The 115,343-nt window shown below is 59.3% G+C and carries 100 protein-coding genes; 32 read left to right on the top strand and 68 right to left on the bottom strand.

Annotation, left to right across the window (positions count from 1 at the left end):
* Positions 1-151: 151 nt before the first annotated feature.
* The 51 genes from DFS28_RS25040 to DFS28_RS24785 form a co-directional block, all read right to left on the bottom strand.
* Positions 152-814 carry a hypothetical protein gene (locus DFS28_RS25040; protein WP_111451885.1) on the bottom strand — a complete coding sequence of 221 codons (663 nt, stop codon included), beginning with the start codon at positions 812-814 and terminating at the stop codon, positions 152-154.
* A 176-nt stretch (positions 815-990) separates the two neighbouring features.
* On the bottom strand, positions 991-2,130 hold the full coding sequence (flhB, locus tag DFS28_RS25035; protein ID WP_111451884.1) for a flagellar biosynthesis protein FlhB: 1,140 nt from the start codon (positions 2,128-2,130) through the stop codon (positions 991-993).
* A gap of 2 nt (positions 2,131-2,132) precedes the next feature.
* Positions 2,133-2,915 (bottom strand): flagellar biosynthetic protein FliR, encoded by a 783-nt coding sequence (gene fliR, locus DFS28_RS25030; protein WP_008151086.1) that lies wholly within the window; start codon positions 2,913-2,915, stop codon positions 2,133-2,135.
* Positions 2,916-2,918: 3 nt separating this feature from the next.
* Positions 2,919-3,188, bottom strand: coding sequence for a flagellar biosynthesis protein FliQ (gene fliQ / locus DFS28_RS25025; protein ID WP_111451883.1), 270 nt, complete (start codon positions 3,186-3,188; stop codon positions 2,919-2,921).
* Positions 3,185-3,943, bottom strand: a complete 759-nt coding sequence (gene fliP, locus DFS28_RS25020) for a flagellar type III secretion system pore protein FliP (protein WP_008151084.1) — start codon at positions 3,941-3,943, stop codon at positions 3,185-3,187. The genes fliQ and fliP overlap by 4 nt, the downstream gene beginning before the upstream one ends.
* Positions 3,943-4,389 (bottom strand): flagellar biosynthetic protein FliO, encoded by a 447-nt coding sequence (gene fliO / locus DFS28_RS25015; protein ID WP_111451882.1) that lies wholly within the window; start codon positions 4,387-4,389, stop codon positions 3,943-3,945. The genes fliP and fliO overlap by 1 nt, the downstream gene beginning before the upstream one ends.
* Positions 4,390-4,848 (bottom strand): flagellar motor switch protein FliN, encoded by a 459-nt coding sequence (fliN, locus tag DFS28_RS25010; RefSeq protein WP_111451927.1) that lies wholly within the window; start codon positions 4,846-4,848, stop codon positions 4,390-4,392.
* 72 nt (positions 4,849-4,920) lie between these two features.
* Entirely contained in the window at positions 4,921-5,889 is a 969-nt protein-coding gene (gene fliM, locus DFS28_RS25005; protein WP_008151077.1) for a flagellar motor switch protein FliM, read from the bottom strand.
* Positions 5,890-5,898: 9 nt separating this feature from the next.
* Positions 5,899-6,399, bottom strand: coding sequence for a flagellar basal body-associated protein FliL (gene fliL / locus DFS28_RS25000; protein WP_111451881.1), 501 nt, complete (start codon positions 6,397-6,399; stop codon positions 5,899-5,901).
* 227 nt (positions 6,400-6,626) lie between these two features.
* Positions 6,627-7,988: a flagellar hook-length control protein FliK gene (locus tag DFS28_RS24990; protein ID WP_111451880.1), complete on the bottom strand. Its 1,362-nt coding sequence runs from the start codon at positions 7,986-7,988 to the stop codon at positions 6,627-6,629.
* Positions 7,989-8,071: 83 nt separating this feature from the next.
* Complete coding sequence (locus tag DFS28_RS24985) at positions 8,072-8,440, bottom strand: Hpt domain-containing protein (protein WP_111451879.1); 369 nt, start codon at positions 8,438-8,440, stop codon at positions 8,072-8,074.
* Between the two features lie 30 nt (positions 8,441-8,470).
* Positions 8,471-10,177 carry a fused response regulator/phosphatase gene (locus DFS28_RS24980; RefSeq protein ID WP_111451878.1) on the bottom strand — a complete coding sequence of 569 codons (1,707 nt, stop codon included), beginning with the start codon at positions 10,175-10,177 and terminating at the stop codon, positions 8,471-8,473.
* A 5-nt stretch (positions 10,178-10,182) separates the two neighbouring features.
* Positions 10,183-10,488, bottom strand: a complete 306-nt coding sequence (locus DFS28_RS24975; RefSeq protein ID WP_111451877.1) for an STAS domain-containing protein — start codon at positions 10,486-10,488, stop codon at positions 10,183-10,185.
* Positions 10,489-10,583: 95 nt separating this feature from the next.
* On the bottom strand, positions 10,584-11,033 hold the full coding sequence (gene fliJ, locus DFS28_RS24970; protein ID WP_056742083.1) for a flagellar export protein FliJ: 450 nt from the start codon (positions 11,031-11,033) through the stop codon (positions 10,584-10,586).
* Between the two features lie 6 nt (positions 11,034-11,039).
* The gene (fliI, locus tag DFS28_RS24965) at positions 11,040-12,398 is read right to left on the bottom strand and encodes a flagellar protein export ATPase FliI (protein ID WP_008151063.1); all 1,359 of its coding nucleotides are present in this window, start codon (positions 12,396-12,398) and stop codon (positions 11,040-11,042) included.
* On the bottom strand, positions 12,388-13,197 hold the full coding sequence (gene fliH, locus DFS28_RS24960; RefSeq protein ID WP_111451876.1) for a flagellar assembly protein FliH: 810 nt from the start codon (positions 13,195-13,197) through the stop codon (positions 12,388-12,390). The genes fliI and fliH overlap by 11 nt, the downstream gene beginning before the upstream one ends.
* 7 nt (positions 13,198-13,204) lie before the next feature.
* Positions 13,205-14,224, bottom strand: a complete 1,020-nt coding sequence (fliG, locus tag DFS28_RS24955) for a flagellar motor switch protein FliG (protein ID WP_007948903.1) — start codon at positions 14,222-14,224, stop codon at positions 13,205-13,207.
* Positions 14,217-16,001 carry a flagellar basal-body MS-ring/collar protein FliF gene (gene fliF, locus DFS28_RS24950; protein WP_111451875.1) on the bottom strand — a complete coding sequence of 595 codons (1,785 nt, stop codon included), beginning with the start codon at positions 15,999-16,001 and terminating at the stop codon, positions 14,217-14,219. The genes fliG and fliF overlap by 8 nt, the downstream gene beginning before the upstream one ends.
* 15 nt (positions 16,002-16,016) lie before the next feature.
* Positions 16,017-16,346 (bottom strand): flagellar hook-basal body complex protein FliE, encoded by a 330-nt coding sequence (gene fliE, locus DFS28_RS24945; RefSeq protein WP_111451874.1) that lies wholly within the window; start codon positions 16,344-16,346, stop codon positions 16,017-16,019.
* A gap of 130 nt (positions 16,347-16,476) precedes the next feature.
* Positions 16,477-17,862, bottom strand: coding sequence for a sigma-54-dependent response regulator transcription factor FleR (gene fleR / locus DFS28_RS24940; RefSeq protein WP_111451873.1), 1,386 nt, complete (start codon positions 17,860-17,862; stop codon positions 16,477-16,479).
* A gap of 5 nt (positions 17,863-17,867) precedes the next feature.
* Positions 17,868-19,073 (bottom strand): PAS domain-containing sensor histidine kinase, encoded by a 1,206-nt coding sequence (locus DFS28_RS24935; protein ID WP_165934019.1) that lies wholly within the window; start codon positions 19,071-19,073, stop codon positions 17,868-17,870.
* Between the two features lie 128 nt (positions 19,074-19,201).
* Positions 19,202-20,677, bottom strand: coding sequence for a sigma-54 dependent transcriptional regulator (locus DFS28_RS24930; protein WP_076030164.1), 1,476 nt, complete (start codon positions 20,675-20,677; stop codon positions 19,202-19,204).
* Positions 20,678-20,848: 171 nt separating this feature from the next.
* On the bottom strand, positions 20,849-21,145 hold the full coding sequence (locus DFS28_RS24925; RefSeq protein WP_008151048.1) for a hypothetical protein: 297 nt from the start codon (positions 21,143-21,145) through the stop codon (positions 20,849-20,851).
* Positions 21,146-21,155: 10 nt separating this feature from the next.
* Complete coding sequence (gene fliS / locus DFS28_RS24920; protein WP_074874536.1) at positions 21,156-21,551, bottom strand: flagellar export chaperone FliS; 396 nt, start codon at positions 21,549-21,551, stop codon at positions 21,156-21,158.
* Positions 21,552-21,677: 126 nt separating this feature from the next.
* Positions 21,678-23,120, bottom strand: coding sequence for a flagellar filament capping protein FliD (gene fliD / locus DFS28_RS24915; protein WP_074874533.1), 1,443 nt, complete (start codon positions 23,118-23,120; stop codon positions 21,678-21,680).
* 82 nt (positions 23,121-23,202) lie between these two features.
* Complete coding sequence (locus DFS28_RS24910; protein WP_008151040.1) at positions 23,203-23,571, bottom strand: flagellar protein FlaG; 369 nt, start codon at positions 23,569-23,571, stop codon at positions 23,203-23,205.
* A gap of 72 nt (positions 23,572-23,643) precedes the next feature.
* Positions 23,644-24,489, bottom strand: coding sequence for a flagellin domain-containing protein (locus DFS28_RS24905; RefSeq protein ID WP_111451871.1), 846 nt, complete (start codon positions 24,487-24,489; stop codon positions 23,644-23,646).
* Positions 24,490-24,736: 247 nt separating this feature from the next.
* Complete coding sequence (locus tag DFS28_RS24900; RefSeq protein WP_111451870.1) at positions 24,737-25,003, bottom strand: hypothetical protein; 267 nt, start codon at positions 25,001-25,003, stop codon at positions 24,737-24,739.
* Positions 25,000-26,292 carry a motility associated factor glycosyltransferase family protein gene (locus DFS28_RS24895; protein WP_111451869.1) on the bottom strand — a complete coding sequence of 431 codons (1,293 nt, stop codon included), beginning with the start codon at positions 26,290-26,292 and terminating at the stop codon, positions 25,000-25,002. Before DFS28_RS24895 ends, DFS28_RS24900 begins: the two co-directional genes overlap by 4 nt.
* A gap of 97 nt (positions 26,293-26,389) precedes the next feature.
* A complete protein-coding gene (locus DFS28_RS24890; RefSeq protein ID WP_074874525.1) occupies positions 26,390-27,316 on the bottom strand; it encodes a ketoacyl-ACP synthase III in 927 nt (308 codons plus the stop codon).
* A 228-nt stretch (positions 27,317-27,544) separates the two neighbouring features.
* Positions 27,545-28,597, bottom strand: a complete 1,053-nt coding sequence (gene pseI, locus DFS28_RS24885) for a pseudaminic acid synthase (RefSeq protein WP_111451868.1) — start codon at positions 28,595-28,597, stop codon at positions 27,545-27,547.
* A complete protein-coding gene (pseG, locus tag DFS28_RS24880; RefSeq protein ID WP_111451867.1) occupies positions 28,590-30,095 on the bottom strand; it encodes a UDP-2,4-diacetamido-2,4,6-trideoxy-beta-L-altropyranose hydrolase in 1,506 nt (501 codons plus the stop codon). The genes pseI and pseG overlap by 8 nt, the downstream gene beginning before the upstream one ends.
* Positions 30,092-30,787: a pseudaminic acid cytidylyltransferase gene (gene pseF / locus DFS28_RS24875; RefSeq protein ID WP_111451866.1), complete on the bottom strand. Its 696-nt coding sequence runs from the start codon at positions 30,785-30,787 to the stop codon at positions 30,092-30,094. The genes pseG and pseF overlap by 4 nt, the downstream gene beginning before the upstream one ends.
* Before the next feature lie 61 nt (positions 30,788-30,848).
* Positions 30,849-32,018 (bottom strand): UDP-4-amino-4,6-dideoxy-N-acetyl-beta-L-altrosamine transaminase, encoded by a 1,170-nt coding sequence (gene pseC, locus DFS28_RS24870; protein ID WP_111451865.1) that lies wholly within the window; start codon positions 32,016-32,018, stop codon positions 30,849-30,851.
* A gap of 104 nt (positions 32,019-32,122) precedes the next feature.
* Positions 32,123-35,059 carry a TIGR00180 family glycosyltransferase gene (locus DFS28_RS24865; RefSeq protein ID WP_111451864.1) on the bottom strand — a complete coding sequence of 979 codons (2,937 nt, stop codon included), beginning with the start codon at positions 35,057-35,059 and terminating at the stop codon, positions 32,123-32,125.
* Between the two features lie 51 nt (positions 35,060-35,110).
* Positions 35,111-35,848: a cephalosporin hydroxylase family protein gene (locus tag DFS28_RS24860; protein WP_111451863.1), complete on the bottom strand. Its 738-nt coding sequence runs from the start codon at positions 35,846-35,848 to the stop codon at positions 35,111-35,113.
* A 17-nt stretch (positions 35,849-35,865) separates the two neighbouring features.
* Positions 35,866-36,936, bottom strand: coding sequence for a class I SAM-dependent methyltransferase (locus tag DFS28_RS24855; protein WP_111451862.1), 1,071 nt, complete (start codon positions 36,934-36,936; stop codon positions 35,866-35,868).
* Positions 36,926-37,783 (bottom strand): NAD(P)-dependent oxidoreductase, encoded by an 858-nt coding sequence (locus DFS28_RS24850; RefSeq protein ID WP_111451861.1) that lies wholly within the window; start codon positions 37,781-37,783, stop codon positions 36,926-36,928. Before DFS28_RS24850 ends, DFS28_RS24855 begins: the two co-directional genes overlap by 11 nt.
* Positions 37,780-39,006, bottom strand: coding sequence for a class I SAM-dependent methyltransferase (locus DFS28_RS24845; protein WP_111451860.1), 1,227 nt, complete (start codon positions 39,004-39,006; stop codon positions 37,780-37,782). Before DFS28_RS24845 ends, DFS28_RS24850 begins: the two co-directional genes overlap by 4 nt.
* On the bottom strand, positions 39,003-39,563 hold the full coding sequence (locus DFS28_RS24840; RefSeq protein ID WP_111451859.1) for a dTDP-4-dehydrorhamnose 3,5-epimerase family protein: 561 nt from the start codon (positions 39,561-39,563) through the stop codon (positions 39,003-39,005). The genes DFS28_RS24845 and DFS28_RS24840 overlap by 4 nt, the downstream gene beginning before the upstream one ends.
* Positions 39,560-40,642, bottom strand: coding sequence for a CDP-glucose 4,6-dehydratase (gene rfbG, locus DFS28_RS24835; protein ID WP_111451858.1), 1,083 nt, complete (start codon positions 40,640-40,642; stop codon positions 39,560-39,562). Before rfbG ends, DFS28_RS24840 begins: the two co-directional genes overlap by 4 nt.
* Positions 40,624-41,397: a glucose-1-phosphate cytidylyltransferase gene (gene rfbF, locus DFS28_RS24830; RefSeq protein ID WP_111451857.1), complete on the bottom strand. Its 774-nt coding sequence runs from the start codon at positions 41,395-41,397 to the stop codon at positions 40,624-40,626. Before rfbF ends, rfbG begins: the two co-directional genes overlap by 19 nt.
* Positions 41,398-41,699: 302 nt before the next feature.
* Positions 41,700-45,272: a glycosyltransferase gene (locus DFS28_RS24825; RefSeq protein WP_111451856.1), complete on the bottom strand. Its 3,573-nt coding sequence runs from the start codon at positions 45,270-45,272 to the stop codon at positions 41,700-41,702.
* Between the two features lie 124 nt (positions 45,273-45,396).
* On the bottom strand, positions 45,397-46,965 hold the full coding sequence (locus tag DFS28_RS24820; RefSeq protein ID WP_074874495.1) for a flagellar hook-associated protein 3: 1,569 nt from the start codon (positions 46,963-46,965) through the stop codon (positions 45,397-45,399).
* 13 nt (positions 46,966-46,978) lie between these two features.
* On the bottom strand, positions 46,979-49,039 hold the full coding sequence (gene flgK, locus DFS28_RS24815) for a flagellar hook-associated protein FlgK (RefSeq protein WP_111451855.1): 2,061 nt from the start codon (positions 49,037-49,039) through the stop codon (positions 46,979-46,981).
* Between the two features lie 23 nt (positions 49,040-49,062).
* Positions 49,063-50,361, bottom strand: a complete 1,299-nt coding sequence (gene flgJ / locus DFS28_RS24810; RefSeq protein WP_111451854.1) for a flagellar assembly peptidoglycan hydrolase FlgJ — start codon at positions 50,359-50,361, stop codon at positions 49,063-49,065.
* A gap of 11 nt (positions 50,362-50,372) precedes the next feature.
* Positions 50,373-51,461: a flagellar basal body P-ring protein FlgI gene (locus tag DFS28_RS24805; RefSeq protein ID WP_111451853.1), complete on the bottom strand. Its 1,089-nt coding sequence runs from the start codon at positions 51,459-51,461 to the stop codon at positions 50,373-50,375.
* A gap of 27 nt (positions 51,462-51,488) precedes the next feature.
* Complete coding sequence (flgH, locus tag DFS28_RS24800; RefSeq protein WP_111451852.1) at positions 51,489-52,184, bottom strand: flagellar basal body L-ring protein FlgH; 696 nt, start codon at positions 52,182-52,184, stop codon at positions 51,489-51,491.
* A gap of 52 nt (positions 52,185-52,236) precedes the next feature.
* On the bottom strand, positions 52,237-53,022 hold the full coding sequence (gene flgG, locus DFS28_RS24795; RefSeq protein ID WP_008011001.1) for a flagellar basal-body rod protein FlgG: 786 nt from the start codon (positions 53,020-53,022) through the stop codon (positions 52,237-52,239).
* 45 nt (positions 53,023-53,067) lie between these two features.
* Positions 53,068-53,808 carry a flagellar basal body rod protein FlgF gene (locus DFS28_RS24790; protein ID WP_111451851.1) on the bottom strand — a complete coding sequence of 247 codons (741 nt, stop codon included), beginning with the start codon at positions 53,806-53,808 and terminating at the stop codon, positions 53,068-53,070.
* Between the two features lie 320 nt (positions 53,809-54,128).
* The gene (locus tag DFS28_RS24785; protein ID WP_111451850.1) at positions 54,129-55,688 is read right to left on the bottom strand and encodes a sigma-54-dependent transcriptional regulator; all 1,560 of its coding nucleotides are present in this window, start codon (positions 55,686-55,688) and stop codon (positions 54,129-54,131) included.
* Here DFS28_RS24785 and DFS28_RS30460 point away from each other — a divergent pair.
* From DFS28_RS30460 to DFS28_RS24755, 7 genes are all read left to right on the top strand, one after another.
* Entirely contained in the window at positions 55,671-55,937 is a 267-nt protein-coding gene (locus DFS28_RS30460) for a hypothetical protein (protein ID WP_132834325.1), read from the top strand. The two genes, DFS28_RS24785 and DFS28_RS30460, sit on opposite strands and share 18 nt — an antisense overlap.
* Positions 55,938-56,071: 134 nt before the next feature.
* Entirely contained in the window at positions 56,072-56,857 is a 786-nt protein-coding gene (gene phhA, locus DFS28_RS24780) for a phenylalanine 4-monooxygenase (protein ID WP_111451849.1), read from the top strand.
* Between the two features lie 104 nt (positions 56,858-56,961).
* Entirely contained in the window at positions 56,962-57,318 is a 357-nt protein-coding gene (locus tag DFS28_RS24775) for a 4a-hydroxytetrahydrobiopterin dehydratase (protein ID WP_008030478.1), read from the top strand.
* Complete coding sequence (locus tag DFS28_RS24770; RefSeq protein ID WP_111451848.1) at positions 57,318-58,511, top strand: amino acid aminotransferase; 1,194 nt, start codon at positions 57,318-57,320, stop codon at positions 58,509-58,511. Before DFS28_RS24775 ends, DFS28_RS24770 begins: the two co-directional genes overlap by 1 nt.
* A gap of 276 nt (positions 58,512-58,787) precedes the next feature.
* The gene (locus DFS28_RS30965) at positions 58,788-58,919 is read left to right on the top strand and encodes a hypothetical protein (protein ID WP_008156098.1); all 132 of its coding nucleotides are present in this window, start codon (positions 58,788-58,790) and stop codon (positions 58,917-58,919) included.
* 75 nt (positions 58,920-58,994) lie between these two features.
* Positions 58,995-59,192: a hypothetical protein gene (locus DFS28_RS24760; RefSeq protein WP_111451847.1), complete on the top strand. Its 198-nt coding sequence runs from the start codon at positions 58,995-58,997 to the stop codon at positions 59,190-59,192.
* A gap of 105 nt (positions 59,193-59,297) precedes the next feature.
* Entirely contained in the window at positions 59,298-60,512 is a 1,215-nt protein-coding gene (locus DFS28_RS24755) for an MFS transporter (protein WP_111451846.1), read from the top strand.
* Here the strand turns inward: DFS28_RS24755 and arfB are convergent.
* Both arfB and DFS28_RS24740 read right to left on the bottom strand, forming a co-directional pair.
* On the bottom strand, positions 60,509-60,922 hold the full coding sequence (gene arfB, locus DFS28_RS24750) for an alternative ribosome rescue aminoacyl-tRNA hydrolase ArfB (RefSeq protein ID WP_008010994.1): 414 nt from the start codon (positions 60,920-60,922) through the stop codon (positions 60,509-60,511). The two genes, DFS28_RS24755 and arfB, sit on opposite strands and share 4 nt — an antisense overlap.
* Before the next feature lie 222 nt (positions 60,923-61,144).
* Positions 61,145-62,566, bottom strand: coding sequence for an amino acid permease (locus DFS28_RS24740; RefSeq protein WP_111451844.1), 1,422 nt, complete (start codon positions 62,564-62,566; stop codon positions 61,145-61,147).
* A 930-nt stretch (positions 62,567-63,496) separates the two neighbouring features.
* Between DFS28_RS24740 and DFS28_RS30650 the strand changes: the two genes are divergently transcribed.
* Positions 63,497-63,634: a hypothetical protein gene (locus DFS28_RS30650; RefSeq protein ID WP_008156111.1), complete on the top strand. Its 138-nt coding sequence runs from the start codon at positions 63,497-63,499 to the stop codon at positions 63,632-63,634.
* Between the two features lie 69 nt (positions 63,635-63,703).
* Positions 63,704-64,669 (top strand): leucyl aminopeptidase, encoded by a 966-nt coding sequence (locus DFS28_RS24735; protein ID WP_111451843.1) that lies wholly within the window; start codon positions 63,704-63,706, stop codon positions 64,667-64,669.
* 173 nt (positions 64,670-64,842) lie between these two features.
* Here DFS28_RS24735 and rluB read toward each other — a convergent pair whose 3' ends face one another.
* The 3 genes from rluB to DFS28_RS24720 all read right to left on the bottom strand — a co-directional run bounded on the left by rluB (position 64,843) and on the right by DFS28_RS24720 (position 67,723).
* The gene (gene rluB / locus DFS28_RS24730; protein ID WP_111451842.1) at positions 64,843-66,141 is read right to left on the bottom strand and encodes a 23S rRNA pseudouridine(2605) synthase RluB; all 1,299 of its coding nucleotides are present in this window, start codon (positions 66,139-66,141) and stop codon (positions 64,843-64,845) included.
* A 291-nt stretch (positions 66,142-66,432) separates the two neighbouring features.
* A complete protein-coding gene (locus DFS28_RS24725) occupies positions 66,433-66,741 on the bottom strand; it encodes a cupredoxin family copper-binding protein (protein WP_111451841.1) in 309 nt (102 codons plus the stop codon).
* Positions 66,742-66,754: 13 nt separating this feature from the next.
* Positions 66,755-67,723, bottom strand: coding sequence for a metallophosphoesterase (locus tag DFS28_RS24720; protein ID WP_111451840.1), 969 nt, complete (start codon positions 67,721-67,723; stop codon positions 66,755-66,757).
* A 154-nt stretch (positions 67,724-67,877) separates the two neighbouring features.
* Here DFS28_RS24720 and DFS28_RS24715 point away from each other — a divergent pair, with 154 nt between their 5' ends.
* Both DFS28_RS24715 and DFS28_RS24710 read left to right on the top strand, forming a co-directional pair.
* Positions 67,878-68,390 carry a sigma-70 family RNA polymerase sigma factor gene (locus DFS28_RS24715; RefSeq protein ID WP_111451839.1) on the top strand — a complete coding sequence of 171 codons (513 nt, stop codon included), beginning with the start codon at positions 67,878-67,880 and terminating at the stop codon, positions 68,388-68,390.
* Positions 68,383-69,126 (top strand): anti-sigma factor, encoded by a 744-nt coding sequence (locus tag DFS28_RS24710; RefSeq protein ID WP_111451926.1) that lies wholly within the window; start codon positions 68,383-68,385, stop codon positions 69,124-69,126. The genes DFS28_RS24715 and DFS28_RS24710 overlap by 8 nt, the downstream gene beginning before the upstream one ends.
* A gap of 46 nt (positions 69,127-69,172) precedes the next feature.
* Here the strand turns inward: DFS28_RS24710 and scpB are convergent, their stop codons facing one another.
* From scpB to DFS28_RS24690, 4 genes are read right to left on the bottom strand one after another with little or no spacing between them, the layout of a single operon-like run.
* Positions 69,173-70,153, bottom strand: a complete 981-nt coding sequence (gene scpB, locus DFS28_RS24705; protein ID WP_111451838.1) for an SMC-Scp complex subunit ScpB — start codon at positions 70,151-70,153, stop codon at positions 69,173-69,175.
* An 11-nt stretch (positions 70,154-70,164) separates the two neighbouring features.
* On the bottom strand, positions 70,165-70,986 hold the full coding sequence (locus tag DFS28_RS24700) for a ScpA family protein (RefSeq protein ID WP_008156118.1): 822 nt from the start codon (positions 70,984-70,986) through the stop codon (positions 70,165-70,167).
* Complete coding sequence (locus tag DFS28_RS24695) at positions 70,987-71,616, bottom strand: L-threonylcarbamoyladenylate synthase (protein WP_111451925.1); 630 nt, start codon at positions 71,614-71,616, stop codon at positions 70,987-70,989.
* Positions 71,617-71,629: 13 nt separating this feature from the next.
* The gene (locus DFS28_RS24690; protein WP_046046431.1) at positions 71,630-72,493 is read right to left on the bottom strand and encodes a PHP domain-containing protein; all 864 of its coding nucleotides are present in this window, start codon (positions 72,491-72,493) and stop codon (positions 71,630-71,632) included.
* An 87-nt stretch (positions 72,494-72,580) separates the two neighbouring features.
* Here DFS28_RS24690 and DFS28_RS24685 point away from each other — a divergent pair, with 87 nt between their 5' ends.
* The 6 genes from DFS28_RS24685 to DFS28_RS24655 all read left to right on the top strand — a co-directional run bounded on the left by DFS28_RS24685 (position 72,581) and on the right by DFS28_RS24655 (position 76,942).
* Entirely contained in the window at positions 72,581-73,177 is a 597-nt protein-coding gene (locus DFS28_RS24685) for a septation protein A (protein WP_111451837.1), read from the top strand.
* A 1-nt stretch (position 73,178) separates the two neighbouring features.
* Positions 73,179-73,478 carry a YciI family protein gene (locus DFS28_RS24680; RefSeq protein WP_111451836.1) on the top strand — a complete coding sequence of 100 codons (300 nt, stop codon included), beginning with the start codon at positions 73,179-73,181 and terminating at the stop codon, positions 73,476-73,478.
* A gap of 109 nt (positions 73,479-73,587) precedes the next feature.
* Complete coding sequence (locus DFS28_RS24675) at positions 73,588-74,001, top strand: translation initiation factor 2 (protein ID WP_111451835.1); 414 nt, start codon at positions 73,588-73,590, stop codon at positions 73,999-74,001.
* A gap of 7 nt (positions 74,002-74,008) precedes the next feature.
* Entirely contained in the window at positions 74,009-74,686 is a 678-nt protein-coding gene (locus DFS28_RS24670) for a response regulator transcription factor (RefSeq protein WP_008156129.1), read from the top strand.
* 220 nt (positions 74,687-74,906) lie between these two features.
* On the top strand, positions 74,907-75,350 hold the full coding sequence (locus DFS28_RS24665; protein ID WP_111451834.1) for a Spy/CpxP family protein refolding chaperone: 444 nt from the start codon (positions 74,907-74,909) through the stop codon (positions 75,348-75,350).
* A gap of 251 nt (positions 75,351-75,601) precedes the next feature.
* The gene (locus tag DFS28_RS24655; RefSeq protein WP_111451833.1) at positions 75,602-76,942 is read left to right on the top strand and encodes a cell wall metabolism sensor histidine kinase WalK; all 1,341 of its coding nucleotides are present in this window, start codon (positions 75,602-75,604) and stop codon (positions 76,940-76,942) included.
* A gap of 42 nt (positions 76,943-76,984) precedes the next feature.
* On the opposite strand, the gene DFS28_RS24650 is transcribed toward DFS28_RS24655, so the two are convergent.
* Positions 76,985-77,551: an NAD(P)H nitroreductase gene (locus tag DFS28_RS24650; RefSeq protein ID WP_111451832.1), complete on the bottom strand. Its 567-nt coding sequence runs from the start codon at positions 77,549-77,551 to the stop codon at positions 76,985-76,987.
* 122 nt (positions 77,552-77,673) lie between these two features.
* Between DFS28_RS24650 and DFS28_RS24645 the strand changes: the two genes are divergently transcribed.
* A complete protein-coding gene (locus DFS28_RS24645; protein WP_111451831.1) occupies positions 77,674-79,128 on the top strand; it encodes a TrkH family potassium uptake protein in 1,455 nt (484 codons plus the stop codon).
* Here DFS28_RS24645 and DFS28_RS24640 read toward each other — a convergent pair.
* Positions 79,085-80,146: an AraC family transcriptional regulator gene (locus DFS28_RS24640; RefSeq protein ID WP_081757436.1), complete on the bottom strand. Its 1,062-nt coding sequence runs from the start codon at positions 80,144-80,146 to the stop codon at positions 79,085-79,087. The two genes, DFS28_RS24645 and DFS28_RS24640, sit on opposite strands and share 44 nt — an antisense overlap.
* Before the next feature lie 163 nt (positions 80,147-80,309).
* Between DFS28_RS24640 and DFS28_RS24635 the strand changes: the two genes are divergently transcribed.
* Both DFS28_RS24635 and DFS28_RS24630 read left to right on the top strand, forming a co-directional pair.
* A complete protein-coding gene (locus tag DFS28_RS24635) occupies positions 80,310-80,621 on the top strand; it encodes an Mpo1-like protein (RefSeq protein ID WP_008156143.1) in 312 nt (103 codons plus the stop codon).
* A 99-nt stretch (positions 80,622-80,720) separates the two neighbouring features.
* The gene (locus tag DFS28_RS24630; RefSeq protein ID WP_111451830.1) at positions 80,721-81,311 is read left to right on the top strand and encodes an HD domain-containing protein; all 591 of its coding nucleotides are present in this window, start codon (positions 80,721-80,723) and stop codon (positions 81,309-81,311) included.
* Between the two features lie 128 nt (positions 81,312-81,439).
* On the opposite strand, the gene DFS28_RS24620 is transcribed toward DFS28_RS24630, so the two are convergent.
* Positions 81,440-82,255, bottom strand: coding sequence for a UDP-2,3-diacylglucosamine diphosphatase (locus DFS28_RS24620; protein ID WP_111451828.1), 816 nt, complete (start codon positions 82,253-82,255; stop codon positions 81,440-81,442).
* Between the two features lie 129 nt (positions 82,256-82,384).
* On the opposite strand from DFS28_RS24620, the gene DFS28_RS24615 reads away from it, so the two are divergent.
* Both DFS28_RS24615 and DFS28_RS24610 read left to right on the top strand, forming a co-directional pair.
* Entirely contained in the window at positions 82,385-83,149 is a 765-nt protein-coding gene (locus tag DFS28_RS24615; RefSeq protein ID WP_111451827.1) for an AraC family transcriptional regulator, read from the top strand.
* Between the two features lie 73 nt (positions 83,150-83,222).
* Positions 83,223-84,116 (top strand): DMT family transporter, encoded by an 894-nt coding sequence (locus DFS28_RS24610; RefSeq protein ID WP_111451826.1) that lies wholly within the window; start codon positions 83,223-83,225, stop codon positions 84,114-84,116.
* On the opposite strand, the gene DFS28_RS24605 is transcribed toward DFS28_RS24610, so the two are convergent.
* The 4 genes from DFS28_RS24605 to recQ all read right to left on the bottom strand — a co-directional run bounded on the left by DFS28_RS24605 (position 84,110) and on the right by recQ (position 89,017).
* Entirely contained in the window at positions 84,110-84,397 is a 288-nt protein-coding gene (locus tag DFS28_RS24605; RefSeq protein WP_111451825.1) for a SelT/SelW/SelH family protein, read from the bottom strand. The two genes, DFS28_RS24610 and DFS28_RS24605, sit on opposite strands and share 7 nt — an antisense overlap.
* A gap of 32 nt (positions 84,398-84,429) precedes the next feature.
* Positions 84,430-86,208, bottom strand: a complete 1,779-nt coding sequence (locus DFS28_RS24600) for a FimV/HubP family polar landmark protein (RefSeq protein WP_111451924.1) — start codon at positions 86,206-86,208, stop codon at positions 84,430-84,432.
* A 128-nt stretch (positions 86,209-86,336) separates the two neighbouring features.
* Positions 86,337-86,771, bottom strand: a complete 435-nt coding sequence (locus DFS28_RS24595; protein WP_111451824.1) for a MarR family transcriptional regulator — start codon at positions 86,769-86,771, stop codon at positions 86,337-86,339.
* Between the two features lie 119 nt (positions 86,772-86,890).
* Positions 86,891-89,017 (bottom strand): DNA helicase RecQ, encoded by a 2,127-nt coding sequence (gene recQ, locus DFS28_RS24590; RefSeq protein ID WP_008156159.1) that lies wholly within the window; start codon positions 89,015-89,017, stop codon positions 86,891-86,893.
* A 412-nt stretch (positions 89,018-89,429) separates the two neighbouring features.
* Between recQ and DFS28_RS24585 the strand changes: the two genes are divergently transcribed.
* From DFS28_RS24585 to DFS28_RS24555, 7 genes are all read left to right on the top strand, one after another.
* Positions 89,430-90,017, top strand: a complete 588-nt coding sequence (locus DFS28_RS24585) for a YecA family protein (RefSeq protein WP_111451823.1) — start codon at positions 89,430-89,432, stop codon at positions 90,015-90,017.
* A 10-nt stretch (positions 90,018-90,027) separates the two neighbouring features.
* Entirely contained in the window at positions 90,028-90,423 is a 396-nt protein-coding gene (locus DFS28_RS24580) for a YbaN family protein (RefSeq protein WP_008156164.1), read from the top strand.
* Between the two features lie 207 nt (positions 90,424-90,630).
* Complete coding sequence (gene lapG / locus DFS28_RS24575; RefSeq protein ID WP_111451822.1) at positions 90,631-91,338, top strand: cysteine protease LapG; 708 nt, start codon at positions 90,631-90,633, stop codon at positions 91,336-91,338.
* A gap of 22 nt (positions 91,339-91,360) precedes the next feature.
* Positions 91,361-93,301, top strand: coding sequence for a cyclic di-GMP receptor LapD (lapD, locus tag DFS28_RS24570; RefSeq protein ID WP_111451821.1), 1,941 nt, complete (start codon positions 91,361-91,363; stop codon positions 93,299-93,301).
* A 128-nt stretch (positions 93,302-93,429) separates the two neighbouring features.
* Complete coding sequence (locus tag DFS28_RS24565) at positions 93,430-96,999, top strand: Ig-like domain-containing protein (RefSeq protein ID WP_178082231.1); 3,570 nt, start codon at positions 93,430-93,432, stop codon at positions 96,997-96,999.
* A 393-nt stretch (positions 97,000-97,392) separates the two neighbouring features.
* Positions 97,393-100,503, top strand: coding sequence for an Ig-like domain-containing protein (locus DFS28_RS24560; protein WP_111451820.1), 3,111 nt, complete (start codon positions 97,393-97,395; stop codon positions 100,501-100,503).
* Between the two features lie 732 nt (positions 100,504-101,235).
* Positions 101,236-102,687, top strand: coding sequence for a hypothetical protein (locus tag DFS28_RS24555; RefSeq protein WP_111451819.1), 1,452 nt, complete (start codon positions 101,236-101,238; stop codon positions 102,685-102,687).
* 265 nt (positions 102,688-102,952) lie between these two features.
* On the opposite strand, the gene DFS28_RS24550 is transcribed toward DFS28_RS24555, so the two are convergent.
* Entirely contained in the window at positions 102,953-109,561 is a 6,609-nt protein-coding gene (locus DFS28_RS24550) for a retention module-containing protein (protein ID WP_111451818.1), read from the bottom strand.
* Between the two features lie 592 nt (positions 109,562-110,153).
* Here DFS28_RS24550 and DFS28_RS24545 point away from each other — a divergent pair.
* The 3 genes from DFS28_RS24545 to DFS28_RS24535 are packed head-to-tail and all read left to right on the top strand — an operon-like array spanning position 110,154 to position 115,076.
* Entirely contained in the window at positions 110,154-111,512 is a 1,359-nt protein-coding gene (locus DFS28_RS24545; RefSeq protein ID WP_111451817.1) for a TolC family outer membrane protein, read from the top strand.
* Positions 111,513-111,530: 18 nt separating this feature from the next.
* The gene (locus DFS28_RS24540; protein ID WP_111451816.1) at positions 111,531-113,690 is read left to right on the top strand and encodes a type I secretion system permease/ATPase; all 2,160 of its coding nucleotides are present in this window, start codon (positions 111,531-111,533) and stop codon (positions 113,688-113,690) included.
* A gap of 9 nt (positions 113,691-113,699) precedes the next feature.
* Positions 113,700-115,076 carry an HlyD family type I secretion periplasmic adaptor subunit gene (locus tag DFS28_RS24535; protein ID WP_008153231.1) on the top strand — a complete coding sequence of 459 codons (1,377 nt, stop codon included), beginning with the start codon at positions 113,700-113,702 and terminating at the stop codon, positions 115,074-115,076.
* Positions 115,077-115,343 lie beyond the last annotated feature (267 nt).

Raw genomic sequence — 115,343 nt, 5'->3', positions numbered from 1 at the left:
TAAAGCAGACTTTTTGACGCCTGAAGCGGGCGCAGAGCGGCTACTGCAAGAAGCCTTCCAACTTTTGCCGAGGCGGGGGAATAGAGGGGGGTATTGAGCGTTTGTAGCAGCTGTCGAGCCTGCTACAAAGGCAACGGACTGCAAACAGGGATCAACGTGCCGTCAGAATCTGCTCTTTGTGGATCGGGCCGAGATGAAGCGTCTTGCCGACCATGTACCGCGTACCTCTAAGCATTTGAAGACCTTCCACCTCTACAAAATCCTCCTCTGCATAACCGAGCACCACGACGGATAAAGGCGCCTTCGAAGCAACAGAAAAGTCGTGCCCTTGCATGAGGTTAAGCGCCCATTGAAAGCGAATGACCGGCAAGTCTTCGACGTTGATCTCGTCCCCATTCCCCCAACGAAAATCCTTGCGTGCGACCACCTGCAAACGACCATCGGTCACATTGAATCGGGGCTTGTGATAACACGCCTCCAGCCCTCCACTTGACCACTTGTCCATGTAATTACCCGAGGAAGCGAAGACATCGAACAACGCACTGTTATCACCAATTTTGCCAGCCGCATCGAAGAAGTAGTTGTATGCATAGTGGTAGCCGAGCCCGTCCAGCTCGGGACGAATCGCATTGATAGGGTTATCCAGATAACCCGGGATATAGGCATTGGCCATTTGCACAAAATGCGTAAAGTCCAGCGCCATGTCGAACGTAGCCGAGTAACTGATCGTGCGTTCGAGCCGATCCTCCTCCAGGACTCCCGAAACAAATTCCAACGCCATTCCTTGAAGCTTCCTGTATTCAAGTTCTGCCATGACCGTAACCTCAAATGCCTGAATGAACGCCCCTCCATAGCGATCAACCACTCATTGAACGACCATGGCAAGAACATCGAAGGGGAGAATCCCCAAGGCCATGACATCGTTTAAGAGGAAGCGTGTCTACTGTCAGAACTAACAGGTACACAGCGTTTTCGGACAGACGGCGGTTCTCAAGAATCGCGCCGCAAATCCGGTGGAATCGGCAGGTCGTCCTTGAGCGGATCAGGGCGTTTACCCTTGCCGGCGCGGTGCTGGCGGATCTGGTAGACGTAAGCGAGCACCTGGGCGACGGCAAGGTAGAGCCCGCCAGGGATTTCCTGATCAAGTTCGGTGGAGTAGTAGATCGAACGCGCCAGTGCCGGCGACTCAAGCAGCAGCACTTCGTTGGCCACTGCGATTTCACGGATCTTCAAGGCCAGGAAGTCGCTGCCCTTGGCGATCAGCATCGGCGCCCCGCCCTTGTCCGGATCGTACTTGAGCGCTACGGCGTAGTGGGTCGGGTTGGTGATGACCACATCGGCGTCGGGTATCGCCGCCATCATCCGGCGCTGGGACATTTCGCGCTGCAGCTGGCGAATTCGTTGCTTGACCTCCGGGCGCCCTTCCTGATCCTTATGCTCGTCGCGCACTTCCTGCTTGGTCATCAGCAATTTTTTGTGGCTCTGGTAAAGCTGCACCGGGACATCCACCGCGGCAATCAGAATCAGCCCACAAGCCATCCACAACGTACTCCAGCCCACCAACTGAACGCTATGGATGATCGCCTGCTCCAGCGGTTCATGGGCAATGCGTAACAGATCATCAATGTCCGAGCGCAGAACGGACAATGCAACGAATAAAATCAGCAGGAATTTGGCCAGCGCCTTGAGCAGTTCGATCAGAGCACTGCTGGAGAACATCCGTTTTAGACCCGCCGCCGGGTTCATCCGGCTGAATTTTGGGGCCAGGCTACTACCGGCGAACAACCAGCCACCCAAGGAGACAGGTCCCAGGAATGCCGCCAGCAGCAGCGTCAGCAATATCGGCTGCACCGCCAGAATCGCGATCTTGCCGGAATGCAGCAGGTACTGCCCCATCGCCCCCGGAGTGAGCAACACTTCCCGCGGCAGCGAAAAGTTCAGACGCATGATTTCCAGCAGATCCTGGGCCAGCCCGCCGCCGTAGATCAACAACCCGCCAGCGCCGGCCAGCATGGTTGCCAAGGTATTGAGTTCTTTGGATCGGGCAATCTCGCCCTTTTCCCTGGAGTCCTTTTTGCGCTTATCCGTGGGGTCTTCTGTTTTATCCTGACCACTCTCGCTCTCGGCCATGGCTAGCGCGCCTGTGCCATATCACGTAATAGCTGCAGGGCCTCGGTGGCCAAGGGCTGATACTGATTGAGAATGTCGCCGAGACCGACCCAGAAGATCACCAGACCCAGAACCAGGGTCAGCGGAAAACCGATGGAAAAGATGTTCAATTGCGGCGCCGCCCGCGTCATCACCCCGAAAGCGATGTTAACCACCAACAACGCCGTAATCGCGGGCAAAACCAGCAGCATTGCCGCACCCAGCACCCACCCCAGCTTGTTGGCCATTTCCCAGAAGTGGTTGATCAACATCGCGCTGCCGACCGGCAAGGTGGTGAAGCTTTCCGTCAACACCTCGAACACCACCAGATGCCCATTCATGCCGAGAAACAACAGGGTAACGAGCATCGTCAGGAACTGACCGATCACCGCTGCCGACACGCCGTTGGTAGGGTCGACCATAGACGCGAAGCCCATCCCCATCTGAATCGAAATGATCTGTCCGGCGACGACAAACGCTTGAAAAAACAGCTGAAGGGAGAGACCCATCAATGCGCCGATAATCACCTGTTCAGCGATCAGCAGGAGCGCACTCAGGTCCAGCGCATGAACCTGTGGCATCGGTGGCAGGCCGGGCACGACGACCACTGTGATTGCCAGGGCGAAATACAAACGTACGCGGGTCGGCACCAGGGTCGTGCCAAAGATCGGCATGGTCATCAGTACCGCGCCGATGCGAAACAGCGGCAGTATGAAGGAAGCTACCCACGTGCTGATCTGGGTATCGGTCAGCTGAAGCAGCGACATGGTTTAGCCGATGACCTGAGGAATGCTGCCGTACAACTGCACGATGTATTCCATGAAAGTCTGAACCAGCCACGGACCGGCGACGATCAGCGTCACCAGCATTACCAGCAGGCGCGGCAGGAAGCTCAGGGTCTGTTCGTTGATCTGGGTCGCGGCCTGGAACATCGCCACCAACAGGCCCACGAGCAAACTCGGAATCACCAGCACGGCAACCATCATGGTGGTCAGCCACAGTGCTTCCCGGAAGATGTCTACCGCTACTTCTGGCGTCATGGCGATACACCGCCGAAGCTGCTCGCCAGCGTACCGATGATCAACGCCCAGCCATCCACCAGCACGAAGAGCATGATCTTGAACGGCAGGGAAATGATCAGTGGCGAGAGCATCATCATACCCATCGCCATCAGGACACTGGCCACGACCAGGTCGATGATCAGGAACGGAATGAAGATCATGAAACCGATCTGGAACGCGGTTTTCAGCTCGGATGTGACGAACGCCGGCACCAGAATCGTCAGCGGCGCCTGATCGGGCGATGCGATATCAGTGCGTTTGGACAAGCGCATGAACAACTCCAGATCGCTACTGCGGGTCTGGGCGAGCATGAAATCCTTGATCGGCACCTGCGCCTTGGCCACGGCGTCTTGAGCGGTGAGTTTCTCCGCCAGATACGGCTGCAAGGCATCCTGGTTAACACGGTCGAATACCGGCGCCATGATGAACATAGTCAGAAACAGCGCCATACCCGTAAGTATCTGGTTAGACGGTGTCTGCTGCAGGCCCAGGGCCTGACGCAGGATCGAGAAGACGATGATGATCCGGGTGAAACTGGTCATCAGCATGACGAACGCCGGGATAAAACTCAGCGCAGTCATGATCAGCAGGATTTGCAGGCTGACCGAGTATTCCTGGGCGCCGTTGGCGTTGGTGCCCAGGGTGATTGCCGGGATCGATAACGGATCGGCGGAGAACGCCAGCGGCGCGGCCAGCATCAGGGCCAGCGTCAAGACGATGCGTAACGCACCCATTACTTCTTATCCTTCTGATCCTTGCCCAACAGCTCCATCAGGCGCTGGGCAAACTCGGGGGTCGCTTTTTCAGTACCGCTCGGCACTTGCACCGGCTCCTTGAGTACATGCAACGCGGTGATGGTGCCGGGGCTCAGGCCGAGCAGGATCTGCTCGTTGCCGACTTGCACCAACATCAACCGGTCGCGAGGGCCCAGCGCGCGGGAGCCGATCAGTTCGATGACCTGCCCCTTGCCGGCGGGCCCGGCCTGCTGGACTCGACGCAGCAACCAGGCGAGGAAAAAGATCAACCCCAGCACCAGCAGCAAACCGAGCACCAACTGCGTCAATTGCCCAGCCACGCCGCTGCTGACCGCGGGGGCAGCGGCCGCAGTAGCGGTCGCTACCGGCTCGGCAGCCAGAACGCTGAACGGCAACGCCAGCACAAACCCCAGAACCTTTTTCACTCAGCGCAACTTCTTGATGCGTTCGCTTGGGCTGATCACGTCAGTCAGGCGGATACCGAACTTCTCGTTGACCACCACTACTTCACCGTGAGCGATGAGCGTGCCGTTGACCAGCACGTCCAGCGGTTCACCGGCCAGACGATCGAGCTCGATCACCGAACCCTGGTTAAGCTGCAGCAGGTTGCGGATGTTGATGTCAGTGCTGCCGACTTCCATGGAAATCGACACCGGGATATCGAGAATCACGTCCAGGTTCGGACCGTCGAGGGTGACCGGTTCGTGGTTTTTCGGCACGCTGCCGAACTCTTCCATCGGCAGACGGTTGGACGGCGAACTGGCGGCGTCGGCGGCCAGCAAGGCGTCGATATCGTCCTGCCCGGCATCACCGGTTTCTTCCAGGGCCGCAGCCCACTCATCGGCCAGCGCCTGGTCGTCCTGGGTGTTCATATCGTTAGCCATCAATTTGTCCTCGGCGGGCATCCCTTCAATCAGGAGCCGTCAGTTAAAAGCACAGGGGGTTTGGAGCGCCGGTCAGCGGCGCTCGATCGGCTCGATCACTTGCAACGCGAGGTTGCCTTTGTGCGACCCCATCTTGACCTTGAACGCAGGCACGCCGTTGGCGCGCATGATCATTTCGTCCGGCATCTCGACCGGGATAATGTCCCCCGGCTGCATGTGCAGAATGTCCCGCAGGCGCAACTGGCGACGGGCAACCGTGGCACCGATCGGTACGTCAACGTCCAGCACGTCCTGGCGCAAGGCGTTGACCCAGCGTTCGTCCTGATCGTCGAGGTCCGACTGGAAGCCGGCGTCGAGCATTTCGCGTACAGGTTCGATCATCGAGTAGGGCATGGTCACGTGCAGGTCGCCGCCACCGCCATCGAGTTCGATGTGGAACGTCGACACCACAATCGCTTCGCTCGGGCCGACGATGTTGGCCATGGCCGGGTTCACTTCCGAGTTGATGTACTCGAAGTTCACTTCCATGATCGCCTGCCAGGCTTCTTTCAAATCGACGAAGGCCTGCTCCAGCACCATGCGCACTACACGCAATTCGGTGGGGGTGAATTCACGCCCTTCGATCTTCGCGTGACGGCCGTCGCCACCGAAGAAGTTGTCCACCAGCTTGAACACCAGTTTGGCGTCGAGGATGAACAACGCGGTGCCGCGCAACGGTTTGATCTTGACCAGGTTGAGGCTGGTCGGCACGTACAGCGAGTGCACGTATTCGCCGAACTTCATTACTTGCACGCCACCGACGGCAACGTCCGCCGAGCGGCGCAGCATGTTGAACATGCTGATGCGGGTGTAACGGGCGAAACGTTCGTTGATCATTTCCAGGGTCGGCATGCGTCCACGGACGATGCGATCCTGACTGGTCAGGTCGTAGCTTTTGACACTGCCGGGTTCAGCAGCGGTATCGGTCTGTACCAGACCATCGTCGACGCCATGCAACAGCGCATCGATCTCATCCTGGGACAGCAGGTCCTGCACGGCCATGTCGTGTTCCTACTGCAGTACGAAATTAGTGAAAAGCAACTGTTCGATGACCACTTTGCCGAGTTCTTTCTGCGCCACTTCCTGGACGCTGGCCGTGGCTTTCTGACGCAACATTTCCTGCCCGACCGGCGATGCCAGGGTGGCGAAGTCCTGCCCGGAGAACAGCATGACCAGGTTGTTGCGGATGACAGGCATGTGGACTTTGAGCGCGTCCAGATCGGCCTGATTGCGTCCCTGCATGGTGATGCTCACCTGCATGTAGCGCTGACGGCCGTTCTGGTTGTAGTTGGCCACGAAGGCTGGCGCCATGGGCTCGAAAATCGCTGGCTGCTTGCCGACCGGGGCGGTTTCAGCCGCGGCGGCAGGCTTGCTCTGGGCGCTGTGCATGAAGAACCAGGTTGCTCCCACGGACAAACCGATCGCCAGCAGCAGGGCCACCACGATCACAATGATCAGCTTGAGTTTGCCTTTGGTTGCGGGGTCTTTTACTGCTGCTTCGCTCTTCGCCATGCCAATAATCCGTCACTATTCGGGTTTTCACAGTCGCACGGCAAGGCAAGAGCAAGTGTTATGCCAGAAGTGTCTGGGAGACAGGGGAGACGGCGGATGACGCCCCACACAAAACCCAGTGGGAGCGGGCTTGCTCGCGAAGGCGGTGTGTCAGACAACAGAAATGTTGAATGTCCAACCGTATTCGCGAGCAAGCCCGCTCCCACAGGGATTGGTGTTGGGCTTTATCAGGCGTAGTAGTCGACGGCGCTGGAGCCAATGACGCTGGTGGTGCTGGCCGCTACTTCGGCAGCTGTTGGTGGCACCTCTTCGTCCATGGAATCGAGACGACCACCGCTGGCGCTGGTGCGCCCCCCCTGACTTTGACCCTGTTGAGCCTGCTCCTGCCCTTGGCCCTGCCAGCCACGCGATTGATCGGACACATTGACATCGACCTGGCCCATGCCCTGCTGCGCAAACATGTCACGCAATCGATGCATCTGCCCGTCCAGCGCTTCGCGAACACTTGGATGAGCACTCATGAACGTCACTTGGGTCTGCTGATCCGGAACCATGTTCACCCGAATGTCCAGGCGCCCCAGTTCGGCCGGTTGCAACTGGATGTCGGCGGCCTTGAGATTGGCACTGGACAGGTACATGACCCGGTTCACCACTTCTTCGGTCCAGCCGCTCTGATGCATGGCGATCGGTTGATTCACCGGCAACGCGTTGGCGGTTTTCGGCGTGGCCGCCTGGGTCAGTGCCGCCAGACGGTTGGCGAAATCGTCGACCCGGGTATCGCTACTCGCGGACTTCAGGTCCTTGAGACCGTCATCGATAAGACCACTGAAGGCCTTGTCGCCGCCCTGGCCGGTGCTGTCCTTGTCGGCTTGGACATCGAGCATGCTCGCCATGCCGGCGGCGAAGGTCTGCGCCGAGGTTGACTCGCCGTCGGCCTGTGCCTGGGCCGAGGTCGGCGCCGCTTTGGGCTGGGCCTGACTCGCAGCCGAAATATGGCCGCCCTGCTCCATGGCCATACGCACGACCGGCAATGCATCGAGAGGATCAGCTTCGGGATCGAAATCGGTGTCAGTGCTTGCAACGACCGGAGTCGTTGCCGCCGTCACAGCCACCTCGACCGGCGGTTGCGGGGTGACTACAACGGGCGGAGCGGCCGGTACCGGCGCTGGCACCGCAGGTTGTACTGCCTGCATCAACGCAGGATCCAGCGTCGGATCAACGGGCGCGGCATCGGCAACCGGCGTCTGCGCAGTATCCGACCCGTCATCACTGGCGGCCTCGTCGTCAGCCTGCGCCGGTTTATCGGCGGGCAAGGATTTGCCGCTATCGGCAACCGCAGGCTCCGCGGCGGCAGACTCGTCGTTGCTGACGTCCTTTTTATCGGGGCTGTCCGGCGCTTTATCGCGTATCGGCCTGGCCGATCCATCATCCACCGCAGAGGGTTTGTTCCGGGCTTGATTGGCGTAGACCTGAGCGAAGCTGGATGCCTTGTCCCCAGGCTCAGCGGCCAGCGCCGGTGTATTGGCGCAAGCGACTTGAGTCTTGGCCTGCGCGGCGGCCTGAAGAAGCATATTGGGGGTAACGGGCATGGAACGGTCTCCGCTGCACTGGGATCGTAGGTACAGTTGACTGAGATTAGTGCAAAGGTCGAGCCAGACTTGAGTGACAGGCGCTAAAAGCGCCGGACGGCCTCATTGGCAGAGAGGGAACGCTGACGCTCGGCCTCATAGAGCGGCCGGACGAACGCAAATTCGTCATCAATTTCGTCCACCAGTTTTTCAATGCCGGCGAGGCTTTTTTGCTTGGCGCGCTCCTCCAGCTCATGGCACAACTCAGCCAGGCGAATGGCGCCCATGTTGCTGCTGCTGCCCTTGAAGCTATGGGCAGCATTCATGAGCTGCGCGGCATCTTCAGCCTTTCGCAAGATGCGTAAACGCTCTTCGGAATCGGCGAGAAAGGTATCCAGCAACATCGGATACTCATCTTCCATGACCTCTTGCAACGCGTTCAACACGTCGCGGTCCAGGTGTGTGTCAGCCACTTGCTCACTCCTTGATCAAGAATGCGTGGATTATGCCAGAGCCTCCCAGAAAAACTCCACGCGGGCACTTCGACCATCGTCAGACCAACTCGCATTGCGGCCCAGCTGACGGATCAGACTGAGGCCACGTCCCGACAGACGGACACCATCAACGGGCTGCTCCATCACCCGCGCGACATCGAAACCCTTGCCACTGTCTTCAACCCGAACAATCAGGCACCCGCCCTCGCCCTTGGGTGTCACCTGCAAATGCACCCGCACGAAGCCGTCCTGCAACGCGTCCAGGCGGGTATTGCGCTGTTGATAATAGCGGGTAAAACCCGAGGCATCGCGCTTGAGCGCCGAATCCAGCCCCAGCACCCCATGCTCCAGGGCATTGGAATACAGTTCGGCCAAAACACTGTAGAGCGCCCCGCTCTGAGCCCGCAGACCGTGGACCTCAAGCAGCAATTGAAGAAGATACGGCAGCGGATTGAAGCGTTTGAGCGTGGCGGCGCGAAATTCGAAACTCACTGACCAGTCCAGCGGGCAGGACTGACCACTGTCGGAATACACCGGCGCCGGCGGGCTCAGTTGTGCGGCCTCCAGTAGACTGACCTCGACCATGCTCACGTCATCACGGGCCTCGCCGCGAAAATCCCGCAACGCCTGCTCGATCTCTTCGAACAGCTCATCAGGCTGACGATTGGCCGCAAACACCTGCTGCAATCGCTCCACACCAAACAACTGTTCGTTGGCATCGCAGGTATCAATCACCCCGTCGGACAACAGAAAGACCCGATCCCCGACCGCCATCGGAAACACCTCGGTGCGGTCAACAAAGGATTGCGGGCTCAGCACGCCGAGCGGTAAATGCCGAGCCGTCAGTGGCGTTCGCTCACCGCTGGCGATGCTGTGCAGGTAACCGTCCGGCATTCCGCCGTTCCAGACCTCCACCGAGCGTCGCTGAAAACTCAGGCACAGCATCGTTGCACAACAGAACATGTCCACCGGCAGGATGCGCTTGAGCTTGGCGTTCATCTCACGCAGGGTTTCGGACAGGCCGTAACCCTTGGCGGTCATGCCATAGAACACTTCGGCCAAGGGCATGGCACCGACCGCGGCCGGCAAACCGTGACCGGTAAAATCACCGAGCAGCACATGCATGTCGCCGGCGGGGGTGAACGCGGCCAGCAGCAGATCGCCGTTGAACAACGCATAGGGCGATTGCAGGTAGCGAATATTGGGTGCACTCAAGCAGCCGGAGTGGGCCACCTTGTCGAACACCGCCTTGGCCACGCGCTGCTCGTTGAGCAGGTACTCGTGGTGCTTGGCGATCTGGTCGCGCTGTTGCAACACCGTGGCCTGCAATCGTCGCAAGCGGTCCATCGCCTTGATCTTGGCGCCGAGGATCACCTGGTTGTAGGGCTTTGCCAGAAAGTCGTCGCCCCCGGCCTCCAGACAGCGGGCCAGCGCTTCGCTTTCGGTCAGCGAGGTGAGGAAGATGATCGGCACCAGGGTTTCCCCTGCCAATACCTTGATCTGCCGCGCAGCCTCAAAACCGTCCATCACCGGCATCATCGCGTCCATGAGCACCAGTTGCGGTCGTTGCTGGCGAAACGCTTTAACCGCTTCGGCACCGTTGGCAGCGGTCAGCACCTCATGCCCCTGGCGACGAACGATGGTCGACAGCAGCATGCGATCGGCCGCACTGTCTTCGGCGATCAGGATCGTCAGCGGTTCGAACAAGGCCTGCATGGCGGTCACGCCACGTCGAAGATTTGTTCGAAGTTGGAGATGGCGAGAATCTTGCGCACATCTGCGTTAGCGTTGGTCAACGTGATCTCGGCATTCTCGCCGCCCGCGTGATCACGCAATAGCAGCAGCATGCCGAGCGCTGAGCTGTCGAGGTAGGTGGCATCTTTCAGATCCACTTCGAAGGACTCGGGTTTTGGCGAAAGATTTTCGTAGGATTCACGAAATTCCTGATGCTTGGCGAAATCGAAACGTCCCTTGACCGATATCGTCAGCTTTTGCCCATCTTGGGAGACTTCTGTAACAACTGGCATTTAACGGCTTCCTTGTCATTGGTGAACGTACGTGTACAAGGTTTAGCACTTGGCGAGGGCAGGAGCAAGGCGGGAAACGGTTGAACCCTGCCTGATCAATACGGATCCTGACGCGGCAACCGCTGGGACAACTCATCCAGCAGCTTTTGCTCACGCCGGTCTTCCAGCCGCCGCGCCTCATCCCTGTAGCGCAACACCAGTTTGCGCAAGCCTTCGACCCGGGCAAACGCCTGCTGCCAGGACTCCCGCGCCTTGTTCAAGTTGTTTTGATGCCATACCAGGCTTTGTCGCTGCTGGTCGATGGCGGTCCCCAGTTGCGCAAGAAAACCTTGATAACCCAGCAGCCATTGGCCCGACACGCCACTGCTGCCGCGCACGATCCACTGCTCCTGGTAATCGAGACGAAAGGCTTCGAGGTCAGCGAGTTTACTTTCCGCCAGACGGACTTGCCCCTGAAAGTGTCCCAGACGCAGGACCGCGGTTTTCTCGGCCTTTTCGGCCATTTCGACCACGGGGGCCAGGCGCGAGGCTCGGCTCTGGGCCATGGCCGGTTAGCCGCCGGCCGCGGGAGCGAAAATCGTGCCGAGATAGGCTTCGCTTTCGCCCAGGCCGATGCTGTCGTTAAGGCCCTGGCGCAGGTATTTCACCAACTGCGGTTGCAGGGAGATCGCCAGGTCGGTTTCCCGATCACCACCGGCGACGTAGGCACCGACGCTGATCAAGTCTCGACTCTGTTGATAACGCGACCACAGTTGCTTGAAATACTGGGCGCGCATCATGTGTTCCGGCGTAACCACCGACGGCATGACCCGGCTGATGGACGCTTCGATATCGATGGCCGGGTAATGACCTTCCTCGGCCAGGCGCCGGGACAGCACGATGTGCCCGTCGAGCACGCCTCGCGCGGCGTCGGCAATCGGGTCCTGCTGGTCATCGCCTTCGGACAGTACGGTGTAGAACGCGGTGATCGAACCGCCGCCCTTCTCGGCATTACCGGCCCGCTCCACCAGTTTCGGCAGTTTGGCGAACACCGATGGCGGATAGCCCTTGGTCGCTGGCGGCTCGCCGATGGCCAGGGCGATTTCCCGCTGGGCCTGGGCAAAACGGGTCAGGGAGTCCATCAGCAACAGGACATTCTTGCCCTTGTCGCGGAAATACTCGGCGATTCGCGTGCAGTACATCGCCGCGCGCAGACGCATCAGAGGCGCATCGTCCGCCGGGGACGCCACCACGACCGAACGCTTGAGGCCTTCTTCACCGAGGATGTGCTCGATGAATTCTTTAACTTCACGACCCCGCTCACCGATCAGCCCGACGACGATGATGTCGGCCTCGGTGAAGCGGGTCATCATGCCCAACAGCACACTCTTGCCCACGCCAGTACCGGCGAACAGGCCCAGACGCTGACCGCGACCGACCGTCAACAAACCGTTGATGCTGCGAATGCCCACGTCCAGCGGCTCGCTGATCGGTTCGCGCTTGAGCGGGTTGATGGTCGGGCCGTCCATCGGCACCCAGTCTTCGGCCTTCATCCCGCCCTTGCCGTCCAGCGCGCGACCGGCGCCATCGAGCACCCGCCCGAGCATGCTCATGCCCATCGGCAGACGGCCGGTATCGGCCAGAGGAACCACACGAGCACCGGGAGCGATGCCGGCAACACTGCCGACCGGCATCAGAAACACCTTGCTGCCGGAGAAGCCCATGACTTCGGCTTCGACCTGCACCGGGTGATAACTGTCGTCGTTGATGACCATGCAGCGGCTGCCCATGGCGGCGCGCAAGCCCTCGGCCTCGAGGGTCAGGCCGACCATGCGCAACAAGCGGCCTTCAAGGATCGGCGCGCCTGCAAGCTCCGTGGCCTCGGCGTAACTGCCGAGGCGCTTGGCGAAGCTGGTGCGATCAAGGCGCATCGGGAACATCCGGTTCAGGTTCGACCGGCACGACCGCTGGCTTGTCGCTGATCGGCAGCTCCAGGCTCAGATCCGGCTCGGCCGGATGCAAGACCTGTTCGTGCAACTGATCGAAGAGCTTGTCCATGACCCGCGCAACGCGGGTTTCGACCGTGGCATCGATGCGACTGTGTTCAGTTTCGACCCGGCAACCGCCGGGCAACAATGCCTCGTCCTCGACGATGCGCCAGGTTTCTTCATGGCGCTCGCGCAGGGCTTTGACCTGTTCGAAATCTTGCGGATTGATGTACAGCCGCACATTGCCCACGCCCAGCGGCAAGAGCTTGAGGGCCTCGCGCATCACGTGTTCGATTTGCGTCGAGTCGATGGCCAGTTCGCGCTGAATCACCTGCTTGGTGATGTGCTGCACCAGGTCGACCAGGGACTTTTCGATCAGGGTGTCCTGCTCGGCGATAGGCTCGAACAAATGCCCCATCAGTTGCTCCAGAGCGGCAATCTTGGCGGCCAGAGCCACCTCGGCTTCCTGACGGACCTTGAGCGTAGTGCTGTGAAAACCTTCTTTTTCGCCCGTGGCGAAGCCTTCGTTGTAGGCCTCCTGGCGAATGCTTTCGAGTTCTTCGAGGGTCAGTGGCTGGACTTCATCCAGTGGCACTTCTTCCATTTCCGGCGGCTCGGGCTCAGGTTCCGGCTCGGGTTCCGGCACGAACGGATCGAAACTGGGCAGCGACCAGACGTCGAAACCATCGACGTCCTTGCCGCGGATCAGGTCGGTGTTGGACTCATCATGTTTGGACGACATAGTGACCTTAGATCATCTCTTCGCCGCCCTTCCCGCCGAGAACGATTTCTCCGGCTTCGGCCATACGGCGGGCAATGGTGAGGATTTCTTTCTGCGCGGTTTCCACGTCGCTGACGCGCACCGGGCCTTTGGCCTCGAGGTCGTCGCGCAACAGTTCGGCCGCCCGTTTGGACATGTTCTTGAAAATCTTTTCTTTGACGCCTTCGTCCGAACCCTTGAGGGCCAGCACCAGCACGTCGGAGGACACTTCACGCAGCAACGCTTGAATACCGCGATCGTCGACATCGGACAGGTTGTTGAACACAAACATGAGGTCTTCGATCTGACCGGACAGGTCTTCGTCGACTTCGCGAATCGAGTCCATCAGCTGACCTTCGATCGAGCTGTCGAGGAAGTTCATGATATCCGCCGCGCGCTTGATGCCACCCAAGGTGGTGCGCGAAGCATTCGAGTTGCCGGAGAACTGCTTCTCGAGAATCTGGTTGAGTTCTTTCAGGGCCGCTGGCTGCACGGTATTCAGCGAGGAGACCCGCAGAATGATGTCCAGGCGCACCTTGTGGTCGAAGTTGCCGAGCACTTCGCCGGCCTGGTCCGGATCAAGATATGCCACCACGATCGCCTGGATCTGCGGGTGCTCGTAACGGATCACGTCGGCGACGGCACGCGGTTCCATCCACTTCAGGCTGTCGAGGCCACTGGTGTTGCCGCCCAGCAGGATGCGGTCGATCAGGCCGTTGGCCTTGTCTTCGCCCAGGGCCTGGGTGAGCATTTTGCGCACGTAGTCATCAGAGCCGACGCCGAGGCTGGTCTGGTCGCCGACGATGTCGACGAACTCGCTCATCACCTGCTCGACCTGCTCGCGGTGCACGTTACCCATCTGGGCCATGGCCACACCCACCCGCTGGACCTCTTTAGGCCCCATGTGGCGCAGCACTTGGGCGGCGTCGGTCGAACCCAGGGACAGCAGCAGAATCGCGGCTTTGTCGACCTTGGACAGTTTGGCGGCAACGGCTCGGTTATCACTCATCTGCGTTAATCCACTCTTTCACGACCTGGGCCACACGACCCGGATCTTCTGCCACCAGACTCTTGATTGCGTTCAACTGTGCGTCATAGCCTTCGCTCGGGCTCGGCAGCAGAATGCTGGTCGGGCCACCGAGACTGACGCGGTCGTTGGCCAGTTCGCCGTCCAGGCCGCCCATGCCCCCCAACTCGACGTCGCTACCGATGCCTAGATGTTTGTCTTTGCCGCCGCCGGTGATGTTGTTGAGCACCGGACGCAGCACACCGAACACCAGCACCAGGATGAACAAGACACCCAGCACTTGCTTGACGATGTCCCAGAACCAAGGCTGGGAGTAGAACGGAATTTCGGCAATCACTTCACCGCGCTCGGCGGAGAACGGCATGTTGATCACGCTGACGCTGTCGCCACGGCTGGCGTCGAACCCGACGGCGTCCTGTACCAGGCGAGTGAAGCGCGCCAATTCATCGGCGGTCCACGGTGCACGGGTGGTTTCACCGTTGGCCGCGTTGATCTTGACCTGGTCATCCACCACCACCGACACCGAGAGGCGATTCAAACGGCCCTGCTGTTGTTTGGTGTGGCTGATGGAACGGTCGAGTTCGAAGTTCTTGGTGGACTGTTGACGCTTGTCCGCCGGGTACGGTGCAAGCATCGGCTGGCCGGTGGCCGGGTCCATGATTTGCTGACCGTTGGCATCCAGCAGTGGCTGGCCTGGCTGCACCATGCCGGCCGATGCGGTAGCGCCACCGGTGGTTTGCGGTGCGGAGGCAGGCGACGGCGGCTGGTTGCTCAGGGCACCCGGCACACCTTGTGGGCCATTGCTGGCGGTGCGTTGTTCGTTGACCGACTGCTCGCTGCGCAACGCCGGTTGGTCCGGGTTGAACTGCTCGGAGGTCGACTCGACAGCGCTGAAATCCACATCGGCCGAGACTTCGGCTTTATAGCGATCGTTGCCCAGTACTGGTTGCAGAATGTTGTGCACGCGCTGAGTCAGCATGCTTTCCATGCGACGGCTGTAATCGAATTGTTTGCCGGCCATGGTCAGCTCGGAATTTTCCGCCTGATCCGACAGCAGGTTGCCCTTCTGGTCGACAACAGTGATCTGGGATTTGCTGAGTTCGGGAACGCTGGTAGCCACCAGGTTGATGATCGCCAGCACCTGACCCGGCTCCAGCGAGCGACCGGCGTACAGTTCCACCAGAATCGAAGCGCTCGGCTTGCGCTCATCGCGCACGAACACCGAACTTTTCGGAATCGCCAGGTGCACGCGAGCACCCTTGACGTTGTTCAGGCTGGAGATGGTGCGAGCCAGTTCGCCTTCGAGACCGCGACGATAACGGGTCGCTTCCATGAACTGGCTGGTACCCAGGCCCTGGTCCTTGTCGAGGATTTCAAAACCGATGTTGCCATCGCTGGGAGTGACACCAGCGCCCGCGAGTTTGATTCGCGCACGGGACAGGTCATCGGCCTTGACCAGCAAGGCACCGGAGTTCGGTTCAACGGTATAGGGAATGTCGGCTGCGGCCAGGGTATCCATGACCTGTTTGGCGTCCATACCGGCAAGGCTGCCATACAGAGGCCGGTAGTCCGGCTGCTGGGACCACAACACCACGGCAAAGCCAATCGCCACGCTCGCAGCCAGGCCGACCAACAGGCCCACCTGACGCAACATGGTCATCTCGGAGAGGTTTTCCAGGAAGGACAACCCGAACAGCGGCGGCTTGCCGTCTATTGGAGTGGCCTTGGCCGGAACATTATCGGCGACTGCTTCTGCCATGACTCAATCTCGTCCTTAAACCGGCATCTGCATGATGTCTTGGTATGCCTGAACCAGCTTGTTGCGTACTTGGGTCAACGCTTGAAAAGACACGCTGGCCTTCTGCGAGGAAATCATCACGTCCGTCAGGTCGACGCCGCTCTTGCCGATCTCGAAGGCACTGGCCAACTGATTGGACGCCTGTTGGGTGTCGTTCACTTTATTGACGGCCTGACCGAGCATGTCGGAAAAGCTGCTGCCACCCATTTCAGGAACAGCGGCAGTCGATTTCGACGCAGACATGGCATCCATTTGCATGGAACGCATGTCCAACATCAATCGATTAAATTCAATACCTTGGCTCATGGTCTACTCTCTCTGGCGACCCGCAATTTTTTGACACTCACTCGGCGGGTAGTGAGGTGTTAGCAACAAGGGTGCCAGCTCCGTGGCCGCTCTAAACAAAAGCCGTCCCGGGCTTTGCATGGCTAACGAATCAGGTGGCGAACAAATAAGCTTCCACGTCCATTCCGGCATCACGCATCTGCGCCAGCTTGTAACGCAGGGTACGCGGGCTGATGCCCAAGCGCTCGGCGGCCTCTTTGCGACGGCCGCGTTCGGAGCGCAAGGTGTCGATGATCATCTGGAACTCACGGCGACGCAGGTCATCACCCAGCGCTCCGGCTGACTCGGATTCGACCTCCACGGTTCGCACGGACGCTGGCGCCAAGGCTGGCAACGGCGCACAGGCGACGGGCCCGGCCAGACAGAAATCCTCAGGCTGTATCAATCCGCCCTGCTGCAGGATCAGCGCCCGCTGAATCGCGTTATCCAGCTCCCGCACATTACCCGGCCACGGATAACCGATCAGGCACGCCTGAGCCTCGGGCGACAGCCTTGCCGCGGCATGCTTCATTTTATTGACGTACTTGGCCAGAAGACGCTCGGCCAATGGCAGGATGTCGGCGGTACGTTCGCGCAACGGACGCCAGGCCAGCGGAAACACCGACAGGCGATAGTAAAGGTCTTCCCGAAAACGCCCCGCCGCCACTTCAGCGGCCAGGTCACGGTTGGTGGTCGCCACGACTCGAATATCCAGCGTGATCGGCTTGCGAGCGCCGACTCGCTCGACTTCGCGCTCCTGCAATACCCGCAGTAACTTGGCCTGAAGGCCCAGGGGCATTTCGGAGATTTCATCGAGCAGGATCGTGCCGCCATCGGCTTGCTCGAACTTGCCGGCCTGCGCTGCGATGGCGCCGGTGAACGAACCCTTTTCGTGACCGAACAAGGTGGCTTCGAGCATGTTGTCCGGGATCGCTGCACAGTTGATCGCAATGAACGGCTGACTGGCGCGGTGAGAGTGCTGATGGATGTAACGCGCCAGCACTTCCTTGCCGGTCCCGGACTCACCGGAAATCAACACCGTGGAATCACTGCGCGCCACCCGTGCGGCCAACTCCAGCAATTGCGCACTGGCCGGCTCGAACGCTACAGGCCCCTCGCCCTCGGTCGCACCGAGACTGCCCAGCGCATGTCGCGCCACCAGATCGAGCAAGGCTTTGGGCTCGAATGGCTTGACCAGGTAATCCGCTGCGCCCTGACGCATCGCATCGACCGCCCGCTCGACAGCACCGTGAGCGGTCATCAGCAACACCGGCAGCTGCGGCTGACGAGTGCGCAGCAATCCGAGCAGTTGATGGCCGTCCATGCCTGGCATGTTGACGTCACTCAGCACCAGGTTGAACGCCTCGGCACCGACCGCCCCCAGCGCTTCTTCGGCCGAGCCTACGGCTTTGAAATCGTGGCCGGCGAGCAACAGCGTATCGGCCAGTGCTTCGCGTAGCGCGCGGTCATCCTCGACCAGTAAAACCTTGATTGCCATGTCCTTCACTCCGCGCCTTGAGCGCTGGGCTTTTCACCCGAAAAAAGTGGCAGGATCACCTGCGCACACGTGCCGCGACCAAGCCGCGAGCGCAGCTGCAATTCTCCTTGATGAGCACGCGTCACTGCCTTGACCACGGTCAGGCCGAGGCCGGTTCCGGTGGTTTTAGTGGTAAAGAAGGGTTCACCCAGACGCGCCAGTACTTTCGTATCGATGCCACTACCGCTGTCGCTGACCGCTACATGCAGGTTGTTGTCACGGGTATAGAAATGGACTTTCAAACGCACATCGCCGGCGCTGGCCTGAATGGCGTTCTCGATCAGGTTCAGGATCGCCCCGACCAGCGTGTCGCGATTGCACAACAACTCGCCCGAATGACTGTCGCACTGCCAACGAATCGGCAGATCCTGCACATGGGTCAGTGCTGCCGCCTGCAGCGACTGCATCAGCACTTTGGGCGTGACGCGATCGGTCAGCGGCAGCTCGCCGCGCGCAAACACCAGCATGTCGCGAACCTGATGTTCCAACTCATGCAGACGCTCTTTCAGGCGCCCGGCAAAACGTTGCTGGGTCTCGACCGGCAACGCTTGCTCAGTCAAATGACTGGCGTAGAGCAAGGCGGCGGACAAGGGGGTACGAATCTGATGAGCAAGCGAAGCGACCATTCGGCCGAGGGATGACAGACGCTCGTGGCGGGCCAACTGATCTTGCAGATGACGGGTTTCAGTCAGGTCGTTGAGCAACACCAACTGACCGGGTTCGGCATCCAGCGAGCGCGTTGAGATCGACAAGCGCCGACCGTCCTTGAGCGAGATTTCGTGACCGTCGTCTTCACGGGGCGCAAAGCAGCGGGCAATGACATGACGCCACAGCTCGCCTTCGAGGGGCAGACCGAGCAGTTCGCAGGCAGCGGGGTTGGCTTCGCACACGATGCCTTGGGCGTCGATGACGATGACGCCGCCGGGCAACAGATCGAGGAGGTTTTGCAGCCGGTTGGCCAGGCGTTCTTTTTCCGCCAGCTCCTGCATGCGCTGAGCACTGACCACCGCCAGCTCACCCTTGAGCTCGGTGACCCGGGCTTCGAGCATGCTGTAGGAATCGGTCAATTGGCTCGACATCTGGCTGAACAGTGCAAACGCCTGCTCGAGGCCAAGCCGGCTCGCCTGCTCTACGGACGACGGTTGCCCCGAAGCGTCAGGGACAGGAGACATCTGGGCGGCTTGGGGCATCGTGCTCTCTCGCTTGGCTGACCGTCAGTTAAACGGAACGTTGCGAGGGATGTAGCAATACCCGTGCCTAAAAAAAAACGCCTACAAATGAAGGACTTGAAAAACAGGCGTCAATCATCTGCCTGTTCATCACCGTCACGACGGCTCATACCGTACTTGCGCATCTTTTCCACCAGCGTGGTGCGACGAATACGCAGCCGCTCTGCCGCGCGCGCCACGATGCCATTGGCATCATCCAGCGCCTGCTGAATCAGCCCTTGTTCCAGACCACCGAGGTAGTCCTTCAGGTCCAGACCTTCCGGTGGCAACATGGCGCCGGCAGAGAAGTCCGGAGTATGACCGTTGATGGCCACGCGCTCTTCAAGATCGCTGCGAAAGCTGTCGACCAGTTGCTCATCTTCGTCGTCGACGTAACGGAATTTCTTCGGCAGCTCGACCACGCCGATCACCCCGTACGGATGCATGATCGCCATGCGCTCCACCAGGTTGGCGAGTTCGCGGACGTTGCCCGGCCAGCCGTGGCGACACAGCGACATGATCGCTGCGGAATTGAAACGGATCGACCCACGCTTCTCGTGCTCCATGCGCGAGATCAACTCGTTCATCAGCAGCGGAATGTCTTCGACACGCTCGCGCAGTGGCGCCATTTCGATCGGGAACACGTTCAGGCGGTAGTACAAGTCTTCGCGGAAGGTACCGACCTCGATCATGCTTTCGAGATTCTTGTGGGTTGCCGCGATGATCCGCACGTCGACGCTCTGGGTCTTGTTGCTGCCCACGCGCTCGAAGGTGCGTTCCTGCAATACGCGCAGCAACTTGACCTGCATCGGCAACGGCATGTCACCGATTTCATCGAGGAACAGCGTGCCGCCATTGGCCAGTTCGAAACGCCCGGCGCGGCTGGTGATTGCCCCGGTGAAGGCGCCCTTCTCGTGGCCAAACAGTTCGCTTTCCAGCAACTCGGCCGGGATCGCGCCGCAGTTGACCGGTACGAACGGCGCGTCACGACGCTTGGAGTGATAGTGCAGGTTGCGCGCGACCACTTCCTTGCCGGTCCCGGACTCACCGAGGATCAGCACACTGGCGTCGGTGTCGGCGACTTGCTGCATCATCTGACGGACGTGTTGAATCGCCCGGCTGGTGCCGACAAGGCTGCGGAAAAGATTGGGCTCACGGTGACGGCCGCGCTCGCGGGCCTGGTCGTACATCTCGCGATAGACCTGGGCACGGTGCAGGGAGTCGAGCAGTTTGCTGTAGCTGGGTGGCATTTCGAGGGTCGAAAGCACTCGGCGACGCTGGTCTTCAGGCAAGTCAACGGAAGAATTATCGCCCATTAACAAAACCGGAAGGAACTCATCCCAGGTCGAGAGTGTCTTTAACAAGCCCACGAGTGCGCCAGGAGCATTGACCGTCCCGATGAGGACACAGATTACTTCACGACTTGATGACAATGAGCCGACAGCCTGCTGCCAGTCATGGCTACCGCAGGGTAAATTTTCTTCGCCAAGAAAATTTAAAATCACCGCCAAGTCGCGGCGGCGGACGCTATCGTCATCAATCAGCAGAATTTTGGTTTCACGCCACATGCAATAGCAACTTCCCTAGTCAACTCAATGCCCAAAATGATGGGGCAAGCTAGACGCTTGCAGACACGTTATGCCTGTAGACGCCTGAAATCTGGAATCAGCCACTAGTTAAGTCAAAAAACCGTGCACAGTCAAATTTATGGCGCACTATGTTTGGATTAACCGGGGATTTTAACCAAACAGATGGTAAACCTTTGCCGCGCTCTGTGCTTGGTGGATCTGCGACATCTCATCAACTATCGCTTGCCGCTCCCCAGTAGCCGCCTCAAGAAGCTGTTTATACACCCCCAGCAACTCCTCAAGATTGTCGCGTAACGCGGCCTCGTCCACCGAAGCTTCACTCAAGACGTCTTCCATGCAGGAACGGCAAGCCAGGTCCAACTCACCAATGGCTTCCCAGTTACGCTCAGCCAAAGCACCGACCAGGCCTTCACGGGTTTGTTCGATTCGCTGCAATACAAGACTCATGGTGATCTCCTTAAAACTGCGGACCCGGCGCGGCAATAGCATCCCAGCCGTCTTTGACGGTGCGAAGCAAATCAGCGACTTCGTCGAGAATCTTTGGATCGGTTTTGACGTTGGCTTCCGTCAGGCGCTTCATCATGTAGGAGTACAGCTTGTCCAACTCACCTACGGACTCGACAGAATTCTCCAGGTCCAGACCTTCACGCAAGCCGCCAATGATGCCGATCGCCTTGCCGATGAAAATGCCTTTATTGGGGATATCCTTGCGCTCCATGGCCCCCCTGGCCTGAGCGATGCGGTCCAGACCGCCTTCCATAAGCATTTGCACCAGGCGATGGGGACTGGCTTCGGAAGTCTGGGCCTGAGCACCAATCTTCTGGTACTGCCGAAGGGCTAACATCGGGTTCATGCTGTACCTCATCAAAACTCTGTGATTCGTATAACCAGTGTATCGACACGGCGTCAAAATTCTTTAGACCCAACAAAAAAAAGCCCGACAAGCGGAATCCGCTGCCGGGCTTTTGGCGTTTATGCACTATGAGGCGTTTTTCTGCGCGTTCATCGCCTCGAACATCGAGGTGATGTTGCTGGCAGTGGCCTTGAGTTTGCCCACCAGAGAATCCATGTCGTTGTACTTCTTGGTCAGCACGGCCGTCAGCGTCTCGATACGGCGATCCAGAGCTAGCTGCTGGTTGGCCAGATTCGACTTGGCCTTGGCCAGGTTGGTCGAGCGGGCATCGAGGATACCCTCACTGCCAGTGACCGTGTATGGGGTAATTGCATCGTTCATGCGCGTCAACAGGCCTTTGGCGGCATCGCCAGTCGCCGTCGGATCACCCAGGAACAGCTTCTGAACCTCACCACCGAGCTTCTGGGTGTCCATCGCAGTCGTGAACTTGGCGCTATCGAAATCCAGCGCACCGGTTTTCTGATTGGTGGTGATACCCAATTGCGACAGAACAGTAAGTTTGTCACCCGCACCGGTAGTGACCAACGGCGAACGAATCGATGCCAGAATGCCGCGCGCCAACGGGTCACCGGTCAGTGCAGCAGGAATGGTCGGTTTGCCGTCGTCATCCAGGGAAGGCTTGGTCAGCGCATTAACACTGGTCACAACCTGGTTATAAGCATCAACGAAAGCTTGAATGGATTTTTTCAGACCATCACTGTTCGGGCCGACCGTTACCGTCGTGGTTGCATCACCACCGGCGACCAGATTCAGGGTCAAGCCGGAAATGGCCGCGTCAACCTTATTGCTTTTGCTGGTCAGCGCGAGCCCATCCACGGTGAACTTGGCGTCCACCGCGAATTCGCCGATGGCACCCGCCGAAGTAGCTGTCGGTGTTGCACCCATTTGCTGGCCGGCATTGATCTCCAGACCCGCGATACCGCTGAGGGTGATATCGGAACCGGCACCGGTCACCGTGGACCCCATCACCAGACGCGAGCCAAACGAGTCGGTCACGATGTTGGCACTGAAGCCGTTGGCGCCCTGCTGGGTGTTAATCGCATCGCGAACCGACTGTAACGTCGCGCCTGCCGGAATGGTTACAGAACTGGAAACGCCGTTTTGCGTGATATTGAGCGTGCCGCTCGCAATGGCACTGCTGGTACCGCCAGCAAAGGCTGCGGTAGCTACTTTGGACGAGGTCGCAAGATTAGAGACCTTGATCACGTAAGTGCCGTTGACGGCCGTGTTGCTGGCTACAGCGGTCAATACTTTCGCGTCAGCAGAGGTGGCGTTGTAACCCAGGAATTGCGGAGTTTGCGTATTGCCCAGATTCTTGATTGCAGTCTGGAAGTTCGCCAGGACACTTTTGAGGCTACCGATACCGGAAATCTGCGCGGTGTTGGTGGTCGTCTGACGGTCGATCTGGTTCTGCTTGGCTGCTTTGTCGGCATTGACCAAGGCTTTGACAATAGCACCGGTATCAAGGCCAGAGCCTAAACCCGTGCCCGGTAGAATTGGACTTGCCATGCATATCTCCCTTCAGTGTGTCGCCGGTCTTTTGACCACTACAACGTCCAAAAGAACATAGCAACAATATTCATGCCAGCTGTCAGGCTTTCGCGCTGAACAACAGGCTGCTTGCATCATTCAAACTATTGGCCAGCCGCAGGACTTCTTCATTGGGGATTTGGCGAACCACCTCACCCGAGTCACTGGCAATAACCTTGACGATTACTTTGCCTGAAGGCTCGTCAATCGAGAACTCCAGATTGCGCTTGACCGACTGAACGAACTTTTCAATTTCCTGAACGGCCATCTTGAGTTTGTCCCGCTCGGATACCGAGTCTTGCTTTTGTTCATCCTTGACCGGCGCCACCACAAGGGCATCGGCTCGAGGCTTTTCCACCGGCTTGTCAGCAACGGTCGTCGCCGGCTTCGCAGCTGGATAAGACAAGTTCAGCTTCACGCTCATATCCATGTCCATCACCTCTTAAACTGAAAAAGCGAGAGAGCACGTATACGCACTCCCCCGCCAAAACTCATCCGGCTATTACTGAAGCAGTTTCAGTACAGCGGATGGCAGTTGGTTGGCCTGAGCCAGAACTGCGGTGGAAGCTTGTTGCAGAGTTTGTTGCTTGGTCAGCTGTGCAGTTTCAGCAGCGAAGTCGGTATCTTGTACGCGGCTCAGTGCAGCACTGGCGTTTTCGTTGATGTTTTGCAGGTTGGAAATGGTAGTCGAGAAACGGTTCTGAGCAGCACCCAAGTCAGCGCGGGTGGCGTTGATGTTTGCCAGAGCAGCGTCGATAGCCGAGATAGAAGCATCAACAGAGCTGTGGTTAGCTGCGTTGGAAACGCCGGAAATGGTAGTACCGGTCATGCCCAGGGAGCTGGCGTCGAAGCTGGTCGACAGGGTCAGAGTGATCTGGTTGTCGGAAGTAGTACCTGCACCTACCTGGAATTCCATCGCGCCAGCAGTACCGTCGATCAGTGCCTTGCCGTTCAGGTTGGTCGACTGAGCGATACGGGTCAGCTCAGCGATCGACTGTTGGTATTCTTTGTCCAGAGCGGTACGGTCAGCAGTGCCGTTGGAATCGTTTCGCGATTGCAGTGCGATTTCACGCATACGCTGCAGAATGTTGCTCGACTCTTGCAGAGCGCCTTCAGCGGTCTGAGCGATCGAAACACCGTCGTTGGCGTTTTTGATAGCCATGTTCTGACCACGGATCTGCGAATTCATACGAGTAGCGATCTGCAGGCCGGCGGCGTCGTCTTTGGCGCTGTTGATTTTCAGGCCGGAAGAAAGACGGGTCATCGAAGTCGACAGAGCGTCGGAAGCACGGTTCAGGTTTTTCTGAACGTTCAGCGAAGTAGTGTTGGTGTTTACTGTCAAAGCCATGACGAATTCCTCGTTGGTTGGGTACTGCGGCTTCCGGCCCTGGCAACCGCCGGGTATGGCCTAGAGAACCTTCGTAATAGTTATCGTCGCCAATGCAGGTTGCTTTAGGGGATTTTGAAATTTTTTTGCCATCACCCTGCCACCCCCTTTAAAACAAGGGCTTAGCAACCACCCAACCACCAGAAAATGACGCCAGAGAACTGCCACAAACCCTCCTTCAGCCCCGCTTCCGCTGATCTGCTACGGATTACGCGGAATTGACAGCCACCAACAAATCGACCAGTTCGTATTCAAGGTAGTCCGCCAGTGCCAGCCAGTCCTGTCGTTCCTGACTATCAAGCAGGCATGTCAGCAATGCCACCCACCGGGCCGCAATCTGGCTGTCTGCCCCGCCGACCCGCGACTGCACTCGCTCCGCTACCTCGACCATGACCAGCGCAGCCTCGACATCCCTTCCCAGGCGAAACAATGCTGAACATTGTCGGGCCTGATCAACGAGTAACACTTCGCTCATTGACTGAACTCCGGATGAAATGTCGTGCCGGCAATCATCGCCCCGGCTCGACTGCTGTTGTAGAAGACTACCTGTGGATATGCAGCGATATAGCGCTCCAGCTCACACAGGTAGCTGCGGAAGTTGAGTTGGGTTTTGATTCGTTGTCCGAGACCGTCGAGCACCCAGTGTTTGGCCGCCCCCAGTTGTGGCCCCAGGTCGCCATCGTCCCAGCACGCATGGGTCTTGTCGTTTGGAAAGGCAAAGTCGGCACCGAACAGGGTGATCTGCACCGCGCCCATCTTCACCGCCAGGTCCACCGCCGGATGAATCACGCTGCCGCCGACATACAGCTCGCCTCTCGGTAACTGCTGCCGCATGTGTTGATAAATTGGACTGGCGGAGTAACCGACATACCGCGCCCCCTGCCAGGCTTTCAGCACTTGCGGATCGACCATGGGCATGTATGCCAGGGCAATGTCCGTCGTTCCTTCAGGCGGCAGGTGCCGGGTCGAGATGCGTTGATCGATACTGACGACGATGTCGGGACGGATGCCGTGATCAAGCAGCGGCCGGTAAGCGGTATCGACACAAATGAACAACGGTCGCACCGCCTGCTCGCGGATCGCCCGCAAGCGATCGAAGTGCAACTCCAGGCTCGGCCCGGTGGCGATCACGAACACTTCCTGCCCTGGCCGCGTACCGAACAGCCGGGTGACATCATCATCGGCCTGGACCAGGCTCAGACTCGCCTGTAAGCGCTCGACGATGTCAGGAGCCTGAGGATCAAACTCACTGTTATTGAACATCAAGTGGGTTTCGCTGATCAGGCGATCGCGGATCTTGGCATTGAAGTCATCCGCTAATACCAGCTCGGACGGCAAGGCGAAAAACGGCAGCTGGATTTCCGCCAGATCGCCGGCGTACATCAGCTCGACCCGCGGATCGCCGAGCCACTGCTGCTGATCCAGCAGTTGCAGCACCAGCGCAAACACTGCGCCGTTGAGGATGTACACATACAAGTGTTCAAGCCCGGCGCGCGCCAGCAACTCCATTTGCAGATCGCCAAGCCCGGTGCCGTAGACATGCACCACCGGACTGTCGATCGGCAGGCTGTCGGCCTGAAGCCTGGCCTCACGGACGCGGTCATGGCGGCTGGTCAGTTGAATGCCATCGATGCTCAGCGTCGAGCCCAGGCCTTCCATCAGTTCAGCCTGCAACAAGCTTGTGCTCTCGACCAGCAAGCGCGCAGACAGCATCGGCCAGCGGCGCTGTATGACGTCGACGTTGTGCTCAAAGAACTCGCTCATGGAGCCTCGCTTTTCATTCGGGCAAAAAAATAGCGCTCAAGGTTACACCTTGAACGCTTTTTTTGTGTCTGGCTTTCTTTGACTAAAGAGCCGAGGTTCAAGGACGATAGATGATCGCCGAACCCCACGACAGACCCACGCCGAAACCGCTCAACGCGACACGCTTCCAGGCGGAGTCCATGACATGTTTTTCCAACAGCAACGGAATGCTCGAGGACACCGTGTTGCCAGTCTCGACCATGTCCTTGATGAACTTCTCCGGCTCACCTTCGAAGCGTCGCGCCACGGCATCGACAATCGCTGCACTGCCCTGATGGATGCAAAAGGCATCGATATCATCAGCGGTCAGTTGCGAATCGGCCAGCAACTCGTGCAAATGCGCCGGGACTTTAAGCAGCGCAAAATTGAACACCTGACGGCCGTTCATGAAGAACACCCCATCCGTCACCTTCAGGTGTGGCGCACCGGAACCGTCGGTGCCGAACTTGGCCTTGCCCAATTGCCATGGCGCGTTTTCGCCCATCCAGGTTGCAGTGGCGGCATCGCCAAACAACATGGTGGTATTGCGGTCTTCCGGGTCGACGATCTTCGAGTAAGGATCAGCGGTGATCAGCAGGCCATTCTTCAAGCCTGCGGCTTCCATGAAGCCCTTGATGGCGTAGATGCCGTAGACGTAGCCGGAGCAGCCCAGGGAAATATCGAACGCGGCCACGGTAGTCGGCAGGCCCAGTTTGTCTTGAACAATGGCTGCGGTGTGCGGCAGGCCTTCTTCGTCGCCGTTCTGCGTGACAACGATCAGCACATCGATGTCATCACGTTTCAAGTCAGGATTGTTGGCGAACAGCGCATTGGCTGCTTCGACACACAGGTCCGAGGTTTCCTGCCCGGCGTCTTTGCGCGGCAGGAAGGCCGAACCGATTTTGCCCAGGATGAATTCTTCATCCTTTTCGAATTTTGCACCCTGTGCGTAATTGTCCACGCCGGCTACAGGAACGTAGCTCGCAATGCTTTTTATGCCAATCATTACGGCTTCCCAATAATAAACAGCCCAATACCACCGCTCGTAATGATTCGAGGGGCGCCGACAAACGGATAAAAACGTCGCCTCACTGAGGCGACGGCGGGAAGAATATAAGGCTATCACCGGGTCAAAAAGACACCAGGCGCCACCTCCCCGATTTATACAATACAGTGAAGATGCGCGTTATGACTCGCAGGTCACTCTATTTTGCCGAATCAGCGCCACAAGGGGTTATTCGACCAACGACCAGTCCAGCGGCGTTCCGCGTGGGATGGCCAGACGGGCACGGCGGCCCAGAAGCGTTTCCGTGTGTTTTGGAGCCAACCCCAGACCCGGACGAATGGCTCGCAGATTAGCGACAGTAAAGGGTTCGCCGGCAGCCATGTCCTGAGTCACGTAGAGCGAGCGGCGGTACACCAGCGACTTGCGCTCGGCGTCCGTCACACCGTAATGCACATGGCCCATGGCCTGCCACGCGCGTTCGGTTTCTATCACCAGACAGGCGAGCTCCGCCGGTTCCAGCGAAAAACTGGCATCCACACCACCGGCGGAACGGTCGAGGGTGAAATGTTTTTCCACCACCGTCGCCCCCAGCGCCACCGCGGCGACAGACACTCCAACACCCATGGAGTGATCGGACAGGCCAACTTCGCAGCCAAACAATTCACGCAAGTGAGGAATCGTCCGCACGTTGCTGTTGGCAGGCGTCGCGGGGTAAGTACTGGTGCACTTGAGCAACACCAGATCCTTGCAACCGGCCTCGCGGGCGGCACGTACGGTTTCATCGAGTTCAGCGATGCTGGCCATGCCGGTAGAAATGATCAATGGCTTGCCGGTCGCAGCGACCCGACGAATCAATGGCAGGTCGGTATTTTCAAAGCTGGCGATCTTGTAGGCCGGTACGTCGAGGCTTTCGAGGAAGTCCACCGCGGTGTCATCGAACGGTGTGGAGAACGCGAGCATGCCCAGTTCTTTGGCCCGGGCGAAAATCGGCGCGTGCCATTCCCACGGTGTATGGGCCTTCTCGTACAACGCGTACAGCGAAGAACCGGCCCAGAGGCTGTTAGGGTCCTTGATGAAGAACTCACCTTCGGACAGGTCCAGGGTCATGGTCTCGGCGGTGTAGGTTTGCAGCTTCAAGGCATGGGCACCGGCCTTGGCCGCGGCTTCGACGATCTGCAGCGCCACATCAAGGGACTGGTTATGGTTGCCACTCATCTCGGCGATGATGAACGGCGGCGCATCGGCACCGATGGAACGATTGCCAATCTTGAAGCTAGTCATTGCGGTGATCCTTCAATATGCGCGTGAACGCGCAAGCACGCTGGGTAAATCCTGCTTGGCGAAACAGCTTCAGCGACGGCTGATTCGCCGGCAACACTTGAGCGGTGATGGCCTGCAGTTGCGGCCAGTGGGTGGTCACGAAGGCTTCGCCCCGCGCCAACAGCGCCCTGCCCCAGCCCAGACCGAGGCGGCCTTCAAGCAGGTAAATCGAGACTTCGGCTTCAAGTCCGTCCAGGTCATAACGCAGTACCCCGACCGGGCCATCGTCCGCCTCGGCGATCAACAGTAATCGCCTCGGGTTACTCAGGCTCGCGGCCAGCCAGTCTTGATGCCGTTGCCAATCGATGACCTGCGTGTCCAGCGACCAGTACCGCACCGACTCGGCATTGCGCCCCTCGAACAGCAGCTGCGCATCGTCCAGGGACGCCTTGCGAACCTGCAGTACCGCACCGGCGAGCGCTGCCGCAACCCGCTGCGCACCCCGCCCATCGACCAACTGACGCGAGTGTTCAGCCAGACTTTGGCGTAACCCCTGATTGCCCGCGAGAAAAGCAATGGCCTGACGCAACTGCTCGACACTGACGTGCTCGCGGGGGCCCAGATACACATGGGAACCTGAGGTCGCCATGCTTTCGCCGTTGGCCTGCTGATTATTCGAGACCGCGATGCAGATCGTCGGCAGCCCCATGGCCGCCCGCTCCCAACTGGTGCCACCGCCGGCACCGACAAACAGGTCGGCCTCGGTCATCAGTCGGTAAAAGTCGCTGACAAAACTGTGCAAGCGCCAGTTCGGACGACTCTGTGCCAAGGCCTGCATCTGTGCCCAGGCCGGGTTGTCGGCACCGGCGACGAAATCGACTTCGAGCTCATTCAACTCCGCCATTGCCAACATCGCGTGATGGGTTTGCATCGCCGCATCGAAGCCACCGAAATTCACCAGCACCCTTTTGGCCTTGGGTTTGATTTCGATTGCCGGGCAACAGAACTCATCGCGCAGCAGGGCAAAACGCGGTCCGAGCAAAGTCTGGCAGCCAGGTGCTAGCAGCGAAGCATAGGCTTGTGGCGTACCCGATAAGTTCTGGTTGAGCAGCAAATCAACGCTGTAGGTGCGCGTGGCGAGGTCGTCCACAGCCGCAATCCTTGGCGCCCAGCGGCGGGCCGCGGTCTGCCAATGATGGTCGAGGCCGTAGTGGTCGACGATGACCCAATCGAAGGCCGGATGATTGCTCAGCGCGTGCCCAAGCGCGGCGATGTCCGCCTGCCAAGGCAGCAAGGATTCGATTGCCTGTTGCGGGTCTTCATCAGGGTAACAAGCCGCCAGGGCGAAGACTTCAAAGCCCTCGGCTTGCAGTGCATCCAGTCGATGGCCCGGCAACAGGCGGCAAGCGAAGGCCACCTGCGCACCTTGCTTGCGTAAAACTCTGGCCAGGGTCAAACAGCGAGCAATGTGGCCGCTGCCAATGGTCGGCGACGCATCGGCGCGGATCAGCACTCTCATTGCAGCTCTCCGCCAGCTTTCAATGCGGCATAGAGGTATTCGGCACGCTTCCAGTCTTCAAGGGTGTCGATGTCCTGCACCAGATGCCGCGGCAGAATCACCGGAAGGCTCGCCGGAGAAAACAGCACATCACCGCGCAACCAGGCCTCTGTGCGCCCCCAATAGAACTGGCCGGCATCCTGATAGGCTTCAGGTAAATCCTGGGAACGGGTATTGCGAAACTCCGGGTAGAGCGAGGTCAAGGCACCCTGCTCGTCGAGGGTCAAGGCACGTTGCACCGGGAAGCCGAAACCGGTCACGGAAAAAGCGAAGGACTTGTCCGGATGCTGCACCAGCAATTCATGCCCCTGACGCAGATACTTCGCCTGCAACAGCGGTGCGGTGGCGTAGATGCAGCAGACGTAGTCGAAGATCGGCAATTGGCTCAGGGCATGCACGATCACCGCCGCTGTCCCGGTGAAGTCGTCGGCAAGCGCAACGGGACGCATGAAAGGAACCTCAGCGCCGTTGGCCCGCGCGAGTTCAGCAATTTCCTCATCGTCGGTGCTGACGATCACCTGATCGAACAGGTTCGATGCCAGTGCCGTACGGATCGAACGGACAATCATCGGCACGCCGTCGAACAGCTTGAGGTTCTTGCGGGGTATCCGTTTGCTGCCACCTCGGGCGGGAATGATGGCGACGCAGCTCACAGCCGGTGCTCCAGCATGAGCTTGACGTGGTGAGAAGTGCCCACGCGATAAATCATGATGTTCAACCCAGGATTCGCCTTAAATGCTCCACCACTTCATCTTGCTGCTCATCCGTCAGGTCGGGGTACAACGGCAGGCTGATGGCCTCGGCAAAATAACGCTCGGCCTGAGGGAAATCGCCGTCCTTGAAACCCTGTTCACGGTAGTAAGGCTGCAAGTGCACCGGAATGTAATGCAGGTTCACGCCCAGCCCCGCCGCCCTCAACATTTCGAACACCTGCGGTTGGCTGAGAGTAATGAGCGAAAGCTGCAATCGAACCACATACAGGTGCCAGGCCGACTCTGCGCCTGGCTGAACGACCGGTAATGTCACAGCGAGGCCAACGAGCAGTGTTTCATAACGTGCGGCCAGTTGACGACGTCTGGCGACAAACGCGTCAAGACGCGCCATTTGCGACAGCCCCAATGCGGCGTGCAAATCGGTCATCCGGTAATTGAACCCCAGCTCCAGTTGCTGGTAGTACCACAACCCCGTCTCCGGCACCTTCATCTGTGCCGGATCACCCGTGATGCCGTGGCTGCGCAGCCGCCGCAAACGCTCGGCATACTCGGCATTATTGGTCAGCACCATGCCACCCTCGGCGCTGGTAATGATCTTGACCGGGTGGAAGCTGAAAATAGTCATGGCCGCATATTGACCACAGCCGACCGGACGCCCCAAGTACGAGGCACCCACCGCATGGGCAGCATCTTCGATCAGGACAAAACCATACCGCTCAGACAGTTGCGATAGCGTGCGCATGTCGCAACTCTGCCCCGCGAACGCGACCGCCACCACCACCTTGGGCAACTTCCCGGCCGCTTCGGCAACCTCGAGTTTCTCTGCCAGTAACCGCGCATCCAGGTTCAGGGTGTGCGGATCGATGTCGACGAAATCGACTTCGGCGCCACAGTAGCGCCCACAATTGGCGGACGCGACAAAGGTGTTCGGGCTTGTCCACAGATAATCGCCCGGCCCCAGCCCGGCGGCGAGGCAAGCGATGTGCAACGCCGCCGTGGCGTTACAGACCGCTACCGAGTGCTCGGCCTGGCAGTGATCGGCCAGTGCCCTTTCAAAGCGTTCGATGGTTGGCCCCTGAGTCAGCCAGGGTGACTTGAGTACCTCTATGACGGCATCGATATCCGTCTGATCAATGTTTTGTCGGCCGTAGGGAATGCGGTAAGGCGTCATGACCGTGACTCAACGCAATGCACATCGAGCAAGCAGGTAGGCGCATCCTTCAGGAGCAATTTGCCGTTGAACATGTCGTGAGTCCTTTTACTGGGTCAAACAACTTAGGCAAGCAACTGCGCCCAGTTGACACTGGCAGCGTCGCCAAGAGTAAAGCCCTTGCCGGTCAGGGAAAGATTCGGGTTGTAGGCCGCATCCTGAGCGAAGCGCGCCTGCCACTTGTCACGCAGGGCAGCTGCCGCCTGCGGGTCATCCGGCAAAGTGCCGGGGTGGGCGATTTGCACTTGCGGCGTCCATACGGTCAGCAACCCGGCATCGGCGACTTTCAGGCAAAAGTCGACATCGGCATACGCTTGCTCGAAATGCTCTTCATCCAGCCCGCCCAGTGCGTCGAACACCTCCTTGCGCACCATCAGACAAGCGTCGGAAACTGCCGAATAATTCTGCTCGACCAGCAGTCGATGCATATGACCCGGTGCGTCTTTTTTCTCGCCAATGAACGCAGAAGCCACGCCATCTTCCAGTCCCAGAATCAGACCGGCGCCGGTCACGCTGCCCTCGCGATCAACCAGTTTGGCCCCCACCACACCCACTTCAGGACGCTGAGCCTGATTGAGCAAGGCTTCGACCCAATTGGCATTGACCACCTCGGCGTCTTCTGCGAGCAGTATCAGATACTCACCTTGCGCCTGCGCGACGGCCTGGTTGAGCAGTGCCGACGAGCTCACGCGCCGCTCGTTCTTGATCAGGCGAATCCGCCCGCCGCCGTTTTGCTCCAGACTGTCGAGCCACGTCAGCAGATCGGCTGACTGACTGTGATTGTCAGCGATGATAATTTCGTTGTTCTGATAGCGCGTGCGCTGCAATACGCTCACCAGGCAGCGCTGCAATTGCTCCTGACAGCCCTCACTGCGTACGATGATCGACACCTTCGGACGCCCGGCGTGGCGGTAGTCGATCCGCAAGCCACCAAATACCTCAGCGCTCACCTGTGCCTGATAGCCACGGGTTGCCAGGTGACGCACCAGAGTCTGACGTTGGTGCTCGTTCGGTGCCATCTCCACTGCCGGGGTGATGAGCAATGGTTCGGCCAAATGCGCCAGACCCGCCAGCCCGCCAGTTTCGATCAGGCGCAGCAGCAGGTCGAATTCCAGGGCATCGCTGAACTCGCGGGCATAACCGCCGACATCCACCAGCACCTCGCGTCGGAACAGCCAATGCCGGGCGGTCAACGCCGGCAGACTTTGCAGCAGGTCGAGGTTGAAGTCCGGACGGAAAACTTCGGTCAATGTGCCGTTGCTACGGCGATGAATCTCATCCATCGCCACCGCACGGCAACCTTCGGCGTTCTGCAACTCAAGGCTGGCACGCAGGAAGCCGGCAGACGTGAACTCATCGCCGGCCTCGGCCAACAGCAGCCAGTCCGACGTCGAGCGCTGGGCAATCTGGTTCAGTCTATCGACGTAGTTGCTTGCACTGACCTTTACAAAATGCACAGTATTTTGTTCGGTGGTGACCTGGGGCAAATCACCGGCGGTGAAGACCACCACCTTAAAGGCGCGGAAAGCGCTTTCCATCAGGCTGTCAAAGGTGGTCTGCAACTTGTCCATGTCGGCTTCAAGATCCAGCAGCAGAATGCCGAACTGAGGCCCGCCCTTATTGGCCGCCAGATGTTGATTGATTTTCCGTACTGCCGTGTCGTTCGGCTGGCGAGCCTGCAACCAGTTCAACAGCCGGCCGGAGGGCATACTGTCCAGCAACTGACGGCTGTCGTAGGTCGGTACGCTGTCGAGGCGGGCAATCCAGTCCGTCAATATTTTCGCATCGGTGCTCTCGCCCATGTCCAACAGTTGCTGCACCAGTTTTTGCACAACCCTACGGTTGAATGCGCCCAACTGTACGGCATGCAGCAAACGGTTCTGGATGGTCTCGGACGTGTCATTGGAATAGATCCGCTGCAACGTGTGCTGCTGAAGTAACGCACCTTCCATTTCTTCCAGCTGCAAGCGTCCGGCAGGCATCGCATGGAGCAGGAATTCGCACTCGGTCAGTTGATCGAAAAACGCCTGGTTGTAGAACGGCATCTCGACATACTGATGAGGCCCGAATGCGCGCTTCGGGCCGATGGTGGGGTCTTTCCAGTAGGACTCGAAAATCGGCTCGATCGTCAATGCATTGCGCGCGGCCAGGCTGTCGGCCAGCGCCTGGAAACTTTGCAGGGCGAACTCTGCGGTCTGCACCTGGTTCAGGTCGCTGATGCCGGTCGGCAGCGTGGCGAGGAAACCGGCAAAGCGCTCACGCTCGGCGACGGAGCGGGCGTCTTTGAAACTCAGGACGTGAATGATTTCGGTATTGTGATCCGAACGGCCATAGTTGACCTCCCGCACCACATAAGGCATCGGCAGAATCCGCGCCTTGGCCCGCGCGAGCATGTAGTACACGTGACCGATTTCCTGCCACTCGAAAATCGTGCCCTCCGGCATGGCCGCGTACCAGTCCTGCAACAGCGAAGTACGGTGCACCGCATAGAACGGCGGAATGTACTGGCCCATGTAGTCGAGCACACGATCCTGCGCGCGATCGGCGCTGTAATCCTCTTTCACCTTCTTGTCGCGACGGTAGTACTGCACATAATTGGAGTGCGTCAGGTACATCAGGCAGTAGCCGTGGCACATGCCGTAATCGGGATTGGCCTCGAGGAAGTTCACAGACTCGGTCAATGCATCGTGCAGCAGGAAGTCATCGTCGGCGGCCAGCACCATGTACGGTGTGGTGACCTGGCTGGCGCCATACGCAAGCTTTTGTTGAAAACCCGTGTAGGTGAACTGAGGCAAATGGCGATAGTCGACCGACGGGAAGTCGGCCGCGAGGCGCTCATCGCCCTGCACGGACGAATCCAGCACCAGCACCTTGGCGGAGTAGCTGCTGTAGTACTGCAAGGCACGTCGCAGGAACGCACTGCGGTTGTGGGTGATAACCACCACCGTGAACAGCTCGTTCAGCGGTGTCACGTTGGTTTGAGTGTTGCTTTGAACCTGCATTTTCCTATCCCCACAACCGGCCAATCGCCAAGAACCTGAAACCACTTTTGATTAACGAACGCGACGTAGGTAGCCGTCCGGCGCCACGGTGATCAGCAGCTTGTTTTGCAGTGGCTGGTCAATTTCGAAGTCCTTGTTCTCTTCCAGGTACTTCCATACCGCAGTCTTCGGGTTGTCGCCCGGGCCCCATGGACGATCCGGGAAGAAGTCGGCCGGCATGTCTTCAACCACGGTGTCCATCACCACGCAGTAGCTGTCCACCGAAACCAGTGGCGCATAGAGACGCAATTCTTCAAGCACGTGGTCGTGGGTGTGGTTGGAGTCCAGCACCAGAATGACTTTCTTGCCTTCGGCCGCAGCGCGGACTTTGGCGGCGATGGCCGGGTCGATGCTCGAACCCTCGATCATCGAAATGCGCTTGCTCATCGGGTGGTTCTCGATGGCTTCGCGGTTGTGCGCACGAATGTCGAGGTCGATGCCCAGCACTTCGCCGTGGCCTTGCAGCTCCAGCAACGATGCGTAGTAGATGATCGAACCGCCATGGGCAATACCGCATTCGATCACCAGGTCCGGTTTGACCTGCCAGATGATCTCTTGCATGGCCATCATGTCTTGCGGCAACTGGATGATCGGACGGCCCATCCACGAGAAGTGGTAGCTGTATTTGTGCCTGGCCGATTCATTGAAAAAATCCCGGGCCAGGCCGGTGAGTTTCTGGTCATCGCCCTGACGCGCGATTTCTGCCTGGCATTCGGCTTCGAAGGCTTTGTTGATGCTGTTGTCGGTCATTTCAAAATTCTCAATGGTCACTGGAACGAAGCGTTGTCGACGGCGTGATAGACGTAACGTCCACCAGTCATCCGCTTGATCTCTTCGAGGTAGTTGGAGTTCATCACAAACAGATTGGCGCCTTCGGGCAGAGCCTCCATGGCCTCTTGTGGAGAGGACACCCGCACACCGCTCAGCGGCAGATAACGGCCCTGCTTGGCCGGATTGATATCCACCACGCGGTCCACTGCCACACCGGCCCGTTGCAGGAACAATGAATAGATCACGCCTTTGGACGATGCCCCCCAGATCGCCGAACCTTGTTCGGGGTCGGCCTGAATAATCTGCACCGCACGTTCAAGGCTACGGGTGAAACCTTCGGGCAGGTCCAGGCGCGGCACCGGTTGTTCCGGGATCAGGCGCAAGGTCGAAAGATCCGCAACGATGTACAGGTATTGGCCACCGAACAGGTAACCGGCCTCCTGCACGGTGCCGAACATCCGGCGCAGGTCATCGAGACGGAAGTAATTGACGTGCTCGTAGAACAAGTCGAACCAGGCGCGGTGCTCGAGAATCCAGTCGAAGCACGGCACTTCGATGTAGATCTGCCCGCCCTGATTGGCCTCGGCGATCTCGGCAAGAAAGCTCACCGGATCCTGAATGTGTTCGAGCACATGGCGCAGCACGATGGCGTCCGCCGCCAGACCCAGCCCGCGCGTGAACGGGGCCTTGATCACGTCGACATTGTCGCCTTCGTACGCCGGGTCGATGCCGGTGATGGCATAGCCCTGACCTTTCAGGAGTTCGAGAAAGTAGCCTTTGCCGCAGCCGACTTCGATCAGTTCCTGGCCCTTGAAGTGGCGGGCAATGATGCCTTCGACATCGCTCAGGTGCTTCTGGAACTGGACCGAATGTGCCTGCTCATTTTGGTAGTCGGCGTCGTAGCAGAGCTTGTCGGCATCGAAGGCCTGGTTGAAGATCAACCCGCTCTGCTCATCCTGTACCAACACCATGTCGGCAGAGGCCGAAGCCCTGGCCGATTGCGGGTCGGCGAAGGTGCGATTCTGCAACACCGGCAGGTCGGCGACCCGATACAACTCATGCCTCATGCTCTGCTCCCAGTAGCTGTTGCAAGCGGTCCGCCACGCCCCAGAACGCCATCGGTTCATGGGTCGGGTATGGGTAGTGACCGAGGTTCAAACTGATCGATGCGTCACGTTCACGCAGCCGCTGCTCGACCAGCGCTCTGACCGATATCGGCTGGCCGCTGGAACAATTGATCACGCCATTGAAGTCCCGCTGTTGCAGGATCGCCGCGAGATAACCGGCGGCAGTCTCGATGGCCAGGTAATCGCGCAGTTGCTCACCGGCCGACATGTTGAAACGTTCGTCGCCGGCATCGATCGCCCGATCCAGCGCTGCCAGCAAACTATTGGGGTTCTGTCCGCTGCCGTGCAGGTAAAACAGCCGCGCCCATTGCAGGGTGAATGACTTCTCGTGCTGCAAGTTTTCGAGGAACACGCGCAAGGTGTTCTTTGCCAGCCCATAAGGGTTGCTTGGCTGCGGCGCGGTCTGCTCGCTGAGCGGCCCACTCTGCATGCCGTATTCGAAACAGGTTCCGGTGACCAGCACCTGCGACACGCCCGCCTCGACCGCGCCCTTGATGAACCGGTAGTCAGCCATCAGGTTGTGCTCGAAATGGAACAGTGCCTGATAGTTCGGCAACCCCGGCCAGGCCAGATGCGCCAAGGCATCGACACCCGTGGTCAGCTTGGCGATGTCCAGGTCAGCGGCGTGAATATCCGCGGCGATGAACTCCACCGCATTGATCCACGGCATGCTCGCGGCGGTCTCGGCGTTGCGCGCCACGGCGCGAACTTCGCAACCACGAGCAAGCAAGGCCGCGACCAGATGCCGGCCGACAAACCCGGTGGCGCCGGTCACGAGCACTTTCACAGGACGGTCAACTCGGGCACGGCGATCACCAAACGGCCATCCCACTGACGCACCCGGGCCAATTGTTGACTGACTTCATGCAGCAAATTCCACGGCAGAACCAGCACGTAATCCGGTTTCTCGATGTCGATCTGCGCCGGCGAAACGATCGGGATACGACTGCCCGGCAGGTACTTGCCCTGCTTGTGCGGGTTGGCATCGGCGACCCAGGCCAGCAAGTCCGGTTTGACCCCAGCGTAGTTGAGCAAGGTGTTGCCCTTGGCAGCGGCGCCGTACCCGACCACATGCTTGCCGTCGGCTTTGGCCTGCAACAGGAAGCGCAGCAGTTCGTGCTTGATGCGTTCGGCGGCGGGCGCGAGGGTTGCGTAGTACTCGGGGGTTTTTACACCGGCATCGAGCTCGGCTTGCAGTTGCAGTTGAACCGCTGGCAGGACTTCGCGGCGCACACCGTCGACGCGCTGAACGAACACGCGCAGCGAACCGCCATGGGTCGAGAGCTGACTGACATCAAACACTTCCAGACCGTTGCGCTCGCACAGCGTTTGCACGGCGGTCAGGGACAGGTAGGAATAGTGCTCGTGATACAGCGTGTCGAATTGCTGCCCTGCCATCAGGGTCAGCAACTGCGGAAATTCGAATGTCGCCACGCCCGTCGGCTTGAGCAAAGTAGCGAAACCGCAGAGGAAATCATTGATGTCCGGCACGTGGGCCAGCACGTTGTTGGCCGCCATCAGGTCGGCGGCCCAGCCTTCGTTTGTCAGCTGCAACGCGGTATCGCGACCGAAGAACAGCTCGCGGATCTCCAGGCCTTTTTCCCGTGCTGCTTGCGCGGTGCTGCGGGTCGGCTCGACGCCCAGGCAAGGGATGCCGCGCCCAGCCACGTACTGCAACAAGTAACCGTCGTTAGCGGCGATTTCCACCACACGGCTGTCAGCCGTCAGACCGAAACGCTCGACCATCTCGCCCACATAGCGCTCGGCATGGGTCAGCCAGGTGCTGGAAAACGAACTGAAGTAGGCGTACTCGGCGTCGAACAGGCTGTCGGCGCTGGTGTAATCCTCGGTCTGCACCAGCCAGCATTGCTGACACACTGCAACCTTCAGCGGCACCCATTGCTCGGATTGTTCCAGCTGATCGGCGCGCACGTAGGCATTGGACGGCGGTGAAGTGCCCAGATCAATCAGCGGCAAGGCCAGCGGGGTTGCGCAACCACGGCAGTTCATACACGCACTCCAGCGAAATGTTCATCGAGCATGGGATGGCTGGAATCCCTGGCCGACAGATTATTGACAGGCAACGGCCAGGCAATCGCCAGCCGTGGATCGTTCACCGACAAACCGCCCTCGTGCGCAGGCGTGTAATCAGCGCTGTGCAGGTAAAGCAATTCGGCGTCATCGGTGAGGGTTTGGAAACCATGGGCAAAACCGGCCGGGATCAACAGGCTGCGACCGTCGCCGGCCCGCAGGTGTTCGGCGTGCCAGTGCAGAAAGGTCTCCGAGTCCGGGCGTAAATCCACCGCCACGTCCCAGACCTCACCGCGCAGACACGTGATCAATTTGGCTTCCGGTGCGCTGGCGTTCTGATAATGCAGCCCCCGCACACTGCCCCGCTCACGGGTGCAGGAATGGTTGATCTGGTGGATATGAAACGGCTGGCCGAAGGCGCTCAGGCTGCCTTCGCAGAACAGCCGCGCAAAGTGCCCGCGCTCATCTTCGAAGCGTTTGTGCTGCACGCTGAACAGTCCGGCCAGCGGCAATGACTTCAACAGAAACTCACTCACAGCGCGCCTCGGTACAGGTTCAACTGGGCCAACGTGATGGCGCGCATGTCGTCGCCATTTTGCCAGGCCAGGTGCCAATCGAGGGTATGGGTCAGGCATTGCTGCAACGACCAGCGCGGTTGCCAGGCCAACAGTTGACGGGCGCGGCTACTGTCGAGGCGCAACAGACCGGCCTCATGCAAATCGCTCGGTTCGATGCGCAATCCGCGCGCTTGTGGCCAGCGGTTGGCGAGCAGTTCGACCACTTCGCCGACGCTGCACATGTCCGCTTCGCTCGGGCCAAAGTTCCAGGCACCGGCAAACTCGGGACCTTTGTCATAGAGACCGGCGGCCAGTTGCAGGTAACCGGCCAACGGTTCCAGAGCGTGCTGCCAAGGGCGCACGGCTTGCGGGTAACGCAGGGTCACCGGCTCATCCGCCGACCAGGCCTTGAGCACATCAGGGATCAAGCGTTCTGGAGCGAAGTCACCACCGCCCAGCACGTTGCCGGCCCGGGCCGTGGCCAACGCCAGACCGTGTTCGGCATAGCGCTCGGCCGGGAAAAACGAAGCGGCATAGGACTGGGCCAGCAACTCGCAGCAGGCCTTGCTGCTGCTGTAAGGGTCGTGGCCGCCGAGGGCTTCGTCTTCGCGGTAGGGCCACAGCCATTCCTTGTTCGCGTAAACCTTGTCGGTGGTCACCAGCACACAGGCGCGTACGCCACCGACCTGACGGATCGCTTCGAGCAGGTTGAGGGTGCCCATGACGTTGCTGGAATAGGTCCCGAGCGGATCGCGATAGCCTTCGCGCACCAGTGGCTGGGCCGCCAGGTGCAGGACGATTTCCGGCTGCGTTTCGGCGATCAGCTCCAGCAATGCGCCGAGGTCACGCAAGTCGCCGCGCTGATCATTGATGCCCTCGTGCACCCGGGCCAGTTCGAACAGGCTCGGTTCGGTCGACGGGTCGAGGGCAAAACCGCTGACTTGCGCGCCCAGGCTTTGCAGCCACAAGGTCAGCCAACTGCCCTTGAACCCGGTGTGGCCGGTCAGTAGAACGCGTTTGCCACGCCAGAATTCCGGGCTCAGTCCCATTGCTTCCATGGGGCCTCCCCGCTCTGCCACAGCGCTTCGAGGTAGTTCTTGTCGCGCAGAGTGTCCATCGGGTGCCAGAAGCCTTCATGCTCGAAGGCTTTCAATTGTTCGTCCCGGGCCAGACGGGCCAATGGCTCGGCTTCCCAAGTGGTGTCATCACCGCCGATGTACGAGAGCACTTTGGGCGAAAGCACAAAGAAACCGCCATTGATCCAGCCACCGTCACCACGGGGCTTCTCGGTGAAACCGAGCACCTGATCGCCGTGACGCTCCAGGGCACCGTAACGGCCCGGCGGTTGTACGGCGGTGACGGTCGCCAGACGACCGTGGGTGGCGTGGTAGTCCACCAGTTGACGGATATTGATATCGGAGACGCCGTCGCCGTAGGTAAAGCAGAAGGCCTCTTCATCCTTGAGGTAACGGCCGGCGCGCAGCAAGCGGCCACCGGTCATGGTTTCCTCGCCGGTGTCGATGAGAGTGACGCTCCACGGCTCGCTGTAGTTCTGATGCACGTCCATGCGGTTGTTGCGCATGTCGAAGGTGACGTCGGAGGTGTGCAGGAAGTAGTTGGCGAAGAAATCCTTGATCGCATAGCCCTTGTAACCAAGGCAGATCACGAAGTCATGAATCCCGTGAGCGGAATACTGCTTCATGATGTGCCAAAGAATTGGCTTACCGCCGATCTCGATCATTGGCTTGGGCTTGAGGTGCGACTCTTCGCTGATGCGCGTGCCCAGGCCACCCGCCAGAATTACTGCCTTCATCGTCTCCCCTCTTGTTCTTCACAGAGCTCGGCCAAGCTATTTCAAGCTTTTGCGTGCTGTCTGGCTAAAACACTCTGCCGTGTCAGGCGGCGGCGTACCGGCCGCAAGCGCTCGTTTTATGGCGATATGAGGGGGACTTGCAGGAAACGCGCCAGCTCACGAATCCAAATAACAGGCACAAAAAAGGGACGAATCCGGATCATGCAGACCGGGTTCGTCCCCAAGCGTAAAGCGGGCACCTTCAATCCCGTAGCAGGAGAAAGGCGTCTGATTCAGGTATGCAGGTGTACATCCATGCCCGATCAGTCAGGCAACCAGCCCTCGGCCCAGTAGTTGAGATTGTTGCCCTTGAGCATGTAATCGCGCAGCACTTCCTCACGCAGCGCATCGCCCATGCGATAGCTCGCATCAGGGTCGGACAGGTGCATGCGGATTGCCTCGAGCCATTCCTCGGTGCTGTTGCTCACGACCTTGGTGCAGGGCAGATAGCCGCGATAGGCTTCAGTGTCGGTGCAAATCACCGGGTAACCGCAGGCGCCGTACTCCAACAGACGCAGGTTGCTCTTGCAGTCGTTGAAGATGTGGAACTCCAGCGGCGCCAAGGCCAGATCGAGGTTCAGGCTGGCCAGTTTGGCCGGATAGGCCTCCAGGCCGATGCTGGGATGGAACTCATGGACAAATGGACGCAAAGCCGGCGGACACATGCCGAAGAACACCCATTCGACTTCGTTGGCAAGCAGGCGTACCACGTCCGCAATGATCGCCAGGTCTCCATCATGACTCGTCCCGCCCCCCCAACCCACGCGAGGTTTGCGAGAGGTGCGGTGCTGACTGGTGAGCCCGGTCCAGAGATGCGGCGCAAGCATGTTCGGAACCACCCGGATATCGTGATGCATGTCCCGCAAAGCGTCGGCCAAGGGCTGGGTCGAGACCACAACCCGGTCACACAGCCCTATGCCACGGCGCACTATTTTATCGACACCGACCTCAGCCTTGCGCAGGTGCGCGTTCTTCTTCGGGACATCAATCACATAATCGTCAAGTTCGAAGATGCGCAAAGCATGCGAGCAGTTTTTGACTCGCTCAACCTCATCGACCGCATTCTGGCTATAGCGGCCCTGCAGCACGATCACGTCGGGGGAGCACCGTTCCAGGTCAATGTCTGTCGGCGTGTGATAACTCAGATGCCCCACCACGCGCCCGGCCGCCTCCAACTCACGGAACGGCTGGGCAACCCGGTAATGGCCCACTGCGGTGGTATTGATTGGAATCGCCAGAATCTTGGGCAAAAGCTGACGCGAGAACGGGTCCCAACCATCCTTGAATCCCGGCTCCAAACTGAAGTTGCTGGTGCCCAGACTCAGATTAGGGTTGTAGGCCGGATCCCTGGCTATCACTGGCAACCATCGCTGGTAAAAGCTTTTCTGCTCGGCCTGCAACACCTTGGGAGCGGGAGTGAAGGCAGAGGATGGAACCACTCGCATCAATTCGGCGTAGGGAGTCCACACCACCAGGTATCCGCTTTGCTTCACACGCAGGCAAAAGTCAGCGCCATTGAGTGCTTGCGCCAGATTCTGCTCGTCCAGGCCGTGCAGATCATCAAAAACCTTCTTGCGCACAAGCAGGCAATCGATGCCCACGGCACTGAAATTCTGTACGGTCTGCTGGCGCTGCATGTAACCGGACGTGTTGAGCAACTCACCACGATTGGGAACACCGACCGCCCCCCGCAACCCCAGTACCTGGGCAGTGCCCTCGATACGCCCTTGCGGACTCACCAGCCGACCGCCGACCACACCGACTTCCGGACGCTGAGCGTGATTGAGCAACTCGTCGAGCCAATCAGGGCTCACAACGATATTGTAGGGACTGAGAAACAACAGATAGTCGCCACGGGCGTGGCCGGCAGCGAAGTTCTGCACAGCCGCCAGATTGTCACCATGATCACAGTGCAACACCCGAAGTTTGTCACTGCCCATTTGCTCCATGGCCGACAGCCAGTTGCAGGCATCAACGGCAGTACTGCCATTGTCGACAATGAGAACTTCATAGCGTTGGCAGGCGGTTTTCTCCAACAGACTTTCGACGCAACGCTCCAGGGAACCCAATTCATCGCGGGTCGCAATGACGATCGAAACCATGGCCGGCTCATCATGCAGGTAGTCCACACGATTGATCATCGGCTGGCTGCCGGGGCGAATCCGGTGTGGTGCACCGAGCCGCTGCAGGTGCGCGGCCAGCACGCGAGGGTTCTGCTCGATAATCTGCGGCTGCGTGAGCCACTGGGAGAGACACAGAGCAGATTCCACGAGAACTTCAGCGATGTGCCCAATCGCATGTGGCCCGTTACTCTCCACCAGTCGCCAGACCAGATCATGCACACCCAGCTCGCCAAAACCGTGTTGCATGCCACCCAGCTCGATCATCCGCTGCCGCTGCAGGGCCAGCACGCGGCCGACATAGGGATAGCTGCGCATCAGATCCAGGTTGAAGTCGGGCTTGAACACCGGCTCGACCGAGACGTCATCACGCAATCCGCCCTCGTCACTGTAGAGGCAGCGCACGTCAGGCATTTCCACCATGCGCTCTGCCAGTAACAGTAAAGCCAGTTCATTCAAGCGATCGCCCGCGCGAACCAGATAGATCCAGTCTGCGTTATCCAACTGGGCCAGCAGGCGATTGAACTGGGCAACCGGTTCATCATCCAGACGTATATGACGCACACCGTCGAATGGCGCGTGCTGTAATTGGGACAGCACTACCACGTGCTCGGCGGCGTAGGTCTGATGACGAATGCTCTTGAGCGTCTCTTCCAGCGCCGGAACATCGCCTTCGCTGTCGAGAACAATCGGCACGATGCGCGGACGCCAGCTCCAACCCTGCAAACGGGCGTCGAGCAAACGTTGCTGGGCCGGTTTCAAACGACGGCACGACAGCCATTCCCGGTACATGTCGACAAAGCTGTCGCTCTTGACGCCTACCCGGGTGTGCACCATCGTTTGAATGAAGCCCAGTTGCCGTCCCAGCGCAGTTTCTTCCCAGGCATAGGCGTGCCCCTCAGTCGCATCGACCAGTGCCAGATAACGTACCCAGCCCGGCGCAGGCGCCGGCTCACCACTGCGCAAGGCAAGCATTTGCTTGAGCCAGTCGAGCTCGGTCATTACCGCAGCCTTGACTGGTGTCTGATCGCTCAGCCGCGCCGGATGCAAACGCTCAAGGCTCAACACCTGACCCACCACCACCAGATTGCCACGCCGTAGCAGGCAGGCAAACAAGGCGAAGTCCAGACACGCGATAAAGCCTTCGCCAATCTGAGTCAGGGCCGGCAAATATTCCAGCGCATGCCGGGTTCGCAACAACGCCCCGCTGAGGCCACTGAGAAAATTGACCAGACTGCTTTCCAGAATGCCCAGCAGATCCTCACCCTTGAACAAGGTGACTCCCGTGGAAAAACAGCAATTTTCCACACGGTCGGAAAGCAGGATGTAATCACCGTCGTAAAACTGCCGCTGGCCGGTCACCAGGTTGACGTCTTCGTGGTCGATGAAGCCGACGATCTGCTGAGTGATGCATTCGGGGAGTAGCTGGTCGTCGTCGCACAGTAACTTCAGATAGTCACCGCTGGCCTCTTGCGCACAGGCCATGAGGTTGGCCTGAAAACCCAGGCGCTGCGGATTGCGCACATAGCGCAGGCGAATCGAGACAGGCACCTCGCAGGCATCGACGATCTCGCGGATCTCGTTGCCACCACTGTCATCGCAGACGATCACTTCAAGATTGGCGTAGGTCTGATTCAGCGCGCTTTGCAGCGCCGTCTGGAAGAACTGCGGGTTGAAGGCGGGGATGGCGATGGTGACAAGAGGAGCTGGTTTCACGGCGAGGGAACTCTCGAGCGGCGGGACCTCACTCTAAACAAGGAGAGTTCCCGGAACCGCTGAAAAAAGACGGTTTGCACTCAGCAGTCTTAAGCCCCCGCGACAACATCGCGAGGGCCTTGACTCAGACTTTGTTGAACAACCCCAACTGAGCAATTTTGCTGAACGCCAGTTGCGAGGCTTGAAGCATGGTTTGCTGCAGCGTCAGACGGGTCATCACTTCGGCAGGGTCTGAATCACGAATCGCACCCTGCGTCTGCGTATTGGCCAGTGCCAGGCTCTGGTTGATGTCAGTCTGGGTGACCAATGATGCGCCGCGACCACCCACGGAGCTGAGACCTGACGCCAACTGGTCGATGCCACTGGACAAGTTGCCAACACCCGAGCCGATTGCCGCGTTCAGTTTCTGAATGGCTATCGGATTATTGTTGGTCGGCGTCGACAGTGCTGTTTTGAGCTGACTGACAGTGTCCAGAACGTTTTGCGTCTGGTGAGTGTTGACCGCAACGGAAAACTGATCTCCCGCCGCCGGTGTACCGGCCAAAGTAAAGGAGACACCTGACGCTGTTGCTGTGGAACCCGCCATTGTGCCGCTGGAAACCGGTGTGCTGTTAGCGGTCAAAGGCGAGGCATACAAATCGTAATTCGTGGCACTGGTGAACTTGAGGATCGCGCCGCCACCCGGAAAACTGGCGTGGTAGTCGGCGCTATTGGTGACCGCCGTCCCGGTGACCAGCGCCGCCGAGGGGTTACCTGGGCTGCGGGACGCATTGAAGCTGTCCGGCTTGGCAGCCAGGGTGAAACTGTGTCCGGTGATCACCGTGCTCGGAACGTCACCCGCTTGCAGGTTAATGTTCAACTTCAGATCGACGCCACGGAAGTTGACAGTCTGCGTGGCCGCCCCACCGGTGGAACTGAACACACCGTTCTGACTGGCCTCGGCGGTGACATCGTTACCCAGCGAGTCTGTGATTTGCAGCTGCGTATCGCTGACGAAATTCACCGTGTACGGTTCGCCACTGCGGAATTTTGCGTTGTAGGTAACGTCGGAGCCCACCTGACCGTTGGAAAGCACCACACGACCGTCATCGACGGCTGGCGAGGTCATTGCAGTCTGGGTGCGGCTGGTGTTGATGGCTTGCTGGAACACGTCCCAACCGGTGCTGTTGGTGGCCATCGACTGGGTATCGCCAATCGGCAGATCCAGCGTGACCTGATCACCGTTGTAGGTGTAGCTGCCATCGGTATTACGCGAGAACGGTGCGATATCGCCCTTGGATCCGGAGAAGATATATTTGCCGTTCTCGTCCTTGGTGTTCATCAGGCTCAGCAGCTGCTCTTCGATCTGACCCAGTTCAGAGGCGTTGGCCTGGCGGTCAGCGTCGGTATAACCGGCGTTGCCCGCGCCCAGGGCTAGTTCCTTGGCGCGCTGCAGCACGTTGTTGATGCTGGTCATCACCGCTTCGGTCTGGCCGAGCGTGCCTTTGATGGTGGTCATATTGTTCGAGAACTGATCCAGCATCGAAGCCTGCTGACCCAATTGCAACAGACGCGAGGCGCCGACCGGATCATCGGCTGCGGTGTTCACGCGAACCAGGCTGCTGGCCTCTTCGCTGCTCTTGACCACGTTGGCGAAATTCTTCTGATAGTTCGCAGCCGAGGACTCGTAAAACTGGGCGGTAGAAATGCGCATGGGCTACGACTCCTTAAATGCTGTTGATCAGGGTGCTGAAGATTTCCTGCGCAGCCTTGATGATCTGCGAAGAGGCGGTGTAGTACTGCTGATACTTGACCAGGTTGCCGGTTTCCTCATCGAGGTCGACACCCGAAAGCGAATCGCGCGCACCTTTGGCGTTCGCCAGGATGGCTTCGGTCGCGGCGCTGTCGAGCTTGCCCTGAGCGGCCTTGGAGCCAACGCCTTCGACCAGTTTGCCGTAAGCGTCGTTCAGGGAAATACCCTTGCTGGCGGAGCCGGTGTCAACGGTTTGCGCAGTCTGCAAACCGGCCAGGGTTGTACCGTTACGGTTGTCCAGGCTGCCCGGCTGACTGAGCGAGACGTTGATCGCCGTCGAGGTACCCGGCGAGCCTGCGATGGTCATGTCGAACGTCGCAGTGCGCTGCACGATTGGCGGCCCCGGATCATTAATCGGGGCCCCGCTGGCGTCGACCAGAGGAATACTCAGCGACAACGTATTGTTCTGGCCCGGCACGATGGTACCGCTGCTGAGCGGATTACCCTTGGCATCGAGCATTTGGTAAGTCTGGGTCGCTCCGCCCGTCGCACCGAACACGATTTTGACTGGCGTGGAATTTTTCAGGCCGTTCTGCATCGCGGTGGTGGTGGCCGCGTCGTAGATGTCGAACTTCGTCGTCAGGGTCGGCTGGCCGCTGGCTGGAATCGTCAGCGTGCCACTGCCGCCTGCCGCAATGGCCGCGCCCAACGGTGCCGCGATGGCCAGACGTTTGGAGTCGGTCATCTCGGTCTTGATGTTGGCGGCCGCGTTACGGGTCGGGGTGATCTTGAAGGTATCGCCTGCAGCAGCGGTGCCACCGGTTAGCTTCAAGGAAAAACCGTCGATCACCGGCGCAGGTGTGGTCGCCGTGTTGAAGCTGCCCATAGACGTATTGTCTGGCAGGCGCTGCACGGTGTAGTCGGTGGCGCTGGTGAACGTCACTTTGTAATCGTTGATGGTCAGCTTGCCAGTGTCTTCAATGCTGACATCGAAGTTGCCCGAGCCCACGCTGTTATTGCCGGAGGCGATGCTGCGCTGAGCCATCTGCGCGGCACTGTTGATGCTGTTGAACAGGTTCGAACCGAAGTCACCGTTCTTGTCGATGCCCTGGGCCTGAATGCTGTTCATCTGATCGGCGACGACCAGAGCGACGCGACCCAGTTCGTTCATGGCCGGATCAAGCACGGTGCTGCGATAGCGCAGCAAACCGCCGATTTCGCCACCGGTCATGATCGACGTGATATCGATGGTGCTCGAACCACGATTGAGTTGCAGCGCCAAGCGGTTCGGGTCGTCTTTGCCCGGCACGACTTCGAGTTTGTTGACGGTGTTGCCCATGACCAGCGGCTGGCCGCTGCCCAAGTAGATATCGACGTTACCTTCACGCTCGACGATCTGCGCGCCGGTAAAGGTCGAGAGCTGGCGAACGGTCTCGTTTCGGGCGTCGAGCAGCTCGTTCGGCATGCCACCGGAGCTGGAAATCTCGGAAATCTTCTGGTTCAACTGCGCCACGGTGGCGGCCAGTTTGTTGACCTGATCGGCCATGTTCGTCAGGTTGCCATTGATGTTCGCGTTCTGCTCGTTCAACTGGCTGGACACTGAATTGAAACGATTGCTCAAGGCCTGGGCATCGCTGAGCAGCAACTGGCGTGAAGCGTCGTCACCCGGCTTGGCGTTGACGTTCTGCACCGAGGCGAAGAACTTGGTCAGTGCGCCATTGAGGCCGGTGCTGGTGTCCGACAGCAGTTTGTCCAGCGGCGTGACCTGCCCCAGGTACGCGGCCGAATCACTGTTGAGCGACGTGGTGGTCTGCAGTTGGGCGTCAAGGTAGCTGTTGTACACCCGACGTACGTCGGCCAGAGTCGTGCCGGTACCGATGTAGACATTGCCGAACTGCTGCGAGGCTTTGGTTCCCTGCACGGTCTGCTGACGCGAGTAACCCGCGGTATCGACGTTGGCGATGTTGTTACCCGTCGTCATCAACGACGATTGGCTGGCTGACAGCCCCGACATCCCGATATTGAGCAAACTCATGGTTCAGACCTTAATCCTTGTGCCTATAAAGGCGTGGTGGAAGCGCCCGCCGCAGCGTAGTTCTGGTAACTCGTCATCTGCTTGGCTATCTGCGAAATCTTGCTCGCGTAGTCCGGGTCGGTTGCGTAACCGGCCTTTTGCAACTCGCGCACAAACTGTTCTGGGTTATCGGCCGACTTCACAACATCTTGATAGCGATTGTTGGTTTGCAGCAGCGTCACAAGGTCATGGAAGCTGTCCTTGTAAGAGTCATAGGAACGGAACTGCGCCGTCTCCTTGACCATCTCGCCATTCCTGAATTCGCTGGTGATTGCCCGCGCCGATTCGCCCTTCCAACTGCTGCTGGCCTTGATGCCGAACAGGTTGTGACTGCTGCTGCCATCCTGGGCGCGCATGACCGATTTGCCCCATCCGGTTTCCAGGGCCGCCTGCGCCACCAGGTAACGCGGATCGACCCCAATGCGTTCGGCGGCCTCTTTGGCCATCGGCAACATGGTGTTGACGAATTCGTCGGCGGAACTGAACGCTTTCTTCGCCGGTGCCAGCGGTATTTGCGCCATGGCACGGCCATAAATCTGCAGGCGCCCGCTGGATGTCGCATCCGTTTGCGAAGCCAGCCAATCGCCGTTGTACAGGGGACCGGCACCGGTCTTGGTGCTCTGCGGCGTTTGGATGCTGTTCTGCGCCGTCGTGGCGGTCGCGGCAGGAGGCGTTGCCGACGGCACCAGCCCTGCGAGCAAGCGGTCGGCCAGTTTCGGCGGCAGCGCCAGACGTCGCTGATTGATCAGCGCCATATCATTGCGATGAGTGCCCTCGCCCGCGCTGGCCGACTTCACCGAGCGCGAAGCCCACAACGGACGCTCGCCATTGAGGCGCGACAGCGGCCCGTTGGTGGCGACCGTACCGGCGGCTATCGGGGTTTCCACGGCGGCTTTCGCGGCAGCTTGCTTGGCGGCTGACGCGGCAGCGGCCTCGCCCGGGGCCATCGGCTTGTTCTTCGACATCTGACGCATCAGCACGTCAGCCAGACCAATACCGCCACCCTCACGGGACATGGAAACGGCCAACTGCTGGTCGTACATTTCCTGATATTGCTTGGCTGCCGGCGTGTTGAGTGGATTGTCCTGGCCCAGCGTTTCAGTGGCCGAGCGCATGGACTTGAGCATTTCACCGAGGAACAGCGACTCGAATTCCTGCGCCACCTTGCGCATGTTGCCGTCGCTGTTCTTGTCGCCGACCTTGAGCTGGTTCAAGCGATTGAGGTCCGAATAGGAACCCGAATCGTTGCTGCTGACCCCCAATCCGCCCTTGCGCATATCCATGGTCGCCGTCCTCAGATCACGATCAGGTCGGCTTGCAGCGCACCGGCCTGTTTCAGTGCTTCGAGGATGGCCATCAAGTCACCCGGTGCCGCGCCGACCTGGTTCACCGCACGCACGATTTCGTCGAGGGTGGTGCCCGGGCCGAACTTGAACATCGGCTTGGCTTCCTGCTGGGCGTTGACCCGCGAGCGCGGCACGACCGCCGTCTGCCCATTGGACAGAGGGCCGGGCTGGCTGACGATCGGGTCTTCGGTGATGGTCACGGTCAGGCTGCCGTGGGTCACGGCGGCCGGGGAAACCTTGACGTTCTGGCCGATCACGATGGTGCCGGTCCGCGAGTTGATGATGACTTTCGCCACCGCCTGACCCGGGTCGACTTCAAGGTTCTCGATGATCGACAAATAGTCGACGCGCTGACTCGGATCGAGTGGCGCACTGACGCGAATCGAACCGCCGTCGATGGCCTGGGCAACGCCAGGACCGAGCATGTCGTTGATCTTGTCGACGATGCGCTTGGCCGTGGTGAAGTCCGAACGGTTGAGGTTCAGCGTCAGGCTGTTGCCCTGGTTGAAACCGCTCGGCACCGAACGCTCAACCGACGCACCACCCGGGATACGACCGGCCGACGGAACGTTGACGGTGATCTTCGAACCGTCACGACCTTCGGCGTCGAAACCGCCGACCACCAGGTTGCCCTGAGCGACCGCATAGACGTTGCCATCGATACCCTTGAGCGGCGTCAGCAGCAAGGTGCCGCCGCGCAGGCTCTTGGAGTTACCGATGGACGATACGGTGATGTCGACCTGTTGACCCGGCTTGGCGAACGCCGGCAAATCAGCACTGATCGACACCGCCGCGACGTTCTTCAATTGCACGTTGCCCGAACCCGGAGGCACCTTGATGCCGAACTGCGAGAGCATGTTGTTGAAGGTCTGCAGGGTGAAGGGGGTTTGCGTCGTCTGGTCACCGGTGCCGTTAAGTCCGACCACCAGGCCGTAGCCGATCAATTGGTTGGAACGCACGCCGGAAATACTGGCGATATCCTTCAGCCGCTCGGCTTGAGCGTTGAACGCTGCGGACAGCATCAGGGCGGCCACCATGAGGTGTTTAAGATTCAACGTAGCCACCTAGAAAGGGAACAGCGGGCTGAGGAAGAAACGGTCGAACCAGCCTGGCTGACTCGCATCGGCAAACGAACCGGTGCCCGAATAGGTGATGCGTGCATCGGCGATACGGGTCGACGAAACGGTGTTGTCCGTCGCGATGTCATCGGCGCGAACAAGCCCTGCAATCCGCACCAGTTCATCACCGGTATTGAGGGTCATCCACTTCTCGCCGCGCACGGCGATGATGCCGTTGGGCAACACGTCGGCAACGGTCACCGTGATCGAGCCAGTGAGGCTGTTGCCCTGTCCAGCCTTGCTGTCACCCTTGGTCGCGCGGTCGCCGCTGTAAGCGGCATCCAGACTCAGGTCACCGCTGCCAATCGGATCGTTGGTACTCAAGCCGCCGCCGAACAGAGAGGACAGGCCAATGCTGGTCTTGCTGGTCTTGCCGACCTGGGAATTGGCGTTTTTGCTGGCCTGGGTCTTCTCGTTCAAGGTGATAGTGATGATGTCACCGACCCGGAACGCCTTGCGGTCGCTGTACAGGTTCTGTTCGAAACCGGCCTGGTAGATCGAGCCGTTATTGGCCGCCGCCGGCAGCGGCGTGCGCGGTAACACCGGGGCGTAGTAAGGGTCATTGGGCTTGGGCGTCGGACCGACGCAACCCGAAAGCGCGGCGATCCCACTCAGTGCCAGAACAGATACATAGCGATTCATGACCCTACCTCACGGTGTTGCAGGCGACCTCATGGCCGCCTCATAGACTTGATTACAGATTCTGCGTTACGAACGAGAGCATCTGGTCGGCGGTGGAGATCACCTTGGAGTTCATCTCGTAAGCGCGCTGAGTGGTGATCATGTTGACCATCTCTTCAACGGTGCTGACGTTCGAGGTTTCCAGAGTGTTCTGCAGCGTGGTGCCGAAACCGGCCAGGCCCGGGGTACCGACTTGCGGCGCGCCGCTGGCAGCGGTTTCCAGAAACAGGTTATTGCCCACAGCCTGCAGACCGGCCGGGTTGATGAAATCGGCGGTTTGCAGGTTGCCGATCACCTGGGAGGCCGGGTTGCCGGCAACGGTGATGGACACGGTGCCGTCGCGACCGACCGTGAAGGTCTGGGCATCGTTCGGGATGACGATGGCCGGTTCCAGGGCGAAGCCGCTGGCGTTCACGATCTGACCGTTGGAGTCCAGGTGGAACGTACCGTCACGGGTGTAGGAAGTCGTGCCGTCCGGCTGCAGAATCTGGAAGAAACCGCGACCGTCGATGGCCATGTCCAACGGCTGTTCGGTGGTTTGCAGGCTGCCGGCGGTGAAGTTTTTCTGGGTGCCGACGATGCGCACACCGGTACCCACTTGCAGACCCGACGGCAGCTCACTGTCCTGGGTCGACTGGGCGCCTGGCTGACGTTTGATCTGGTAGAGCAAGTCCTGGAACTCGGCGCGGTCACGTTTGAAACCCGTGGTCGACACGTTGGCCAGGTTGTTGGAAATGGTCGTCAGGTTGGTGTCCTGGGCGGACAGACCTGTTTTGGCAACCCATAGAGCCGGAAGCATTCGATTCTCCTCGTGCGCCTGTTTTACGGCGCGACGTTCTGATAATTAGCTGATCTGCAAGACCCGAGCCATGGCCTGGTCATCGTCTTTGGCGGTGTTCATCATCTTGATGTGCAGCTCGAACTGCTTGGCCAGGGCCAGCACCGAAGTCATCTCTTCCACGGCGTTGACGTTGCTCGACTCAAGGAAACCGGACACCAGTTTGACGTTGGCATCGGCTTGCGCAGGCTTGCCGTCCTTGGTGTGAATCGAACCGTCCAGGCCTTTGGTCATGTTCTTGAAGTCCGGGTTGACCAGTTTGATGCGGTCGACTTCCGCCATCACGCGCGGACCTTCGCCCATCGCACGAATGCTGATGGTGCCGTCCTCGCCCACTTCGATTTGCTGCTCGGGCGGCACGGCAATCGGCCCGCCATTGCCCATCACCGGCATACCGTTGCCGGCCCGCAGCACGCCCAGGGCGTCGACGTTCAGGCTGCCGGTGCGCACGTAGCTTTCGCCGCCATCAGGGTTCTGCACGGCGATCCAGCCATTGCCTTGCACCGCGACATCAAGGTCGCGACCGGTTTCCACCAATGCGCCAGGGGAAAAATCGGTGGCCGGACGTTCGGACAGGGCAAACGCACGCGCCGGAAAGCTGTCGCCGAACACCGGAATCGAACGCGCCTGTTCCAGGTCTTTCTGGAAACCGTTGGTGGAGATGTTCGCCAGGTTGTTCGCATGAGCCTTCTGCGCCAGTGCATTCTGGCTGGCGCCGGTCATTGCCACATAAAGGTACTTGTCCACACTCTTTCCTCTGCATGCCGGACGTTTGCCGTCCACCGCTGTACTGCTGAGCGATAAGCAATTTGCAGACCAACTTTTTTCTGGCGGCGCAGGGCCCGGCAAACAAAGGACTTGAGGGGTTCAGGAGGGATTGGAGGATTGTGTCAAAGACGAAAAACCGGCGGTGTTATGCCGGTAAGTGGCAACGGCTGACCTTGAGGTTGACTGGACTACCGTCTTCGCGAGCAAGCCCGCTCCCACAGTTAATTTGTGTTCGACTCGATCAAATGTGGGAGCGGGCTTGCTCGCGAAGAGTCCATCACAGGTAAAACAGCTATCGGCTAAGACTCAGTCTTGCCAACTTCATACTCACGCAACTTATTGGCAATGGTCGTGTGCGAAACCCCCAACCGCTTGCCCAGCTGCCGACTGCTCGGGTGTTCGGAATACAAACGCTCAAGCACCGCTTTCTCGAAGCGCCCGACAATCTCGTCCAGCCCGCCCTCGAGCGAGAAATCGCCAAGTGGCTGACGCACGCCGTAGTCCGGCAGGCGAATATGTTCGGCCTTGACGGTCCCGCCCTCACACAAGGAAACCGCCTGGAACAACACGTTTTCCAATTGCCGGACATTGCCCGGCCAATGGTAATGACTGAGCCGTTCCATCGCCGCCGGCGCCAGTTTCGGCAGCGGGCAACCGATCTGTCGACTGGCCTGATCGAGGAAGTGTTCGACTAGCGGCGTCAAACCGTCGAGGCATTCGCGCAGTGGCGGGATGTGCAGTGAAAGCACGTTCAAACGGTGATACAAATCCTGGCGAAACTCACCCCGCGCGCACAACTCGGACAGGTCGACCTGCGTCGCGCAAATCACCCGCACATCCAGATAAACCTCTTCATCGCTGCCCACACGACGGAAGCAACCGTCCTGCAGGAAACGCAGCAATTTCACCTGTAAACGCGGGCTCATTTCCCCGACACCATCGAGAAACAGCGTACCGCCCGCCGTTAGTTCCAGCAGACCGAGCTTGCCTTCGGCCCGCGCCCCTTCGAAAGCGCCGGGGCCGTAGCCGAACAGCTCCGTCTCCGCCATGGATTCCGGCAGGCCGGCGCAGTTGAGCGCCATCAACGGTGACTGCCCCCGCGGACTTGCCAGGTGGCAGGCGCGCGCCAACAATTCTTTACCCGTACCGGTTTCACCTTCTATTAATAGCGGCGCATCCAGCGGCGCCATGCGTCGGGCTTCGCGCACCACCGCGGCCATCACCTTCGAGCTTTGGAAAATGCTGTCGAAACCTCGCAGCTCCTGCTTGCGCACGTTATAGATGCGTTCACCGACCCGGTCGGCGCGGTGCAGCGTGAGCACCGCGCCAGCCATGGCTTCGCTGTCGTCATGCTCCGATTGCAGCGGTGCAATGTCGGCGAGAAACACGTCGCCCTTCACCTTCACCCGCAAGCCGTTGATCCGCGACTTGTTGGCACGCACCAGTTCCGGCAAGTCGAAATCCTCGGCGTAACGCGACAGCGGAATCCCCGGCACCTCATCTACCCGCACGCCAAGCAACTGCGCCGCCGCACGGTTGGCCGCGACGATCGAGCCGCCCATGTCGATCGACAGCACCGGAAACTCCAGCGCACCAAGCAAGGCATTGAGCTCCATGTGCCGACGCTCGCTGGGCATCAGTCCTACACGCTTGACACCGAACACCCCGGCAATCGATTCGAATTTCGGACGCAATGCCTGAAACTGAATGTTGATCAGGTTCGGGCAATGCAGGTAGATCGCGTTGCCATGCTCACCGCCGACCTCGCCGCGTGCGACGTTGATCCCGTACTCCACCAGCAGGTTGAGAATGTCACGCAGAATGCCGATGCGGTTCTGGCAGTGGACTTTGATACGCATATAAAAGACCTGAAAACGCTGATTGAGGTTGTGATGCCTGGCGCGCAACCAGTGGGAGCGGGCTGGCTCGCGAAAGCGCCGGCAGATCTAACATTGATGTATCAGAAAGACCGCTTTCGCGAGCAAGCCCGCTCCCACAAGGGTATTTTTCTGCAAGGACGCGCAGATAGTCGTCAAGATTATGTGACACCTGCAAGCCATTTCAAACCCGCAAATCTCAATCCCTGCGCCATTGTGGCCAATCCGTAACGAATACTTTACGAAAATCGACGATTTTTCCTACGAACGGCGCGACTCGCGTGCTGCAACACTGCATTTCTTGAGGTATTTCTAGGTCCATAGCAGGACATAACAAGAACGAAATCCCCTAGCAGGAGAGCAGCATGAAGCAGACGCAATACGTGGCTCGCGAGCCCGATGCGCAAGGTTTTATCGACTACCCCGCCGAAGAACACGCGGTGTGGAACACGCTGATTACTCGCCAACTGAAAGTGATCGAGGGTCGTGCGTGCCAGGAATACCTGGACGGTATCGAAAAACTCGGTCTGCCCCACGACCGCATTCCGCAACTCGGTGAGATCAACAAGGTCCTCGGTGAAACCACCGGGTGGCAGGTTGCCCGGGTACCCGCACTGATCCCCTTCCAGACTTTTTTCGAATTGCTCGCCAACAAGCAGTTTCCGGTGGCGACGTTTATTCGTACCCGCGAAGAGCTGGATTACCTGCAAGAGCCGGACATTTTCCACGAGATCTTTGGCCACTGCCCACTGCTGACCAACCCCTGGTTTGCCGAATTCACCCACACCTACGGCAAACTCGGCCTACAGGCTTCCAAGGAAGAACGCGTTTACCTGGCGCGTCTGTACTGGATGACCATCGAGTTCGGCCTGGTCGATACAGCTGAAGGCCTGCGCATCTACGGCGGCGGTATTCTCTCCTCGCCGAAAGAAACCGTTTACTGCCTGTCGGATGAACCTGAGCATCAGACCTTCGATCCGCTGGAATGCATGCGCACGCCGTACCGCATCGACATCCTGCAACCGCTGTACTTTGTCCTGCCGAACCTCAAGCGCCTGTTCGATCTCGCCCACGAAGACATCATGGGCATGGTCAAGCAAGGCATGCAGCTGGGCTTGCACACACCAAAATTTCCGCCAAAGGCCGCGTGATCCGCAGCTTTTAGAATCAAGTGAGCCTGTCAGGAACCGACGCTTTGGTTTAGCGTGGTGACACTGACGGCCGATTTCCAATAATTCGATTTCAGGAACCCATCATGTCCACATTGAACCAAGCCCATTGCGAAGCCTGCCGCGCCGATGCCCCTCAAGTCAGCGACGAAGAACTGCCGGTACTGATCAAGCAGATTCCCGACTGGAACATCGAAGTGCGCGACAGCGTGATGCAGTTGGAAAAAGTTTTCCTGTTCAAGAACTTCAAGCACGCACTGGCGTTCACCAACGCCGTCGGTGAAATCTCCGAGGCTGAAGGTCACCACCCGGGCCTGCTGACCGAGTGGGGCAAAGTCACCGTGACCTGGTGGAGCCACTCCATCAAGGGCCTGCATCGCAACGATTTCATCATGGCCGCGCGCACTGACGAAGTGGCCAAGGACGCCGAGGGCCGCAAATAATGCATTTCGACGCCATCGGACGAGTACCCGGCGACCCGATTCTCGGCCTGATGGAGGCCTATGCGCAGGACCCCAACCCGCGCAAATTCGACCTCGGCGTGGGCGTCTATAAAGATGCCCAGGGCCTGACACCGATCCCCCAGTCCGTGAAGCTCGCCGAGCAACGTCTGGTGGATCGTCAGACCACCAAGACCTACATCGGCGGCCACGGTGAATCGGCGTTCGGCAAGGCCATCGTTGAATTGGTGCTGGGTGCCGATTCCCCGTTGATCACCGAACAACGGACTGGCGCAACGCAAACGCCGGGCGGCACCGGCGCGCTGCGCTTGAGCGCCGATTTTATCGCCCAGTGCCTGCCGGGCCGTGGCGTGTGGCTGAGCAACCCGACCTGGCCGATCCACGAAACCATCTTCGCGGCAGCCGGAGTCAAGGTCAGTCATTACCCGTATGTCGGCAGCGATAACCGCCTCGACGTCGAAGCGATGCTCGCAGTACTCAATGAAGCGCCGAAGGGCGATGTGGTGCTGCTGCACGCTTGCTGCCATAACCCGACCGGTTTCGATCTGTCCCATGATGATTGGCGCCGGGTGCTGGATGTGGTGCGCAGTCGCGATCTGGTGCCACTGATCGATTTCGCCTACCAAGGCTTCGGCGATGGCCTGGAACAGGATGCCTGGTCAACCCGGTTGTTCGCTGCCGCCTTGCCGGAAGTGCTGATCACCAGTTCCTGCTCGAAGAACTTCGGCCTGTACCGCGACCGTACCGGTGCGCTAATTGTCTGCGCGAAAACCGCTGACAAGCTGGTGGATATCCGCAGCCAGCTGGCCAACATCGCCCGCAACCTGTGGTCGACACCGCCGGATCACGGCGCTGCTGTGGTAGCGACCATCCTCGGTGATCCAGAGCTGAAAAGTCTCTGGGCCGACGAAGTGGAAGCCATGCGTTTGCGTATCGCCCAACTGCGCAGCGGTTTGGTTGAAGCGCTTGAGCCTCATGGTTTGCGCGAGCGCTTTGCGCACATCGGCGTGCAGCGCGGAATGTTTTCCTACACCGGTTTGACGCCGGAACAGGTCAAACAATTGCGTGATCATCACAGTGTTTACATGGTGGGCACTGGTCGGGCTAACGTCGCCGGAATCGATGCCACACGCCTTGATTTGCTGGCCGAGGCAATCGCCGAAGTCTGCAAATAACCCCCAAGCACCGCAAGTCCCCGGTGGGAGCGGGCTTGCTCGCGAAGGCGGAGTGTCAGTCGACATTATCGTTGCCTGACACTCCGCCTTCGCGAGCAAGCCCGCTCCCACATTTGTTTTGTGTTGCCCCCTCTTGCAGACCTGTCTAGACAATCCCATCCGTCGCAACAATTGGATATAAAAGTCTATTTGTCATTTCTTCTGCTGTATCCTCCCCAAGCTTTTTAAAAGCGCGGATCTACCAGATCTATCAACAGACTTTGCGAGGAGCGCGATATGCACGAGATCCCTAATCTCCCCTTCCCAAGCCTGCACGAAACTGAGCAGACGCCCACGCAACAAGCCGGTGCCCAACAGCCCGAGCCGAAAGAAGCCACTGAACGCCGCAAGGCCGACAGCGAAGACTGATTCACCTGCAATGCCAGACCGTGTGGAAAGCGCTAACATGCGCTTTCCACACCGCCTGAACCCCGAGCCCACACCATGTCTGATGACTTCTCCTCTACTTTTAACGAAGCTCAGCAAGCCAGCGTCTTGATCGGCACCACCGAGAAGATGATCGAGATCTGGAATCGCCTGTCCCCCGAGAAACGCGCCGCGCTGCTCGCCCGCTTCGGCAGCGAAGAAAACGCCTTGGCCGCCCTGGTCACCACGCACCTGGTCGCACCCGCCAAACCCTGATTCATCCCCGTCCGGCAAATAGTTTTACTTTTTCCACGACCAGTAGCCGTTCGCGCCGCTATCATAAGCAGCCTATCTATCCCGCTTCCCCGTGGATCTTTACCCATGTCTGAAAACCAGCGCCCCCTGGCGGTCACGCTGCAAGTCGTTTCCATCGTCCTGTTCACCTTCATCGGTTACCTGAATATCGGCATTCCCCTGGCCGTGTTGCCGGGTTACGTCCACAGCGATCTGGGCTTCGGCGCCGTCATTGCCGGCCTGGTGATCAGCGTGCAATACCTGGCCACCCTGCTCAGCCGTCCGTATGCCGGAAAAATCATCGATAACAAGGGCAGCAAACTCGCCGTGATGTACGGCCTCGCCGGCTGCGGTTTGAGCGGCGTGTTCATGCTGATTTCGGCCTGGACCCAAAGCTTGCCGACCTTGAGCCTGATCAGCCTGTTGATCGGCCGTCTGGTACTCGGCAGCGCGGAAAGCCTGGTGGGCTCCGGCTCGATTGGCTGGGGCATCGGCCGGGTCGGCGCGGCGAACACCGCCAAGGTCATTTCCTGGAACGGCATCGCCAGTTATGGCGCACTGGCAGTCGGCGCACCGCTGGGCGTGCTGCTGGTTAATCAACTGGGCTTGTGGAGCATGGGCGTGAGCATCGTGTTGCTGGCCGTCCTCGGCCTGGTGCTGGCCTGGCCGAAAATCGCCGCACCGATTGTGGTCGGCGAGCGTTTGCCGTTCATGCATGTGCTGGGGCGCGTACTGCCACATGGTTGCGGTCTGGCGCTGGGCTCGATCGGCTTTGGCACCATCGCCACCTTCATCACCCTGTATTACGCCACGCAACACTGGGACAACGCGGTGCTGTGCCTGAGCCTGTTCGGTGCCAGTTTCATCGGTGCGCGGCTGCTGTTCGGCAACCTGATCAACCGCCTCGGCGGCTTTCGCGTGGCGATTGCCTGCCTGTCGGTGGAAACGTTCGGCTTGCTGCTGCTGTGGCTGGCGCCGGACGCTCATTGGGCATTGGCCGGTGCGGCACTGAGCGGGTTCGGTTTCTCGCTGGTATTCCCCGCGCTGGGGGTGGAAGCGGTCAACCTGGTACCGGCCTCGAGTCGTGGCGCGGCAGTCGGGGCTTATTCGTTGTTCATCGATTTGTCGCTGGGGATCACCGGGCCGGTGGCGGGTGCGATTGCGGCAGGTTTTGGCTTTGCCTCAATCTTCCTGTTTGCTGCACTCGCCGCGTTGAGCGGTCTGGCACTGAGTGTTTACTTGTACCGGCAGGCGCCGAAGCATCTCAATGAAAAGTACCGGGAAGAGCGCCAAGCCCGCTAAAAATCGACCTTGCCACGCCCGGCCTTGATGCTGCCGCGCTTGGTCTTGGACTCCAACCGACGCTTCTTCGAACCTAGGGTCGGTTTGGTCGGGCGACGTTTCTTTTCGACCTTGGTGGCACTGAGGATCAACTCGGTCAGCCGCTCCAACGCATCTGCGCGATTGGCTTCTTGCGTGCGGTATTGCTGGGCCTTGATGATCAACACCCCTTCGCTGGTGATGCGACTGTCACGCAGCGCCAGCAGCCGTTCCTTGTAGAACTCGGGCAAGGAAGAGGCCGGAATGTCGAAACGCAGGTGCACCGCGCTGGAGACCTTGTTGACGTTCTGCCCTCCGGCGCCCTGGGCGCGGATGGCGGTCAATTCGATCTCGGCATCTGGCAGATGCACGTTGTTGGATATCACCAGCATGGAAAAGCGTCCGGGTTCAGAACGCTCAGGATACCGCGAATGAACTGAAAGAATTCGGTCCCTTGTAGGAGTGAGCCTGCTCGCGATAGCGGTGTGTCCGGCAACTAAGATGTTGACTGACACACCGCTATCGCGAGCAGGCTCACTCCTACAAGGGATTTGTGTAAAACCCGAAAACAACAAACCCGGCACATGGCCGGGTTTGTTGTTTCTGTACTTACATTATTTCGCTACGGAACCCGCAGCTTGCAACGCATGCCGGTCACGACGCTTGTTCTTGATGCCGTAGCAAATCCACATGAACGCGACCCACACCGGAATCGCATACACCGAGATCTGAATCCCCGGAATCAGCAGCATGACGCCCAGAATGAACACCACGAATGCCAGGCAGATGTAGTTCCCGTACGGGTACCACAGGGCCTTGAACAGCGGTGTCTGTTTGGTCTTGTTCATGTGCTGGCGGAACTTGAAGTGCGAGAAGCTGATCATCGCCCAGTTGATCACCAGGGTGGCAACCACCAGCGACATCAACAGTTCCAGCGCGTTTTGCGGGATCAGGTAGTTCAGCAATACGGCAATCAATGTCACCGCCGCCGAAGCAAGGATCGACCGCACTGGCACGCCGCGCTTGTCGATCTTCGACAAGGCTTTCGGCGCATCGCCCTGCTCGGCCATGCCCAGCAACATGCGGCTGTTGCAGTAGGTGCCGCTGTTGTACACCGACAGCGCCGCGGTCAGGACCACGAAGTTGAGGATGTGCGCAGCGGTGTCGCTGCCGAGCATCGAGAACACTTGCACGAACGGGCTGCCGCTGTAGGAATCACCCGACGCGTTCAGGGTCGCCAACAGGCTGTCCCATGGCGTCAAGGAAAGCAGGATAACCAACGCACCGATGTAGAAAATCAGGATCCGGTAGATCACCTGGTTGATGGCTTTCGGGATCACGGTTTTCGGCTTGTCGGCTTCCGCGGCGGTGAAACCGAGCATTTCCAGGCCGCCGAAGGAGAACATGATGATCGCCATGGCCATCACCAAACCGCTGATGCCATTCGGGAAGAAGCCGCCGTGGGCCCACAGGTTAGTCACCGACGCTTGCGGGCCGCCGTCGCCGCTGACCAGCAGGTAGCTGCCGAGCGCAATCATGCCGACGATGGCCACGACCTTGATGATCGCAAACCAGAACTCGGCCTCACCAAAGACTTTGACGTTCGCCAGATTGATCAGGTTGATCAAGACGAAGAAGCCGGCTGCCGAGACCCAGGTCGGGATGTCTGGCGCCCAGTAGTGGATGTATTTGCCGACCGCGGTCAGCTCCGACATGCCCACCAGAATGTACAGAATCCAGCAGTTCCAGCCCGACAGGAAGCCGGCGAAACCGCCCCAGTATTTATGGGCGAAGTGGCTGAAGGAACCGGCGACAGGCTCTTCGACGATCATTTCGCCGAGCTGGCGCATGATCATGAAAGCAATGAAGCCGCAGATGGCATAGCCGAGGATCATCGACGGGCCGGCGGATTTCAGTACGCCTGCCGAACCGAGGAACAGCCCGGTACCGATCGCGCCACCGAGGGCGATCAGTTGAATGTGGCGATTTTTCAGGCCGCGTTTCAGCTCGCCTGAATGCGAGTTTTGTCCACTCATGAAAAGGGTCTCACGCAAGGTTTGATGATGTTCGTTAGACGTTGCTGCTCGGTTGCGATTTCAAGCAGCGCCGATCAAACCCCAGCGAAGGCAAAAGGAGTTCAGCGTTTTTACAACGGTCATGCGTCACCTGTTTGTTTTTATCTGTGACGAAATCGAACCCGACACGCTTGTGGCGCGGCGGAGTGAACAAGACGGATAGCCTTGAGGTTTGCGCAGATGCGCAGGAGGTCACAGTTAAAACGCGGCGCATTGTACACCTGTAACCCCCTGCTGCCAGACACTGCTGGATCAGCGTGTCATTTGCCGGGATTGCCTGTGTCCGCCTCGAGGGTCTCGGGCGGCTGCAAAAATTGAGTCAGACCTTTGCGGGTCATCGACGGGGACGGCGGAAAAATCGCCCCTCGCAGAGAAGTGGAAATGAGTCACGGCGTACATTGCGCCTCCTTCTTGTTATGCACCTGCACGACAGGCATGGGGCGCATCTCACCCTTCAACCGCGCCTGAAACAAGCGGGCCAGAGCCCTGCGCGTAGGCTAAATGGCTGCCGAGCGGAAGGTTTTCCTTACACTCCTTCCGCAAGCGTCAAACCAAGGGCTTTGAGGCTTGATTTCGTCAGCATTTCTTTACATGCCGTAACGTAAATTTGCCGAATCAGATCTGACTGTAGGCTGACTGCAAATTGACGGTAGGAAGCTTCCTAAGGAAAAGGTCGAGTTAGTTTTCTGTTTTTTATTAACAAATTGCTTAATAAAAAACAGAACAAAAAGTTCAAACAAATCTTATTTGATTATTTTTTTGCAATTTAAAAACCTGTGAACTAGGTTTTCAGCGACTTGCCGAGGCGCATCAATCAGCAAGTTGGCGGGTTATTCAATGACTGAAAACGCGCCGCAGCACTTACCGAAAAAGTCATCTAGGAGATTCACAATGCAAGCACTTGAAAAAGACTTGGAAACTGAACTGCAACTGGACGATTGGTTTGAAGCACCGACCCATGACGCCGCCGTTGAAATGATGCAAGCCGATGCGGTTGTTCCGTTCGGCACGGCGATGTGGCCTCTGTAAGACATCCCGGCAGGCACGATCCGGCCGGTTGTGCCTGCCACTTTTTTTCGGTTTGTCAGGGAGGACTACATGGATAAGCAACGCGCCATTTCGCATTTCCTTTACTACCTCGAACAGCACCCTGCCCTTGTCGGCATCAACCCGGCGAAGGTCTTGCTCGGCTACACGGCTGATTACCAGGCACTGACGAGCGCCATCGCCGAACAGGCCGGTGCCAGCCCACGCTTCAGTTTCAGCGCAATGCGACTGGATCTGGAGCCCACGGAATTGCTGGCCCAGGCGATTGCCGACAGCGATCTGTACATTTTCTTCTACGACTCTTCCACCCTGCCCAACCCGCGCCCCGACGGCCCGGAATTTGTCCGCGCGCTGCAAGGCGTCATGGCCGAGAACTGGAAGAAGTCGCTGCTGTTCAAGGATTACGGCGATTACTTCTACGACACGTTCAGTGTCACCCCGCAGCGCATTGCCGGGTTGAACAGCCACTTGATCCAGCGCATGTCCCATGCCACCACGTTAAGTTTCAAAGATGATCACGGCTCGTGGTTCGAAACACCGTTGAGCAGTATCAAGAAGTGGACCGACATCAACGGTGTCGGCAACTTCGATCTGGCGCCGGGTGAGATTGCCACGCACAGCGAGGCCATTAACGGCAGGGTCAAGTTCATGGGGACTTTTCTCAGCACCATTCCATTTGCCCGCAAATACGGGGTGCTGGAGTCGCCACTGGAGTTGTGGATCGAGAATTCGACCATCAGCAAAATCGCCACCGAGGTGCCGGGACTGGAACATGACTTCAACAAGTACCTGGAGGCCAATCCATCCAATCGACGGATTGAGGAGCTGGGGATCGGCACCAACGAAGGCGTGAAGACGCTGTATGCGCGCAATGCCGGGTTTGAGGAGCGCCATTGCGGGCTGCATCTGGGATTGGGCGGTGGCGCGAAGGGTAGCCATCATCTGGACCTGATCTTTTCCAGCGGCGTGTTGGCGCTGGATGATGAGCCGGTGTTTGATGGGCGGTTTGTGTTCTGACTGATCGTTCCCACGCTCTGCGTGGTAATGCATCAATGGACGCTCTGCGTCCGCTCTTGAGATGTGACGCAGAGCGTCACGGGCTGCATTCCCACGCGGAGCGTGGGAACGATCAGACGGGTAAAAAAAAACGCCAACCCGAAGGTTGGCGTTTTTTATGGGGCGCTTACCGATTACTCAGGCTTGCGGCGACCGAAGCCCGGACGTTGGCCCGAACCGGCTGGCGCACCACGGCGTTTGCCCGATGGCGCGTCCTTGTCGACCAGAACGATGCCTGGACGCTTCTTCGCCGGTGCCTTGGCCGGGCGCTTGGTGTCGGAAGGACGGTCTGCCACGGGCGTACCGCGACCCGACTCACCACGAGACTCGCCACGACCGGCTGGAGCACCGCGATCGCTACGACCACCGCTTGGCGCACTGCGGCCTTCGCCGCGTTCGGTGCGACCATTGGCCGGACGTGGCGTGCGTGGACCGCGCTCGCCGTCAGCACGAGGTGCTGCTGGTTTGCGGGCTGGACGTTCGCCTTCGATATGCGGTTCGCGGGTATCACGCGGCGTAGCAGCGCTCTGGTTACCGATGGCTGGACGCAACGAACGCACGCGCTCGGTCTTGCCCATCGGACGCGACGATTTACGCTGCATGCGATCGAGCTTGTCTTTGCTCTTGGCGTTCATTTGCGGCATGGCCACCGGGGTCAAGCCGACTTCAGCACTCAGAATGTCGACTTCGTACTGGCTCATTTCGCGCCAGCGACCCATCGGCAGGTCGGAGTTGAGGAACACCGGACCGAAACGCACACGCTTCAAACGGCTGACCACCAGGCCCTGGGATTCCCACAGACGACGGACTTCGCGGTTGCGACCTTCCATCACCACGCAGTGGTACCAGTGGTTGAAACCTTCGCCACCTGGCGCCTGCTTGATGTCGGTGAACTTGGCCGGGCCGTCTTCGAGGACGACGCCTGCTTTCAGACGCTCGATCATCTCGTCATCGACTTCGCCACGGACACGCACCGCGTACTCACGGTCCATTTCGTAGGAAGGGTGCATCAGGCGGTTGGCCAGTTCACCGTCGGTGGTGAACATCAGCAGACCGGTGGTGTTGATGTCCAGACGACCGATGTTGATCCAGCGACCTTCTTTCGGGCGCGGCATCTTGTCGAAAACGGTCGGACGGCCTTCCGGATCGAGGCGGGTGCAGATTTCGCCGTCCGGCTTGTTGTACATGATCACGCGGCGTACCGACTCGGCGGCTTCTTCGCGCTTGATCACCTTGCCATCAATGGTGATGGCGTCGTGCATGTCGACGCGCTGCCCGAGGGTGGCGTCTTTGCCATTGACCTTGATGCGGCCGTGGCTGATCCAGGCTTCTACGTCACGGCGCGAGCCGACGCCGATACGGGCGAGGACTTTCTGCAGTTTTTCGCCTGCTGGGCCGATTTCCTGGTCGTCTTTCTGGTCGTTGATACTCATCTGGGCACCTCCCGGTGTGGTCTGTTCAGGCAGCTCTGAAGTGAGGGACCTGAAGAGTTGAAAGCTGGGTCTAGGGCAAAGGGATCGCCGAAGGGTCGCGAATCATACGCTCATGGGAGCGTTCGCGCATCAGAGACTAGCTGATCAATGGAGACTTACTTGATTTTCCGCCGACCGGTGGTGCCGAGTTTGCTCAACCGCGACACTGCACCCCTGTGTGAGTGAACCTGCTCGCTCCCACAGGGGGGGTAGGGTTTCTTTAGCTCGATCTATCGCAAGTTGCTTGCGACATCACTGGCTGACCACAATCTTCCCGATCATCTGCGGATGCAGCGCACAAAAATACTCAAACTCCCCCGGCGTGTTGAACACCCAGGAAAAGCTGTCATTCGTATCCAGCGCCCCTGAGCGAAACACCTTATGGGTTTCCGCCACCGTATGCGGGATCTGGTCATCGTTTACCCACGTCACTTTGGTGCCCACGGCCACGTTCAAATCCTTGGGCGCAAACATGAACTCTTTGATATCGATTTTCACCTCCTGAGCCCACACCGGCATCGACAGCATCAGGCAGACAACGGCCAACAGTCGCGTTTTCATCCCCGTTCCTCCGCTAAACCAGTGTCGAATCGATCAGCGCCAGCGGATGCTCGCCCTGCGTCGCTCGCACATCGGTGAGCCCTAAATAATTGCGCAGTTGATCAGCCGCCACCGTCATCGGTCCCGGTGCCGGCGCCGTACCCGGTGCAGGTTGTGGATAAGCCGTGCCGCGGGCGGTGTGGAAGGTGATATTGCCTTCAACCTTCTGGATCACCTGATGGATATGCCCGTTCAACACCGTCACCGAACCGTACTTGCGCAGCATGGCAATCGCCTGATCGCCATCTTCGGTGCCCCAACCCCACGGCTGATAAATCGTCCACAACGGAATATGGGTAAACACCACGATTGGCGTGCTGCTCGTCACGGCGCGCAGGTCATCGGCCAGCCAGGCCAGTTGATCGGCGCCAAGCGTCGCTTCATGGCCAGCCTGAAAATTGAAGACATTCACCAGCCCGATGAAATGCACGCCGTGGTCATCGAAGCTGTACCAGCCATTGCCTTTGGTGCCTTTGCCGTAACGCTCCAGATAGAGCTTGCCACCGCCCTCGTCGAGGGTGTCGTGCTCGCCCGGCACGTAGTGCACGGTGGACGGAAGACCCTTGAGCAGTTGCGCCGCCGTATCGAATTCTTCCGGTTTCGACAGGTGGGTGATATCGCCGGTATGCAGGATCAATGACGGCCGTTTCGGCAATGCGATGACCTTGTCGATGGCCACCTGCAAGGTCTTCGACGGTTCCGGGTTGGCCTCCTTGTTGAAACCGATGTGCGAGTCGCTGATCTGCACAAAGTGGAACGTGCTGGCCAGCGCTTTGGGGTCGGAGACGTTGCCGGAAGCGTCCAGCGCAAAGGCCCGCGGAATGCCGCCGCTCAAGGCCCAGAGCACCCCGGCCCCGGCCCACGCGGAGCACTTGAGCAGTGTCCGGCGGTCTGGGTTCAGCGGACCGTCGGTGCGTCGTTCGTGTTTCATATGAATGTCCATCGGTGTGCCCTCGCTGGCGGACTACAGTGATGTAGCTGACACGAGATACAACCTTGTGAGACGAGTCTTTATTCCACGTCGCAAAATTATTTTTTCCCCGGGAATAAAACACAGCGGATAACAGTTATAGGGGTGGGACGTTGCGGGAATCACTATGAAGCGATTTGAGGACTTGTTTGCGCCCCACATGGACGCCGCCTACAACCTCGCGCGCTGGCTCACCGGTAACGACAGCGCCGCGCGCGACGTCGTGCAGGAAAGCGCCCTGCGGGCCTTCAGATTCTTGCACCGTTTCACCGACGGCAATGCCAAGGCCTGGTTTCTGACCATCGTGCGTAACGAAAGCTACACCTGGCTCAAGGCCTCGGCCGGCCACCACTGGGTGGCTATCGGCGATGAACTGCCCGAAGACGATGCCGCGTTGAGTCACGGCCAAACCCCCGAGTTGCTGGCCATACACACGGAAAACGCGATGCTTGTCCAGCAAGCCCTGTGCGCCCTGCCGCCCATATTTCGCGAGGTGATTATTCTGAAGGAGCTCGAAGACATGCCCTACAAGGACATTGCCTTGGTCGCCGACATCCCCATCGGCACCGTCATGTCGAGACTGGCCCGGGCTCGCGCCATGCTCAAGCTCGAACTACTGAAGTTGCATGATCATGAATGAACTCGACTGCACGGCTTGCCAGATGCTAGTTCATGGCTATCTGGACAAGGAACTCGATACGGTGATGGCTGCCCGGGTCGCCGGGCATTTGGCTGTATGCGCCAACTGCGCGCGGTTGCATGATCAGGCGCGGCTACTGAAGGTCAGCGTGAAGCGACATGCGCCGTATTACTCGGCACCTGCGTCGTTGACGGCCAACCTTTTCGCCCCTGTTGCGCCACAAACCCGCGCAGTGGAACGTTGGCGAAAATGGTTCGCGCCTGTTTTTTCAGCGACAGCGCTGGCCTTGGCAGTGATGCTGTATGTCGTCACGCCAGCCAGCGAACAGCCGTTGATGGATGAGGCGGTCTCCAGCCATGTCCGCTCGTTAATGGGTGAACATTTGAACGATGTGGTTTCATCCGACCGCCATACAGTGAAGCCTTGGTTCACCGGCAAGCTCGACTTCTCGCCACCGGTATTCGATTACTCGGCGCAGGGCTTTCCATTATTGGGTGGACGGTTGGATTACCTGCAACATCAGACCACGGCGGCCCTGAGTTATGGGCGCGCCAAGCACATTATCAATGTGTTTATCCTGCCCACGCAGGAGGCGGACAAGCCGCTTCAGAGTCAGATGGTCCGCGGCTTTAACGTCGTGTTCTGGCAAAAAAACCACATGCAATTTGTACTGGTTTCCGATCTGGAGAAAAGTGAGCTGGAGGCGTTCAGCCAGTTGCTCAAGAACGGCGCCTGAAGGCAAGGTTGCGCGGCAACATAGAATCTCCCACATTGGGCTCGTGTCAGTCTTCGTGCTGGCGGCGTTCGTTTTCGATCGCTTCGGCGAGGGCCTGGGCTTCAGCCTCTTCATCGCTGAGTTCAGGTTTCGACTGCTCCAGCGCGGCTACAGCAGCCAGGAGCTTTGCGCGAGCTTCGGCAACACCAAGAATGTCATCTTCCTGCTCTGGTTCCTGCTCTTCTTCGACTGTGGCTTCAGCCTCGACTTGAAGTTCAACTTCAATGTCAGGCTCGGGCTCTGCCAACTCCCCTTCGGTCTCGGTCACCGCCCCATCGCGCAACAGATCGTCGAAGTCGGTCTTGAGCCCCTCTTCCATGGTGTCCAGTTCCAGCAACAGGGTGTGGAAACTGGTTTCTTCCTTCGGTTCTTCCGGCTCGGCGCTGGCGTCGGCCAACTCCTGCAGTGCGGCAGGCACCGGCGCGTCGTCGAAATCGAGCACTGGATCAGGCTCAAGCTCGCGCAATTCGGCCAGCGGTGGCAAATCGTCGAGGTTTTTCAGGTTGAAGTGATCGAGAAAGGCCTTGGTGGTGGCAAACATCGCCGGTTTACCCGGCACGTCGCGGTAACCGACGATGCGGATCCACTCGCGCTCCAGCAAGGTTTTGACGATGTGACTGTTGACCGCCACGCCCCGCACGTCTTCGATCTCGCCCCGGGTGATCGGCTGGCGATAGGCGATCAGCGCGATGGTTTCGAGCATGGCGCGGGAATAGCGCTGCGGCCGCTCTTCCCATAAACGTCCGACCCACGGCGAGAACTTTTCGCGGATCTGCAAGCGATACCCGGAGGCCACTTCCTTCAGCTCGAAGGCGCGGCCGTCGCAGGACTTGGCGAGAATCGTCAGGGCTTTCTTGAAGACCGGCGGCTCGGGCCGCTCGCCCTCTTCGAAGAGTTCGAACAGGCGTTCAAGCGATTGCGGTTTTCCCGAGGCCAACAGAAAGGCTTCAAGCAATGGCGCCAGCTCGCGGGGTTCAGTCAGGTTCATGATTCAACTCGTTATTCGGCTCGGGCCCGCACGTGGATGGCTGCGAACGGCTCATTCTGCACCAGCTCGACCAAAGATTCCTTGACCAGTTCGAGAATCGCCATGAAGGTCACCACCACCCCCAGACGTCCTTCTTCAGCGGTGAACAGCTCGGCAAAGGGCACGAAACCGCCGCCCTTGAGGCGCTCCAGCACATCGCTCATGCGTTCGCGGGTGGACAGTGCCTCGCGGCTGACCTGGTGGCTTTCGAACATGTCGCCTCGGCGCAGGACCTCGGCCATAGACAAAAGCAGTTCTGAAAGACGCACGTCTGGCAACAGCTTGCGTGCCCGGGCTTCCGGGGCGTCGAGCTTGGGGACTACCACGTCACGGCCCACACGGCTCAGGCCATCGATGCCTTCGGCTGCGGCCTTGAAGCGTTCGTACTCTTGCAAGCGGCGAATCAGTTCGGCGCGGGGGTCGTCTTCTTCGGCTTCGATCGTTTCGGCACGCGGCAGCAGCATCCGCGATTTGATCTCGGCCAGCATTGCGGCCATGACCAGGTACTCGGCGGCCAGCTCCAGGCGCACCGACTGCATCAACTCGACATAGCCCATGTACTGACGGGTAATTTCCGCCACCGGGATGTCGAGGATGTTGATGTTCTGTTTGCGGATCAGGTACAGCAGCAAGTCGAGAGGGCCTTCGAAGGCTTCGAGAAAGACCTCAAGCGCATCCGGCGGAATGTACAGGTCCAGCGGCATTTCCATGACCGCCTGGCCATAGACCATCGCGAAGGGCAGCTCTTGCTGGGCTCCGGCCTGACTGTCAACAACGGGTTCTACTGCAGACATCTACGCCTCGGCCATGAACGGCGTCGGGTCGCCGCAGCCAACACGGATCACTTCCGGCTCGCCGTCGGCGAGATTGATCACGGTGGACGCCTTGATTCCGCCGAAACCGCCGTCGATGATCAGGTCGACCTGATGCTCAAGCAACTGACGCATTTCGTAAGGATCGGTCATCGGGTCAGTGTCGCCGGGCATGATCAGGGTCACGCTCATCAGCGGTTCGCCGAGTTCCTCCAACAGCGCCAGGGCAATCGGATGACTCGGCACACGCAGGCCGATGGTGCGTTTTTTCGGGTGCAACAACAGCCGCGGCACTTCGCGGGTGGCGTTGAGAATGAAGGTATACGGACCCGGCAAGTGGGCCTTGAGCAAACGGAAAAGGCCGGTGTCGATCTTGGCGAACAGCCCCAGTTGCGACAGGTCGCTGCAAATCAGTGCGAAGTTGTGCTTGTCATCCAGTCCACGCAACCGACGCACGCGCTCCACGGCATTCTTGTCGCCGATCTGGCAACCAATGGCGTAGGACGAGTCTGTGGGATAAATCACCACCCCGCCGCTGCGGATGATTTCGACAGCCTGTTTGATCAGGCGCGCTTGCGGGTTTTCCGGATGAATCTGGAAAAATTGACTCACATTCTCTACCTGTTCAGACGGCGGCAATAATTGGGTCATGTTTGAATCGACACCACAGTGGCGGCAGATCCTCCGGGAGCGGGCGGTACTCACCGATCTCGGACCAGCCTCCAGGACCATGAAAATCACTGCCGGCGCTGACCAGCAGACCGAACTCACGGGCGAGAATCGCCAGGCTGCCCACTTGCTCGGCGGGCTGATGGCCATTGACCACTTCGATTGCGTGGCCCCCTGCTTGAATATAGTCGGCAATCAGCCGGCGACGTTTGCTGCGAGTGAAATCGTAGTGCCACGGATGCGCCAGGCTGACCCAGGCCTTGGCGGCGCGCAGGGTTTCGACCGTGTCTTCCAGGGTCGGCCAGTGTTGCTTGACGTCCCCCAGCTTGCCGGCGCCCAGCCATTTGCGGAACGCTTCGGCGCGATCCTTGACGAAACCTTCACGCACCATCCAGTCGGCGAAATGCGGACGGGCCGGCGCGTTGCCGCTGTCGCCCAGTTCCTGCTGGATCGCCCGGGCACCTTCCAGCGCACCCGGCATGCCTTTAAGCGCCAACTTGCGGCTTATTTCTTCGGACCGTAACCAGCGGCCATCGTGCAATTTTGCGATGGCCTCGACCAACGGCGCAGCGTTGACGTCGAAACCATAGCCCAGCACGTGAATGGTCGCGCCGCCCCAGGTGCAGGACAATTCGACGCCATTGACCAGTTGCATCCCCAGCGCAGTCGCAGTGCTGCGGGCCTCATCAAGGCCTTCGAGGGTGTCGTGATCGGTCAAGGCCAGGACTCGCACGCCTTTCTCGAACGCACGCGCAACCAGTACTGCAGGCGCGAGAGCGCCATCGGAGGCCGTGCTATGGCAGTGCAAATCAACATTCACAGGACTTTTTTACCTCAAATCAGCTGGCGCTATCGCGCGCCCATATGTTTGTTATTATGCCGCCACATCCTGCTTCTGGCTGCCACTGTGAAACAATTCATCGATTTCATCCCGCTCCTGCTGTTCTTCATCGTCTTCAAGCTCGATCCCCGGGTCGTCGACATCGCCGGTCACGAGTTGACTGTAGGCGGTATTTACAGCGCCACCGCCATGCTGATCATCAGCTCCCTGGTGGTTTACGGCACGCTGTTCATCAAGCAGCGCAAGCTGGAGAAGAGCCAGTGGCTGACCCTCATCGCCTGCCTGGTCTTCGGCAGCCTGACCCTGGCGTTCCACAGCGAAACCTTCCTGAAATGGAAAGCCCCGGTGGTGAACTGGCTGTTCGCCCTGGCGTTCATTGGCAGCCACTTCGTCGGTGAGCAACTGCTGATCAAACGCATCATGGGCCACGCGCTGACCCTGCCGGATCCGGTCTGGACTCGCCTGAACATCGCCTGGATCGGGTTTTTCCTGTTTTGCGGTGCCGCCAACCTGTTCGTCGCGTTCACCTTTCAGGACTACTGGGTCGACTTCAAAGTCTTCGGCAGCCTGGGCATGACGCTGCTGTTCCTGGTCGGCCAGGGCATTTACCTGTCCCGCCACCTGCACGACGCCGATACCACTACGCCAAAAACCGAGGACTGACATGCTTTACGCAATCATTGCCACAGACGTCGCCAACTCCCTGGAAGCCCGCCTGGGCGCACGGCCTGCACACCTTGAGCGCCTGCAAGTGCTCAAAGGTGAAGGTCGCATCGTTTTGGCCGGTCCACACCCGGCGGTCGACAGCAATGATCCGGGCGCTGCGGGTTTCACCGGCAGCCTGATCGTCGCCGAATTCGATTCCCTGAGCGCCGCACAGGCCTGGGCCGACGCTGATCCGTATATCGCCGCAGGCGTCTACGCCAACGTTTCGGTCAAACCGTTCAAGCAAGTCCTCCCGTAATTTCTCCCCGCACGATGAACCTTGTCGGTTCATCGTGCTCTCAACGCTCATTATTCTCGTTTACCGGCCGACAACCTGCCCAATACTCGTATTGGAATCAGGAGTGGCGATGCGCAAAGGTCCGTTGTGTCTGATGTTGGTGACGTTGTCGATTGTGGCCCCTGCTCACGGTGAAGAAAGCGCCGAGGGCGGTAGTTCCACGCCATTGTCCCTGAGCGCCGGCAGCCAGATCACCCAGTTGCAACAGCGCTTGAAGGTAAGCGAACAGCAACGAGAAGAACTGAGTAAACAACTGCAAAATACCGATGCCGAACGCGAAAGCGCTCAGCTGAGCCGGTTGCGCCAAGAGAATCAGCGCCTCAAGCTGCAACTCAAGGAAACCCAGGCCGGCAACCCGCTGCCGCGTCTATTGACCGACCAGCAACAGTGGTTCGTCATCGGCGCCGGGGTAGCGCTATTGGCGCTGCTCTGCGGTATCTTCGCCAGTGGTGCCACCAGAAAACGTAGGCAATGGCTAAATTGAGTGAGTCATGAGCGAGCTGTTATTAATTGATGATGACCAGGAGCTGTGCGAGCTCCTGAGCAGTTGGCTGAGCCAGGAAGGCTTCCACGTCCGCGCCTGCCACGATGGTCAGAGCGCCCGTCGCGCACTGGCCGAAACATCGCCGGCAGCCGTGGTGCTGGATGTGATGCTGCCGGACGGCAGCGGTCTGGAGCTGCTCAAGCAATTGCGCAGCGATCACCCGGACTTGCCGGTGCTGATGCTCTCGGCTCGCGGCGAACCGCTGGACCGCATCCTCGGCCTGGAACTCGGTGCCGACGATTACCTGGCCAAACCGTGCGACCCACGGGAACTGACAGCCCGCCTGCGCGCCGTGTTGCGCCGCAGTCATCCGGCAGCCGTCTCCAGTCAGCTCGAACTGGGCGACCTGTGTTTCAGCCCGGTACGTGGCGTGGTCAGCATCGATGAACAGGAATTCACCCTCACCGTCTCCGAAAGCCGTTTGCTCGAAGCCCTGCTCAAGCAACCTGGCGAGCCGCTGGACAAACAGGAACTGGCGCAAATCGCCCTCGGCCGCAAACTGACGCTGTACGACCGCAGCCTGGACATGCACGTCAGCAACCTGCGCAAAAAGATCGGCCCGCACCCCGACGGCCGCCCACGCATCGTGGCCCTGCGCAGCCGCGGCTATTACTACAGCCTCTAATCCCGAACATCTCCCCCCGTAGGAGCACGGCTTGCCGGCGATGACTATCTCAAGGACGCCATCGCCAGCAAGCCGTGCTCCTACGACGCCTGTAAGTTTTGTCAGGTCGGCGAGAAATCGTCTTTACCCAAGCTTTACGCTCCGCTGACCGCCACTGACCTTGATCTGCGTAATCTGTACTCATCCGGAACGTACCGGGAACGAGACAAGGAGATTCACCATGCGCAAGACTCTTATCGCTCTGATGTTCGCTGCCGCCCTGCCAACCGTTGCCATGGCCGCCATGCCTGAAGATACCGGCCCGATGGGTGGCCCGATGGACGGCTCACGCCATGGCGGTCAGATGCACGGCATGCACGGCAAAGGCCCGTACAGCCAGCTGGACCTGAGCCGCGAACAGCGCGAGCAGATCCGCAAAATCATGGGCGAGCAGATGCACGAGCGTAAGCAAGTGGTCGAAAAGTACCTGGAAAAACTCTCGCCAGCCGACCAGAAAGCCATGAAAGATGAAATGGCGGCCAACCACAAGAAAGCCGAAGCCGACGTGCGCGCCTTGCTGAAACCGGATCAACAGAAGCAATTCGACGAGATCCAGAAAAAACAGGCTGAGCGTCGCGCCGAATGGGCCGAGTTCAAGGCCTGGAAGGCGCAAAAGGCGCAATAATGTGCTAACCCCCGGACCTGACGGCTAACACCGTCGGGTCTGATTCCATTCAGTCCCATGTGGGAGCGGGCTTGTGTGGCGAGGGGATTTATCCCCGTTGGGCTGCAAAGCGGCCCCGAATCGAACATTGCGGTGTTTCAGATACACCGCAAGCAATGGTTTGACGACTGCTTCGCAGCCGAACGGGGATAAATCCCCTCGCCACACAAGCCCACTCCCACATGGGATTTGTGTTTGTTTGAGGATTTTCTGTGCGCTCATTGTTCTGGCGTATTCTGGCCAGCTTCTGGTTGGCCATCGCTCTGGTTGCAGGGCTTTCCATTCTGCTGGGGCACATGCTCAACCAGGACGCGTGGATTCTCAGCCGCCATCCGGGCCTCAATACTTTGGCCGAACAGTGGACGCAAACCTACGAATCACAGGGTGAAGACGCGGCCCAGGACATTCTGGAACAGCGCAAGCGCCAGTATCACATCGACGTTCAAGTGCTCAACGAGAGCGGCGATCCGGTGGTGCGCGGCACCTTCCCACGCCGGGCGGCCGCCTTCGAAGCGCGACAGAACAACGACGACCGCCGCCTGCCATGGCGTCGTTTGACGGCGGAGTACACCAGCGAAAAAACCGGCGACACCTACCTGCTGATCTACCGCATTCCGCACCCGGAGCTCGACGCGTGGCACCGCGAAAGCCTGCTCTGGCCGTTGAGTGCGCTGGGTATCGCGTTGGTGGTCCTGACCTTGTTCAGCCTGTTCGTGACGATGTCCATTACTCGCCCACTCAACCGCTTGCGCGGCGCGGTGCATGATCTGGGGCAAACCACCTACCAACAAAACAGCCTGGTAAAACTGGCCAATCGGCGCGATGAGTTCGGCGTGCTGGCCAACGACTTCAACCGCATGGGCGCGCGTCTGCAAAGTTTGATCGGCAGTCAGCGGCAGTTGCTGCGGGATGTGTCCCATGAACTGCGTTCACCGCTTGCCCGGCTGCGCATTGCGCTGGCTCTGGCCGAGCGGGCCAACCCTGAAGAACGGCAAAAACTCTGGCCGCGTCTCACTCGGGAGTGCGACCGACTGGAAGCACTGATCAGCGAAATCCTGGTTCTGGCGCGGGTCGATGCCGACAACGCCAGCGCTGAAGAGGTTGATCTCAATGCGCTGCTCAACACCCTGCAAAAGGATGCTCAATTGGGTTCGCCGGAGCAAAACGTGCACCTTGAGGCCGAGCCGCAGCTGAACCTTAAAGGCTGGCCGACGATGATCGAGCGCGCCCTCGACAACCTGCTGCGCAATGCTCAGCGGTTCAACCCGGTGGGGCAATCGATTGAAATGCAGGCGGTGCGTCAGGGTGAGCGGATTGTGGTCAGTGTGCGCGACCATGGGCCGGGGGTAGAGGCTGCGCATTTGAGTCAGTTGGGTGAGCCGTTCTACCGGGCGCCGGGGCAGACGGCGGCCGGGCATGGTTTGGGATTGGCGATTGCGCGCCGTGCGGCGGAACGGCATGGCGGTAGTCTGGTGTTGGCCAATCATCCCGATGGCGGGTTTATCGCCAGCCTCGAATTACCGTTAGTTCCCGGAATCGTCGTCCAGCCATAACCCCTGTGGGAGCAAGCCCGCTCCCACATTTGAATGGTGGTGTCAGGCTTTTCCGGGCCAGGCGCTGACGAATTCAGCCAGGTCGACTTTCTCCGCCACGCGCGGTTCTTTCTGTGGCGTGCCAAGGTAAAGAAACGCAATCACCTCTTCCCCTTCCGCCAAACCCAAACCCTTGGCCACATGCGCCGAATACGCCAGCTCACCCGTGCGCCACACCGCGCCAATCCCTTGCGCATAAGCCGCCAGCAAAATCCCGTGAGCCGCACAGCCCGCCGCCAGCCGTTGTTCAGACTTCGGATATTTAACGTGATCCTGCAACCGGGCGATCACCACAACCACCAGTGGCGCGCGCAGTGGACCGTTACGCGCCTTGTCCAGCGCTGCCTCGGACACTTCGCTGTCCTGCAGCTTCGCCGCTTCGGCCAGCAACTCGCCCATTTGCTCGCGCGCCGCGCCTTCGACTGTCAGGAAGCGCCAAGGCTGCAAGTGGCCATGGTCTGGCGCTCGCATCGCGGCGCCAAACAGCACTTCACGCTGTTCTGCGGTGGGCGCAGGTTCTATCAGTCGTGGAACGGAAACACGGTTGAGCAAAGCGTCGAGAGCCTGCATCGGCCACCTCCTGAAAAAAATGTGAAGCTATTCTAGCTGCAACCACCTCGGGAGTGCCGGTTTACATAGCAGACCCCACAGGTAGAATGGCGCCCTTCTTTATTTCAGCCCGAGCGGACTTCATGGCGTTGCCGACCTTACGTCTCATTGGTTTCATCATCGGCATCTTCCTGATCACCCTGGCCATCGCCATGGTCGTGCCCATGGCCACGCTGGTGATTTTCGACCGCACCAGCGACCTGACGTCGTTCCTCTGGGCGAGCATGATTACCTTTGTCGCCGGCCTCGCGCTGGTCATCCCCGGTCGCCCGGAACATGTACACCTGCGCCCGCGAGACATGTACCTGCTGACGGTCAGCAGCTGGCTGGTGGTGTGCATCTTCGCCGCGCTGCCGTTCCTGCTGACCCAGCACATCAGCTATACCGATTCGTTCTTCGAAAGCATGTCCGGCATTACCGCCACCGGGTCGACGGTGCTCACGGGCCTGGACGCCATGTCCCCCGGCATTCTGATGTGGCGCTCGTTGCTGCACTGGATCGGCGGCATCGGCTTTATCGGCATGGCGGTAGCGATTCTGCCACTGCTGCGCATCGGTGGCATGCGGCTGTTTCAGACCGAGTCGTCAGACCGTTCCGAAAAAATCATGCCCCGATCGCACATGGTGGCGCGTTTGATCGTTGCGGCCTACGTCGGCATCACCATTATCGGCAGCCTGGCGTTCTGGTGGGCCGGTATGAGCCTGTTCGATGCGATCAACCACGCGATGTCGGCGATTTCCACCGGTGGTTTCTCAACGTCCGACCAGTCTCTGGCCAAGTGGACGCAACCGGCGGTGCATTGGGTGGCGATCGTCATCATGATCCTCGGCAGCCTGCCGTTCACCCTGTATGTAGCGACCTTGCGCGGTAACCGCAAAGCACTGATCAAGGATCAGCAGGTTCAAGGCTTGCTCGGCATGTTGCTGGTAACCTGGCTGGTGCTCGGCACCTGGTACTGGTGGACCACCCAGTTGCATTGGCTGGAGGCACTGCGGCATGTGGCGCTGAACGTGACTTCGGTGGTAACGACCACAGGATTTGCGCTGGGGGACTACAGCCTGTGGGGCAACTTCTCACTGATGCTGTTCTTCTATCTGGGTTTTGTCGGCGGCTGCTCGGGCTCGACCGCCGGCGGGATCAAGATTTTCCGCTTCCAGGTCGCGTACATCCTGCTCAAGGCCAACCTTAACCAGTTGATTCATCCACGCGCGGTGATCAAGCAGAAGTACAACGGTCACCGCCTCGACGAAGAGATCGTGCGTTCGATTCTGACCTTTTCGTTTTTCTTCGCCATCACCATCTGCGTGATCGCGCTGCTGTTGTCACTGCTCGGCGTGGACTGGATGACCGCCCTTACCGGCGCCGCCAGCACAGTGTCCGGCGTCGGCCCGGGCCTGGGCGAGACCATTGGCCCGGCGGGCAACTTCGCCACCCTGCCGGACGCGGCCAAGTGGATTCTCTCGTTCGGCATGCTACTGGGCCGACTCGAAATCATTACGGTGTTTGTTCTGTGTATTCCGGCGTTCTGGCGTCACTGACAGGCGCCAGCGCGCCCATCAGCCGCGCCCGGTACTCGCCAGGGGTGGCGTCGAACCAGCGGCGGAAAGCGCGGAAGAAGTTGCTCGGATCGGCGAACCCCAGCAGGTAGGCAATTTCCAGCAAGGTCATGGTCGGCTGCGCCAGGTATTGCTCGGCCAGTTCACGTCGGGTGTCGTCCAGCAACGTCTGAAAACTCGTGCCCTCTTCCTGCAAGCGTCGCTGCAAGGTGCGTTGCGACAGGTGCAGCGTCTGCGCCACGGTATCGCGCTTGGGTTCGCCCTGGGGCAGCAAACGGCACAGCACCTGTCGCGCCTTGTGGGTCACGCGACTCTCGGAAAATCGCGCCAGGTATTCACCGGCAAACCGGTCATGCAACAGCGCCATCGCCTCGTTGGCGGTAGGCAGCGGAGCCTCCATGTCAGCGCGTTCGAAGATCAAGGCGTCATACGGTGCGTTGAACACCAAAGGCGCATGGAAGGCTTGTTTATAAGGTTCGAGATCGGCGGGCTCTTCGCCCTGCACCAGCACCTTGCGCGGTTGCAAGGTGCGCCCGGTCAACCAGCCGCACAGCGCCAGGGCACAGGCCAGTGACGCTTCGGCACTCTGCCGGGTCGGTGGCAGATGGTCGCCGTGGACCGTCAGAATCAGCGCGTAGCCTTCTTCCAACAATCGGAAACTCAGGTCGGCACTTTCCGCAATGATCCGCTGATAGCGCACCAGCCGTTGAAAGCCTTCGGCCAGGGTCTGGCTGGACATCAAGGCGTAACCGGCCACATGAAAGGAGGCCGGTCGCACGACCTTGCCCATGTTCAGGCCAATCGCCGGGTTACCGGACAGCTCAACCGCGCGCTGCCACAGCCGTGTCATGGAATCCTGCGGGAAGCGCGCGTCCGGATCATCCAGTGCCGCGTAGTCGAGCCCCAGCTGTTTGAACAGCACCCGGCAATCCAGGCCGTCCATCTCCAGTGCTTTGACAATCCCCATCGCCCAGCTTGCAGAAGTCGTTCGTTCGCTCATGGCGTTTACTTACTACTTAGTGAGCCGTCTATCGCGGCCAATTTCCGAAGGATACTAAAGTGGCGCCTATTGTCACTGGCTGATGCCAATGATCACTCTAGACTCAAATAAGCTACCCGCAGAACAACTTGCAGTCAGAACAATAACCACAGAGATCGCAGTCGTGGAAAACATCAAACGTTTCAACAGCTTCGCTGAGTTCTACCCGTATTACCTCAGCGAACACAGCAACAGCACCTGCCGACGACTGCACTTTATCGGCACGACGCTGGTTATTTTCATCCTGGCCCTGACCATCGGCAAAGGCGCCTGGCTGCTGTTATGGGCCCTTCCTCTGGCGGGTTACAGCTTCGCCTGGGCCGGGCATTTCTTTTTCGAGAAGAACCGTCCCGCGACCTTTCAACATCCGTTTTACAGCCTGCTCGGCGATTTCGTCATGTACCGAGACATGATTCTGGGTCGCGTGCCGTTCTAGGCCCGACGGGCCACCAAAGCGTCCTGCGCAGCCAGTGCGGTATTGGATCCAGGCTCTACACTCAAAAAATCCCTTTCGATAAGAACAAGCGGAGAGCCGATGAACGCCCACGCCCGTTTCACCCACATGCAGGACGGCACGCAGGAAGACTGGGCGATCATCGCCGCAGATTTCAGTGCCTATGCGAGGCAATTGCCGACACGGATTGTGGCGCACCTGAAATTACTGGAGGGTGATTTTGGCGGCTTCCCGGTGGATCGTCTGACCCATTCCCTGCAAACCGCCAGCCGTGCCTGGCGTGATGGCCGCGATGAAGAATACGTGGTCTGCGCGCTACTTCACGACATTGGCGACACCTTGGGTTCCTACAACCACCCGGACATCGCTGCGGCAATCCTCAAGCCGTTCGTCAGCGCCGCGAACCTGTGGATGGTCGAGAAACACGGAATTTTCCAGGGGTATTACTTCTTCCATCATCTAGGGATGGACCGGCATTTGCGCGAGCAATTCAGCGGGCATCCGCAGTATCAGGCGACCATTGAGTTTTGCGCCAAATATGACGCCGCGGCGTTTGATCCGGCGTATGACACGCTGCCGCTGAGCTTCTTTGAACCGATGATGGAACGGTTGTTTGCGCAGCCCAAATACTCGATTTACAAGGCGGCGATGGAAGAACATTCGCCAGCCTGATAAATCCCGGGGACTGCTGCGCAGTCCATTCGCGAGCAGGCTCGCTCCCACATTGGACTCGTGTTGTACACACATCCCCTGTGGGAGCGAGCCTGCTCGCGATGGGGCCAGACCAGACACTCTGCTTTTCAGACCGGCTCTGCGATGTTGATGGCTTTCAACTCGGCCTCCCGCGCTTGGGCATCCGCCAATCGATACAACTCGATCGATCCGTCCCAATGCTCGATCAGCGCGGTGCACGACTCCACCCAATCCCCGCAATTGAGGTAATCCACCCCGCCGACCTTGCGTATCTCGGCATGGTGAATGTGCCCGCATACCACGCCGTGCAACTCGCGTTTGACGCATTCGTGAGCGATGGCTTCTTCGAAATCGCTGATGAAGCTGACCGCGGTTTTGACCTTGTGCTTGAGGTACGCCGACAGCGACCAGTAACCGTAGCCATAGCGTGCGCGCCAATGGTTGAGCCAGCGGTTGAGAGTCAGGGTGAATTCGTAGGCCGAGTCGCCGAGAAAGGCCAGCCAGCGGTGATACCTCGTGATCACGTCAAACTGGTCGCCATGAATGACCAGGAGATGGCGACCATCGGCGGTCACGTGCACGGCTTCATCCACCAGTTGGATATTGCCCAGAATCAGCTTCGAATAGCGGCGCAGGAATTCGTCGTGATTGCCGGTGACGTAGATCACCTCGGTGCCGCGCTTGCTCATGGTCAGCAAGCGGCGGATCACATTCGTGTGCGCCTGAGGCCAGTACATGCCGCCGCGCAGCTTCCAGCCATCGATGATGTCGCCGACCAGGTAGATCTTGTCCGCGTGATAGCCCTTGAGAAACTGCGACAGGTGTTCGGCCTGGCAATCCCGGGTGCCCAGATGCACGTCGGAAATCCACAAGGTTCGCACACGTTGCTTACGACTGGGTTTGGCGAGCTCGGCGCTGGTCATGGGCAACCCTCTGGAAAAGTTTTTGCAAGCTTGCGCCGGTCGGGTTAATCGCCCATGACAGTGGCGAGTCAGTCCTGTGACAGCGCCGGGCCGGTGTAGACTGACCGCACCTTGACCAGGAGACCTGCGATGAGACCGATCCTCACGCTACGCCAATACACTCATGACCTGATCGTCCACAGTCACGACCACGCGCAACTGGTGTTCGGGCTGTCGGGTGCACTGGATTTCGAGGTCGACGGGCGTGGCAGTCAGGTGGTTCAACAGAGTTTCGTGGTGGTGCCGTCCGGTTTCCATCACGCCTGCGGTAGCGCCAATGGCAGCCGTTGCCTGGTGCTGGATGTGCCCAGCGACCAATGGGTTTCTCAGTCCCTGGGGGACCACGCCGAGGCCAGCCGTCGTTTGCTCGACAACGCCGGTCGCCTGCCGCTGGATGCCGGGCAAAGCCAATTGGTCAGTTGGTTGGCGGGCAGTCAGGTCAACGATCCATTGATCGCGCAACAAGGCGCGGTGTTGTTGCTGGCCAGCCTCAACAACGCCAAACCCGAGATCGTCGGCGGTCGGCGCCTGCCTTATGCGGCGCTGAATGCGCACATCGATCAGTACGCCGCCTATCCACTTCAAGTCGCCGATCTGGCACGCGTCGCCGGTCTGTCCAGCGCACGGCTGCATGCGCGGTTCGTTGCTGAATGCGGGCAGACGCCGATGGATTACATCCGCAGTCGACGTTTGCATATCGCTGTGGGACTGCTGCGGGATTCGCCATTGCCCATCGGCGAGGTTGCCAGTCGGGTCGGTTACAGTTCCCAGAGTGCCTTCGCGGCAGCGGTGTTGCGGGAGTTTGGCGCATCGCCTGGCAAGTTGCGCCGAGAGGCTGGCGACAAAGGACGATAGTCTGGCGACAGACACAACGGGAAGTTGCGCGTTCAATGTAGGGCCTGGTTTTATACGTTTTTCAAGGATTGCAATGACCCCCCGTACCGCCCTTGGCGCTTTGCATATTGGCGCATTGATGTTCGGCCTGACCGGTGTCTTCGGCAAACTGGCTGCCACCTCCCCCGCCGTCATCGTCTTCGGGCGGGCTGCATTCGCTGTGTTGGCGTTGGCCGTTTTTGCGCGATTCGCCAGCACTACTCGCTGGCAGAAACTCGAGGCTGTGGACTGGCGCCGACTGTTGCTCAGCGGCTTACTGCTGGCCGGACACTGGGTGAGTTTTTTCATTGCAGTGAAGGTCGCAGGCGTGGCGATTGCGACCCTGGGTTTCGCCAGCTTCCCGGCGTTTACCGTGATCCTTGAAGGGTTGATCTTCCGCGAGCGAATTCGCACCAACGAAATCCTGCTGGTGGTGCTGGTCAGTGTCGGGCTGGTGCTGGTCACCCCTGATTTCGATCTGGCCAGCGGCGCCACAATGGGTCTGCTGTGGGCGGTGGGCTCAGGTTTGCTGTTCTCTCTGCTATCGCTGACCAACCGCGCCAGCTCCGGGCGAATCCCGGCGGTGCAGGCGGCGCTGTGTCAGAACGTGGTGGTCGCGTTGTGCCTGTTGCCGATGGCGGCACCGCAGTTAAGCGAAGTGCGCGCCATCGACTGGTTGTGGATCGGTCTGCTCGGGGTGTTCTGCACTGGCGTGGCTCACAGTCTTTTTGTCGCCAGCCTGGCAGTGATCAAGGCGCGGACCGCGGCCGTGGTGTTCGCCCTGGAGCCGGTTTACGGCATCACCATGGCCTGGCTGCTGTTTGATGAAAACCCGACACTGCGCATGCTGATCGGCGGCGCGCTGATCATCGTGGCGATCGTGGTCTCCAGCCGACTCTCGGGCGGCTCAAGCAAGAAAGCCGTTGCGGCAGAAGCCGCCTCTCACTGAGTGCGGTCGTTGTGCCCCAGGTCGCGGTCCGGATCAATTTGATCACGGACCCGCTGCTTCAGCACTTTGGCCTCCGGGAAACCGCCATCAGCCTTGCGCTCCCAGATCTGCACATCGTCACAGAAAATGTGAAACACCCCACCGGTGCCGGGCACCAGCGACACTTTGCCCAGATCGTCACCGAAGGTACTGAGCAGTTCCTGGGCCAGCCAGGCAGCACGCAACAGCCACTGGCATTGCGTGCAATACGTGATGATGATTTCCGGTTTGCATGCAGTCATGATCGGCGAAACTCCTGAGCCAGAGGGCGCCGCTATGATAGCCCGGCGAGCAGGTTCCGGGCGGTCTGCTTAAGCGGCTCGTTACCTTCCTTGAGCAACTCGTTGAGCAATTCGATGGCGCTGTCCAGATCGCCGTCATCAATGCAGGTCTGGGCTTGTTCGAGTTTTTCGGCGCTGCTCGGCTCGGGCGGTTCCAGGTTCAGCGGTTGCAGTTCCAGCGACTGGCCAGGATCGCTGAACTCGTTGAGAAAGGTGTCATCCAGAGTCTGTGAATCAGGCTCGGCGACCCATTCAAGTTCGGGCTCGTCCAGCGTCGACTCATCGGGCATTTCAAACACCTCGGGCAAGACGTGCAGGTTCGAGGCAAACGGCGGCTCGACCGGCGCGGATTCGCTCGATGGCTTCGCGGCGGACGGCGAGTGTTCAAAAGGGCTGATCAGGTCCCAACTCGAATCCATCGACAGGTCATCCAGGTTCAACTGGAACTCATCGTTGGGTGCTGCTTCGGCAATCGCCGCCTTGGGGGGAGTCATTGGCGCTGCAACAGCCAACGGTGTCGCACTGTTCAATTTCGGGTGTCGGGCGCGAATATTCTGAAGTTCTTGCAGGTCGTATCCGGCGTCCCGCAGGTTGTTTTCCTGTGCTTCATAGGCGGGTACGTCCCCCTGTTTACCCAAAACTTCCAACAGCTGAACGGCAAGATCCGTGCGTTGCGGCTCCTTGATCAGCGCCTCTCGCAACAAACCGGCGGCTTCGGAAAAACGGCCATAGGCCAGATAGATATCAACCCCTTCAAGCACATCGCCTGCGGGCGACTCTTCACCCGATTCAGTTGCCGGTTGCACCTCTGACGATTGTGAAACCGGTTCTGCAGTGCGATTGAGCACCGGTTCATGCCGTGACGGCAAATCAGGTAAAGCGTCGGGCAATGCCTGAACCTGTTGTCGTTGACGCCTCACGAACAACCCCAGCAACACCAGAGCCACCACCGCCAACAACCCGAGAATCAGCCCCCAGTTAGTAGCCTCAGGCTCTTCAACAATAGCCGGCGCGGGAGCCACAACGGCGGGTGCAGCCGGCTCCACCGTTGCGGTCTTGATTTCCGCCAATTGGGTTTGCAGTTCAGTCACCTGCTTTTTCTGACCGGAGATCTGCTCCTCCTGGGCCTGAAGCTTCGCAGTCAATTCATCGATGGTTGCTTGCAGCTGCTGGTTTCGCAGCACGCTGGCGGCCAGTTGTTCGGCAACGGGATCACTCACAGGCGCGGCGGCAGGAGGGGGTGGCGACTGTTTGCCTTTCACCGCGGGTGGCTTCGCAACAGCCGGCTCAACCGTTGGGAATCCAGAGGGCTGAACGTCGGTCACCGGTTCGTCATTGACGGGAACAATCCCCGGCGAACCTGGCGGATCGATCAGCACCGTGTACTCGCGCAGCACCCGCCCGTTGGGCTGATTGAGCTGCACCAGGAAATTCAGGAAAGGTTCATTGACCGGTTTGCTGGAGCTCACCCGGATCAGGCTGCGGTTGCCGCGCAGGATCGGGGTGAATTTCAGATTATTGAGAAAGAACACCCGATCGATGCCGGCGCGGCTGAACTCGTCTGCTGTCGCCAGGCTGACGGAGAGCTCGCCCTCCTCCAGACCTGCGGCATCTTCCAGTGCGATGTCGGCGCGCAACGGCTGATTCAGCGCTGAATGCAGGGTGATATCACCCAAGCCCAACGCGGGCGCCAATGCCGAGTAAGTGACAGCACCACCGACCAGAAGCAGCCTGGCGCAACACCGTAAAGCCATGTGCCAACTCTCGAGCATGAGCATCCCTTAGATAACCAGAACCATCTTGTACGCGTTCGCACATCCGGTACGAACACGATATTGCCAAGTAGTTCTTTATAGTCTGCCCAACGGAGTATCTCAAAAGTCTTGGGGGCGTTAATGCCTCAAGATTTTTCCAGGTTGGCCAGAATGTGCCCGTGGACACGCATGCAGACCTTCAAGTCTGCCTCATCGACGCCTTCGAACAACTCGTGGCGCAGTTGGGTAGCAATGGTTTCAATTTGTTCGATCAAGGGAAGCGCCGGCGCGCAAAGGACGATTTTCTTCGCCCGGCGATCTTCCAGCACCGATTGACGTTGCACCAGTCCCTGGCTTTCGAGGCTGTCGAGCAGACGAGCCAGGGTCGGCCCTTCAACGCCGACGCTCTGCGCCAGTTCACGTTGGGTCGGGGCATCATCAAAACGCGCCAGGTGCAGCAGCACCAGCCAGCGCGCCTGGGACAGCCCCAGGCCAGCCAGACGGCGGTCCAGTTCGGCACGCCAGCCGCGCGACATCTGGGCCAGTTGCATGCCAAAGCGGTGTTGTTCGGTTAACGGCATAGAACACTCATGATTAGACTGAAATAAAGAAAAACTAATTATTAGTCAGCTAAGCATGACCCTTGGCCAGAGGCAAGGCTTGCTCTGTACTGAATCGTTACATCTATGTGGCAGATCACCTAAATCTCGAATTCGGATTGCAGCGCCGCCCGAACACAGTACAAAACGCCTTCCGGCACTCGCCCGGCAAACAGTGCGGCAATCTCCGACACGGGCGGCAATTCGCCCTCGCCGTCAAGGAACGCATCCTGGATCTCACCCATCAATTCTTCAGGCAGATCCAGCGCTTGCTCCAGCGACAGCTGCTGCTTGCCAATCGCTTCGGCGAGCAGGGTATAGACGTTCTTTTCCGAGCATTGCAGCTGACCGGCAATCTGCAACGGTGTCATGCCGGCTCGGGCCAGGGTGATCAGTTCGTGGCGCAGGTCGGCCACCACTTTCGGCGCCTCGACTTGCCCGCCGAGGACTTCGAGGAAGGCCTCGCCGTAACGCTCCAGCTTGCGCGCACCAACGCCGCTGACCGTGGCCATTTCCGACAGCGAGGTCGGTTGGCTGCGGAGCATTTCCAGCAGTGTCGAGTCGGGGAAGATGACGTACGGCGGCACGCCATGCTCTTCGGCGAGTTTTCGACGCAGGGCGCGCAAGGCTTCCCACTGTTCGCGCTCTTCGCCGCGAACCAGTTGGCTCGCCTGGCTCTTGCTGCTTTTAGCCGTGGTTTGCGGCTTGAGGTCGCGACGCAGCTCCAGGGTTACTTCGCCCTTGAGCAGCGGTCGACAGGTGTCGCTCAGGCGCAGGCCGCCGTAGCCTTCCAGGTCGATGTCTGCCAGACCGCGGGCAACCAGCTGTCGGAACAAGGAGCGCCACTCGCTCTCTCCCATCGCCTTGCCTACACCAAATACCGACAGATGTTGATGGCCGAAATTGCGGACCTTTTCGTTGTCCTTGCCCAGCAATACATCAACCAAATGCCCGACGCCATAGCGTTGGCCGGTACGGTAGATCGCCGAAAGCGCCTGACGGGCCGGCTCGGTGGCATCCCAGGTCTGCACGCCATCGACGCAGTTGTCGCAATGGCCGCACGGCTCGGGCATGTCTTCGTCGAAATAAGCCAACAGCGTCTGGCGACGGCAGCGGGTTTCTTCGCAGAGCGAGAGCATGGCGTCGAGCTTGTGCTGCTCCAGACGTTTGTGGCGTTCGTCGCCCTCGGAGTTCTGCAACATCTGTTTGAGCATCACCACGTCTTGCAGGCCGTAAGCCATCCAGGCGTCTGCCGGCAGACCGTCACGGCCGCCGCGACCGGTTTCCTGGTAGTAAGCCTCAAGGGATTTTGGCAAGTCGAGGTGAGCGACAAAGCGCACGTTGGGCTTGTCGATGCCCATGCCGAACGCCACGGTGGCGACCATGATCAGGCCTTCCTCATTGAGGAAGCGCTTCTGGTGGTGAGCCCGGGTATCGTTGGGCAAACCGGCGTGGTACGGCAGCGCCGGGAAGCCTTGCTCGCTGAGGAACACTGCCACTTCGTCGACTTTCTTGCGCGACAGGCAATAGACGATGCCGGCATCGCTGCGCCGTTCGGCGAGGAACGCCAGCAACTGCTTGCGCGGCTGCTCTTTGGGTACGATGCGATAGAAAATGTTGGGACGGTCGAAACTCGACAGGAAGCGCTCGGCATCCTGAAGATGAAGGCGGTCGACGATTTCTTCTCGGGTACGCTTGTCGGCGGTCGCGGTCAGGGCGATACGCGGGACGTTGGGGAACAATTCCGCCAACTGGCCCAATTGCAGGTATTCGCGGCGAAAGTCGTGGCCCCATTGGGACACGCAGTGGGCTTCGTCGATGGCGAACAGTGAAATTTCAAGACTTTGCAGGAACGCCAGCATTCGTGGCTGAACCAGACGCTCGGGCGCGAGATAAAGCATTTTCACTTCACCGCGCTTGATCCGTGCCGCCAGATCGCGCTGCTGCTCGGCGCTGAGCGTGGAGTTCAATGCCGCCGCAGCGACGCCCAGCTCTTCGAGGGTAGCGACCTGGTCGTCCATCAGAGCGATCAGCGGCGACACCACCACTGCCAGGCCTTCGCGCAACAGCGCCGGCACCTGGAAGCACAAGGACTTGCCGCCACCGGTAGGCATCAGCACCAGGGCATCGCCGCCACTGGCCACGCGCTCAATGATTGCACCCTGACGGCCACGGAAACTGTCGTAGCCGAAGATGTCCTTGAGGACGCGTTGAGCCTGTTCGAGCATAGAAACTCCAAAAATCACAAAAACATCCCTGCAAGGCTGGTTCAGAACCACGAAGGCTGCACCGACAAATCGTAAGTGCGCATTGCATGACGCGTCACATTTCAGCCGCGACGCCGGCAGGGCATCACAAAACGCGGGAGTATACCCGAGCCCTCCCCTGCAAAGGGTGCCGCTGATAAGACACGCGAAGGTCAATGCACTGCAGACCTTGTGAGAGCGGGCTTGCTCGCGAAAGCGGTGTGTCAGTCGACATTAATGCTGGCCGGCACACCGCTTTCGCGAGCAAGCCCGCTCCCACAGGGGTTGCGGTGTTTCGCAGGGCCGCAATGGCGCAAAAATGCCGCGCGGCTGGCCCCAACGCTCAAGAAGGCCTAGAATTCCTGCATCGTATATTCCCCAAGGTAGCCCTTTAATGTCCTTCGCTGAGCAACTAACCCGCCTGCAAGTCTTCCTCGACGCCGACGAACTGCATGACGAGGCGCTGGACTACGTGGCCGCCCACGGCTACCTCACTGCGCTGTCGATCTGTTCCGAAACCATTCCTGACCGTGAATGGATCGACGCCCTTTTCGCCGAAGAGCCGCATTACGCCGACGACACCGAGCGTGAAGCGATCGAATCCACCCTGTTGGCCCTCAAGGCTCACATCGCTCGCCAATTGGCGTCCGATGAAGAGTTCGAGTTGCCTTGCGACCTGGACCTGGGCGAAGAGCCGGACGATTCCGACCTGCGCGGCTGGTGCATCGGTTTCATGGAAGGCGTGTTCCTGCGCGAAGCAGCCTGGTTCGAGACCGCCGAAGACGAAGTCAGCGAAATGCTGCTGCCGATCATGGTCGGTTCGGGCCTGTTCGACGAACAGCCTGAGTTCGAAGACATCGCCAAAGACGCCAACCTGATGGACGACATGATCGTACAGATCCCGGAAGCCCTGACCGCGCTGTACCTGCTGTGCCAGGCGCCAGACGAAAAACCGGCGATCCTCAAGCCTCGTCACCACTAAGGTTTTGCCTATGGACAACCCCATAGGCAACCGCTCCCTGATGTTGCGCTACGTGCTGCTGGCCATCGGCTGGCTAAGCGTAGCGCTGGGGGTGATCGGGATTTTCCTGCCGGTATTGCCCACCACGCCCTTCCTGCTGCTGGCGGCCGCCTGCTTCGCCCGGAGTTCGCCGCGCTTTTATCATTGGCTGGTTGAACATCCGCGGCTTGGGCCGTGGGTTCGCGATTACCTGAGCGGCAACGGCATCCCGCTCAAGGGTAAGGTCTACGCCATCGGCCTGATGTGGGCGAGTATCCTGCTCTCCTGCTATCTGGTGCCCCTGCCGTGGGCGCGGGGGTTCATGCTGACCAGCGCCGTGCTGGTGACCCTCTACATCCTCAAACAGAAAACCCTGCACAAACCCTGAAAACGCCACAATGATCGTTCCCACGCTCCGCGTGGGAACGCATCCAGTGACGCTCTGCGTCACCGCGTCGAAGGAACGCGGAGCGTCCCGGGCGGCATTCCCACGCGGAGCGTGGGAACGATCAGTCCGCGAACTGACCCGACGATCAACCCTCCCTTTCAAAAAACACCGCCTAGACTTCAGACATCTGCACCCGAGCGGCCAGACATGTCCCGCAGTCCGCGTAGCCCAGGATGGTCAACGCTCCGACTTCGGTTCGGCGGATGGCTGTTGCTGATCACTTTTCTGTTGGCCGGGCTGGGCAGTGTCGGGGCCAACTGGGATTTTGCGCAGATTCTGCAAACCGCCGAAAATCGCTACGGCACCCTGGGCCCGGGACGGGGAAGGATCGAGGCCTGGAGTCAAATGATCAGTAGCGAAGTCAACGCGCCCGAGCGCGAGCAGCTGAACGCAGTCAATCGCTTCTTCAATCAGCAACTGAGTTTTCTGGACGACACCCGCATTTGGCATCAGACCGATTACTGGGCCACGCCCGTCGAATCCCTGATCAAGGGTGCCGCTGATTGTGAGGACTACGCACTGGCGAAATATTTCAGCCTGCGCTACCTGGGAATTCCCAGCGAAAAACTACGCATCACCTACGTGAAAGCCCTGACCCAGAACCAGGCGCACATGGTGCTGACATTCTACAACAGCCCCACGGCCGATCCGCTGGTGCTGGACAACTTGATCGGCGAGGTCCGCCCCGCCTCCCAACGCCAAGACCTGCTGCCGGTGTACGCCTTCAACGCCGAAGGCCTGTACTTGCCGGGAGCCAATGGTGGCAAACGTAGCGGCGACTCGAAAAAACTGTCGCGCTGGCAGGACGTACTGAAAAAGATGCAGGCTGAAGGGTTCGCCGTGGGCGACGGCTAGCCACCTGAGCAAGGAGCGATTTATGTCACTGCGTAAACAGTTGTTTCTCGCCATCTGCCTGTTCTTGCTGGTGGCGTTCAGCGGCAGTTTTTTTGTCAGCCTGGAAAGCTCTCGCGACCAGATGCTCAGCCAGTTGCGCTCCCACGCTCAGGACGCGGCCACCGCGCTGGGTTTGTCGTTGACGGCACAAATCGATGACCCGGCCATGATCGAATTAATGGTCAGCTCGATTTTCGACAGCGGTTATTTCAGCAGCATTCGAATCATTAACATCGAGAATGCGCAGGTACTGGTAGAGCGCAGCGCGCCGGGGCAAATCGAGGGCGTTCCCGCCTGGTTTGTGAATCTGGTCAACCTGCACCCACCCGGTGGCGAAGCGCTGATCATGCGTGGCTGGGCCCAGGCGGCACGGGTCGAGGTGTTGAGCAATCCGCAGTTCGCCCTGGCCAAACTTTGGGACAGCACCCTCGGCAGCCTGATCTGGTTACTGGTGTGCGGCCTGCTCAGTGCCGTGTTTGGAGGCTGGCTGCTGCGCCGGCAATTTCGTCCACTCGACACCATGGTCAAACAGGCCGAAGCCATCAGCAAACGCGAGTTCCTCAGCCTGCCGAAACTACCGCGCACACCGGAGTTGAAACGCGTGGTATTGGCTATGAATCAGATGGTCGAGAAGCTCAAGGCGCTGTTCGCCGAAGAGGTCGCACGCAGTGAAAAACTGCGGGTCGAGTCTTATCAGGACAGCCTTACGGGCTTGGCCAATCGGCGCTTGCTGGATGAAGAGCTGGCCGACGAATTGCTGGTCTCCGAGCAGAGCAGCGACGGCCATTTGCTGATGCTGCGGATCAACGATCTGGCCGGTCTCAACCAACGCTTGGGCGGCCAGCGCACCGATGCGTTGATCAGCGCCGTCGGCGAATTGCTCAAGCGCCTGACTGAGCCACCGGAACGTCGCACCTGGCTAGCCGCGCGCAATCGTGGTGGTGAATTCAGCCTGCTGACGCCTGGCCTGGATAGCACCGACGCCGCACGCCTGGCCTGCGAAATCAGCGCCACCCTGGAAAACCTGCGCCTGACCGGCGCCAGCGACGCCATGCCGGTGGCGCATTTGGGGATCGCCCCTTACCACCCCGGTGAACCAGCCAGTGTTGTGCTGACGCGACTGGACCGGGCGTTGACCGAAGCCCGGCAACATCCCGAGCGCCCGTGGGTCCACTTGGCCGATTCCATCACCGCGCCGAACCCGTCCCAAAACGACTGGCAAACCTGGATCGACGACGCCCTGAACCAAGGCAAGATGCAACTGTATTTCCAGCCGGTGGTGCAATGCGCCGACACCAGCCAGGTGCTGCATCACAAAGTGCTCGCACGCCTGCTCGACCCGCAGGGCGAGGCCATTGCCGCCGGGCATTTCCTGCCGTGGATCGAGCGACTCGGCTGGTCGGCCCGATTCGACCTGGCCATGCTCGAAGCCACCCTCGACTACCTCATCGTCAATCGTTGGCCCCTGGCGTTAAGCCTGTCCGGCAGCACCCTGCGCGATCCAGCGCAACTGCAACACATCCTCGACATGCTCGAATCGCTGCCCGAACTCGCTGAGTTGCTGATACTGGAAATCGACGAACGCCAACTGCCACCGCAGGAAGAACTGCAACGCCTGAGCCACAGCTTGCTCAACACCGGTTACCGCATCGGTCTGCAGCATTTCGGCGGCAGCTTCGGCCAGATCGGCAACCTGGCTCAATTGGGCCTGGCTTACTTGAAAATCGACGGTGCGTACATCCGCCACATTGATGAGCAGAGTGATAAACGGCTGTTTATCGAGGCGATTTTTCGAGCGACCAACAGCATTGATTTGCCGTTGATTGCGGAGATGGTCGAGACCAAGGGGGAGCTGGAGGTGATCCGGGAGTTGGGACTGTTTGGGGTGATGGGGCGGTTGATTGGGCCGCCGGAGCCGATGTAATGCAGTTAGACCGTTCGTCTTAAACCTATGTGTACCTGTCAGATATGACAGTAGACGCTAGCCGATTAGCTGAATTAAAAGAGGAACAACCCCCGTATTACATCCTGTGTCACCAAACGGAGCTGATTATGTCCTCTTCTCGCCAATTCCTGTTTATTCCCCGCGAAGAACTAGCCGCTCTCGTATCGCCACTCCAAATGTGGCCACTCCTCATCGCTGGCATGGTCCGTCCTGTCGTGGACGCTGATGGCGGTGTCAACATTGCCGTCGTCGAAGAACATGACGCAGGAATGTTCTGCGCGATCGACCCTTACTTGAATATGGCAATCAACGATGAGTTAAAGGTTTTCTGGAATGAAAAGTTGCTCCACGAGCTGAAAGTAAAATCTGAACAACTTAACGAACGAATGTACTTTTTCCTGCCGACAGACGACGTTGTGCCTGGCTTCGCAGAGAGCTACTACCTATTGACCCGTACAGGAGAAACCGTACCCGAGGAATCGGCCAGGTTAAAGCTGTTGGTCAAACTTCACAAACCAGCCCTTGACGACAAGGAACCCAATCTACCTTGGCATTCGGCACTTAAGATGGTCGAGTTGCCTCAGGATGTCATCGACAATGGTGTGACCAAAGAATGGGCGGCCAAGGGTGTACCGATGACAATCAAGACTTATCCGGGTATCGCCCTGCGCGATGTTATCCAGGTGCGTTGGGGCAGCGTGTTTCTCCTGCCGCACGAGTTGTCGCAGGCAGAAGTGGATGGCACCGTCGACATTGTGGTCACAGCCATGCCCGCCGATATCTTGACCGCCGGCGACGCCGACAAAATGAAAATACATTACGTAGTACATGATGAGCTGTGGAATTACAGTGAAAAATGGTCAGAAGAAACCAACCTGTTAGTTGAAGCCGGTGCCGCGCGCCTGGGTGCCGCCATATTCAAGGAAGCTGACAACGGGCAAATTCATCTCAAGGACCTCGACCACCAACCTGTCACCCTGCAAATCCTTGTTGAAGCTGGAGATGTGTTCGACCCGGGCGACACCCTCAAGATCAGAGTCATTGGCACGCCGCTTCCTGGAAACGCCACACGGACCTTTCCAGCAGAGGCCACCGTTAGCACCCCACCTTATATTTGCAGAATACCCATACCCTTTGAGTTCGTAAGTCTCTTTGCCTTGGGAACACTCGATGCCGCTTATGAACTGCATAAAAAGAATGGCAGCGATCCCCTCACATCAAAACGTACCTTTGTCGATGTGATCGGCAATCCTGCGCAACTGCCCGCGCCGACCGTCAATGAAGTGATAGGGGCTGTGCTGCCCGTCAATGCCATGATGGCAACGGTGGTGATCCGTTACCCGGCCATTGCTAACGGGGACTTCATCAATCTGATATGGGAGGGCGCAAAATCAGACACATCTCCGTATGTGCATGAAGAGAAACATAGCGTCAGTGAAAACGAGCAAAAAAGCGGCGAAGCCATTGTGTATGTGCGGGGCGAGCATATCGAGGCGTTGAACAACGGCAGTCTCAAGCTGTATTACCGAGTATCCACTGACGACACAAGCCAACATGGTGTCAGCGAGTCAGACTTTCTCAGGGTCGCGGTGGGATCCCTGAATGCCACGCTGCCGGTGCCGGAAGTCGAGGAAGCCAAGGACGGGGTGATCGACCCGACTCAGGTTTACACCCAAGCGCATGTGTTGATCAAACCGGTCAATTGGGTCAAGGAAGATACGCTGACTTATCACTGGATTGGCATTAACCCATTCGGTACGACCCGAGGCAGCGTGCCCATTACCACGATGACTATTGGCAAACCTGTGCGCTTCCGGGTGGACGCCAGTTACGTAGCGGCCAATATCGGCTACAACGTTACTGTCCGGTATACCCTCCTGCATGCAGCAACCGGCAAATACAGCTATTCGGTGCCCTTGGACGTATTGGTCGGAATACCGGTCGGCCGGCTGCCTTCCCCCACAGTTGTCCAGGCCCCCAGCGGCACGCTCAATCCGATGGATGCGCTTAATGGCGTTGATATCGAGTGCAGCTACGCCTCGATGGATGAAACGCTGGACTTACTCGGATTGAAATGGCGGGGAACGCCCGGGGCCGGCACCTCGGAAGATCTTGAAAAGCCCGCCGAGGCCTCAGGCACGGTCACGTTTCACCTGCCCGCGTCCGCGATCGGTGCCAATATCGGTCGTGAGGTATCGGTCAGCTATGCCATGCAACGCTATAACTTGTGGACCCCATCCGATGCCTTGGCGCTGAACATACTGAGTTTCCAGAACCCTGAAAAAGATCTGCCGAGGCCTGAAGCTCCGCAAGCGAAAAATGACGTACTGGATCTGATGGAATTTACGGGCGACGCCAGGGTTCTGGTGAAGGCTTGGCCCTTTATCGCGGCCAGACAGCTTGTCTGGCTTAGTGTCGAGGGCAGAACCAGCAACGACGTCTACACCATCGATTTGCTCAAAGGTCATGAGGTCAGCGATCTGCAAGTTACACAAGGCCTGAATGAAACGCTGCTTCGAATGGAGTTGTTGAAACTGCTCCATAGCTCGACCGCCACTGTGAAGTGCAAGGTGATCTTCGATGGCGGCAAGGATGGAGTAACTGCGATCCACTTCCCGAGCCTGCCCCTGACCATCCGCACGCGTTACGACTATGTAAAACCTGTGATCACCAGCGTGAAAAACCTACAAAACACCGTGATTCCCGAAGCAGGCCTGACCTACGACAAACGCGTGACCATCCATGGCACGGCCACACGGGGTGAAAAAGTCGACGTTCAGATTAACGGTGTATCAAAAGGCATGCCGCCCGTCGGTGCGGGCAGTACATGGGAACTCCCCGTAGAATTGGTCGAGGGCGTGCAACGCATCATCGCCATTGCCCAATACGACGCCGATGAGAAGAACAGTGATCCGAGAACATTCACCATCGGTATTCCCACTGAGCCCAAAATCCTCGCAATCACAGACTCCAAAGGCTCTGTTGGCCATAACGGAACGACCTACGACACGGAAGTCACGGTGACCGTCAAGGCGGACCCTTACCAACTCGTCCAGCTCTACGACAACTTCACGACCATAGGCTCCCCTATCTCCCTCGACGGCAATGGTGAAGGAACCACGAGGTTGTCCAGATTGAGTCCGAAGGGTTACTCCATTAAAGCCAGGGCGCTCTATGGTAATAACAAGGAATCTCCGGCCCGGAGCTTTACCGTAGCGGTTGATACCTGGCGGGACTCCATTACTGACTTCAACAATGGAACCTCAGGTAACTGGCAAAAAGGCCCGGCGGGCTTTCAAGGGTATGTTACCAATGGAGTGTTTCATAACGATACGACAGCTCCTTCAGGGCATTCCGGCGTGTTGTTCAGTCAAACATTTCACTTCGTGGCAGGACGAACCTATTCATTCAGCTATAACGTTCGAAACTTCAGTCCGCTGGCAAACAATGTGCCGCCGAAATTTTCAGTCAGCACCACCTCGGGCATACAGATAATTCCTGAATATTCCGTCCCCAGGGACGGAATATGGTATACACCGAGTCGCACCTTCTTTGTTACCCAGACTGGAAATCATCTAGTGCACATAATGAGTCACCAGGACAGGGGGGGTAACGATGGAAGTGATGGTGGAAATGACTATCAGATAGATAACATCATTGTAAGAAGAGTTTCCTGAAGGTTAGAAAGTAAATGAGCAGAAAAGGTTAAGGTTTATTTTTCCGAAAATAAAAAATCAACCTACGCCCTTGATTCTCGAGCCACGGATATGTCCGGTGGATTTTCAGGGTTACCGGACTGCACCTCATCGCGAAGGGCTTGCTGCACCTTTTCCAGCTTTCTCCGGCAGTTCAAAGCCGCGCCGCTTCGCCTGTAACAATGGACGTTCTGCTTGCGGATGCCGATTTACCCAGGAGACGACCCACTCGCTTGATGGCATGTTCAGCGGGATGAACTTGTGCATTACCGTCCGTCAGAACCCCCCCCTACCTGTTATTTATGACAGTAGCCAATCCTCCCGCGCCAGGCCTTAAATCACTCCATCGTCCTTCACCGACCGGAGTGCCCTAACATGCTCATTCAGCCCCTGAAAAACCTGTCGCCCCTCGCCTTGCTCGAACCGGAAATACCCGGCGCCATTGCGCCGCAGCCGCCGGCTGACGAGTGGGGGATCAACTTCGCCGCCGCAAGGGGCAACTTTCCTGACAGGGGCCTGAAAGTCCAGATTCCGATCTGGTCGAACAAGAGCCTGCTCGACAAGGTCGAGTTGCTGCTCAACAACAACGTGGTCGCTCAAGCGACCATCACCGACCGCGCCGAACTGACTGAGCGCGCCACCCTGTTCGTTGACCCGGACAATCTGCAGACAGGGCCATGGACCCTGTCCTACCGGGTGACCCGGGCCCATCAGGCGCCCGAACCCTTCATCCCGCCGCTCAAGCTCTACGTCAAACTCGACTTGCCCGGCGGCCAGGACACGGACCCGAACTATGGGCACTCCAACCTGTCCATGGCGTTCGAACCGCCGGAGATCGTCCAGATCGGCGTGGACAAGGACAGCGCCAAAAACGGCGTGGACATCCTCATCCTGGGCAAACCCGGCAGCGGCACCGACGAGCCCTACGAAAACATCGCCGTAGGTGATGTGATCACGGCGAGCTGGGGCGGCAAGCTGCGGCGGTCCGAGCCGGTCACCCAGGCGCAGATCGACACCCCTGCGACCCACCCGATCAAGGTGCACATCGACGGAACCACCATTCTGGCGGCCGGCGATTCAGGCATTGAAGGCCTGTCCGTTACCTACATGATCCGTGACCGGGTACTCAACCAGTCCGAAGACTGGTGCAAGGAAGCGCGCATCGTCGTTGACACCGGCAACTCGAGGCTGGATGCACCGATTCTCCAGCAAGCCGACGGCAACGTGCTTGACCTGGACACGCTGGGCGATGAAAAGTTGATTTTGCAGGTCTGGGCGGCGTCGACCGAGTTCCAGCAAAACGATGTGATCATCATGAACCTCAGGGGCACCACCCTTGACGGTGAAGCCATCGACGTCAAGGTTCGCCAACCCATCGAGAAAACACCGCCCCTGGTGGTCAAGGTGCTGCTGTCCAACGCTGGCGCCCGCGCACTGGCAAAAACCCAGGGGATGTTTTCCTACGAACTGGAGCGCGGCGGCACCCTCATTCAGCGCTCAAAAGGTCGCTTCATCAACATCGTCGGCGAACCCAAACGCCTGGCGGCGCCCATTGCCGAGGACGAACAGAACGGCGCCCTCGACCCTGACCTGCCGAGCATCCGCATCCGGATTCCGTATGATTCGCTCATCACGCCCGATAATGCGATCGAACTCAAATGGTTCGGCAGCCGGCCCGACGGCACCTCCTACGACCCAGCCCTGGAGTGGTATTTTCCCAGCACCCAGGAAGCCGAGAATCCCCAGGGTTTCCTCATTACCGTCGAGGGCAAACACCTTGAGTCCCTCAAAGGCGGCACCCTGGATCTGTCGTACAACCTGCTCAGCGATGAAGGCGGCACCATCGTCCGCCGACCGTCCCTGCACGCCGCGCGGCTGAACGTCGGCGAGCCACAGTTCGAACTGGTCAAACCCATCGTCCTCGGCGAGAAGGACGGTGCGCTGGAACCCAAGGACTTGCCCGGCGGCGTCAGCAAACTGACCGCGCCGCGGCCCGTCGCCACCCCGACCAAATCCGGAGATATCGTCACCTACACGTGGATCGGCGAGCTCAGCGGTACCAAGGAGGACTCGATTACCCTCAACGCACTCTCCAAAGACAAGGACGTGAACTTCACCCTCAACGCTGCATTTGTCGCCGAGCATATTGAGCCGAACCGCGGAAAGAAGGTGACGGTGCATTACCGGATCTGGCGGGCCGAGACGAATACAACCAGTCGTTCGAATCCGTTGGAATTTGTGGTGGGTGAAGCGATATCGCTAGATCCGCCGATCATCGACTCGGTGAAAGGCTCGCCCAGTGGCGCCGAGATTCCCCATGGCACTAATACTGTGGAAACCGCGGTGACCCTGACCGGTACGGCCAGTAAAGGGCAGAAAGTCGAGATCCTCGACGGAGCCGCCAGCATGGGAGAGGCCACCGCTGATCCGGTCTCGGGCGTCTGGACCAAACAGGTGACAGGATTGAGTGTGGCGCAGCACAGCTTCACCGCCAAGGCGTTGTACGGCTCGGGGCAGCCTTCGGCACCGAGGACGCTGACCGTGACAGCGGTTGCTGCCCCCACCATCACCTCGGTGAAGGACGGCAAAGATCGCGAAATCCCGAACGGTGGCACCACCGTGGACACCACGGTGACGCTGACCGGCACGGCCAGCAAAGGGCTGAAAGTTGAAGTCCTGGATGGCACCACGTCCAAAGGCCAGCCCACCGCCGATGCGACAACGGGGATCTGGAGCTTGACAGTTTCCGAGCTCAGCGTGGGGGCGCACAGCTTTACCGCCAAGGCCCTGTATGGGACTGGGCTGGAGTCACCGGCCCGGACTTTCATTATTACCCCCGCACTGATCGTGGACACAACGCCACTTTCCTTGAGTGGCCGCCATATAGCTTTAGCCTTGACTGGTCAGAACGGGCCCGATACTTTTTTTATCCGTCACACTAACATCTCAGGTACTTTTGCCAAGCGCACCGCCCAGGGCGGAACCGCTCCTTACACCTACATATCATCCGCCCCCCACATCGCCTCCGTCGACAACGACGGGTTGATACACAGTCGTGGGAACGGCTCTGCCATCATCACAATCCTAGACAGCCTCGGCATATCCGCCCGAATAAACGTATCCTGCAGCAATGTCATAATCCTCCACTACGAAGGATCGAGAGTGATGAGCCACACCCAAATCGTGGCGAGGATGCGTTCCCAAGGAGGTATACCGCTTGCCACCCGCTCCGACCCCCAACACTTCACACTCTTCACCTCTGAATATAAAGTTAGACTTGGCAGTGACTTTCAACCTGCCTTCACATGCGACCCGAACACTTGGTTCGTCCCCGAAAACCCATCTGCTGGTTTACAAGCACACTATGAGTCGACAGGGATCCAGCCGTCTGGGGAGACCATGAACCTGATTCCAAATCGTTGGGTATTCATACCCGCAACCAATTTCACGTATCTGAGAGGTGGTGCCTACCTGATTTTGCCCTGACTCTCCCGATCCTTACCCATATCGAGCAGCCCATCCACCGTTCTCCTGTCGGACTCGGTGGAGGGCAAATCCCCCCCTGCTTGATCGCAGTTCACCCCGACGGCCGTGCCTACGTCGTCAATTTTCATGACAACTCAGTCTCCGTAATTGTCAGCAATTAAACCGACAACGACGGCGGCGTGCCAGTCGGTCAGTGTCCTTGATTTCTGGCCGGCTAACCGTACTCAAAACGCAGACCGGGGGGGGGGGGACAGCACCTGAGGAGTCCTCGCCATCTATCCAAGCCCTGCGCCTGATAATGCACCTCACCGCGAAGGGCTTGTTCCGCTTTTTCCAGGGCAGCTCAAAGCCGCGCCGCTCCGTCAATGCTCCAGACCCAGGCGCCAAAGCGAGAGCACTCTTTTGCATTTAACACCTGCTCTGAAAGCGCTGTTCATGACTACCAGCTTTATGTACCAACGGAGGTTTTAACGAGCCAGCAAGGCTCGCAATATGACCCCATAGAACAATGGGCGCTCTGCTTGCAGAGGCCAATACCCAGCAGACAATACACTCGCTTGATGGCAGTTGAGGGGATGAGTTTGTGTTGGAGCAGCAATGATTGAGAGCATGACTGGCTGCCTCACACGACCGCCCGTCTGAATCTACCCCTCACCTGTTATTTATGACAGTAGCCACCGCCCCAGCTTCGGACTTTAATCACTCCGTCCCCCCCAGATTGGAGTCTTCACCATGCTCATCCAACGTCCAAAAAACACCGCAATCCCTGACCACACCCTTGGCGAAGCGCAAGGAAAACCGTTTGGCCCGGCCAAAGTACAGGAAGCAGTTGATGACGTACTCGACCCGGCCAACACGCCAAACGGCGCTACCGTCGAGATTCCCACCCCTCCCAAGAATGCCGAGCTTATCCAAATATGGTGGCTCAGCGATGACGGTGTCGTCGATGTGTTAGAGCACAAATTCATCAGCGAAGACGACAAGGGTAAACCAGTCGAATTCCGGATTAGTAATGAAATCGTGATGGCCAGTTTGAACAAGGCCGTGACCATCAGTTATGAGATTAGGTTGTTCGAGAATGACAAGGTGGTGTCAGGCGAGGATTACAAACTGCGTGTGGAGTCGCAAGCGTTCAAGTTTGGCCCGGCAAAAGTACAGGAAGCAGTTGATGACGTACTCGACCCGGCCAACGCGCCAAACGGCGCTACCGTCGAGATTCCCCCCCCTCCCGAGAATGCCGAGCTTATCCAAATATGGTGGCTCAGCGATGACGGTGTCGTCGATGTGTTAGAGCACAAATTCATCAGCGAAGACGACAAGGGTAAACCAGTCGAATTCCGGATTAGTAACGAAATCGTGATGGCCAGTTTGAACAAGGCCGTGACCATCAGTTATGAGATTAGGTTGTTCGAGAATGACAAGGGGGTGTCAGGCGAGGATTACAAACTGCGTGTGGAGTCGCAAGCGTTCAAGTTTGGCCCGGCAAAAGTACAGGAAGCAGTTGATGACGTACTCGACCCGGCCAACGCGCCAAACGGCGCTACCGTCGAGATTCCTTTCAACAGTTCCGTGAATGCTGGCGATTCTATTCAAATATGGTGGCTCAGCGATGACGGTGTCGTCGATGAGTTAGTTTACAAAACCATCGACGAAGACAACAAGGGTAAACCGATCGAATTCCAGATTAGTAACGAAATCGTGATGCTCTGTTTGAACCAGACCGTGACCATCAGTTATGACGTTATTTTGCTCGAGGGTGGCGGGGGGCCAGGCGAGATTTACAAACTGCGTGTGGAGTCGCAAGCGTTCAAGTTTGGCCCGGCAAAAGTACAGGAAGCAGTTGATGACGTACTCGACCCGGCCAACGCGCCAAACGGCGCTACCGTCGAGATTCCTTTCAACAGTTCCGTGAATGCTGGCGATTCTATTCAAATATGGTGGCTCAGCGATGACGGTGTCGCCGATGAGTTAGTTCACAAAATCATCGACGAAGACAACAAGGGTAAACCGATCGAATTCCAGATCAGTAACGAAATCGTGATGCTCTGTTTGAACCAGACCGTGACCATCAGTTATGACGTTATTTTGCTCGAGGGTGGCGGGGGGCCAGGCGAGATTTACAAACTGCGGGTGGAGTCGCAAGCGTTCAAGTTGCCTGCCGCCACCTTTAAGGAGGCTACCTGATCTGGTCAGGTTAATCTGACCAAATCCAGGGACAGGACCACGATATCAATCGTGGTCTGTCGCTTCATGCCCTGAGGGTGCAGCAGGTATCAACCAAAAAAAACGGGCCTCCTCTGAGGTCGCCCGTTTTTGTTTATCACGCCATCTGCGCCCGCAACCGTCACCCAATCATGTCCATCAGATCGCAGCCGTCGCGCAGAGGGACAATAAAAAACCCGCCACCCCTTTCGCAGGAATGGCGGGCTTTGTCGTTACTGCCTTCAGATCACACGGTATCCACCTTCAACGAATGATCATTCAACATCCCGTTGATAATCGTCGCCGTATCGTGCCCATCGGCAATCACCCCACCCGCCCCCGGCGTTACGCCGTAATGGCTGGCCAGGTTCACACCCGCCAGGTCGATGGTCTGGTTCGGCGCGGCGCCCGCCATGGCGCTGACGTCGATGCTGGTGACCAGTGATTCGCCGCTGCCGGTGACTTTGAAGTGCAGGTAATCATCCAGCGATGCCGCGGTGCTGTTTTCCCCTTGCAGCAGTTGCGACAGGTCGAGTTTGTCGATGCCCGGCGTGAAGTCGGTGACCACGTCGTGGCCGCTGTTGCCTTTGAGCCACTGGAAAGTGTCGGCACCGCTGCCGCCGGTGAGGGTGTTGTTGCCCAGGCCGCCAATGAGGAAGTCGTCGCCGTCCCCACCGTTGAGCATGTCGTTACCCAAGCCGCCGTTGATGATGTTGCTGTGGTTGTCGCCGGTGAGGCTGTCGTTGAAATTTGAACCGGTCAGGTTTTCGATCGCCGTCAGGGTGTCGGTCCCGGCGCCCGCCGTGTTCTGCGCACCCAGCACGCCCAGATTGACCGTAACCCCGGCCGTGGCGTGGGCATAGCTCGCGGTGTCGACGCCGGTGCCGCCGTCGAGCAGGTCGTTGCCCGCACCGCTGTACAGCAAGTCGTTGCCGGCGTCGCCGTGCATTTCGTTGTTGCCGGAACCGGCTGTGAGTACGTCGTTACCGTCGCCGGCATTGATCACATTGTTACCCGGGCCCGCCACCAGTACATCGTCGCCCGCCGTGCCGGTGAGGGTGTGGCCATCCTGATAGGTGATGGTTACGGCACCGCTGTCGCTGCCGCCATGGCTGTCGTTGGCGGCATAGGTGCCGTGGGCATCTGGCGTGATGTCGTGGGCTCCGGCGTAGTCGACGGTCATGGTCAACTGGTAGTTTTCCGCCCCATTCCCGCTGTTGCCCGGGCCAGGGTTGTCGATGTTGGTAATGTGGATCTGGTAGGTGCTGTCCGACGTTGCGGTGAGGGTTTGCCCGTCCGCGAGGGTGATCCATGCGCCGCCGTTGATTGAGTACTCCATGGCGACATGATCGGCCGGCAGATTGTGATCCAGGTTAAGGGTTTCACCCTGTTTGAGGTCGATGGTGATGCGGTCCTCAGCGTATGTGTTGTTGACCGGTCCCAGCGCCCCGCTGACGACCAACACCGCCGTCATGGCTGTCGTGTTGGCGACGAATGCACTGCGGGCGAGGGTCACCGCCTGCTCGTTACCGCCGGTGAAGCTGAAGTTTTGATTGGTGCCGGTGAAGTCCGCGCCTTTGGCAATCCAGCCGGTATTGAATGAGGTCGGCGATGCAGTGAGCGGATCCTTATCCGCATCGGTGTCATTGGCCAGCAGCAACTCCTCCGGTACCACGATGTGGTCCGACAGCACGTTGGTGATGATGTGGTCATCGACTGCCACGGGTGGCGCGTTCGCAATGACTGGGGCCTGGTCGCCGCCGTTGTCGATGATGCAGCTATTGTTCACGTCGATGGTGATGGTGGTGGTCCGCTCGTCGCCATCGCCATCGCGCAAGGTGTAGGTGAACACGTCGGTCGCACCGGGACCGTTCACGGCGTCCGGGTTGCTGTGGTAGACCGCGTTGCCCGCGGCATCCAGCGTCAGGTAACCGTAGGTGCCATTGATCTGGCTGTTCAGGCCGCCGATGGCCGAGGTCGAGGTGTCGGAACCGGCACGCACGCCGACCACCCCACCTCCATCGGCATCGCCGAAGTCGTTCGCCAGCACATTGCCGCTGACGATGCCGCCCTCCACTACCGAGGCCGCGTCGGGGTTGGCGGTCGGCAGGTCATCGACGATGTTGACCACGATGGTGCTGGTGGTGGAATGACCCAGGGCGTCGGTAGCTTGGTAGGTGAAACTTTCGCTCAGGGTGTTATCGCCATCGTTGGCGTGCGGCGTGGTGCTTGGCGCCGACGTCAGCGTGTAGGTGTAGGAGCCATCGGGATTGAGGAGGATTTGGCCATAGGTGCCAGTGGCGCTGCCGACCAGGGTGTAGGTGATTGCGCCGACCGCGCCGCTGACCGAACCGACCAAGGTGCCACTGGCGGTTTCAGCCGTGAGGCCCGGCTGACTGCCGGTGACGGTGCCGGGCGCCAGATCCTGGCCGTCCTGGTTCAGGTCGAGGGCTTTTTCGTAGACGGTCACGTCGCTGTCGCTGACCGCCAGAATGCTGCTGTTGTGCACGTCGATGGTGATGGTGGTGGTGCTTTGGTCACCGTCGGCATCGCGCACGGTGTAGGTGAACGTGTCGGTCGCGCCGGGGTCGCTCACGGCGTTCGGATTGCTGTGGTAGACGGCGTTGCCGTTGGCGTCCAGCGTCAGGTAACCGTAGGTGCCATTGATCTGAGTGTTGAGGCCGCCAACGGCTGAGGTCGAGGTGTCGGAACCGGCACGCACACCGAGCACCGCGCCCCCGGCGGCGAGACCATCGGCGCCGCCGACGTCGTTCCACAACACGTTGCCGCTGACGATGCCGCCTTCGGCGACCGAAGCCTCGTCGGCATGAGCCGTCGGCAGGTCATCGACGATGTTGACCACGATGGTGCTGGTGGTGCTGTTGCCTAGGGCGTCGGTGGCTTGGTAGGTGAAGCTTTCGCTGAGGGTGTTCGGCCCGTCGTTGGTGTGCGGCGTGGTGCTGGCCGGCGAGGTCAGGGTGTAGGTGTAGGAGCCATCGGGATTGAGCAGGATTTGGCCGTAGGTGCCAGTGGCGCTGCCGACCAGGGTGTAGGTGATCGCGCCGGTGGCTCCAGTGACAGAGCCGACCAGCGTGCCACTGGCGGTTTCGCCGGTGTTGCCCGGCAGGCTGCCGGTAACGGTGCCGGGCGCCAGATCCTGGCCGTCCTGGTTCAGGTCGAGGGCTTTTTCGTAGACGGTCACGTCGCTGTCGCTGACCGCTCTGATACTGCAGTTGTGCACGTCGATGGTGATGGTGGTGGTGCTTTGGTCACCGTCGGCATCGCGCAGGGTGTAGGTGAACGTGTCCGTCGCGCCAGGGCCACTCACGGCGTTCGGGTTGCTGTGGTAGACGGCGTTGCCGTTGGCGTCCAGCGTCAGGTAACCGTAGGTGCCATTGATCTGGCTGTTGAGGCCGCCAACGGCTGAGGTCGAGGTGTCTGAACCGGCACGCACACCGAGCACCGCGCCCCCGGCGGCGAGGCCATCGGCACCGGCGACGTCGTTCCACAACACGTTGCCACTGACGATGCCGCCTTCGGCGACCGAAGCCTCATCGGCATGAGCCGTCGGCAGGTCATCGACGATGTTGACCACGATGGTGCTGGTGGTGCTGTTGCCTAGGGCGTCGGTGGCTTGGTAGGTGAAGCTTTCGCTGAGGGTGTTCGGCCCGTCGTTGGCGTGCGGCGTGGTGCTGGCCGGCGAGGTCAGGGTGTAGGTGTAGGAGCCATCGGGATTGAGCAGGATTTGCCCGTAGGTGCCAGTGGCGCTGCCGACCAGGGTGTAGGTGATCGCGCCGGTGGCTCCAGTGACAGAGCCGACCAGCGTGCCACTGGCGGTTTCGCCGGTGTTGCCCGGCAGGCTGCCGGTAACGGTGCCGGGCGCCAGATCCTGGCCGTCCTGGTTCAGGTCGAGGGCTTTTTCGTAGACGGTCACGTCGCTGTCGCTGACAGCCATGATGCAGCTGTTGTGCACGTCGATGGTGATGGTGGTGGTGCTTTGGTCACCGTCGGCATCGCGCACGGTGTAGGTGAACGTGTCCGTCGCGCCGGGGTCGCTCACGGCGTTCGGGTTGCTGTGGTAGACGGCGTTGCCGTTGGCGTCCAGCGTCAGGTAACCGTAGGTGCCATTGATCTGGCTGTTCAGGCCGCCGATGGCCGAGGTTGAGGTGTCGGAACCGGCACGCACGCCGAGCACCGCGCCCCCGGCGGCGAGGCCATCGGCGCCGCCGACGTCGTTCCACAACACGTTGCCGCTGACGGTGCCGCCCTCCGCGACCGAAGCCTCGTCGGCATGAGCCGTCGGCAGGTCATCGACGATGTTGACCACAATGGTGCTGGTGGTGCTGTTGCCCAGGGCATCGGTGGCTTGGTAGGTGAAACTTTCGCTCAGGGTGTTCGGCCCGTCGTTGGCATGCGGCGTGGTGCTGGCCGGCGACGTCAGGGTGTAGGTGTAGGAGCCATCGGGATTGAGCAGGATTTGCCCGTAGGTGCCGGTGGCGCTGCCGACCAGCGTGTAGGTGATCGCGCCGGTGGCACCAGTGACGGAGCCGACCAGCGTGCCACTGGCGGTTTCGCCGGTGTTGCCCGGCAGGCTGCCGGTGACGGTGCCGGGCGCCAGATCCTGGCCGTCCTGGTTCAGGTCGAGGGCTTTTTCGTAAACGGTCACGTCGCTGTCGCTGACAGCCATGATGCAGCTGTTGTGCACGTCGATGGTGATGGTGGTGGTGCTTTGGTCACCGTCGGCATCGCGCACGGTGTAGGTGAACGTGTCGGTCGCGCCAGGGTCGCTCACGGCATTCGGGTTGCTGTGGTAGACGGCGTTGCCGTTGGCGTCCAGCGTCAGGTAACCGTAGGTGCCATTGATCTGAGTGTTGAGGCCGCCGATGGCCGAGGTCGAGGTGTCGGAACCGGCACGCACACCGAGCACCGCGCCTCCGGCGGCGAGGCCATCGGCGCCGCCGACGTCGTTCCACAACACGTTGCCACTGACGATGCCGCCTTCGGCGACCGAAGCCTCGTCGGCATGAGCCGTCGGCAGGTCATCGACGATGTTGACCACGATGGTGCTGGTGGTGCTGTTGCCCAGGGCATCGGTGGCTTGGTAGGTGAAGCTTTCGCTCAGGGTGTTCGGCCCGTCGTTGGCATGCGGCGTGGTGCTGGCCGGCGACGTCAGGGTGTAGGTGTAGGAGCCATCGGGATTGAGCAGGATTTGCCCGTAGGTGCCGGTGGCGCTGCCGACCAGCGTGTAGGTGATCGCGCCGGTGGCACCAGTGACGGAGCCGACCAGCGTGCCACTGGCGGTTTCGCCGGTGTTGCCCGGCAGGCTGCCGGTGACGGTGCCGGGCGCCAGATCCTGGCCGTCCTGGTTCAGGTCGAGGGCTTTTTCGTAGACGGTCACGTCGCTGTCGCTGACCGCTCTGATACTGCAGTTATGCACGTCGATGGTGATGGTGGTGGTGCTTTGGTCTCCGTCGGCATCGCGCACGGTGTAGGTGAACGTGTCCGTCGCGCCAGGGCCACTCACGGCGTTCGGGTTGCTGTGGTATTCAGCGTTGCCGTTGGCGTCCAGCGTCAGGTAACCGTAGGTGCCATTGATCTGAGTGTTGAGGCCGCCAACGGCTGAGGTCGAGGTGTCGGAACCGGCACGCACGCCGAGCACCGCGCCCCCTGCGGCGGGGCCATCGGCACCGGCGACGTCGTTCCACAGCACGTTGCCGCTGACGATGCCGCCCTCCTCAACCGCGGTCGAGTCGGGGTTGGCGGTCGGCAGGTCATCGACGATGTTGACGTTGATTTGCCCGGTCGCCGAACTGCCGTCCGTATCGGTGGCGACGACGTCGAGATTCTCGGTGATGCTGTTGGCGCCGTCACCGGTCGGATGGGTTTCATTGTCGACGAGGGTGTAGCTGTAACTCACAACCCCCGTGGCCGGGTTGTAGCCGGTGACGGTCAGGGTGTTGCCCAACGGGGTAGTGATCGATTGCGGGAAGCCTGCGGCAACGCCACCGCTGATCACGTTGACCCCTGCGATGCTCAGGCTGGTCAGCCCGTCAGGAGCAGACACGCTGAACGTGCCGGTCTTGGTCAGTGCCTCTGGGTCGGGGGCCGAACCGTCGGCCAGGTTGGCCTCATTGACGGTCATTTCTCCCCCTGCTACCGACAGGCCGGTGAGGGTCACCGGATTGTTCGGCACATCAGGAACAATCGGTGTCACAGGAACAACAGGAACAACAGGAACATCCGGTGTCACAGGAAGAACGCCTGTCCCTCCTGAACCACCTGCACCATCCGAACCACCTGCACCACCTGCACCGCCTGCACCGCCTGCACCGTTATCGCCGTTGTCCGGGTTTCCGGCCAGCCGCCCCAGGGGAAATTCGGGAATGCCGTTGAAGCCTGCGGTAGGAAAACCAATCGTCGGATCGACCCGCCCGCCCACCTCTTCAAGCATGACAAACGAGTGGCCGCCGCCCAGTGCACCAGGTGCGCCGGTCGAACCCGGTCCGGCCGCCGTAGCTTCAGCAGTCTGGGTCGGGTCATCGCCGGCAGCGATCGCTTTTTGCAGTTGTTCGACATCGGTCAGTTGCGCTTGAGTCGGTGTCACCGCTTCAGCGGTGTCTACATGAGGTGCCTGATTCGCGAGTAACTGAGGCGTCATCTCCATACTGCTGCCACGCCCAAGTGTCAGTTCCTGGCCATTGTGCAGATGAACCGCCACCGCGCCTTCGGCCCCGGTGACCAGTTGATCGCCGGCGAATAACCGGTCCCCCTCGACCAGCGCGCGTCGGGTGCCATCGCCCGCAACCGCGAACACCTGACCAATGACCTTACTGACAATACCGATGAGCGTAGCCATGTGCACTTCCTCCGCTGCCAACCGCTGTCGGCATCCTGTTTTTGCGAAGAACGTGCTCATGGCTTCAACGGGTTGCCTGGCGGAATCGCCTGCTGGCAGCGGTTACTTCAAGTAAGCCGCTGCCCTGGCGCCGTTCTCGCCAAGCGTGCCGCTCGCGGGCAACGTGTCTGCTGCGGGATAAAAACCCTCTGCAATCAATGGCATCGGGATCCACTTTCGCAATACGTCACCCTTTGAGCGATGCGTAACGGCTTTGATCCACCAAGGTGACAAAAAACCGTCACCTTAAAACCGTCCGCTTCCCTCCCCTCCAGCACTTCCCCGCCCTATGTCGATATGTGGTCTGGAACTTTCCTCAAGCCCCGCCGAGCGCCATAACGCTCGTAAATCAAGGGCTTTCGGAGTGAACAATGTGCTGGATTTTGCAGAGCGCATAAGTTTTTTTTGGCATAAGCCTTATGAAAAATTCTTCTATGGTTTTCCCTAGAATGTTCTTAGCTGTGTTGTTACAAGCATGAAACGGTTTTCACTATAAATGCCGTCAAATATTTGGCGACTAATAAGCACCATTAGGAATCAGGGAGAGGCACCCATGCGCGTATTAACCCCCCTCTGCAGCGCAATTCTGCTGGCCATGGCCTGCGCTTCTCAGGCTCAAGCCATGTCATTGACGGAGGCAATCCAGAGCACCATCGCGACCCACCCGGAGCTGGCGTCTCGAGTGGACAGCCGCCTCTCGGCCGATGAACAAGTGAAAGTCGCCAAGGGAGGATTTTATCCATCGGTTGATCTGAATGCCGCCTACGGGCGCGGGTACAGCGATAACACCAACACCCGGGCATTAGGTAATCACCACACCGAAATTCTGACCTACACCCAATCGGAATTGCGTCTGCGGCAGATGCTCTTCGATGGTTTCAACACCTCGAACGAAGTCCAGCGCACTAAAGGCGTGGTCAACTCCCGGGCCTATTACGCGCAGGGCACCGCTCAGGATCTGGCCCTGCGCACCATCGAGGTCTACCTCGAAGTGCTCAAGCGCCGCGAACTGGTGACTTTGGCCACGAACAATCTGCAAGCTCACATGCGGGTCAACGATCAGATCGGTCTGCGCACCCAGCGTGGTATCGGCAGCACCGCCGACTCCGACCAGTCCGTCGCTCGCCGGGCACTGGCACAAAACAACCTCGATACCGCTGAAGTCGATCTGGCGGATGCCGAGTCGAACTTCTACGCCGTCGTGGGGCGCCTGCCCGATGAACTCGAAGCCCCGCCCTCGACCCGCGGCGAACTGCCCGCCACCCTGCAGGAAGCCCAGCAAAGCATGGTGGAAAACAACCCGTACCTGAAATCCGCCCAGGCCGATGTGCAATCGGCCGAGAGCCAGTACGAAGTTGCCAAGTCGCCGTTCTACCCTCGCTTCGACGCCGAAGCCGCCGTGGGTGCGAACAACAACGTGCAGGGCGATGAAGGCCACGACAACGAATGGCGAGTCGGCATAGTGATGAACTACAACCTGTTCCGCGGTGGCAGCGACAAGGCTCGCCTGGCCTCCGATGCGCACCTGATCAACCAGGCGATGGACGTCCGCAACAATGCCCTGCGCCAACTCAACGAGAACATTCACCTGGCCTGGAACGCCATGGTCAATGCCAAGAAACAAACCCCGACCGCCCGCGAATACGCGGACACCAGCCGACGCGTGCGCGTGGCCTATCAGGACCAGTTCGGCCTCGGCCAACGCACCCTGCTCGACCTGCTGGACAGTGAAAACGAGCTCTACAACGCCAACCGCCGCTACACCGAAGTGCGCTACACCGAGGAGTTCTCGATGTACCGCGTGCTGGCGAACATGGGGCAGTTGCTGAGCAAACAACGAGTGGTGTTGCCCGCCGATGCGATCGCCTCCACGGAAGTAAAAAACGAAGCCCGTTTGCCTGAACTGAAGTAGGCCTGTGGAGAGATCAATGTGACCAGCATGGAATCCGGCAACATCGGTGTCGATCCGCGTCTGAGCTTCGATGACCCGCTTCTGGACGGTCTGTTGATCCTCTGCAAACTCCACGGCGCGACGGTCAGTCGCGCCAGCCTGAGCGCCGGACTGCCCCTGAACAAACAACGCTTGAGCCTGGACCTGCTGCCTCGCGCAGCGGCCCGGGCCAGTTTGCAGGCGCGATTGCTGCGCCGTGATCTGGCGGACATTTCCGTCCTCAACCTGCCTGTAATGCTAATCCTCAACAACGGCCGTACGGCCATTCTGCGACGCATCGGCGATGACGGGCAGTTGTTGATATTGCCCAGCGAAGCCGACGGCGGCGAACAATGGGTCAGCACGGACGAACTGACCGAAAATTACAGTGGCCAGGCCTTGTTCGCGCGGCCACGGCATGAACTCGAAGACCTGCGTTCGCCGCTGGTGCCGCGGGTTGAGGCGTGGTTTCGCGACACCTTGAAGCTGTCGAAGTGGCTGTACAGCGACGCAATTCTGGCGAGTTTTCTGATTAACCTGCTGGGGCTGATGGTGCCGCTGTTCGTCATGCAGACCTACGACCGGGTGGTGCCGAACCAGGCCACGTCGACGTTGTGGGTGCTGTCCATCGGCTTGCTGATCGGCACCGGTTTCGAACTGGTCTTGCGGGTGGTGCGCGCGCACCTGCTGGACACCGCCGGGAAGAAAACCGACGTGATCCTTTCGGCCACGCTGTTTGAACGCATCACTGGCATGTCGATGAAAGCGCGGCCGGCGACCATTGGTGGTTTCGCCCAAAGCATCCATGACTTCCAGGGCCTGCGGGAATTCCTCACCGCCGTAACGCTGACGAGCCTGATCGACCTGCCCTTTGCCGTGCTGATGCTGGTGGTGATCGGCCTGCTCGGCGGCTGGCTGGTGGTGATTCCGTTACTGGCGTTTCCGATCACGATCCTCTTCGCGATGGTGATCCAGGTGCGCCTGCGCGATACCGTACAGAAAAGCCTGACCCTCGGCGCCGAACGCCAGGCGCTGCTGATCGAAACCCTCGGCGGCCTGGAAACCCTCAAGGCGTGCAGCGCCGAAAGCGAACGCCAGCACAAATGGGAAAGCACCCACGGCGCCCTCACCCGCCTCGACAGCCATGCGCGCAACCTCTCGGCGCTGGCCACCAACGGCACGCTGTTCATCCAGCAATTCTGTGGCATGGCGACCATCGTCGCCGGGGTCTACAGCATCATCGCCGGCAACCTCAGCGTCGGCGCGCTGGTCGCGACCTACATGCTTGGCAGCCGGGTACTCGCGCCGCTGGGGCAGATTGCCGGTTTGATCACACGCTATCAGCAAGCGCAACTGACCATGAAAAGCACCGATGCGCTGATGTCCTTGCCCCAGGAACGCGACGCCAAACAACGGCCGCTTGAACGCACGCAACTGCAAGGTGCGATAGACGTCAGCAGCGTGACGTTCCACTACAACGGCCAGAACGCTCCGGCGCTGGCCAACATCAGCTTCAGCGTGAAACCCGGTGAGCGGATCGGCATCATCGGTCGCAGCGGCTCTGGCAAAAGTACGCTGGCGCGGCTGGTCATGGGTTTCTACGCGCCGGAAGAAGGCCAGCTGCTGCTCGATGGCCTGGACCTGCGGCAACTGGACGTCGCCGACCTGCGTCAGCAAATCGGTTACGTCGCCCATGACCTGCCGCTGTTGGCCGGCAGCCTGCGCGACAACCTGACCCTCGGCGCACGCTACATCAGCGATTCACGGATGCTCGAAGTCGCCGAACTGACCGGTGTCACCGAGCTGGCGCGTCAGCATCCGCAAGGCTTCGACCGGCCAGTGGGTGAACGCGGACAACTGCTGTCCGGCGGGCAACGCCAGGCGGTGTTGCTGGCCCGCGCCTTGTTGCTGGATCCGCCGATCATGTTGTTCGACGAACCCACCAGCGCCATGGACAACAGCAGCGAAGACATCCTGCGGCAAAAACTCCATCGTTGGGTCCAGGGCAAAACCCTGTTGCTGGTGACCCACCGTACCTCGATGCTCAGCCTGGTGGATCGCCTGGTGGTGCTGGACAACGGGCGGATCGTCGCCGACGGTCCGAAAGAAGTGGTCATCGATGCACTGCGCAAGGGCCGTGTCGGCTCTGCGGCTGTCTAGGAGCTAGCCATGGCCCGTTCATCATCCGACACCTCGTCCAATTCGAAGCCGCGCGGCTACTTCAGCAGTTTCAGCAAAAGCGCCGAAAGCGAATTCATGCCGGAAACCGCCGGCGCCTCGTTGCAGGACTCACCACGCTGGTCGCGGATCACCGTGTGGCTGGCGGCTGCGCTGATTATCACGGCGGTGGTCTGGGCCAAGTTCGCGGTGCTGCAGGAAGTGACCATGGGCGAAGGCAAGGCGATCCCGTCGAGCAAGATCCAAGTGATCCAGAACCTGGAGGGCGGCATCGTCACTGAGATTTTCGTTCGCGAGGGGCAAATGGTGAACAAGGGCGACACCTTACTGCGCCTCGATGACACTCGATTTCTGTCGAACAAGGGCGAAAGCGAGGCGGATCGCTATGCACTGACGGCGCAGGTCGAACGTCTGTCGGCCGAGGCGGAAGGCCGGCCGTTCAAACTGTCCCCCGAAGTGATCGCCAAGGCGCCGCAAGTGGCCGAGGACGAACGCTCGCTGTACGAACAACGGCAACGTCGACTGGCCAGCGAACAGCGCACCTTGAGTGAGCAACTTCGGCAAAAATCCCAGGAACTGGCAGAGTTCCGCTCCAAACAGGGCCAATTCAGTTCAAGCCTGGCGTTGCTGCAGCAAGAAATGAACATGTCCACGCCGCTGGTGGGCACCGGGGCGGTTTCGCCGGTGGAGATTTTGCGACTCAAACGCAGCGCGGTGGAGATTCGCGGTTCATTGAACGCCACGACCCTGGCGATTCCCCGTGCGGAATCGGCGATCAATGAGATCAAAAGCAAGATTGATGAGTCCGAACAATCCTTCCGCTCCGACGCGGCGAAGGAGCTCAATGAAAAACGCACTGATCTGTCGAAAATCACCGCAACGAGCATTGCTATCGATGACCGAGTGACCCGCACCACGGTGGTGTCGCCGGTTCACGGGATTATCAAAGTGCTGAAGGTCAACACCATCGGCGGCGTGGTCCAGCCGGGCAGCGACATGGTGGAAATCGTGCCCATCGAAGACAACTTGCTGATCGAAGCCAAGGTCCGGCCGCAGGACGTGGCGTTTCTGCACCCGGGGCAGAAAGCGATGGTCAAGTTCAGTGCTTACGACTACACAATTTATGGGGGGTTGAGTGCGAAGCTGGAGTTGATTGGGGCGGACACGATTACGGACGACAAGGGCAACAGCTTCTACCTGATTCAGGTGAGGACGGATAAGAATCACTTGGGCGGGGATGTGAAACCGTTGCTGATCATTCCGGGAATGGTGGCGACGGTGGACATCATCACCGGGGAGAAAAGCGTGCTGGATTACTTGCTTAAACCCGTGCTTAAAGCCCGGACCGAGGCGATGCGCGAACGTTAGTCTCTGGCCGGGATTTTCTGTGATTGTTCTACCGCTATCGCGAGCAGGCTCGCTCCCACAGTGGATCGCATTTCTCCTGGAGGAACTCGGTCAACTGTGGGAGATAGTTTCTGCTGGGATTTTCTGTGATTGTTCTACCGTCTTCGCGAGCAAGCCCGCTCCCACAGTGGATCGCATTTCTCCTGGAGGAACTCGGTCAACTGTGGGAGATAGTTTCTGCTGGGATTTTCTGTGATTGTTCTACCGCTATCGCGAGCAGGCTCGCTC

The organism is Pseudomonas sp. 478, from assembly GCF_003254125.1.
Lineage (GTDB): Bacteria > Pseudomonadota > Gammaproteobacteria > Pseudomonadales > Pseudomonadaceae > Aquipseudomonas.
Note: the sequence above shows the minus strand (reverse complement) of the source record. Positions and strands in the feature narration are given on the sequence as shown.

Excerpts from the sequence above, each read along its gene's own strand:
- recQ (WP_008156159.1), bottom strand. The coding sequence starts at position 89,017 with ATGCTCGAACAGGCTCAACGCGTCCTCAAGGACATCTTCGGCTACGAC.
- DFS28_RS24665 (WP_111451834.1), top strand. The coding sequence starts at position 74,907 with ATGCGCAAGACTCTTATCGCTCTGATGTTCGCTGCCGCCCTGCCAACC.
- DFS28_RS24980 (WP_111451878.1), bottom strand. The coding sequence starts at position 10,177 with ATGCAGGCCTTGTTCGAACCGCTGACGATCCTGATCGCCGAAGACAGT.
- DFS28_RS24545 (WP_111451817.1), top strand. The coding sequence starts at position 110,154 with ATGCGCGTATTAACCCCCCTCTGCAGCGCAATTCTGCTGGCCATGGCC.
- DFS28_RS24865 (WP_111451864.1), bottom strand. The coding sequence starts at position 35,059 with ATGCAGGTTCAAAGCAACACTCAAACCAACGTGACACCGCTGAACGAG.
- DFS28_RS24700 (WP_008156118.1), bottom strand. The coding sequence starts at position 70,986 with ATGTCTGCAGTAGAACCCGTTGTTGACAGTCAGGCCGGAGCCCAGCAA.
- DFS28_RS24620 (WP_111451828.1), bottom strand. The coding sequence starts at position 82,255 with ATGACCAGCGCCGAGCTCGCCAAACCCAGTCGTAAGCAACGTGTGCGA.
- DFS28_RS24585 (WP_111451823.1), top strand. The coding sequence starts at position 89,430 with ATGTCCTTCGCTGAGCAACTAACCCGCCTGCAAGTCTTCCTCGACGCC.
- DFS28_RS24805 (WP_111451853.1), bottom strand. The coding sequence starts at position 51,461 with ATGGTGGCCGCCCTGATGCTGTCCGCAGCGTTCAACGCTCAAGCCGAG.
- DFS28_RS24650 (WP_111451832.1), bottom strand. The coding sequence starts at position 77,551 with ATGCAGGCTCTCGACGCTTTGCTCAACCGTGTTTCCGTTCCACGACTG.
- DFS28_RS24860 (WP_111451863.1), bottom strand. The coding sequence starts at position 35,848 with ATGACCGACAACAGCATCAACAAAGCCTTCGAAGCCGAATGCCAGGCA.
- fliF (WP_111451875.1), bottom strand. The coding sequence starts at position 16,001 with ATGGCAGAAGCAGTCGCCGATAATGTTCCGGCCAAGGCCACTCCAATA.
- DFS28_RS24595 (WP_111451824.1), bottom strand. The coding sequence starts at position 86,771 with ATGCCGTTAACCGAACAACACCGCTTTGGCATGCAACTGGCCCAGATG.
- DFS28_RS30965 (WP_008156098.1), top strand. The coding sequence starts at position 58,788 with ATGCACGAGATCCCTAATCTCCCCTTCCCAAGCCTGCACGAAACTGAG.
- lapD (WP_111451821.1), top strand. The coding sequence starts at position 91,361 with ATGTCACTGCGTAAACAGTTGTTTCTCGCCATCTGCCTGTTCTTGCTG.
- DFS28_RS24855 (WP_111451862.1), bottom strand. The coding sequence starts at position 36,936 with ATGAGGCATGAGTTGTATCGGGTCGCCGACCTGCCGGTGTTGCAGAAT.
- DFS28_RS24820 (WP_074874495.1), bottom strand. The coding sequence starts at position 46,965 with ATGCGCATTTCTACCGCCCAGTTTTACGAGTCCTCGGCTGCGAACTAT.
- DFS28_RS24605 (WP_111451825.1), bottom strand. The coding sequence starts at position 84,397 with ATGACTGCATGCAAACCGGAAATCATCATCACGTATTGCACGCAATGC.
- DFS28_RS24640 (WP_081757436.1), bottom strand. The coding sequence starts at position 80,146 with ATGAGCGAACGAACGACTTCTGCAAGCTGGGCGATGGGGATTGTCAAA.
- DFS28_RS24755 (WP_111451846.1), top strand. The coding sequence starts at position 59,298 with ATGTCTGAAAACCAGCGCCCCCTGGCGGTCACGCTGCAAGTCGTTTCC.
- DFS28_RS24565 (WP_178082231.1), top strand. The coding sequence starts at position 93,430 with ATGTCCTCTTCTCGCCAATTCCTGTTTATTCCCCGCGAAGAACTAGCC.
- DFS28_RS24600 (WP_111451924.1), bottom strand. The coding sequence starts at position 86,208 with ATGCTCGAGAGTTGGCACATGGCTTTACGGTGTTGCGCCAGGCTGCTT.
- flhB (WP_111451884.1), bottom strand. The coding sequence starts at position 2,130 with ATGGCCGAGAGCGAGAGTGGTCAGGATAAAACAGAAGACCCCACGGAT.
- fliH (WP_111451876.1), bottom strand. The coding sequence starts at position 13,197 with ATGTCGTCCAAACATGATGAGTCCAACACCGACCTGATCCGCGGCAAG.
- lapG (WP_111451822.1), top strand. The coding sequence starts at position 90,631 with ATGTCCCGCAGTCCGCGTAGCCCAGGATGGTCAACGCTCCGACTTCGG.
- DFS28_RS24760 (WP_111451847.1), top strand. The coding sequence starts at position 58,995 with ATGTCTGATGACTTCTCCTCTACTTTTAACGAAGCTCAGCAAGCCAGC.
- DFS28_RS24670 (WP_008156129.1), top strand. The coding sequence starts at position 74,009 with ATGAGCGAGCTGTTATTAATTGATGATGACCAGGAGCTGTGCGAGCTC.
- scpB (WP_111451838.1), bottom strand. The coding sequence starts at position 70,153 with ATGAACCTGACTGAACCCCGCGAGCTGGCGCCATTGCTTGAAGCCTTT.
- fliI (WP_008151063.1), bottom strand. The coding sequence starts at position 12,398 with ATGCGCCTTGATCGCACCAGCTTCGCCAAGCGCCTCGGCAGTTACGCC.
- DFS28_RS24895 (WP_111451869.1), bottom strand. The coding sequence starts at position 26,292 with ATGAGCGAGTTCTTTGAGCACAACGTCGACGTCATACAGCGCCGCTGG.
- fleR (WP_111451873.1), bottom strand. The coding sequence starts at position 17,862 with ATGGCAATCAAGGTTTTACTGGTCGAGGATGACCGCGCGCTACGCGAA.
- DFS28_RS24775 (WP_008030478.1), top strand. The coding sequence starts at position 56,962 with ATGTCCACATTGAACCAAGCCCATTGCGAAGCCTGCCGCGCCGATGCC.
- fliM (WP_008151077.1), bottom strand. The coding sequence starts at position 5,889 with ATGGCCGTGCAGGACCTGCTGTCCCAGGATGAGATCGATGCGCTGTTG.
- DFS28_RS24740 (WP_111451844.1), bottom strand. The coding sequence starts at position 62,566 with ATGAGTGGACAAAACTCGCATTCAGGCGAGCTGAAACGCGGCCTGAAA.
- DFS28_RS24890 (WP_074874525.1), bottom strand. The coding sequence starts at position 27,316 with ATGATTGGCATAAAAAGCATTGCGAGCTACGTTCCTGTAGCCGGCGTG.
- DFS28_RS24785 (WP_111451850.1), bottom strand. The coding sequence starts at position 55,688 with ATGCGTATCAAAGTCCACTGCCAGAACCGCATCGGCATTCTGCGTGAC.
- DFS28_RS24725 (WP_111451841.1), bottom strand. The coding sequence starts at position 66,741 with ATGAAAACGCGACTGTTGGCCGTTGTCTGCCTGATGCTGTCGATGCCG.
- DFS28_RS24630 (WP_111451830.1), top strand. The coding sequence starts at position 80,721 with ATGAACGCCCACGCCCGTTTCACCCACATGCAGGACGGCACGCAGGAA.
- DFS28_RS24720 (WP_111451840.1), bottom strand. The coding sequence starts at position 67,723 with ATGGACATTCATATGAAACACGAACGACGCACCGACGGTCCGCTGAAC.
- fliS (WP_074874536.1), bottom strand. The coding sequence starts at position 21,551 with ATGAACCCGATGTTAGCCCTTCGGCAGTACCAGAAGATTGGTGCTCAG.
- pseG (WP_111451867.1), bottom strand. The coding sequence starts at position 30,095 with ATGAGAGTGCTGATCCGCGCCGATGCGTCGCCGACCATTGGCAGCGGC.
- fliD (WP_074874533.1), bottom strand. The coding sequence starts at position 23,120 with ATGGCAAGTCCAATTCTACCGGGCACGGGTTTAGGCTCTGGCCTTGAT.
- DFS28_RS24645 (WP_111451831.1), top strand. The coding sequence starts at position 77,674 with ATGGCGTTGCCGACCTTACGTCTCATTGGTTTCATCATCGGCATCTTC.
- fliL (WP_111451881.1), bottom strand. The coding sequence starts at position 6,399 with ATGGCGAAGAGCGAAGCAGCAGTAAAAGACCCCGCAACCAAAGGCAAA.
- DFS28_RS30650 (WP_008156111.1), top strand. The coding sequence starts at position 63,497 with ATGCAAGCACTTGAAAAAGACTTGGAAACTGAACTGCAACTGGACGAT.
- rluB (WP_111451842.1), bottom strand. The coding sequence starts at position 66,141 with ATGAGTATCAACGACCAGAAAGACGACCAGGAAATCGGCCCAGCAGGC.
- DFS28_RS24555 (WP_111451819.1), top strand. The coding sequence starts at position 101,236 with ATGCTCATCCAACGTCCAAAAAACACCGCAATCCCTGACCACACCCTT.
- DFS28_RS24675 (WP_111451835.1), top strand. The coding sequence starts at position 73,588 with ATGCGCAAAGGTCCGTTGTGTCTGATGTTGGTGACGTTGTCGATTGTG.
- fliE (WP_111451874.1), bottom strand. The coding sequence starts at position 16,346 with ATGAGCCAAGGTATTGAATTTAATCGATTGATGTTGGACATGCGTTCC.
- DFS28_RS24580 (WP_008156164.1), top strand. The coding sequence starts at position 90,028 with ATGGACAACCCCATAGGCAACCGCTCCCTGATGTTGCGCTACGTGCTG.
- fliP (WP_008151084.1), bottom strand. The coding sequence starts at position 3,943 with ATGGGTGCGTTACGCATCGTCTTGACGCTGGCCCTGATGCTGGCCGCG.
- fliR (WP_008151086.1), bottom strand. The coding sequence starts at position 2,915 with ATGTCGCTGCTTCAGCTGACCGATACCCAGATCAGCACGTGGGTAGCT.
- flgJ (WP_111451854.1), bottom strand. The coding sequence starts at position 50,361 with ATGGATATGCGCAAGGGCGGATTGGGGGTCAGCAGCAACGATTCGGGT.
- DFS28_RS24990 (WP_111451880.1), bottom strand. The coding sequence starts at position 7,988 with ATGCCCGTTACCCCCAATATGCTTCTTCAGGCCGCCGCGCAGGCCAAG.
- DFS28_RS24770 (WP_111451848.1), top strand. The coding sequence starts at position 57,318 with ATGCATTTCGACGCCATCGGACGAGTACCCGGCGACCCGATTCTCGGC.
- DFS28_RS24935 (WP_165934019.1), bottom strand. The coding sequence starts at position 19,073 with ATGTCTCCTGTCCCTGACGCTTCGGGGCAACCGTCGTCCGTAGAGCAG.
- flgK (WP_111451855.1), bottom strand. The coding sequence starts at position 49,039 with ATGAGTTTGCTCAATATCGGGATGTCGGGGCTGTCAGCCAGCCAATCG.
- DFS28_RS24610 (WP_111451826.1), top strand. The coding sequence starts at position 83,223 with ATGACCCCCCGTACCGCCCTTGGCGCTTTGCATATTGGCGCATTGATG.
- flgG (WP_008011001.1), bottom strand. The coding sequence starts at position 53,022 with ATGCTTCCGGCTCTATGGGTTGCCAAAACAGGTCTGTCCGCCCAGGAC.
- DFS28_RS24900 (WP_111451870.1), bottom strand. The coding sequence starts at position 25,003 with ATGAGCGAAGTGTTACTCGTTGATCAGGCCCGACAATGTTCAGCATTG.
- DFS28_RS24550 (WP_111451818.1), bottom strand. The coding sequence starts at position 109,561 with ATGGCTACGCTCATCGGTATTGTCAGTAAGGTCATTGGTCAGGTGTTC.
- fliQ (WP_111451883.1), bottom strand. The coding sequence starts at position 3,188 with ATGACGCCAGAAGTAGCGGTAGACATCTTCCGGGAAGCACTGTGGCTG.
- pseC (WP_111451865.1), bottom strand. The coding sequence starts at position 32,018 with ATGACGCCTTACCGCATTCCCTACGGCCGACAAAACATTGATCAGACG.
- rfbF (WP_111451857.1), bottom strand. The coding sequence starts at position 41,397 with ATGAAGGCAGTAATTCTGGCGGGTGGCCTGGGCACGCGCATCAGCGAA.
- DFS28_RS24680 (WP_111451836.1), top strand. The coding sequence starts at position 73,179 with ATGCTTTACGCAATCATTGCCACAGACGTCGCCAACTCCCTGGAAGCC.
- fliN (WP_111451927.1), bottom strand. The coding sequence starts at position 4,848 with ATGGCTAACGATATGAACACCCAGGACGACCAGGCGCTGGCCGATGAG.
- DFS28_RS24845 (WP_111451860.1), bottom strand. The coding sequence starts at position 39,006 with ATGAACTGCCGTGGTTGCGCAACCCCGCTGGCCTTGCCGCTGATTGAT.
- phhA (WP_111451849.1), top strand. The coding sequence starts at position 56,072 with ATGAAGCAGACGCAATACGTGGCTCGCGAGCCCGATGCGCAAGGTTTT.
- fliJ (WP_056742083.1), bottom strand. The coding sequence starts at position 11,033 with ATGGCCCAGAGCCGAGCCTCGCGCCTGGCCCCCGTGGTCGAAATGGCC.
- arfB (WP_008010994.1), bottom strand. The coding sequence starts at position 60,922 with ATGCTGGTGATATCCAACAACGTGCATCTGCCAGATGCCGAGATCGAA.
- DFS28_RS24615 (WP_111451827.1), top strand. The coding sequence starts at position 82,385 with ATGAGACCGATCCTCACGCTACGCCAATACACTCATGACCTGATCGTC.
- fliG (WP_007948903.1), bottom strand. The coding sequence starts at position 14,224 with ATGAGTGATAACCGAGCCGTTGCCGCCAAACTGTCCAAGGTCGACAAA.
- DFS28_RS25040 (WP_111451885.1), bottom strand. The coding sequence starts at position 814 with ATGGCAGAACTTGAATACAGGAAGCTTCAAGGAATGGCGTTGGAATTT.
- DFS28_RS24925 (WP_008151048.1), bottom strand. The coding sequence starts at position 21,145 with ATGAGTCTTGTATTGCAGCGAATCGAACAAACCCGTGAAGGCCTGGTC.
- DFS28_RS24715 (WP_111451839.1), top strand. The coding sequence starts at position 67,878 with ATGAAGCGATTTGAGGACTTGTTTGCGCCCCACATGGACGCCGCCTAC.
- DFS28_RS24975 (WP_111451877.1), bottom strand. The coding sequence starts at position 10,488 with ATGCCAGTTGTTACAGAAGTCTCCCAAGATGGGCAAAAGCTGACGATA.
- flgH (WP_111451852.1), bottom strand. The coding sequence starts at position 52,184 with ATGAATCGCTATGTATCTGTTCTGGCACTGAGTGGGATCGCCGCGCTT.
- rfbG (WP_111451858.1), bottom strand. The coding sequence starts at position 40,642 with ATGGAAGCAATGGGACTGAGCCCGGAATTCTGGCGTGGCAAACGCGTT.
- DFS28_RS24930 (WP_076030164.1), bottom strand. The coding sequence starts at position 20,677 with ATGTGGCGTGAAACCAAAATTCTGCTGATTGATGACGATAGCGTCCGC.
- pseI (WP_111451868.1), bottom strand. The coding sequence starts at position 28,597 with ATGACTAGCTTCAAGATTGGCAATCGTTCCATCGGTGCCGATGCGCCG.
- DFS28_RS24535 (WP_008153231.1), top strand. The coding sequence starts at position 113,700 with ATGGCCCGTTCATCATCCGACACCTCGTCCAATTCGAAGCCGCGCGGC.
- DFS28_RS24735 (WP_111451843.1), top strand. The coding sequence starts at position 63,704 with ATGGATAAGCAACGCGCCATTTCGCATTTCCTTTACTACCTCGAACAG.
- DFS28_RS24710 (WP_111451926.1), top strand. The coding sequence starts at position 68,383 with ATGAATGAACTCGACTGCACGGCTTGCCAGATGCTAGTTCATGGCTAT.
- DFS28_RS24905 (WP_111451871.1), bottom strand. The coding sequence starts at position 24,489 with ATGGCTTTGACAGTAAACACCAACACTACTTCGCTGAACGTTCAGAAA.
- DFS28_RS24910 (WP_008151040.1), bottom strand. The coding sequence starts at position 23,571 with ATGGATATGAGCGTGAAGCTGAACTTGTCTTATCCAGCTGCGAAGCCG.
- DFS28_RS24560 (WP_111451820.1), top strand. The coding sequence starts at position 97,393 with ATGCTCATTCAGCCCCTGAAAAACCTGTCGCCCCTCGCCTTGCTCGAA.